Source organism: Sphingobacterium sp. xlx-130 (assembly GCF_011007405.1).
Taxonomy (GTDB): domain Bacteria; phylum Bacteroidota; class Bacteroidia; order Sphingobacteriales; family Sphingobacteriaceae; genus Sphingobacterium; species Sphingobacterium luzhongxinii.
In genome coordinates this window covers 1-115,343 of record NZ_WFKN01000006.1, presented here as the reverse complement: position 1 = coordinate 115,343, position 115,343 = coordinate 1, and the positions used below count along the sequence as shown (strand labels likewise).

Genomic DNA, 115,343 nt, shown 5'->3' with positions numbered 1-115,343 from the left:
GGCTCTGGGACATGGGGACGGACACCGGAAATGATACAGGATTTTGATGTCAAAAAACTCGAAACCTTTACGACATTGCAAAAGCAAATTGTAACACAGGTCATTCCCTTTTTAAAGAAGGGGAAACCCCTGATTTATATCACCTGTTCGGTATATAAATCTGAAAATGAAGACATAGTAAACTACATACTAACACACTTTGCTATGCGATTGGATAAGATGGAAGTGATAAAGGGTTACGAAAACAGGGCGGACAGCATGTTTGCGGCCCGCCTAATTAAAGCTTAAACTTAGAAGCTTTAATCACATTTGCTAGGAATTACTAATACAGGGCATTCTGCCTTGCGGATGACGGATTCTGAAACGCTGCCCGAAATAAAATGCTCAAATCCCGTCCTTCCATTTGTTCCTAGTATCAATAAATCTGCCGACCATTCATGTGCGACAGTAAGTATTTCCTCCCGTATATTCCCAATACGGGTAAAAGTAAAAATTTCATGAGTCGATGTAAACTCGCCCGCAAGACGCTCTAAATAGTCTTGCGCCGCTTGTTGCTGAATTTCGGCTACTTCTGCAACAATAATAGGTTGTTGTCCTAAGAGCGGATCAGCGCCATAAGATGCTGGTGAAGTAGGTGGCACTACTGTCACTAGAGCCAATGCCGCGTTTTCTCCTTCCAACATAGATTTGGCATAATCTAGTACTTTATGTGAACAAGGGCTATCATCTACTGCCAATAGTATCCTTTGAAATTTGGAAAATCCCATAACTTTTTAGTTTTTTAGAAGTATATTCGTTCTTAAAAAACAAGGACACGCTATTATTGTTTTAAAAAATAAAAGTAAAATGATTCTTTCAGCTTGTAATCTGCGTATAGTACCACTTCGTGCAGACGCATCACACCGCAGCGAGATGGTTAGCCAAGTTCTTTTTGGAGAGGCTTTTGAAACTCTTGAGGAGGGAAATGACTTTGACTATATCCGTCTCTTAGATACGTGCTACGAAGGTTGGATTCAAAAAAATCAATCGGCACATGTTGACGGTCACCTGCCGTCAGATTGGATTGTTGACATATTTGGAGCTACTGCTGTTTCCAAAAAAAATACTGTACATCTCATTCATGGCACGAGCGTAGAAAAGAATGAAATGCGGATCGGTGAAGAGAACTTTCTGATAAATGGAGCGCTGCGTCAAGCTGTACTTCACGATTTCGATATAGAGTTTCCTAAGCTAATTTCTTATTACAACAACAGTCCTTATATGTGGGGAGGCCGATCTACAATGGGCATCGATTGCTCGGGCTTTAGTCAAGTCGTCTACAAACACTTTGGTGTCCAACTCAAAAGAGACGCTTGGCAACAGGCCGAATCAGGTCAAATGGTAGATTTCTTGACGGAGATAAAACCGGGAGATTTAGCCTTTTTTGATAATGAAGCTGGACGTATAACACACGTAGGTGTTATGATCGACAATGAGACAATCATCCATGCCGCTGGCCGGATCCGGATAGACAAAATGGACAATGAAGGTATTTTCAATGCAGATCTAAACAAATACACGCACAAATTGCGCATCGTAAAGCGCTACTTTTAATTATATTTTTTTTATTTTGAAAGACGATAATCCATACTTCTACTTAGCGAGTTCACAACTATTTCCCTTTACTACATCTGTACCAACAGATCGAAGTGATACCGACTTGCTCGCCGCTGCACAGAACGCACTTGAATTGATCGAATCAGGAAACACTGCCGAGGCGCTAAGCCTGTACACGACAGTGATTGAACAACATCCTCAATTACCTTTCTTTTATGCTTGCAGAAGTATTTTAAATACCCATTTAGAAGATGAGGAAGGTGCATTTTACGACTATCAAGTAGCCAAAAAATTGGATTTCAACTACCACAATTTCTTGGAATGGCAAGAAAATAAAGGAGCGATGCTTCTAGCTCAAGAGCTGAAGGAGATGAATGAAGAGATGAAACAGCATGACGCTTCCGCCCAATCCTTTATCAACAGAGCGATGCTCTGGGTACAACATTTCGATTACGAACAGGCTATTGATGATTACAGTCTAGCCCTTTCTATTGGCGACAACGCAGATGTACGCGTATCTAGAGCTGCCGTTTTTATGCGCATGCTTCATTATGATATGGCACTAATGGACCTAAATGCAGCCATTAACCTAAATCCGGAACTGCATATGGCCTTTCTTTATAGAGCAAAATTATTTGTTGCTATACGGGAAGACAAGGCAGCGCTTGCGGACTTTGAACATGTATTACAGTTAGCTCCCGATAATATAGAAATATTTGAAGAAAGAGCCAGCTACTATGAAAAGATCAACGATTGGCAGGCAGCTATTGCTGATTATACACAGGTTATTACGCGCAATCCAACTGATTTTTACTGTTACGTATTGCGAGCGGATGCATTTGAACACATAAAAGATTGGCATCGCGCTATTGCGGATTACGATGAAGCTATTCGATTGAACCCACATTACTCGGACTTGTACCAATATAGAGGCGAATTGAAAAAGAAAATAGGGGATGAGGACGGTGCTTCCCAGGATTTTAACACCTTTGAAGAACTAGAACAGGAATAGAATGGGAAAACCCAACGCGCACCTAAAGCGGATAAAAGATCTGGCCGCTAAAAATCTGGAAGAAGGGGAAGCTTTCTTAGCTCAAAACAAAAATAGGGAAGGGGTCATCGGTTTGAGTGCGGATTTACAATACGAGATCATTGTTATGGGAAATGGCGCAATCCCTACTTCCAAATCAAAAGTACTATGTCACTATCAAGGGGCACTATGGAATGGTGTTGTTTTTGACAGCTCCTATAAGCGAAAACGTCCGGAAGCACTATTGCTGAAAGAGTTGATCCGTGGTTGGCAACAGGCATTATTGCTGATGCCGGTTGGTAGTAAGTGGAAACTCTATATTCATCCCCGCCTCGCCTATGGATTTGAATCAATAACCAAAGATAGCGGAGGCAATTGTACGCTAATATTTGAGATTGAGCTGATTGCTATTTTATAGGAAGTAATACCAATAGCACGAGTTACATATGACAGACCTGGCGCTATTGGTATAATTTAGCATTAGGGATAAACACCTAAATTTCTGACAGCTTAAATATATCTTTAACTCTTATTCCTTTTTCGGTATGTTGTAACGTACAGCATTCATTCACCGCATCATGTTCAAAAAAGAGGATATACTCTTTGTCTGCAATTTCCTGCCAGTAGGATTGACGCTCTTGCATGGTGGTCAATGGGCGCACATCATAACTCATGACATAGGGGAGCGGTATGTGACCGACCGAAGGCAAAAGATCTGCCATATAGAGTATTGTTTTTCCTTTATAACTAATCTGGGGCAGCATCATCGCTTCGGTATGACCAAATGCATAACGCACATCGATATGCTGGTCATAGGCTTCGCCCTCTTTGAGGAATTTCAATTGACCACTTTCTTGAATAGGAAGTATATTTTCTTTTAAAAAAGAAGCCTTTTCACGCGGATTGGGATTCACAGCCCAGTCCCAATGCTGTTCATTAGACCAGAAATGGGCATTCTTGAATGCAGGAACTAATTTATCTCCCTCACGGACTATAGCCCCTCCACAATGATCAAAATGGAGGTGCGTGAGAAATACATCAGTAATATCGCTACGATGAAAACCATATTTCGCCAAGGACTTGTCTAGTGTATCGTCCCCATGCAAATAATAATGACTGAAAAATTTGTCATCCTGCTTGTCGCCTAGGGCTGTATCGACGAGTGTAAGTCGATCTCCGTCTTCGATAAGCAAGAGACGATTGGCCCAGGTACATAGGTTATTGGCATCCGCAGGATTCGTACGTTGCCAGATAGATTTTGGAACCACACCAAACATAGCACCACCATCCAACTTAAAATAACCTGTATCTATACTATATAACTTCATCGTCTTTATTTTTTGGTTTCAGCAAACCTACATAAAATGCAACGCATTCACGAAGATCAGCTATAAAATGCTTTAACTTTGGCCTCTAAATGTCGAATGACATGGCCTACAAAATCCTTTCCTGTAAGATCTCCTGCTAACCCTAATGCGCCAGGGCTGAAAACATTAATCTCCATTATCTTGTCGCCCACGATATCCAGACCGACAAGATACATACCATCCGCCTGGATTTTGGCACTAACCTGCTCTACGAGATGAAGTATCTTTGGATCGATAGCCGCTTTTACAGCTTTCGCTCCCTGGTGTATATTGCTCCGGATCTCGCCCTCTTTCTGCACACGCTGTACCGCAGCATACGCCCCATCCAACATTATAGGTTGACCATCCAAAAGGAAAAAGCGAAGATCACCTTTGGTAGCTTCCGGTAAATACTCCTGTGCGATCACATAGCCGTCTCGGGCTATCACGTCGACGGTTTGCTTTAGGTTATGTCGCTCTTCTGGCGTTATTAAAAAAACATTCTTCCCACCCGAACCTTTAACAGGTTTTAATATTATTCTATCGTTTTGGGAGTCCATAAAGTTTACTACATCCGAATAGAAGCGAGTGACCAGTGTTTTTGGGCGCACAACCTTTGGGAAATTCTCCAGATACAGTTTGTTACTGGCCTGTATCAATTGATCTGGATCATTAATAACAAGACGGCCCATTCTCTTTATCAACTGGGCAAATTGTAACCCCATTGAAGCTGCCCAAGGTCTGTTGTACATATCTAACACCGGGTCAAAACGAAGCCAGAGCACATCGATATCCTGCATGTGATAACGAACTTTAGCGGCACTTCTGAGTTTAGCTAGCATCTCTTCTTTTGAAGCAATCTGGCTGTTCGGTTCTATAATCCGTACATGAGCTTCAATATTTTTATCGTCGACATAAACGAAATCAGCAAGTCCAATGTAAATGATCGTGTGTCCACTTTGCAACGCGTTAAAAGCAAGTAGTGTTGTTGTAAAACCATTCTCTTCTTTATGTGTCTGATTAATCAAAAATGCTATGTTCATAGGGATATACTATTGTATTAATTTAAATATACTTCCTTCGTGTTTAATAAAATTCAATTGTTCATCATACGCTCCACTTAAGTAGCGAGGAGTGATGACTGGCATATTCATGTAACCGCGCTGAATCAAATCCTGAATAATAGGGATATAATCTTCGCGTATCTTTCCAACGGTAAGCAACTTGAGGTCCTGCCCGTTTTTAATATAGGTGATGAGTTCTATCAAACCTTGTAGATAGAGCGCATCCTTGGTCAGTCCGCCGCCTCGGTATACCCTCATCGTAATATTAAAGGACATTTCATCGCTGAAGAGATGTTCTTCCATCAAAAGAGCAAATGTGTCCATAAAGGTATGTCCCATTAACATGTTGCGCACTGCAATCACACGACCGGCCAATATGCGTAACCGTTGGTTGGACAATCCGCCTATCAGGTATTCTGCGAATACGGCTAGCCCCTCCTGCAACTGCTCATATCCCGGTACTCCTAAACTGAATAACTGTAAGGGTTGTGCCTTACCGTTAAAGTAAGTCGCAATATGGGTGCCTACTTCATGTTGGATCAATGCCGGCGCGCGCGCTGGCGATATCTGATAGTCTGCTCCGATATTAAGGACACCTCTATTAACCATCACGCCCGATATGTCGGAACGAACCCGCACGGTAGTATGCAAATCTGGAGCTTGACTACTCAGGTATGCTATTTCTTCCCTGGCCATTTGGGCAAACTCCTTGGCATTGAGCCTTTCCTCTTCTCGGGATATCGGCACAGAATTGTGCGCTATGACTGTCAATATGGATTGTGCGATTTGTAGCAGATTATCACTGACATTGCCAAAAACCTGCAGACTACCATGCATAAAATCCTCTGTATTGCGGTCGGCCAGCATACTCATCATTTCGTCCAGTTCCCGACGCTTGTCCCGGAATAGGTAAGCAATAGTGGGATCATAAATATCTTCAATGCGTAGATTGTAGAGATTGCGCTTTACCAAATCGGGGTCAATAGGCATGGGTCTGTATTGAAATACTGGGGACTTACTAAATTTTGATTTTTTAAAGGACTCCCATGCCTCAGGCACATTCAGTGGTGTAACTAATAGTAGAAAGTCAAAACGTTGGCTTTCTGTGGTAAGTGATTTATCTATATCGAATACGTTAGGCGTGATCTCCTTACGAAGATGGAATCGAAAGGTAGCGGGATTTTGGTCTGTAAATAACCGTACATATTCAAAAAATACACGTAACAGAATTTTCCCCAATGATTCTCGATAGTGCCGCAATAGGATAGGGAGATACTCACCATTGCTTAGTTGATAGCTCTTACGGATTGACATCCCGATGATGTAAATGCTCTTCTCAAGGGATTCCTTTAAGCTAAAGATACGCTCACAACCGGGGGGATGGGGCAACTCTTTCAACTTCTGAATCTCGGAAACAATATCCTGAGCTTCTGTTTGTAGGTTTTTGTGCATATACTCAGCCAAAGGCAAAATGCCTTTTTGCCCCACCAAAATAGCTACGTCCGAAGCTTGATCCGGTAATCCGCTCCATATCTCTACCAATAAACAAGATCCGAATTGCTCTTGGATACTAGTAGCAATCTTTCGCAATAAGGTAACACCATCGGCACTGTTCTGTTGGATTATAATACTAGCTAACTGCGACTTGGCCAAATTAGACAACATTTTATCTTTGGCACTAATCGGAGATCTGTAAATAAATATACAGGGCACAATCTTACTAAAGACCAACTTTCCGATATTGGGAATCTGGACGTGAAAGGGTTGCTTTGCCTTTATGGCACTCCATATAAAGTTTAAACGTCTCTCATCGCTCATACGCAAAATAGTCTTTTAAGGTCTGTACCGTATTTATCAGCAATTGCTTACAGCCCGCGATCCGCTGTACGTCTGGCTCACCCGTCCATTCATTCATAAAATCCTTACGGAATTCTACGGAGAACACACACCCCTTATCCCCAAACCTGGAATTTATAAACTGATTCAGATAGCCTCCTTTAAACTTGATATTTTCTCGAACATCAATAGATCCGCCGTACAATTTCTGATTTTGGATAGCCGTCAGGAAGTTCTCGGTCAATATGCGCCATTTCAGATCGTTGTAGTATGTTCCAAGATTAATCTGCGGATTTGCTTCCTCATCGATAGCTTGTGATATAGACTCACGTTTGACATTGTAACTGTGTACATCCAGCACTACAAAGAAGCCATACTTTTGAATAGTAGTTTGTATATTTCGTTCGATAATACGATATGTATCCCGGTGCTTCTTATAAAGAATTTCTAAAAAAGTAACTGGAAAATTGTCCTTCCAAACAGTCAAACCCCAAGCCTGATCCGGCCGGAGGTAAACAGACTGTTCGACGCTGCGATTCAGATCCAATTGAAAACGTGAGGTGCCGACCACAAACTGGTTGATCGGCAATTCTGCGATCAACGCTGTATAGGGATCTTCTTCTCGCAAGCGCTGTTTGCTATTCAAAAGTAAATACGGTAATAAATCTTGATCAATATGATGTCCATCATGTATAGCAAAGGACCAAAAAGGACTATCGACAGTCTGAACATGATAACTAACTTGTAATGACATAGGCTGAAGATTATATCTTTATGAATAGAACAGTAAGGAACACAAAAAGTTTTTTGTTAAAGTGTAACCGTTCCGAAATTATAGACGACTAATGGTAAAAGAACATTTAAAATATGGAAAAGGAAACAATGCTGGCGGTGATGTCTACAGGACTTTTTGCTGCTATAACACTCTCGATTTACTTCATTATGCGGTTTAGGTCCGTTCGAATCCAGAACAATGATACTCCACCTATCAAAAGAGAACCCTACGACTGGCAGAAACCCGGAATAGTTGTACTTGGGATAGGTGCCGGAATTCTCATTGTCGGAATTCTTAGAGAATTTAATTACTTTCATTCGGAAGATTCAATCCCTATGGGGATCATTACCATATGTGCAGGTATTTCTATGATCGTTGCGAATAAATTGGATAAAAGTCAAGAACCGAAAGATTAAGAATGGACCAAATCTATATTGATAAGGTTTTGGCGGGAGACCCATATGCTTTTAGGTATTTTCTGACAACCTACAAGCATATGGCTTATTCGGTAGCACATTCTATTGTAAAGCAGGAGCATTTGGCCGAAGAAGTCGTTCAAGATGCTTTTATGCGTTGTTATCAGTCGTTGGCGAAGTTTAAGCAGCACTCCAAATTCAGTACATGGTTTTATCGTATCGTTGTAAATTGTGCATTTAGCGCCATGCGTAGACTAAAACCAGAGTCCGTCAGTTTTGATCTTCAAGAGCATGATCTGATCTGGGATGAAAATGCATTCGATAGGCTAGTCAAGAAAGAGCAGGAGCAGGTGGTTCAACAAGCGCTGGTAAAGCTTCCTGCAAACGAAGCTTTAGCATTACGTCTTTACTACTTGGAGGAACTGGCCATACAGGAGCTTTGCGAGATCACAGGCTGGACAGATTCAAATGCGAAAGTGATCTTATTTAGAGCGCGCAAGCACCTTTACAGTGTTCTGTGCCGATTAATGAAAGAAGAATATTATGGAACATAAAGATGAACTCTATTCGCTGCTCAAGAGCAGCAAACTCGAAATGCCATTTGTTGATTTCGAAGAGCAGGCAATGAACAACATCCTTAACTATGAGCGCTCCAAAAAGGAGATGACCAAAAGTAAGAAAATGGCCATCTTATTCTTCCTCATAGGTACCGTCTTTGGTATGATGCTCAATTATGTTGGCAGTTTATTTGTAACCTCATATGGTCTATCGGAAAACCTCCAGGACAAACTATCATTCTTTTCTCAACTGGTGTATGTCATCTTGATCTTGCTTTTTAGCGACAAGCTCTGGAAGTTTTTCAAAATTAGCAAGAACAGGCCTATTAAAAACTAAGCTTAGCGCCACCATAAAAATTGCGTGTGGGAGCAGCGTTAAAATAACGTCCACCAAAAGCATTTATGTCGTTACCTAAGCTGTACTTTTGATTAAGCAGATTATCAACCCCGAGAAAAAGCTGTAGGTATATACTCTTCGACAATGGAAGTACATGACTAAATTTTCCTTGTAGTAGATGATACTTTTTGGCAAATACAGTATTAGCATCGTCTAAAGGCATCGCTGAGGTATAGTTGTGATAAAGATTAATCCCCAACTGATGAAGGAATTGTAATTGTAGGGTATTTGTCCACACCCAATTTGGTACTGCGGTCATGCGATTACCGCTATAATCCTTATCAGCCACTTTATAATCTCCAAATTGATAATCGTTATAACTTAAAGCCGAGTGCCAGTTTAATCCGAGTAAGAACGGAACATACGTCGTAACAGGGATTGTACCCCAAAATGAGAGTTCAACTCCTTTTTGCTTCATCTGACCGGCATTCTGATAATATTCTACTCCTGCATCGTTCAAGCTTCGAACGATCCCATTCCTCATTTGGTACGTATAAGCCGCAATATCAATGATTAGTGCGTTACTATTGGTTTTAACTTTATACCCCACTTCATAATTCGTTCCGGATTCAGCGTGGAGATCGCTATTAATTCTATTGTCCGACGAGCGTACTTCGGCCAAAGTTGGGGTAGAATATCCTTTTGCAATAGACATGCGCCACGACATAATATCATTCAATACGTAAGACGTAGCTATTCTTGGCATCCATTGTGTATCAAATGATAGGCTTCCTTGAGCAGGTACTGTGGTAGGAAACTTCCGGTCATAGTAGATATGACTTCCATTCAGACCTATTGATCCCTCCATATGCCAGTTTTTCACGAATTCGACCTGTGCCCGATAAAAGACACTCCATTGCGAGTTTGTCATGTCATCTTTGGCCTGAACTGCTCCAGGGATCCCGCTGTTGTTGTTGTAATTATCAATATCACTACTCCCTTTTATAGCCTCAAAGCCAAATTGCATCTGCCAGGACAGCGCTGCGTCCTCACGATCTAATGATAAATAACTACGTAATCCCCAATTTTTCTCGATACGCTTCTCGTAATTTGTGATAAAAGGATTTTTAAAATCGGTATACGACCCAAAAAGAGCCAATAGATAAGAAATGTTCTTGGTGATTTGCAGTTGATTTGATATCCCTCCAAATCCTGTCTTATTGTATATCGCTGCTTGCTGTTCTTTTGCACTGGGGTTCGTTCCGGCAGCAGGGCGATAAGTACTTGGATCGGCATCATACTGAATCGCATTAAGGCCTCCCGGGGTTTGATACCCCATATCGGTATAAAGTCCAAATACACGGAGCTGTGCTTTTCTATGGTATTGCCATTGGTGAGCGGTTTGAATCGTCTTTTTGTTTAGCGCTGAATGATCCCTATAACCATCCGAACGTATAAAAGATTGATCCAAGGAAAATTGATAGGTCGGGGCTAGCTGTTGCTGCAATGACAAAGTCTGCTGAAACATTCCATAGGATCCGGTAGTTAATTCAAGTGCGCGCTTATTCTCTAGCACCTCAAAGCCTTTGGGTCTAATCTGCAAAACCCCGCCCGAGTTTGCTCCGAAAAGTGAACCATCAGGTCCTTTAACGATTTGGATAGCATTGATCCCTACAGGGGCTAATAAATTAATGTAGGTATTGCCACCAGCATCTGTCAGGGGGAACTCATCGATATAGACTTTCGTATTGCGCACTCCGAAGGGAGATCGAATTAAACTGCCGCGCATAGCGAGACGATAGGAGCCTGGAGACCGTTCTTCCATCCGGATGCCGGGTACGGTATTTATCGCCGACACCAACGAAGTCGTCGATTGTCGTGCTAGCGCCTCTAGCGATAACGTCTGCGTGGCGGATGTCACTTCTAGCAAAGATTGCTTCGCAAAATAAACCTTGACATCGATAGGTTGTAAATCTATTTTAGCAGTATCCCTTTTTGTTTGTGCATGTACGTTGGTAAGCGATAATACGGCTAATAACGGGATAATCGAATTAAAATGCTTCATTAAGTCCCAAAAATAAACCTTTTTGACCGAACTTTCCAACGGCATAGTCGATACAAAGATTGGTACGTGTCATTTTATTAAACAGAACGCGTAAACCTGCACCGCCCGAAGGCTGCCAGTGTCGGAACAATTTCGTCCCCATCTGATCGTCTACTGTCTGTACATTTCCAAACACCACTCCGCTCAAAAATCGGTTAGGCAGAATAGGGAAGCGATACTCCACCTCGCCATAAGCGTAGGAATTACCTTTAAAATAGCCGTTCGTGTACCCTCTTCCACTTTTCGCATAGGGGTCTTTACCCGTCCCAGGTAAGTCTAGATAGGCCAGCTTACCGCTGAGGTTGTAAGATCCATAATACCAGAATGCCAACACATGATTTGGCTTTTCGGTAGACAATGGTATGTATTTACGAAAATCCGTAAGGAGCTGTATGGCGTTTTTTGAACTTCCCATCCAGGTTTGGTTGACTCGAAATACGACGTCCGTGTAGATACCTTTATAAGCATTATTCGGATTGTCACGTGTCATATACTGCAAGTTAAACATCAGTCCATTGTTATTATTGCTCACAGGATCAAATCCATTCCATTTGCTGTAAATCTCAACAGGGGAGGGGTCAATATCCGTTAATGTGCTGATATTGCGTTTCAGCTCAAAATATACGCCTGCGCCGACAAAAAGTCCAGGACTTAACTTTTTGTATACACGCTCGTTAAAACCATACACAGTATATTTATTTACAAAGCGTTCGCGATTTGGGTTGTTCAATGTCAATTCTTCTTCCGTAGGATTGGACAATGGATTACCGATTCCCATACCATAATCTAGGCCGACCATCTTTGCGATATGTAGACTTCCCTTAAGGTTCCATTTGTTTTCCTGCGTATAGACGTCATGAAACAAATAACCGACGATAATACCACGAGTCGTGTAACTTAGCGCAGTAGCAAATACGGACATACTCGTATTCTTCCTCTCTCCAAAATGTATGCCTCCAACCGCTTTAACACCTATTTGAAAACCAATACTTGGATTGTAATTGATGTTGGGCAAATACGATACACCGGATCTCCTTTTCGGAATACTGTCTTTCTTCTTTTTATTAAAAGGGTTAATATCTTGAAAAAGGTCGACTACGTCATAAAGGCTGTCAGGCGCTAAATCGGTACTATTATGTTTTCGTACAAAAAGACTATCCGTATTGCGCTGGTCTTCGATCTCTTGTGCAAAGGAAATCATGGCAAATAGGTTACCCAATAATAGGATTAGCAGGTTTTTCATACGGTTTCTCATTGCGCGTTAAGTAGTACGAAAGTAATTATAAGTTTCGGTATTCATAGAGATTTTACAAAGATTAAAACAGTTTCTCGCTAATATTTGTTATTTTGGTATAGAAGCAATTAATTAATATTGTTTTGAAGATAGAATATCATTAACAAGCTTAAAACCAATCCTTATGTTAATTAAAAAAGAAGTATCAGGAAGCAAAGGTGCTTTTGTTGCCTATGAGGAAAATAAAAAAATCGGTGAAATGACCTACTCTGTAGCTGGGGCTGATAAAATAATAATCGATCACACGGAAGTAGATGCCGAACAAAAAGGAAAAAATATAGGTAAAATATTACTTCAAAAAATCGTTGAGAATGCTAGAGATAATAACATTAAAATCATACCATTATGTCCATTTGCAAAGGCAATGTTTGACAAGGATGTGGATATCAGAGATGTGTTAGCTTAAGCAGCTTCGATCGACGGCAGGAGATAGCTCATGTTCCTGATGTCCTACCTAAAATATTCCAATTGTCCCAACAAGCCGGTCAATCCACCGGTATGTATAAATAAGATACTGCTTCCCTTTTTAAATCTACCCTTTTCTAAAAGGTCATGTAGTGCAAACAGGGCCTTACCTGTATACGTGGGTTCGATCATAATGCCTGTTTGTCGCACAAAGCTCTGGACAAAACGGATAAGGTCGGGTTTAGATTTTGCATATCCTCCAAAATGGTAGTCGGTGTGAAATTCTGTATTAACTGTTGAAGCACCTAACGCTGTCATTTCCTCTTTGATAAACAATCCCCCTTTCAAGACAGGCACTACATGTAAAACAGTGTCTAAGCTGTGTCTTGTTATTCCTAACGAGAGACCGGCCGCCGTGGTGCCTGTACCGGCTGCAACGAAAATATGGTCATACCGTTGCTCTAACTCATCCAATAATTCGGAGCAACCCTGTGCCCCCTCCACGCCAGCACCACCTTCATCGATCATCAAAGCGTTTGCGTTACCTCCTAACGATTCAAACAGCTGTTTTTTATCTTTATAATCTGCTCTGGAAACAAAGATCAGCTCCATACCGAATAGTCTGCACATATCCAGAACCGGGTTGGAGACCTGATCGCCACGTATAAAGGCTTTTGCGTGAAATCCCTCGACTGCGGCTGCACAGGCCACTGCTAGAATATGATTAGACCAAGCACCTCCAAAAGTAATTAAAGTGTCTTTATTTATACGCTTAGCTTTTAATAGGTTATACTTCAATTTCCTCCATTTATTTCCCGAAATAAATGGATGTATCATATCGTCCCTTTTGATATAAACTTCTACAGATTTTTCGGTATGAAGCGGGTGGAGAAGTGGCTGTTCGGGACTAAAGATGAGCATAGCAAAAATAGGAGTAATTAATATTCAATGTATTGAAGTAAGTATGCGCTAAAGTTAGCATTTTTCCGTCTAATTCACTTACTTTTGTGCTATGAATGAAGACTTAGATATACAGGAACAGGACGAACAGGAGTTGTATGAACATATACGGATAGTTGCTGATAAAGGGCAGGCTCTGCTTCGTATTGACAAGTTTTTGATGAATAGGGTCGAGAATACCTCGCGCAACCGTATTCAGAATGCTATCGATGCTGGCTCAGTATTGGTCAATGACAAAGTAGTAAAGGCGAGCTACAAGGTCAAACCTTCGGATATCATCACATTAGTACTACCAGATCCACCAAGGGATACAGAAGTCTATGCGGAAAACATTCCATTGGATATTGAATATGAAGATGATGACCTGCTACTGGTCAATAAGAAGGCTGGTATGGTGGTGCACCCCGGCTTTAATAACTATACGGGCACCTTGGTCAACGCTTTGACGTATCACCTAAACCAGTTGCCAACTCTCCCCGGCAATACAGGACGCCCAGGACTGGTACACCGGATCGATAAAGATACATCGGGACTACTTGTTATAGCAAAAAATGAATGGGCGATGACTTTTTTGGCCAAACAGTTTTTTGAACACAGCATAGAGCGACGTTATGTGGCCTTGGTCTGGGGCGATATCGTAGAAGATGGCTCGGTGAGCGGATATATAGGTAGGGACATGAAGGATCGTCGGATCATGAGTATGTACGATGACCCTGAGAAAGGAAAATGGTCTGTAACACACTATACAGTTAAGGAGCGATTCGGCTTTGTGACACTGATCGAATGCCAACTGGAAACAGGAAGAACACATCAGATACGTGCACATATGAAATCAATAGGGCACCCACTCTTTAACGATGGAAGTTATGGGGGGGATCGGATACTTAAAGGAACTGTTTTCTCTAAGTATAAGCAGTTTGTAGACAACTGTTTTGAGATAATACCTAGACAGGCACTTCATGCTCGATCTTTAGGTTTTCAACATCCTAAAACAAAAAAAACGTTGAACTTTGAAGTACCATTACCTGAAGATTTTCGTTTAGCATTAGAGAAATGGCGTGCATACGCTACAGAGAAGCATCTTCAGTAGCCCGTCACTATTAGCAGAAACGATTGAATTTTAATGCATTTTTTATGCCTACACACTACATGAACTACAACGGTACGCTAGTGCCGGAGGAACATACTATATTTACAGCCAATAGCCGTGCTTTCCGTTACGGAGACGGAATCTTCGAGACCATGCTGTATAAAGATGGTGAAATACGTTTTTTAGACTTTCACATCGAACGTCTACAACGTAGCATGCAAAGACTTAGCCTGGAGAAAGCAGGTAAATTTGATACCTATTTTATAAAAGCGTCCACGGAGGAACTCATTAGAAAGAACAACATGCTGGGGCAGCGCGTCCGTGTACGTCTGGTTGTCTTTCGGGAAGGAAATGGCCTCTATGCACCAGACAGCAACAGCATAGGCTTTGTCTTTCAGGTACAAAGTCTCAAAGAGCCTGTTAGGGACAAGAAAACAGGATTGATTATCGATCTATATACTGAAAATAAAAAGCCTTTTAGTGATCTGTCTGACCTGAAATCGAACAACTCGCTAATCTATGTTTTGGCGGGACTTTATAAAAAGAAATTTGATTACGACGATGTGCTCATACTCAATCAAGAAGGCTTTCTTTGCGAAGCTCTGAGTTCCAATATCTTTGTTTACTATGAAAAAACATTATACACCCCTGCAATAAACCAAGGTTGCATAGCTGGGGTCATGCGTCGTGTGGTAATGGATATCGCTGAATCTGAAGGAATACCTGTCGTGGAAGCTCAAATCAGTCCAGAGATTATGAAAAAGGCTGATGAAATATTCTGCACCAATGCTATACAGGGTATACAATGGGTAATGGGCTACAAACAGAAACGGTATTTCAACAAGATATCGCGTATCTTACAAGATAAATTGAGCAGTTGGAACTACATTAAAGAAGGTAACTAAAGTAATCCTGCTCATTCCGAATAGCTCCTGAATGAGCAGGTCAATTGCCTATTTATCAAAAGCAACGTTGAGAATTACCTCAGGGCCTGACTTATCGCGCAATGCTTTGTAATCAATGAGAATAATATTTTCACCTTTATTGATATTAAACAGCTGTCTAGGCCTAGTGCTGTTTAGCAACATGCCATTGGAATCGAACTGTTTCAAACTTTTGTCGCGATCTAAAATCACATAATCCCCGGGGTTAAGTACGAAAGGTATATCCAATTGCCTAGTTCCAGATTTGAGAAGCAGGCCTTCTACTTTTTCTTTTGCCGTAGCAGAGACGCGGATAGCAAAACGTAGGGGCTGGCTCTCTCCGGAGGAATTAAATGTCACTTCGGAATGCGTCGGCTTACCAGGCTCTGTAACTTGGCTGTGGTGTCTATAGTCAAACGTAATGATGGTGTTTTGTGTCCTCTCCAATAGGTTAATAGGGAGTGTAACTCTGTCGTTTTCCTTTTGCAATTGTCCTCCTTCCGGTGCCCACGTCTCAATAATACGTAAACTAGGGTTGTTCAATTCTCCGGTCAACTCGTACAAAGTAAATACATTACGTAAATTCTCTTTTTGCTCATCGGAAAGGGTTTTCATCATACGCACTGTTTCCCACCTCTTGATAGCCGTCAAAATCGCTTCTCCATCGGGATTGGCTTTAATAATCGCTGGAGAGACGTAAAAGTCTACACCATTATCAAAACCTGCACAAAGTCCCATGATCCAATTGATATCTTTTAGCGTAGTATTCTCTTTAATACTGAACTGCCCCATCTTTCGAGGTAAAAGGTCTTCTTTCAGCGCCTTCTGTACGCCCAAACGATGATCTAGTTGGGATTCGCGGAAGCTTTTGGCCCACCAAGGCTCGCCCCAGCTTTCATTGGAAAAGTAGTGCCAAGCGTAGTGCATCACATCGCTGGAATTGGCGACGATGTTCTTATTTTCCAAGTGCTTGAAAAAGACATCGACAAAACGCTCGCCTCCATAGCGGTTGTGCCCTGTAGCAACGCCACCCTCAACGCCATCAAAACTAATGCGTTCTAATTTACCCTCGTTAAAAAAACGTGCAAGATTCATGGCGACACTGTCCTGTAGATTAATATCGGCAAAGAAAACTTTATAGGCATGTGAGGCTAAGCGTCCTACCCGTTGACCTTTTTGATGTGTAGAGGCCGTTGTTCCGAAGGCTCCTCTTTTACAACCACTCAGCTCAATCAGGCGTCCTGAAACTTTGGCCGCCGCATATTCGATGATTTCATCCCCAATCCGGATCGCAAATATTTCACGATTCTGATTAACATTATTATCTGTTTTAGAAGGAAGTAGCTCGTCTTTTATATAGGCTTTAATCAACGTACTGTTCTGCAAAAGAATGCTACTGTCATCGGTTCCGATTGACGTTTGAAGTGCTGTCACAGCAGCCAACTGTAGCCCCGGATGTGGCTTTGGGCTGACCAAAGGGTCGTCGGTCGTTATAAAGTTGGTCAGCGTATGAGCGCCTAGATTCATGTTGCGTTGTTTGGCTTTATCACTGCATAACGCCAGTGATCTAGTACCATTTGGAAAAGCCTTGGAATCTAATTGGTAAGTTCCCCAAGTCTTGAAAATACCTGGATGATATACATTGGTAATACCCGCACGCTGTGCGATATCCAGACACTCGTCAATATTCTGTTCCGTGAAAGAGATAATAAATTTGGAAGAAGTTGAATACAAAGATCTTTTGATCCATTCTCCAGAATGGGTGAGATGGGGGAGACCTTCCTTTATCTCTATACCTTCGATAACCCGGGGTAGAGATGCACTATCGGTCGTATAGAGGGCAAAAGCAGATCCTTTAAGCCTCGCATCATCCCCATGGACAGGAACCGCTTCAGTCAGCTCTTGAATAAAGTTATCATCCTGCCTTTGCTTAGACCGATTTCGTGTAAAACCTTGAAGAACGGAGCCCTTGACCAATCTTTGCGCAGCATTACCAAACCGTTCACGATGATCGATCTCAAATCCTCCTGAGCTCTTGATATTAAGCCCCATTAAACCTACAGCATCACTCGCGTTATATACAGCTCCTAAAGACTGTCCCACATTCCCATCGAGTCGGGTATAAATCTGTCCCCACTGCAACAATTCGACTTTGTCTTCGTGCTCTACATTTAACACTTCAAACTTCAAATAATCTGGATTCTTGGTAAGTAAAACCTCGACTTTCGGACCGTCAAAATCGAAATTTAAAATCGTACTTTTCCCTTTGTCAACCCAACTCAGCTTTCTGGGATTTTCGCTCTGTGTTTGCCCAAACCTTTTGATGCGTAATAAGGAAGAAACAGAATCTGTCAATAGGAGATTATCTGTTGAATCTGCTTTTCCTATATAAGCAATTTGTCCTTTGGTATTGATGGTGACATTTCGATCTCTCAATTGTACAGTTAAATCAGACTGAGCAAACCCTAAAACGGGCAAACTCATTGTGGCAAAGACGGCTCTAAGAACAACTTTTTTATAGGTACTCATAAGTTTAAAGGTTTTACGGAAACAAATATAAATAGAATCTGTATCTAAAGCCCACATAACAATAAGGTTACACAATCGATTGTATATAATATCCATGCAGGTGATACGGCACAAAACACGAATGACGGCGAAGTAGCATGCACACCAACTACAACAATCGTGCATAATTATAATTACTTCGTGAGCTCGTTACACTCGGTTTGGATATTCCAGATGACAGATAAAAAAATTTATATACATATGAAAACACAGATCATACAGACAAGGTTGTCTTTTTTTTACATTTTACTTTATACATTTTCTCTATAAAAGAATTTAAATGGATGAGGAGAGCTACAAAATTCGCTTTTACATTTCGCCGTAATTATATTGCTTGTAAAGGCGAATTTATGTAGGTTTGTCCAATGTCTACAAACGGATTAATCTCTCAAGATACTATCGTAGCTTTGGCTACCTCTCCCGGCGCTCAGGGCGCTATCGCTGTGATTCGTATTTCAGGAAATGAAGCTATTTCTATCGTAAACGATGTTTTTAAAGGAAAAGATCTTGCTAAGCAGGACTCGCACACCATACATTTTGGTACAATCAGGGATGGGGAAGAAGTATTGGACGAAGTACTTGTCTCTTTGTTTGTGGCCCCCAACTCGTATACCAAGGAGAATTCGGTAGAGATATCAACGCACAATTCAAAGTACATCATAGAGCGTGTTATCAATTTACTGATAAAAAAAGGTGCACGTGCAGCTCGTGCCGGAGAGTTTACATTGCGTGCTTTTCTAAATGGAGGTCTTGACCTATCTCAAGCAGAGGCAGTAGCAGATCTGATAGCATCCAATTCGGCAGCTTCCCATCAGGTGGCCATGCAACAGATGCGTGGTGGTTTTTCGAACCAATTAAAAAAGCTACGCGAGGATCTGGTTCATTTTGCTTCTTTGATAGAGTTAGAATTAGATTTTTCGGAGGAAGATGTTGAGTTTGCGAACCGTGACCAACTAAAAGGTTTAGTTCAACAAATCTACAGTGTGATCGCCAAACTGATCCAGTCCTTTGAACAAGGTAATGTATTAAAAAATGGTGTCCCTGTAGTTATCGCAGGAAAACCCAATGTAGGTAAATCTACATTGTTAAATGCGTTGTTGAATGAAGAGCGTGCAATTGTCTCTGATATAGCGGGTACTACTCGTGACACGATCGAAGATGAAATCAATATCCATGGGATAACTTTCCGATTTATCGATACTGCGGGAATTCGAGATACCGAAGACATCATTGAGGCCAAAGGCGTAGAACGTACACGGGAGAAGATGAAGCAAGCACGACTAATTATCTATTTGTTTGATCCCGTACAGGATCGAATCGTCACTGTCCAAGAACAAATCGCCGAAGTCAAAGATCTCAACATACCATTCGTCGTTATCATCAATAAAAGTGACCTCTTATCTGATGCCGATAAACTGGAGTATGCTAGCTTAAAGCCTCTATATATATCCGCTAAACTAAAAACCGGTATTGAAGAACTTAAAGAAGAATTATTGAACCAAGTTAATCTTTCAAATATTAATACTGACGATGTAATGGTAACCAATATCCGCCATGTCGAAGCCCTGCAACATACGCAGATAGCCTTGGAACGCGTGTTATTTGGTATTGATAATCCGGTTACATCCGATTTCTTAGCCATGGATATCCGACAATCGTTACATCATCTAGGAGAGATCACAGGGACGGTCACTACGGACGATTTGTTGGAGAATATTTTTTCGAAATTTTGTATCGGGAAGTAGTTGCGCATAACTGGATAAAAATAGATATTAGTAAATAAATATAAAGCATTGAAAATGAAATATTTTCGATGCTTTATTGTTTGTAATGCATTAGTTTTGAAACGATGCATTTTTAATGAAGTTGTACGTAGTTTGTCTTTTTTGATTTCGCCACGTACATGACGTACAAATTTAAAAAACTAATATCATATGAAATCTTACAGAGTTACGCTACGTGAGCAAAAGAACAAGTCCGGTAGAACCAGTCTTTACTTGGACATCTATCCACCGATTTACGATGAGAAGAAAAAGAAAGAAACTCGTCGTAAGTTTTTAGATTTATATCTGTTTGAAAAGCCGACAAACAAAATCGAACGTGAGCATAATAAGTTCACCATTGTTAAGGCTAAGAAAATAGAAAGTGAATGGCAAATGGATCTGCTCGGTCAGACCCTTGATATGCCATTTATCTCCAGTAAAGATTTAGACTTTCTAGCCTATTTTAAAAGCATCGTCAAGAAACGATACACTTCGAAAGGAAACTACAATAACTGGCTATCTACCTATAATTATTTGGAAGATTATACCAAAGGGCAATGCCTGATGTCTGAGGTTGATGAAACTTTTTGTCAGGGGTTTAAGGATTATTTGGATAGCTGTTATACGAAGAAATCATCAGCCTATAAATTGTCAGTCAATTCGAAGTACAGCTATTTCAATAAGTTTCGTGCAGCTATTAAACAGGCAATGGAAGATAAGCATCTTCATCATAATCCTATTTTAAGGATTAAGGCATTTCCACAAGGAGAAAGCTTCCGTGAATTTTTGACATTGGATGAAGTCAAAAAATTGAAAGCCGTTCGTTGTGATAATCCTGTTTTGGAAAAAGCTGCTTTCTGGTCGAAACGTACAGGAATGCGTTTGGGGGATTGCCTAAAGTTAAAATGGATCGACATACAGTATTCGGAAGATCAAGGTTATTTTGTGCGTTTTAATCAGAACAAGACAAAATACTATGAAACGTTGCCTATTACGAAAGAAGCGGTTAAATAACTCGGAAATCCTGTTGGTGATTTACAGGAATACGTGTTCACGGGATTAACGTATAGCTCGCATAATAATTTCTTACTTGCAAAATGGGCAATAAACGCCGGAAATAATAAACATATTACCTTTCATTGTTTTCGCCATACTAATGCTACGTTATTGATTAGTGCTGGAGAAGATATTTATACAGTATCGAAAATGCTTGGGCATAAAGAGTTGAGGACGACTGAAATTTATGCTAAGATTATAAATTCGAAAAAAGTTACGGCTGCTAACAAAATCAAATTCTAATGAAAAGATTAATTCTATTTGGTGAGTTATTGTGTATTAATGAAACAGTAAGTGAGCGATTACGCTATATGAAGCTGTTAAAGACTGTTGATTTGCTCTTAAAAAATAAAATGAGCATTGAAGAAATTTGGAGCTTTTATCAAAGACGAAAAGTAATATACACAAATATAGGAATAGGATTACTATTATTATTTATACTAATGATATATCATGTTTATCAACAGGAGGCGTCTGATTTGGTATTTATGTTTAGAGGACTTAGTATTTGCTATTTATGCGCTTTGCCCTTGGTTAAACCTGAAAGAAATTATCATAATGTTTGGGATGAAGATTTGCAGGGATATAAAGTGAAAGGTCAGGTTAGTAAGCGATTCTGGAAGTCTACCGAGGCTATTGCCGCATTAAGGTCATCTATGCGACCTGATATAGTACTTCTTCACAAGGATAAAAAGGAAGTGATTGTATTGGATACGAAATGGAAGAATTTGAATGAGAAAGGGCCTTCTACGGATGATTTGCGACAAATGTATGTGTATCACGAATATTTTGATGCTTCCATGGTTGCATTAGTCTATCCAGGCGAAGAACTTAAGATTTCTGGCAGTTACTTTAAGAAGGACGACAATAAGGAACTCGACAACAAACATTGTCATATTGTACAGATTCCAGCTGACAAAGACTTTGTTATTTGGAAGAAAAGGATAGTGGAAAGGCTAATTAATACAATAACCTAGATAACTTTTTCATCCATTCGAAACACGAAATAATTATTCAACTGAATATTAATTTAACGTATACTGTCATATGAATTATATGTTTTTCCTTTGCTTATTCTTAATAAGAAGCTAATGTCTAGATAATGTTTGTTCTATTATTTTGCAATAAATAATAACAACCTTATATGAATATTAGAAATCAATCCAGACTATTTTTCCTTATGATGTTGAGTATGAGTATTGTTGATGTAGGTTACGCTAAAGCTGATTTATCAATAAACATTACCAATATTGATTTTCAACAATATGCTGGTAAAGTTGTCGATGAAGAAGGGAATCCAATTGCTTTTGTAACAGTGAAAAATACTACAACAAATCAATCTGTAGAAACTGGTGCTAATGGCGAGTTTAATATTAAAGTTTCTATTGGAGAAACCCTTAGGTTTACTTCTGTTGGCCACGAAAATATGTCAATAGTATTTGATGGTAAGATGAATCAATTTATTTTATCTAAGTCAACGGATAATTTAGAGGAAGTAGTTGTGGTTGGCTATGGTAAACAAAAAAAGGTTAATTTATCAGGTGCAGTTGATTACATTAGTTCGGAAGCTTTAGAAAGCAGGCCTATTGCTAATGTATCGCAAGGATTACAAGGATTAGTGCCTAATTTGAATATCCAATTTAATTCAGGTGCGCCAGGCGAGGCAGCAAATTTCAATATCCGTGGTATAACTTCAATTAATGGTGGAGCTCCGTTAATTTTAATTGATAATGTTCCTGTAAGTTCTGCTGAACTAAACCGCGTTTCCCCTCAAGATATTGAGTCATTTTCTATTATCAAAGATGCATCTGCAGCTGCAATATATGGAGCTAGAGCCTCATTTGGTGTAATTATTATTACTACTAAATCAGGTAAGGGAGCTTTAAAAGTTACATACAACAATAACTTTACATGGAATACGCCTACAGTAATTCCTGATAAAATAGTCGATCCATACATATTCTCGAGATTACTAGAGTTAAGTACTGATAATACACCATGGGATAATGTTAATTATTCGGATCAATACTATGCTTTTGCAAAGGAAAGATCAGATAACCCAAGTATTTCAGGTGTGCGAGTTAATCCATCAAATCCTAAAGAATGGGAATATATGGGTGATCGTGATTGGTCAAGATATTTTTTATCAGATTGGAATTCGACACATAATCATGACCTCGCATTATCTGGTTCTTCTGAGAAATTAAGCTATTATTTCAGTGGTGGGTATAATAGACAAAACTCCCCAATTCAATTAGCTGATGATTACTTTGATCGCTATACTATACGTTCTAAAGTTAATTATACACTTACTGATTTTCTAAAGTTTGGTAATAATACCACTATAGGAAATAATCAACGTAAAAACCCATCGCAGTATGATTTGTTTGGAATTTATAATGTCTTTCCTACTTCTTACGATAAGAATCCTGATGGAACATGGGCTAATTCGGAAGTTGGTCGTATGGCGGCTCGTATGGTCGATGGAGGCGAGGGCTCAATCAAAAGAAACGATTTACAATCAACTTTCAATATAGAACTTGATGTTATCAAAAATATCTTCAAAATTGATGCAGACTACACGTACCAACGTAATTCTATGAATTATAATTGGTTTACAAAAAAATATCAAATTGGTTTTGGCCCTGATGATGTTCGTACAGAGGGAGAAAGTTCTGCGTATAGAGAAGCTGGTTTTTCATATTATAACGTTTATAACGTATTTGGTACTTACAATCAAACATTTGATAATAAGCATCAAATTTCAGCATTATTAGGATTTAATCAAGAGGATTATAGGATAGAATCATTTGTCGCAGAAAAACAAGGTTTAATATCTGATCAATTTCCAACTATAACTTTAGCAACAGGGTTAGCTTCTGTTAGTGAAACTATTAATTCATATGCTTTGCGTGGTGCATTTATGCGATTTAATTATACATATGATGACAAATATATCTTTGAATTTAATGGTAGATATGACGGATCGTCAAGATTTCCTAAAGATAAGCGTTTCGGATTTTTCCCATCGGCTTCAGCTGCATGGCGCTTGGATAAGGAAGCGTTTATGGATAGTTTCGAAACTATTGATATGTTTAAGATTAGGGGATCATATGGTGAGCTCGGTAATCAATCTGTATCAAATTACGGTTACATTCCTTCAATGAGCACTTATGAATTAGGATATTTAATTGATGGCAAAAGACCTTTATTAATATATAGTCCTGCTTTAGTATCAGATAATTATTCTTGGGAAAAAGTAAATACTACTAATATAGGTTTGGACATTGGATTGTGGAATAATACAATTACGTTGACAGCTGATATGTATAGCAGACGAACTTTAGGTATGTTAACATTAGGTAAAGATTTACCTAATATTTTAGGTGCGACAGAACCAAATGAAAATGCGGCTGATTTGATAACTAAAGGTTGGGAGTTATCATTGGGATATAATAAACGCTTTGATTTATCGGACAGTCCATTTAACTTTTCAGGAAGAATATTATTGTCGGATTCTTATAGTGAAATTACAAGTTTCGATAATCCTAATAATTCTATTTTACAATATTATAAAGGTATGAGAATGGGAGAGATATGGGGATTAAAGTCAAATGGTTTATTTGAAAATGTATCCCAGATCGAAAAACTTGATCAAACTAGTATCATTCCTTGGGGCGCACTATCTATCGTACCTGGATGGCCTACTTATATTGATCAGGATAATAACGGCGTTATAGAGAAAGGTTATACATTAGCTGATACGAAGGATTTGAAGGTTATTGGGAATACATCTCCTCGTTATCAGTTTGGTATTGATTTGAATTTTGATTATAAAGGATTTGATTTACGTACTTTTTTTCAAGGAATTGGAAAACGTGATTACTATCCAATCGATTACTTATATTGGGGAGCTTATCAGCAGCCTTATGGTAATATGTATGGTCACTTATTAAATTTTTACAGACCAACCAATGACTCTGATATCGATCGAGGTAAACACTCTCACTCTTATTTAGAGTTAGGGTTAGCTGATCAAAATCTTTCAGCTGATTACCCAATTCTACAATCTTGGTTAGCTGATAGAAATCTAGGAACACGAATTGATCAGGCGCAAGGCTTAGCAATACCGCAAACGAATTATTTATTAAATGCAGCATATTTAAGATTTAAAAATCTTACAATAGGATATACTGTACCTAAAGAGGTCTTAAATAAATATTTCATCAAAGGATTAAGAATTTATTTCAGTGCCGAAAATCTAACTGAATGGTCAGCAGTTAAAAAGTATTTCGATCCTGAAACTATTAATCAAAATCAATACACAAACCCAACATCTAGCCCTGGGCGCGCAGGAAATGGTCTTACATATCCTTTCCAAAGAAGTTTTTCAGGTGGTTTACAATTAACATTTTAATCTATGAAAAGAAAATCAATATATATAAAATTGGCTTTTTTAGCTATAGCTCTACAAACAACATCTTCATGTAATGATGCTTATCTAGAGCGTTTTCCTGAAACTGCAATTACAAAAGAAAACTTTTTTAAATCAGCTAATGATTTAGATATGTATATCTATAACTTATATAATTATAGTTCTACAGAGTTTTATGAATCAGACGCTACAACCGATAATGCTAGCACAACAGGGAATAAAGAGATCAAAAACATTATGCTGGGTAATGTTACTGCTGAGACGATGTTTACAGGATGGAGTTGGTCTAGGTTAAGAGATATTAATTTCCTATTAGAGAATTTACCAACATCTGGGCTTCCAGAAGAACAGATAAAACATTATGAAGGATTAGGTAGATACTTCAGAGCTCGTTTTTATGTAGAGAAGGTTCAAAGGTTTTCTGATGTTCCTTGGGTTGATCGTGTTATTTCAACCACTGATGAAGCTGCATTAATGGGGGGGCGCGATAAACGTGATTATGTTGTTCAGAAAATCCTCGAAGATTTTGAATTTGCGGCAGAACATGTCATGCCTACTTCGGCGAAAGGCAGTGTTAACAAGTGGGTTATATTACAAGAATATAGTCGTTTTACTTTGTATGAAGGTACTACCCGAAAATATCATTCAGAGCTAGAATTGTCTTCTTCTGTAAATGATTTACTATCTAAAACGGTTGAATTAACAGATAATATAATACAAAATGGAGGATTTCAAATTCATAACACAGGTAATCCTTATGTTGATTATGGCTCTCTATTTTATAGTGATAACTTAGAAAACAATAGAGAGGTGGTTTTTGGTCGATATTATTCAAATAACGTTTTGAATGGTTCAGATTGGCCTGGTATGTTTGGAAACTATGAGTACTATCCATTGCGTGATTTACTGCAAAACTACTTAATGAGCGATGGGACACCTTACACTAAAGATAGTAACTACGCAACAAAATCATTTGTTGACGAGTTTAAAAATAGAGATCCACGTTTGCAACAAACATATGCTTTTCCAGGATGGGAATTAATTTATACAAGTACTTATTCGCAAGGGGCAGGAATTTATGTACAGCAATTAGCTAAAAACTTCTCAGGTTACCATCAGATTAAGGGATTTCTGAATACGCTAAGTTTAGAACGAAGACGCAATAATGATATTCCACTATATAGATATGCTGAAGTTCTATTAAATTATGCAGAAGCAAAAGCGGAATTGGGAAATTTAAATCAATCTGATTTAGATAAATCCATTAACGTTTTACGTGATCGTGCAGGAATGCCAAAATTAATGTTAAATGTTAGTATTGATCCATTATTACAACAGCAGTATCCTTCAGTAAAAGGCTCAAACGCAAATGTTATATTGGAAATACGTCGTGAAAGACGCGTGGAGCTTGCATTCGAAGGATTTAGATTCAATGATTTGATGCGGTGGAATGCTGGTAAATTATTAGAGAAAAAACCACAAGGTATATATTTTAATGGATTAGGTAAACATGATTTAACAGGTGACGGTATTGAAGATATTGTTTTATTGTCAGCAAATGAATCTATACCAGATAATAAAGAAATGAATTCAAAAGGAGAAGTGTTAAGATATTATCGAGTAGGTCGAATAGGTGAAGATGTATCTGTGTTTTTATCAGAAGGAAATAAAGGCTATATTGATGTTGTTGATGAAGTTGGAGAGTTTATAGAGCCAAAATATTATTATCGCCCGATACCTGCATCAGATGTTAGATTGAATTCAAATTTAAAACAAATTTTTGGTTGGTAATATGAGAAAAATAGCATTAATTGTTGCTTTCGGGCTATTCAGTATATCTATAAAGACAAATGCACAAGATTTTAGTTTTGCATTTTTTACAGATATGCATATATATAATGATAGTACATTAAATATTGTAGAAAATAAAATCACAAAAACAAAATCTAAGGTGGATTTTATTCTTCTAGGAGGAGATAATGTAGATATAGATAATAAAAATGAGGAATCTCTCCCTTTAGCCATTGAACGCTACAAAAAATTGAAAAACATTTTTAAAATTCAAGGTGTCACTTTCTATCCGACAATTGGAAATCATGATCGTTTGCCTCATAAATTGAGTAATAACCTGGATAGCTTATTCTTAGATTTATTTGGAAAAACATATTATTCCTACGATCACAAAGGGGTAAAATTTATTGTACTTAATAGTGTTCAAAATGTAAAAGGTAAATATACAATAGGAGAAGAGCAATTAGAATGGCTTAAATTAATTTTATCAAAGACAAATACTTCTCAACCAATAGTTATAAGCACACATGTTCCTTTTTTATCAGTTTATTATCCTGTTTTAGAAGGAAAATACACCGATGCAGATACATTTAGTAATCAAAAAGAAGTTTTTGATTTATTTAGAAATCATAATCTTAAACTTGTTTTACAAGGTCATATGCATTTATATGAAGAAATAAAGGTTAAAAATGTAATGTTTATTACAGCAGGTGCATTATCAGGAAATTGGTGGAGTGGTGATTATCATGGCACCTTTCCGGGTAATTTATTAGTACATTATAAAAATGGAGAGTTTACTTGGCAATATAAAAAATGAAAAAAATAGCAATATTATTAAGTATGTTACATCTTACGCTTGTAGTTCAAGCCCAAGATGTAGCAAATAAGGTGAAAAAATCAATTGTTGTGATAGTTGACGGTATTCCTGCTGATATGATAGAGAGAATAGAAACTCCTAATATTGACGCAATAAGTCAAATAGGAGGTTATACCCGAGCATATATGGGTGGAGAACGTGAAGGATATTCAGAAACACCAACTATTTCAGCTGTTTGCTATACGAGCATGATAACAGGTACATGGGGTAACAAACATAATGTTTGGAATAATGACTTGAAAGATCCCAATTATAATTATAAAACTTTCTTTCGACTAATGAGAGATGTTCGTCCTGAATCCAAATTGGCAATTTATTCTACTTGGTTAGACAATCGAACAAAATTGATAGGAGAAGGAAAAGTTGAAACTGATAATTTTAAATTTGATATACATTTTGATGGCTATGAATATGATTTAACAAACTTTCCTCATGATAATATGGGTCAATATATCAGTAAAATTGATGAAAAAGTGGTAGAAGAAACTTCTAAAAGTATACGAAAAGATGCTCCTGATTTTAGTTGGGTATATTTACAGTATACTGATAATGCTGGACATATGTTTGGTGATGGAGATGGTATGATTGATGCAATCAAAAAAGCAGATAGACAAGTAGGTGATATATTTAATGCCGTGAAATATAGAGAGCAATATCATAATGAAGATTGGATGGTCGTGGTCATCACAGATCATGGAAGAGACGTAGCTACAGGATATAGTCATGGTAAGCAATCAGATCGTGAGCGTACTATTTGGTTTTCGACTAATTCTAAAAAATTAAATAAGCATTTTCATGCACACACACCTGCTATAGTGGATATTTATCCATCACTAGCTAGACATATGGATTTAACTATACCTGAAGCTACGCTTCAAGAACTAGACGGTGTACCTTTTGTAGGAGATGTATCTATTGCTGATGGAAGTGCAAAATTAAATGGAAAAAATATTAATGTAGAATGGACTCCAATTGAGTTTGATGGTGAAGTAGAAATTTTAATATCTAATTCGAATAATTTTAAATCAAAAGGTATTGATAAATATGTTAGTATCGGCAAATTTAGTCTTAAAGATAGAAAAGCATCTATTGTAATGCCAAACAATATGAAGAAGTCATCTATTTATAAAATACTTTTTAGAGGTAAAAATAATATTTTAAACCGCTGGATTTTAAATACAAATGATTGATATATCAATTTTAGTTGTATTATTGTATCTAAAGGTACAATCTAATATATGCCGCAAAACCTATAATATGCGGCATATATTATGCTATTAAAATTTAAAAATATAGATATAGTATTATTTAAGACAATTTACCTAATGATTCTACATCAAATGGTTATTCTGAATGAATAGGACGACTTCTCAAACAATAAAATGTTACAAAATTGAATTTTATTTGTATTTATTTTAAAATAAGTATCTGATAATCAACTGTAAGTGCTTTTTGTATCGGGAAATAAATCTGTCTTCAAGTCGTTTGCACATTCTTTTCACTTGATTATCAACGTATTTAAAAATAAAATTCAATTAATACGATAAATTTTAGGCTTTTTAGTCCAAAAGCGATCCACATTGTCCGTGATTGAATGCTTTTTTTAAGTCAATATGTATACTTCTTAAAAGTACATATACTTATGGGGAAATCTATATGTAGACGTTAGAAACTCTAGCTGTTCATTTCGACCAAAGCTATAGCTAGATATTTTAAAAAAAATATAAAAAAGCCGAAATCCAATGGGATACCGGCTTTACGAAAAGCATCTAAATGACGCTATGATCCGTTTTTCTTAAAAATTAAAGTTTGCAATACGTTTTTGATACGTTTTCCGCTATTAAAAAGAAGTTTAGTTCGAATAATGTTGCCACTCGTTACCTCTTTTTCCAGATCGCTTCCTTCGCTATGAGTAGACAAACAAAAAGATCCGAAATCACCAAGGCGTACAATATTTACCCTAGCTATATTACGGGGGATATCATGTATTCAACTTTGTAACACAGCATAGAGGTCCGATCTCGTTATCGATGATGCATACGAAATGTCTTCCACCAGCTCTGCTAATGTCACTTCACCAGTATGTACTGGCCTTGCGTAAAACTTTTTAGGTGCAGTAATATCTCCTGTTTTGCCCACTTCTCTAACATTGAATTTAATTGCCTTTTTTTTACCTTTTAAATTTTAATAAATCAATTAATACATCACGTCTTCGGAGAGTACCACGTTCCGATTGATAATTTAAAGGTAGATTACTGCACAAATAGTCTTATCGCTTTTGTCGTATATGACTGCACAAAAATTACATCTACTAAAAGGGTAAATAGTAGCAATGGGCATAATTAGAAACAAATTATAGATACGGATTTTATCGTATAAAACTTTACATATAGTTCATTGGAATCCCTAGGTATTCGGAAGCCAGATGTATGGTGACAAGTTGTTGTCGCCCCAAACCGAACATATCTCGAATTTTATTAATAAGACGTTGACACGTACGTTCACTACGTCCGGTGATCTTTTGGTGATCAGAAGGGTAAACCGTTAAACGTTGTAATGGTGAGTTCATATCTATTTAAAAATCAATCATAATCCAAACTGGATATAAAACATATAAACATAATATGCAAAATATATTGCTGATTTAAGCCTTTTTAACTTTTTTCACCTTTCTAAAATCCCAGGGTGGAGTAGGTTCATAAAGTGACCAAATATTACTTTTGTCTTTTCTAGCTTGTAACTCAGCGTCCCGATAAATCCTGCTCTTACTATAAGTTGGATAATCCCATGCTAAACCCGCCTGAATAAGCATAAGATTCAAACTCTCTTGGTTCTCTAGCCAAACGATCCCAACAATACGTCCATATCGATCTTTACTCTTTACCTCAATATTAATCCATTTATCAAAGATGTGACCATTGGTAAAGCTTTTTGCTACTTGAAAGTAATCCTGTCCTTTTTCGGGGCAATCGATTCCGTGTAGTCTGATTTTTGTTTTCTTTTGAAACTTGTCCACGATAGTAAATGTGTCCCCATCCGCTACTTTCACCACGCGCCCTTGCATGTGTTTTTGTGCGATACCATCAAAAATAAACAATAAAAAGAGCGCAATTAAGAGCATTTTCTTCATGCCGCAAAGATAGAAGAAACGTTATCATTAGCTAACTAACGAGCCGTGTTAATTCCTAAGTAAATGACTGTAAATCCAATAAAAAATCCTGAAGCGGGGAACTTCAGGATTTTACCAAACCAATTATTAACCTAATTATGAAATTATACCATAAAAACGAAGACACAAGAGCCTTAGTACCTCGAAAATACTGTTTAACATATTTTAACAGGTTATGCTGTAGCTAGAAATTAGTTGAACTTTTTTTGAAAATGTCTAAAAAAATAAACATCTTCGCTTTATACGACGCGCGTAAATCAATTATAATAAGAAGGCTAACAAATAACATGAAGGGATCACTGGGATATAGGTTGTTGTGGGAACGAGTAAGGGGCGGGGATGAAAGTGCTTTTTTCGATCTATATGCAGCACTTTACAGTGATTTGGTTAATTTTGGTATCCGTACCTGTGGCAATGCGGATATTAGTACTGAAGCCGTTGATCAGGTATTCACTTCTATATGGGAAAAGATCCCTAATCTAGATCGTGTAGAAAATGTACAATCTTATCTATTGACATTCCTTAAAAGAAAAATATTAAGATTACTCGAAAAACAAAATAAAATAAATACTGCTCTCCAGCACTTGAAGGCCGAAGAGGATTGGACTGAAATGCCTTATGATGAATTTATAATCCGCGTACAAACGAATGAAATAGTACAACTCAAGCTTAAAGAGGCGCTTGAAAAATTGACGTACCGACAAAAGCAAATGATTCATCTAAAATTTTTTGAAGGTTATACCTACGAGAAAATTGCGGAGACTACCCATATGACCGTAAAGACTGCTTACAACACACTTTATGATGCGCTCAAAATTCTAAGACAGGAGCTAAGCGAAATTTAACAAACTAAAAATCAGACATATATATATTTATTAGTTTTTTTCTTAGGCAAAAGAACCGGTTTTGAGCACTATAATATAAAACCGCTTAAATAATGAGCCATAAAGACTACAAAGAAGTAGAAGATTTTTTGATTGACGATACTTTTCAACAATTCTGTTCACAGGAAAACGAACAATGTATCCAATATTGGGAGCAATACAGATTACAACACCCCGAACAGGAAGAAACAATAGCACGTGCACAACGTCTATTTCAGATATTGTCAGGCAATAAGAAACCCATAAACCATCAAATAGAAAAATTACGTGATGTAATCAATAACCAGAATAGTTCTGAAAAAGGAAAGCGTTGGAACAGGCCTACTACTTATATACGGATTGCAGCTGGGTTCGCTATCTGCGGTTTTGCGTACTTATGGTATACTAAAAACACGAATACCATACCTCAAGATATCGAGATGGTAGCAGTGCAGGAAGTCTATCAAACGGTAAAGGGAGAAAAGAAAACATTTGCCTTGATCGATGGAACTTTAGTAACACTAAACTCGGCAAGTAAACTTCAAATTGATAAAGATTTTGGTATATCTAGCCGACAGGTATTTTTGGAAGGAGAAGCTTATCTGGATGTTAAAAAGGATGTGGACAAACCCTTTGTCTTGCATACTAACGAATTCGATATTCGCGTTTTAGGGACTTCATTTAACGTAAAATCTTATCCGGATGAATTAGCGTCTGAAGCCTTACTTATCGAAGGTCTGATAGAGCTTAAAAGTAAAGGGAGAAATGAAAATTCTATTATTATAAAGCCTAATCAGAAAGTAACCATTTATAAAAATGAACTGGCGACTGCGTTTCCAAAACCGACCAGCAAAGCTCCAAAAGTAAAGGCTGACGTAAAGGAAATCGCCATACAGGACGTAGCAAGTAATGCAGACAACGAAGTATTGGATATAGCCTGGAAAGAAAACAGATTGGCTATGGTTGATCAGGATTTTAATGAACTAAAATCTGTGCTGGAACGCTGGTATGATGTCAATATTACCTTAAAAGGAGATGCTATTGGCAACTATCGATTTACAGCTACATTTAGAGACGAAAGTATTGAGCAAGTTCTAAAAGCACTACAAAAAGTAAAACCCTTTAATTATGAGATATATGAAAAAAACGTGACCATTTATGAGAAATAAAAAAGGACAGCAAAAATTGCCATCCTTTAACGGAATGATTTAACCTGGCATGCGTAAGCTTCGAACCCATACGCAGCCTATTATAAACTTTAACCAACACTAAAGTATGATTAAAAATGGCTTAATGCAAGTGCATTTGTATTATCTTTTGCACTCTAGATTCATTATTCGGATGAAACTAACCTTAATTATGATTGTCTTCGCGTTTGCAAACGTTACGGCAAATGTATATTCGCAACAAAAAGTCTCCTTGGACGTCCGAAAGACAAAGTTGAGCAAAATTCTCAAATTGATTGAGGAAAACAGCGACTATTACTTTGTATATAGTGCGACAAATGAAAACCTGAACAAGGAACTTTCGCTAAAAGTGGACAATACAAAAGTAGTGGACCTTTTGCCTCGATTGCTCGTGAAGAATGGCTTACAGTATTCCCTTTCTGGGGAAGGATTAGTTGTTGTTACGGAACAGCAGACGCTAATTGTAAATGGATTGGTAACCGATGAGCATGGAGATAAACTGTCTGGAGCCACTGTCCGTGTAAAAGGAAGTGCTATCGGGAAAGCAACAGATCTGAATGGAAAATTCGAACTGGAAGTGCCCGCGGGAACTACATTGGTGATCTCTTTTACCGGGTATCTTACTAAAGAAATCACCGTCCAAAAAAGTGGGCAGCTAACGATCGCCTTGGAAGCGGATGACCAGATGCTAAGTGAAGTTGTAGTAACTGCACTAGGCGTGAAGAAAGAGCGTCGTGCAATAGGCTACTCAGTTACTCAATTAGATGGGGAATCCTTAACCAAAGCCAGAGAGAATAATGTGGTCAACTCCCTAGTGGGTAAGGTCGCTGGTCTGGATGTGTCGACTACGTCGGGAGGTGTAGGTTCTTCAAGCTCTGTCGTGATACGGGGTACATCTAGTTTGGGACAGACCAATCAACCCCTATATGTCATTAATGGTATGCCTATGGAAAATAAAACGATAGGTGTAGCTACTGGAGGCTCCACAAATCCAAATGGGAATAAAGGAAGTCAGTGGGACAATGCACCGGATATGGGGGATGCAATCAGTAATCTTAACCCTGACGATATCGAAAGTGTATCGGTACTCAAAGGTGCCGCTGCTTCAGCGTTATATGGTTCGAGGGCTAAAGCTGGTGTTATTTTGATCACGACCAAATCGGGTAAAGGAAATGGTATCGATTTTAGCTCTAACTATGTCATTGAGCAGGTGATGGACCGTACCAACTGGCAGGATGTATATGGACAAGGCACAAATGGCGTGAAGCCAACTACTGCCGCTGCCGCAAAACAAGTTGGGGCTTCGAGCTGGGGAGGTAAATTAGATGGTTCTAACGTGATTCAGTTTGATGGTGTAGAACGCCCATACGTGGCACAAAAGAATAATATCGAGAATTTCTATAGAAGCGGACATACCTGGACGAACTCTTTGGCTTTTAACAAATCGTTTGAAGGTGGTACCTTACGTTTCTCGGTGACCGATCTCACGAATAAATCCATTATGCCAAATTCTGGCCTAGATAGACAATCCTTTTATCTAGGAGCCGCTTTTGAACCTGTCAAGCGATTGTCTATCGATGCTAAAGCAAACTATATTATCGAAAATGCGAAGAACAGACCCATGCTTTCGGATGGCGCAGGTAGTGCAAACTTCAATACGATATTCATGCCTACAAGTATTGATATTCGGAATCTAAAGCCATGGGTTGATGCAAATGGAAAGGAAATAACGTATAATTCAGGTAACCCTTGGGATACAAACCCCTGGTATGCAGCCTATGAAATTCAGAATAACACCAAAAGAAATAGACTAATAAGCTCACTGACAGCCCGATACACCTTTGATAACGGGATCTTTGTACAAGGGCGTGCGGGCCAAGATTATTATACAAACGAGTTTACAAGTGTGTTTCCGGGGGGATTGGCCTATGCACCTCCCTTTAATATGGCTTTACAAACGTCCAAATTTAATGATTTAAATGCAGACGTTTTAGTGGGGAAGACATTTTCTTTGACGGATGATATGACACTAACGCCTAATGTGGGCGCTGCCTATAGAAATACAAAAAACGATCTTCTAATTAATCAAGGAACGGAATTCTTAGTACCAGGCGTGTATACGATTGTAGGCTTAAAGAATAAAGTGCTTTCCCAAATTAAATCGGAAGAAGAAATGCAGTCGATATACGGAACCTTAGAGTATGCGTATCGCGATATTTTGTACTTGACAGGTAGCTTACGTTCGGATTGGTTCTCCACCTTGGCGACACCAGGGGTAGACAACAAATTATACTCTGTGTATCCAGGAGTAAGTGGTTCATTGGTATTCTCTGAGTTCTTAAATTCGTCGGTATTGAATTTTGGTAAATTACGTGCCGGTTATGCGCAGGTTGGACAGGCCACAAACCCCTACCAAACGACGCTATCTTATAGCTTTATGGCGCAGAATATAAAAGGTAACGCGCTAGGGCAAATAGCAAATACAGCAGTTCCTAATTCGGGCTTATTTGCATCGACGGCCACAGAGTTGGAAATTGGTACAGAACTTCGCTTCCTCAATGATCGCCTCAATTTGGATATTGCCTGGTATAATAAAAACTCTAGAAATGAAATTTTACAGGTTGCTATTCCTGCTACGACAGGTTATACGGCAGCCGTACTGAATACGGGATCCTTACGTAATAGAGGGGTAGAAATGTTATTGACAGGTACACCTATTAAAAACGAAAATTTCAGTTGGGTATCTTCTATCAATACAACATATAACGACAACGAAGTGTTATCGCTAGCTGAAGGCATGGACGAAATGTTGTATGGAACTTCACGCTCGGGCGTTGGTTTCTTAAAACATGTACCGGGGAAATCAATGGGACAAATTTTCGCTTACGATTACAAATATAATGACCAAGGTCAGGTTGTAAAATTGGCTGATGGTTCGCCAGACCGCGGTGAATTGAAAAGCTTTGGCGACTCGCAAAGTAAATGGTTTGCGGGATGGAATAACGACTTTACCTATAAGAACTTTAATCTAGGATTCTTAATTGATGGAAAGTTTGGTGGAAAGTTATTTTCAGGAACAGACTATTATGGATACATCAAGGGATTACATAAAGAGACGCTAGCAGATAGGGAAACCCTGGGTAACACAGCACCAAAATTTTATGAGAATACGGCAAATAATACCTCTTACCGTTTTGTAAATGATGCCAGCTTTATCAAATTCAGACAGCTGACATTTGGATATAACGTTCCGGCAAAGGTATTCAAAAATAAAATCAACGGATTAAGCTTAAATTTAGTAGCACGTAACTTATTTATCTTGATGAAGAAAACCGAAAACATCGATCCAGAATCGAGCTATAATGCGACAATAATCGGATTAGAGCTAGGTGGACTTCCTCCTGCTCGAACATTTGGTTTCAATCTTAATGTTAAATTCTAAATCCACAGGCCCCATGAAAATCAAAAAATTAAATATATTAGCGTTCCTATTATTAGCAGGGACGCTTAGTAATACAAGTTGTACCAAAGATTTTGTGGCGATTAATACAGATCCCATCTCTTATGGTGCTACAAACTTTGACCCTAATTTTGTGCTATCAACTGCACAATTAACATATACTGGTAGTATAGACTTTGCTTACGAAACCTGGCGCATCAACCTCATATATTCAGGGACTATGATGCAGGGACTGTCTACAGTGATTAGTTACTGGGCTGGCGACAAATATTTGTTAACACCCTGGTACACCTCTTCGTATTGGGAGAGAGCCTACGAAGAACAAGTAAAGCCGATTGTAGATGTAGTGGAAATGACCCGTGGCAATGAGAAATATAAAAATGTACATCAAGTAGCTCGGATTTGGAAAGCGCTCATATTTGCTCGGATCACAGACCTATATGGTGATGTTCCTTATTCAGAAGCTGGTCAAGGGTATTACAAAAAGGTTCTGTCTACGAAATATGACAAACAGCAGGAGATCTATATGGATATGCTGAAAGAGCTGGAAGAAGCTACCAATGCCTTAGATCCTAATGCGGATAACATTACAGGGGACTTAATCTACAAGGGGGATCTAGAGAAATGGAAACGCTTCGGCAATTCTTTAATACTACGTCTAGCTATGCGATTGACCAAGGTGGATGAAAACACAGCAAAGACCTATGCGACTAAAGTAATAGGGAAGACCCTAACTGGTAATGCCGACAATGCCTTTGTGCAACATGACGAAGCCGGCGCTCGCGTTACACAAAACCGTAATAGCCAGGTATTGGTGGGTGATGGTGGTTCTGAGCATTACTATGTCAAATGGTCGGATACATTCATCAATGCATTGAAAAGCAGTAACGATCCGAGAATAAAAGTGGCTGCAACACAAGTATGGCCTAATGTGGGTGTAAAAAGTTATAAGAACATCAACCAGAACTATCTGACAGATCCGGCTCTGCAAAAAGGAATGCCTAACGGTAAAGACCTAAATAACAATCAATTGTATGCTATATCCTCGCATCCGTCGTACACATCCTTCCCAGAGTACTCATCACCGCATCCTGGAATGATCAAACCTGATGGTGTAACCTTCATATTAACCTATGCTGAAAGTGAATTATTACTCGCAGAAGCTGCGCAAAGATGGGGAATAGGAGGTTCTGCAGCTACGCATTATGCCAATGGTGTAAAAGCTGGAATTACATTTTTGGGCCAATATGATCCCAAGTTGGCTATCTCCGAAAGTGATGCCAACAGCTTCGTCGCGGCGAATCCCCTAACAGATGGTCTTAAACAGATTAGTACACAGTATTGGATACACCATAACACCGCTTTAAATTTCTATGAGTCATGGTTTAACTGGCGAAGGACAGGATATCCTTTGCTAACCCCAGTAGTCTATCCGGGAAATGCGACGAACGGCACTATACCTCGGAGACTACCTTATCCAACAGCGGAAGAAGCTACCACAAATAGTGCTTACTATAAAGCTGCTGCCGCTGCTGTACCTGGGGGAGATAATTTGAGTGGTAGAGTATGGTGGGATAAACAATAAAATTATGCGTTTTTATATATTAATAGTTGGGACGTGTCTGATCATGTCTTGCCAAAAGCAGGCGAGTAGCTTAATGGGAAGCTATAGACTTATTGAAAGTACAACAATAAAAGATGGGGATACCGTCTATGTACAAGTCGATAGTGCCAAAACGGAAATGATTAAGGTGATTAATGCAACGCATTTTGCTTTCTTTAATCACGATAAAAATCAAGGGAAAGATAGCACTACGCTATTCGTAAGTGGTGGTGGCAGGTATCAGTTAAAAGGAAACGAGTATACGGAAAACTTAGACTTCTGTAGCTATAGACCCTGGGAAGGTAAACAGTTTAAGTTTACGATATCTTTGAAGGGAGATACGCTAACACAGCAAGGTAAGGAAGAGTTGCCTGAGCTCGGCATCAAGCAGCATATCACTGAAAAATATATAAAAATCAGGTAGTTAATAGGGTGGTAGGCCTGCTGTAATGGCAGGTCTACTTTTTTGCCTACCTTCTATAATTACAGCTACCGCCATAGGCTGAACAACCTAAATTCAAAAAGGATATAACTGCAAATATTAATCCTAGTACAACAAATATCCATTCGTTGCTATGTAGGCCTTGAGCCGCAACGATAAGCCCCAATGCTATTCTAAACACACGCATAAAGGTCCAGTTCTTTAAAAACAATTCTTTCATCTCTTTATTAAATTGATAAATAATTCGGTACCTGCTCGAGCCGGAATGCTGTTATAACAGCATTCAAAGCGATCAAAATCAAAATTATCTGCGAACAGGGATTGATATTCCAATAGGCTGCCACCAAATGGTGGTCCCTGATCTTCAAACTCTCGGTCGAATAAAACGCCCACCAGACGTCCTTTTTCATGAAGTAAACTCGTCATCTTTGCAGTGTACTCTTGACGTCTTGAAACCGGTATGGCACAAAAAAATGTTTGTTCCAAGATTAAATCGAATTGCCCTTGGTAAGTAAAAAAATCGGCACAGACAAATTGCAACCGGACATCGCTTTTGATAACTTGCTGTGCATTGGCAATAGCAGTAGGTGAAATGTCTAATACTGTGACATTGTTAAAGCCATGATCCATTAGCCATGCTGCTTCATAGGCGTTGCCGCATCCCGGAATAAGAATAGCCGCGTCTTTATTGGAATAATTTTCTGCGTACCGCACAATAGCAGGCGAGGCATAGCCAATGTCCCATCTCGTTTGTTTATCCTTCCATCTACGCTCCCAATAGAAAGCGTCAAGTTCAATAAGCTGTTCTTCCATAAATATTACAATATCTTGCTCTGGCAGATAAAATCTGTTCGTGGAATCTCTGTTTGTTTGATGGCATTGTAACCTCCTTCCACTTCACTAAAGTTACGATATCCCCGTGCTTGGAGAATACTGGCTGCTATCATACTTCTATACCCACCGGCACAATGTAAATAAAAGTGTTCTTTGGGATTTAGATCCTTTATCCAATCATTAAGATAGGCTAGAGGCTTGTTATAGGCTTGGTCTACATGTTCGGCTGCGTACTCACTCTCCTTGCGGACATCTATGATTTTATCTCCATTAGGTTTAGCTTCCACTGCAAATTGCTCCGCAGTAATTCTATTAACGGTATCAACCTCTCTTGCTTCTGCCTTCCAAGCATCAAAACCTCCTAAAAGATAGCCTACGACGTTATCGAATCCTACCCGGCTCAACCGAGTTACGGCTTCTTCTTCGCTGCCAGGATCTACTACCAATAAAATCGGTTGTTTGACATCAACGATCATTGCTCCGACCCATGGTGCAAAATCGCCCTTAAGTCCAATATTGACTGACTGTGGAATAAAACCTTGCGCAAATACTTCGCTGGATCGGGTATCTAAAATTAAGCTCCCCGTGTTTTCAGCCATCGCTTCAAACTCTGTCGGAGATAATCCACGTAATCCCTGTGCTAACACATTCTCAAAACTATTATACCCCTGTTTATTCATCGATACATTCATTCCAAAATAAGCTGGGGGAGGAAGCAAACCATCTGTAACAGCTTTGATAAAAGCTTCTTTAGAAGGCTGGTTCAATGCATAGTTTACTTTCTTCTGGTTACCCAAACTATCCATAGTTTCTTTCATCATGTTTTTTCCGCATGCTGAACCTGCGCCGTGAGCAGGATAAACCATAATCGTGTCAGATAAGGGAAGTATCTTAGTATAAATACTTTCATACAACATCCCTGCTAATTCTTCTTGTGTCATGCCAGCTGCCTTCTGCGCCAGATCAGGACGTCCCACATCCCCCAAGAAAAGTGTATCTCCACTAAAAAGGGCTTTTTCGACGCCATCAGCATCTGATAAAAGGTATGAAGAGCTCTCTAAGGTATGTCCGGGGGTATGTAACACTTTGACCTTAGCATCACCGATCGTAAAAACTTGATTATCCGCAGCGATAATAGCCTCAAAAGAAGGATTGGCCGTAGGTCCATACACTATCTGAGCACCGGTCTTACGAGCAAGATCAACATGACCACTAACAAAGTCGGCGTGAAAATGCGTCTCAAAAATATACTTGAGCTTTACGCCGTCTTTTGCGAGAAGATCCAAATAAGGCTTTGTCTCCCGCAAAGGATCAATAATAGCCGCTTCTCCATTAGCGACAATATAGTAAGCGCCCTGCGCCAAACATCCTGTATAAATCTGTTCTACTTTCATTTATAAATAATTATGTTATGATCCGTCAATTGATAGATCAGTCTGTCTTTTCAGCTAATAGATGGAACATCCAAACCGGGTTTAGCGAGCTCACGAAATAAATATTTTCGTTAATATCTGTGCATTTGTGCTACGTCTGGATATTTCATACTTTGATATCTTTAAATTCTAGAAATAAATTTCCAATCCGTGGAAAGTTAATAATTATGCCTCACTAATCTGTCTTTCCTACGGTAAAGTTACAACGAATATACGGGTCTCACTGTGACTTATGTTACATTACCCGTTACGGCTTATCCTTGTTTGCTTGTTGTCATATTTGTGTCGGTAGTTATTCCACAATAAGTAATATAGCTATCTTTACAGTTCTAAAATATCAAGCTATGGAGCAAATGAAAATCGAAATATGGAGTGATGTAATGTGCCCATTCTGTTATATAGGAAAACGAAAGTTGGAAAAGTCATTGGAAACACTGCCCAATAAGGATCGTATCGAAATAGAATGGAAGAGCTATCAGTTAAATCCGGATCTGCAAACCGATACGACGATTGGTATTGACGACTATTTGGCTAGGCACAAAGGAATGAACATAGAACAGGCTAAGCAATTAAATAAACAAGTGACTGAGATGGCTGCTACGGAGGGCTTGACGTATAATATGGACAAATCTGTGGTAGCAAATTCATTTCGTGCGCACATGTTTGCGCATTATGCAAAAAAACACGGTAAGCAATTGGAAGCGGAAGAGTTATTATTTAGAAGCTATTTTACCGATGGTAAAAATGTGGATGATCTAGAAACGTTGAAGGAACTTGCCACAGCGTTGGAGCTAGATAAAGAGGATATGGCAGCAGCTTTGGAACGTGGGGAATTCGAGGATGAAGTGAAGATGGATATTCATGAAGCCAGACAAATTGGCGTGACGGGTGTTCCTTTCTTTGTCTATGACCGTAAATATGCTATATCTGGAGCTCAACCTCAGGAAATGTTTGAACAAACCTTAGCGAAAGCTCTTTCTGAATGGTCTGATAAGAATACGATTCAGCTTGTGGCAGATCAAAATGCACCAAGCTGCAACACTAAAGGTTGTGAATAAAAGAATAGTTTCGGATTGGATGAGAGATGTCATTCAATCCGAAACTATTTTATTAAAACAGGTCTAAATCAGCGTTAAAATTTTTGTCCCAAATATAATTATCCCAATAAACAGGGCGACGATAGCTGCTGTAAGAACCGCAGCAGCGGCTAAATCCTTTACTTTCTTGATCACTGTTCTTTTTTCAGGGGAGACAAAATTGGCAAGATATTCAATCGCTGTATTTATCAACTCGGAGCTTATTACCATTGCTATAGCCAACAAAATGGCAATCCACTCAAATGTATTGAGATCAAACAAAAACCCTAAAATCAGGGCTAAAATCGCAGATACAAGATGAACTTTGGCATTAAACTCTTCTTTAAATAGAATTTTGAACCCATTAAGAGCATACTTAAAACTATCTATTCTTTTCTTGAACTCCGACATAGCAGTACATTTAGGCAGAACGATACAAATCGTCAAATAAGTTCTTATACTTTTCCAAAATCACCTTTCGCTTCATTTTGAGAGTCGGCGTTAGCTCACCACTTTCTATGGTAAACTCTTCCGTCAAAATTATAGGCTTCTTAATCTGTTCCCAATTTCCAAAATGTTGATTGGCAACCCGAATTTCACTATTTATTTTCTTCAAAACAACCTCTTGCTTAAGGAACTGCTCTCTCGACATCTTCACTATATCTGGCGCATTTTTTCGGCTCCATTCTAATAGATTAGAATAATTTGGAACAATGTACGCTGATGCAAATTTTTGTCCATCACCAATTACCATTGCCTGTTCAATAAAGGGCGATTCTACAAGTCGCTTCTCGATAGGCTGAGGGATCACGTACTTGCCTCCAGATATCTTGAACATCTCCTTTTTTCGATCAATAATCTTGATAAAGCGATCCTCCTCAAGAACAGCAATATCTCCCGTATGTAACCAACCATCGACAATGGTCTTATTGGTCTCCTCTGGATCTTTGTAATATCCCATCATCACATTAGGCCCTTTGACCAGTATTTCACCATCTGAGGCCAACCTGACCTCAACATACTTTACCGGAAGTCCGACTGTGCCTATTCGAACTCCGTTGATGTAATGATTCACTGCGATAAGGGGAGATGCTTCGGTCATTCCATACCCTTCATAGATCGGAATACCTGCTGCTAGAAACATGCGGGCAAGTTTATTATGTAAAGATGCAGACCCCGACGCAACTGTTATAAGATGTCCGCCTAATGCTTCATACCATTTATTTAAAACTAGCTTTCGGGCTAAAGATAACTTAAAATTATAAAGTGCACTTCGCTTAGCTGGGTTCGGATCGTAGCTATCAGCAACATCTACAGCCCACTCAAAGACTTTGCGCTTCAATCCTGAAAGTTCGTGCCCCGTCTTCATTATCTTCTCGTAAACCTTTTCCAATATACGTGGTACTGCGGTCATAATATGAGGCTTCACCTCGCCTATATTTTGTCCTATCTTTTCTAAGGATTCTGCGATATGAATCGTGATTCCTATATACATATAGGTATAAATAACCATCCGCTCGTAGGCATGACAAGGAGGGAGAAAGGTAAGTCCGCGATCAAAAGCCTGACAAGGGGTGATATCTCTAGCCGACAAGACATTGAAAATAATGTTATCGTGGGACAACATCACACCTTTGGGTTTTCCTGTGGTGCCTGAAGTATAAATCAAAGTCACTAAATCCGTTGATAGAACATTATTTCGGCAAGTATTCAAAATATTAATATCTTTATCCAATCCCAAATTTTTTAACTCAGACCAGTTTCTGACATCTGGAGATTCAGCCATACAAAAGATATACTTTAAGCTATAAATCCCGGATTTTAGATTGTTAATTCGGTTATATAACGTCTTATTCCCTACAACACAAAGCTTTACCTCGGCATCATTGAATATATATTGATAATCTGTATCGGTAATATTTGGATACATAGCTACGACGACTGCGCCTATCTGCTGTATGGCAAAATCCATTATGTGCCATTCGACGCTACTATCCGCAATCAGTCCTACTTTTTCACCAGCTACAACTCCTAGTTCCAACAATCCCAACGACAAATTATCCACTTGGTCCAAAAACTCTTGGGTACTAAGATAATGCCACTGACCATCTAGTTTAGACCCAAACATACGTAAATTAGGATATAACTCAATCTGACGCCTTGCCAAATCAAATAGTCTTAAATTCTGTTTTTCTATCATACATTAAATAGCATATTCGCAAGAAACAAAATACTAATGTGAATTGATCTTATTCTTGTGAAGCAAAGTTAACAAATAGACAGCTTCTCAAATAATAATGAAATAAAAACATTTTTAATTTATTTTAATAATCAGCTAACTGATTTTGATTTAATTTATATTTTTACTGTTTCGTAATCAAATATTAAATCTATGGACTTTTTAAATGGCATAAATGCCCTAACTTTAATTTTCGTTTCACTACTCCTATTTGCTATAGCCTATCGTTTTTACGGTGTTTTCATGGCAAACAAAGTATTACGTTTAAACAGCAAAAACATTACTCCGGCTCACGAATTTGCTGATGGTCAGGACTATGTATCTACGAATAGGAATGTGTTATTTGGGCATCATTTCGCTGCTATAGCAGCAGCCGGCCCTCTAGTTGGACCTGTTTTAGCCGCTCAGTTTGGCTACTTACCAGGTACACTTTGGATCTTGATAGGTTGCGTGTTAGCAGGAGGCGTACATGATATGATTGTGCTTTTTGCTTCGGTGAGGCACAAGGGGGAGAGTTTAGCCTCCATAGCTTACAAAGAAATTGGTAAAACAACAGGTACGATCACGGGAATAGCTGTACTATTCATCCTGATATTAACACTTGCAGGTCTCTCTTTAGCTTGCATAAGCGCAATGCATGAGGCATCGTGGTCGCTATTTACTGTAATCATCACCATGCCAATTGCTATATTAATGGGCTTGATTATGAGATATCGTAATAATTCGGTAACTCTAGCGAGCATAATTGGTGGACTATTACTTATTGTAGGTATAATTGGGGGACATAACTTGATGCAATATGATACTATCAGCAATTTATTTCATTGGAATATTAATACCATATCGATAGCTATCGCCATATACGGATTTCTCGCTTCTGTACTCCCAATGTGGTTATTATTAGTGCCAAGGGATTATCTATCCACCTACCTAAAAATCGGAACGATATTAATGCTTGCGATAGGAATTGTGTTCGTACAGCCCACTGTACAGATGCCTGCTGTCACGGAGTTTGTATTTGGCGGGGGGCCAATTATAGGCGGCCCGGTATTACCATTTATTTTTATTGTAATTGCCTGTGGAGCTATATCAGGCTTTCATGCAGTTATTGCCACCGGGACTACCCCGAAAATGCTAGCAAATGAAAGAGAAATTCTATTTGTAGGCTATGGCGCAATGCTTGTTGAAGGTTTTGTCGCGCTGATGGCTCTTATCGCAGCGTGTACCCTGATGCCGGGGGATTACTTTGCAATAAACACACCTATAGCTGCTTACGAGGACTTTATAGCAAAGCACCCTGAATTAATTACAGTAGATCTGAATCATTTTATGGAAAAAATTGGTGTAGATCTACATGGCCGAACAGGGGGAGCTGTATCACTAGCGGTAGGTATGGCACATATTTTTGACAATATCCCATTTATGGACGATGTAATGGCCTATTGGTACAATTTTGCAATTATGTTTGAAGCTGTATTTATTCTGACGGCAATAGATGCAGGCACCCGCGTTGGACGTTTCTTTCTTCAAGAAATGTTGGGTAATGTGGTTCCACAATTTAAGGATAAGAATTGGATACCCGGAATCCTTATCAGCAGTTTTTTATTCACTTTCGCTTGGGGATATCTGGTGTACACAGGAAACGTAAGTAGTATCTGGCCTTTATTTGGGATAAGTAACCAACTTTTGGCAGCATGTGGACTTATAGTGTGTACTACAATGCTTCTACGCATGGACAGGGGGAGGTACGCATTATGCACAGCGATCCCTGGAATATTTATGGCAATTATTACGTTCTGGGCCGGATATGAGCAAGTTTTTAACACATACATACCCAATAGGCAATACTTACTGGCTTCATTGGCTGTATTTGCAATGATTCTGATGTCAATTGTTTTCGTTGGTGCATTTATAAAATGGTACAAATTACTCAATATGTCCGCTAATTATACCGACTTTTATAATGAAAAAGTAAAAGAGATTGTTAACAGATAAAAGGAAAAGCCCAATAATATCGCACATATTATTGGGCTTTAGGAAGTATATTGTAATTATAAGTGATTAATAAAAAATCTTTTACAATCTAATATTAGTCTATCAAAACTTGTGCCAAAGACAAATAACTTAATTAGACCACAATAAAATCCCACAAAATGAGATCATATGTGGCAAAACCTCTACCTATTTACAATTCACGCTATAAATTTCCATACGTAGGAAAGCTCGGATCAACAATGCGTTTCCACGTTTGATTTTTTTTGATGTAAGCAAATACGTAGGGACAGTAAGGCATTAACTTTCGCCCATCCTGTTCGATAAACGTTAAGGTTTTCTCGACCAGGATAGCTGCTGCACCTGTCCCTTTTAATTCAGGAGCGGCTTCAGTATGTATTAGTGCAATCCTTTCTCTAGTTTCTTTGAAATCAATAAATGCTAAATGACCATTAACTTCAATTTCAAAGCGATGATCTAAATCATTTTTTACCAACGGAGTCTGCTCTATTTCTGATTTCATGGCGTTTACTTATTTAATACATACCAAAATTACGACAACACGATACTACAATAGTTAAGGTATATTAAGAAAAAAATCTCTATTTTTTACCGATCCTATATAGTTTCCCTCCATCTGTAATCGTGTACAATGCTTCATCAGCTCCTTGAACAATATCGCGGAATCGTTGACCTTCTCTACTGAGCAACCTTTCTTCCCCAATCACTTTATTGTCTCTAATCACGAGTCGTGCAATATGCATACTACTTAATCCAGTTATAAATAGATTGTTTTTCCATTCAGGAATTGCAGATCCTGTATAAAAAGTTATTCCAGAAGGCGATAACACAGGGTCCCAATAATAAACAGGTTGTTCCATGCCTTCTTTTTGTTGGATAGGAGGAGTACCGATTTGCTTACCCGAATACTCAATGCCATAGGTAATGTCTGGCCACCCATAGTTTTTGCCGGCTTCTACGCGGTTGAGTTCGTCACCACCTCTAGGTCCAAACTCTGTTTCCCATAAATCCCCAGTCTCCGGATGAAAAGCGATACCCTGTGGATTACGGTGTCCATAAGAATATATCTCTGGGATAGCAGTGGTATTTCCTTCAAATGGATTATCTGCAACAGGTTTTCCATCGTTGGTGATCCGCACAATCTTACCGAGACTAGTTTTTAAATCCTGTGCCATAGGGCGCGTTTTCAAATCAGACCGCTCTCCGGTCGTGACAAAAAGATTTCCATTTTTATCGAAAATAATTCGTCCTCCGTAATGAAGATTACCTTTAAAGACCGGGCCTGCACGATAGATGACGACTGCATTTTCTATAGCTTTATAATCGTTAGCCAACCGCCCTTTGGCTACTGCTGTCTGATTTCCTGCAGAAGACGGCTCAGCAAAGGTCCAGTACACCATACGGTTGGTCGCAAACTGTGGATCTAAAGCAACGCCTAACAAACCTCCTTGTCCGCCAGTGTCAACCTTTGGCAAACCGGTGATAGCTTCACTCAATTTACCCTGCTTATCTACTATACGCATATTCCCTTCCTTTTCTGTGACAAGGAATCGTCCGTCTGGTAAAACAACAATCCCCCAAGGAGATTTCAATCCCTCGGCGATAACTCTGCCTTCAAAGGGGGTATTTGTTTTTACGCCCGGCACTCTTGTCTGCCCCACAAAGGCAGGCTTGTAGTCGGCGTTTGCCTTTTGAGTTTCAACAGGGGCTAAGGTGCTGTCTGCTGCGTTATCAACATTTTCGTTTGCTGTACCATTATTACAACTTATGCCTACCAAAGTTGATGAAAGCAAGGCTAGTGAAAGAATACTTTTCATATGTATATAATTACTTAATGAGCTTGCAAGCTCTGTTTGTTTCTTGTAATCACAAACGAAATGAATACTACTGTACATCGTTTGTAGACGAACGATTATTTCAGCACAATAATTTCCTTATGCTTTAATAACTGCCTATAGGTAAGTGCGTCACACATACCTTGGAAATCTTTATGATGCGGAGCGGGCAACAGTACTTTAATCTCTCTATTTTTTATTGGAATAAAATAAAGTGCACCCTGCGTCTCTGATTTCTCATTGACAATCATCGTGTATTTCTCAACAGGTCGGTCCAGCATATTTGCTTGCTGTAGATTATTTACAATTGTATCTAACATCCGTATTATTTACTTCCTTTTTCTTCGTGGAAAACTAGTATCGGTGTGTTCGAATGAAACGCGAACTTATTGGATAGACTAGAATTGATTAATCTATCGAAGAAATTTCTATTCCGTTTGACAATAGCTAAAAGATCAATGTTATTCTCTTTCAGAAAACTATTAACGGTGTTTTCAATACTTTCTTTCTTCTCTAAAAAGACAAAATCTAGTTTCTTACCTTGAAATTTCTTACTCCAGTCTTCTCCATAAAATAAAGCGTTACTTGGGTTACTGGTATCTTCCATCACATGGGTACAATAAACTTCTGCCTCAAATAGCGCTGCCATATCAACAACTTCTTCTAAAGCTGCGACATCTTTCTCCTGGAACAACGTAGTAAAAGCTATTTTCTTTATAGGGGAATATTTTGCTCCTGCTGGTATAGCTAAGACTGGCTGCCGTATATTTTGTATAACCGCTACTGTATTGGTACCTACAAACTTTTCTGTTAAGCCAGAAGCGCCATATGTCCCCATAACTACCAACCGTATCTCTTCTGTTTTCACGACTTTCCTGACGCTACTGACAACAGTACCTTCCTCAAACAGAAACACTAATCTACTGCTATCCAAACCATTTTTTTCTGCCAGTTCGTGAAGTGCAGGGGCCTGCTTTTTGAAATAATCAAACTTAGATAACTCAACTTGTTGATATACATCGGCCAACATCTCTGGCTGTCCTGCGTGAGTGGCAGACAATACCGGTGTAACATAAGAATACAGCACAAATAATTTAGCATCAAGCTGATTTGCAAGACGCATAGCATATAAGAACGCATTATTTGCTACATCTGAAAAATCCGTGGGAAAAAGTATATGTTTCATCTCAGTAAATTGTTTGAGTCTATAACGACATGACTTCATCAGAATGTTCTATAAAGATGATTTTGCCGCCTTTTTTATTTTAAAATTAAGCAAAAAGAAACAAAGACTCAAGAGCTAAGATAAATATACATGGAAACATTTATTTTGCTGTAGCGATCTTCTTTTTATATTCGTTTTCTATCGAAAAGGGAATTTTAAGTAGAATGAAGACTTTATGATTGGTATTATTGGGAATAAATTACATAAATTAGATAACTGAACACCAGATAAGTCTTACGTGAATATATTGCCAAAATATTTCCAAAAGAGAACACCTTTAACGCTAAAGTCCGCTTTGGAGGAATGTGTATTGGCCGATACCGAACGAAGCAAGTCTTATATCTACAAAAAGTTTTATGGGTATTTAATGGCTGTGGCTCTACGTTATGTTAAAGAAGAAATGGAGGCCGAGGACGTGGTCAATGAGTCATTTGTAAAAATATTTAGAAAAGTCAAGGATTTTTCTTTTGACAGTGATGAGCAGGTCATTGAGAAGACATTTAAAGCTTGGATGGCACGCGTAACAGTGAACACATCGATTGATAAAATCAGGGCCAAGAAGGAAACTTATGCTTTGGACGATGTACATGACGGGGAACTCTTACATCATGCAGTAAATTTATCTACGAGACTGGAAGAAAATGATATATTGAACTTGTTGTATGAACTTCCAGAAATCCAACGCTCTATATTCAACCTTTATGAAATTGAAGGGTATTCGCATGAAGAAATCAGTCAATTATTGAATATACCGGAAAGTACTTCAAGAACTTATTTGACACGAGCTAAAGCCAGATTAAGAAAACTTTATACAGATCAATTTTCTGTATTGGACAATATAAATCATTCTTAAAATTAGACAGAATGAAAACTGAGAAAGAAATAATCGATGAAATTGTAAATCGGCTTAAGTCACAACCTGAGCGTGCATATAGACCCGGCGCTTGGGAAGGCTTTAACGATCAATATGGTAATCGTGCGAAAAAAATCCAGCAGATATCACGTTGGGCTGCGAGTGTCGCTGCTTGTCTGTTAATTGGAATAGGATCGGTATACTATATCAGCGACACTACAAAACCGACCGTCTCCAGAGAAAGTGAAGTTGCCTCGACGAGACAAACACCGATCGACGAGGATAATGTAGCCCCGTTAAATACTCCGATGCACAAGGAAGGTTATGATACCGCGCCGTTAGCTGAGAAAGGAAACACAGCTAATGCCGCCGATAACGCTATTGGAAATAAAATAGTATCTTCCGATAAAAATAGTACTGTAGACAGATTTTTAGCTCTCTCCGTTGTATCTGATGTAATCCGGAACATCAATGCACGAATTAATATTTCGTCTAATGAGCTCAATCCATTAAGCGATGATAATAGAAAATATTCATCTATTGGTACAGATCCAGTGTATCCGCATTCCATTAATAGGGATCAACTTGCCCTAGCAACATCATCTAACCCTAATTCTGACTTAAAGATTCGTGAGGTCGAAAATATAACACAAAATAAACGGGTTCGATTTGGCGATAAATTTGACTTGGCCTTGTTTGTATCTCCATACTCGACCGGAGATAAAATGAATGTTGGGGGAGGACTTACATTCGCCTATAATCTTACAAATAAACTTAGTGTTCGCACGGGAGCTTCCTACAATTCCTATGAAATGGGTATGCTAAAAAACCCTACCGAACCAAATAGTTATGAAGCTGTTATAGTAAACAACAACTCTGATGCAAGTAAAAATATGGCTGGTTTGGCAGCACCGCAAAGTAGCAGAATGATCATCCCTAATATAAATGCGGTAACTGGTATTGTTCAGTCTGTCGATGTGCCTATTGAAATGAAGTATAATGTAGGTAGATCGCTGTATGCTGTAGCGGGAGTTTCCTATTCGGCCATCATAGGACAAGAAAGGAATGCGCACTATGTAGAAAATGTCAATACGGAAACATTTTCTCACGGATTTCCGGAAAATGAAAAACAGATTCAAACGGCAGTAAAGGCTGTCACTAAGACAGTAAAGTCTGCAGAAAAAAATGTTTCAACAGATGGTTTCAATGGTTTTGTTAACTTTTCGATAGGTAAAAAAGTTAACGTCAACAACAGATTTGGTGTATCTATAGAGCCTTATCTAAAAATTCCAATCGGCGAGTACCGGAGAGCTGATATGGACTATACCAATGGGGGGATCCGTATTATGACTAACTTTTAGGTTTTTAGAGTTGATCTATCCGAACCCAAGACATCCCTGCTGCCATGGCTCCTTGTACACCCGGATCGCCATCCTCGAAAACCAAGCATTCTTCCTCTGGTACGCCCAGTAGTTGTACACAACGTGAAAATGGATCAGGAAAAGGCTTTCCTCTTTCTGTCTCTCCTGCACATACCATCACTTCGTATTTGTCGGATAGACCAATTACTTGTAAGGTGATTGCTAGGGTAGAGCGGCTACCTCCAGAAACGATACCTATTCTTTTATGCCCGACATTATCCAATAAAACCTGACAAACAAACTTGATCGGCTGTGTTTGATAAACAAATCTATCAATGAAAATAGCAGATTTCCGCTTAGAGAACTCAATCGGATCTAAAGTGACTTGATATCGCTTGGAGATCTCCTGCGCAACTGCTACTGTAGGCCAACCTGCTGTCTCATCAATCAATGTGTCGTCTATATTAAGACCGTATTCCAAAGCGGCCTCAACATAAGCGGCTTTGTGAGCCCAAATGTTATTGGCTAGCGTGCCGTCAACATCAAAAATCAATGTACTAAAAGGTTGTGCTAGCTTTGTTAACCTATTGTACTTCTCTAATTCTAATTCGTTCATCTTATTGATCTTGATTTCACTAAAAAAGTCTCCGGATATCAAAGAGAATGGATCTACATCCTATCTCATTTTCAAAACGAAGACTTTTAAGTATACCTCTTACGGAGATAAATATATTTGATTTTACTTTTGTAAGCTCTTTCTACGTTGCTTTTCTTTTATAATAAGGCTAAGCTCCCGTCCTGTTTGGCCAGCTGCGGAACTATTCTCTTGTGCTCTTCTAAAGAGATAGGGCATAACAGATTTTACGGGTCCGTAAGGCATATATTTTGCGACATTGTAATTTGCAGCCCCTAAATTGAAAGATAGATTATCTGACATTCCTAAGAGTTGAGCAAAAAATACGTGAGGATGATTATGGGGAATATTACGTCGATCCATTTCTTTAGCCAACAACATACTACTTACATCATTATGTGTACCGGCCATTAGTCCAATCTTCTCCAAATTATCTATACAGAACAAGATTGCATCGTTGTAATCTGTATCACTTGATGATTTTGTCGGCTGAATAGGGGAGGGATATTTTTTTTCAGCTGCACGTTCGCGTTCAATTTCCATATAGGCTCCTCTAACAATTTTAGCTCCTAAGTAAAAATTCTGAACTTGTGCGTATGAAAAATCTGCTTTCAACGACGCTAGCTTATCATGTCGGTACAATTGATAGGTATTGTAAACAATAGGTTTTTGTTTGTTATACTTCTCCATCATTTCTCGGGCGATATCGTCTATTGTGTCTTGGATCCAAGAATGTTCAGCATCGATAAGAACCCTGATATCAGCTTCATAACAGGCTTTACAGATTTCGTCAAAACGATCCACAAGACGGGCAAACTCCTGTGTTTCTTCCGGACTTAGCTTTTCTTTGGCGTCCACTTTCGCCAACAAATCAAATCGCCCAACACCAGTAGGCTTAAAAACACAGAAGGAGATTAATTTATTAGTTTTGGCAAACTCTACAGTAGCCAAAACCTCATCCCGACAGGCATCAAAGCTTTCTTCGGAATCTTCACCTTCTACGGAATAATCTAAGATAGTAGTTACGTTCCGTTTACCTAGGTCTTCTATAGCTTTAGAACATCCCTTTATCGTTTCACCTCCGCAAAATTGCTTATAAATTGTATTACGTATGATACCTTGAATAGGCAACCCTATACTGAGCGAAAAATTAGTAATTGGGGTTCCGATCTTAATAAGCGTACTTGACGCAACCATTTTAAATAACCAATAGGCTCTTTCAAGATCTTTATCTGTCTTGTTACGAAACGCAATCTCTGTGTTATCGAAATTCAATATAGTTGAGCTTTCTTGTGTAATCATTTTATTTTATTTTTTCTTTACAAAAGTAAGTAATTAATGATTACTTTTTTTGCAAAAAGATTATTTTAGCCGATATTAAATTACTTTTGCATATGCAAACATTCACATTAGAGGGAGAATTTATTCCAATGATTCAATTATTAAAAGCCTTAAACTGGGTCGAACATGGGGGCATGGCACAACGTGTGGTAGAGGAAGGGCTTGTAAAATATAACGGCGTAGTAGACTTAAGAAAAAGACTTAAAGTACGCAAAGGAGATGTCATCGAATTTGAGGATTTAAAGGCCCAAGTTGTTTAAAATACGTATATTTACTACTTGATTTCAAAGAGCATGCAAACCATCGATAGTTTAGGATATAAAGTTTATTTTGAAGAGAATTTAAAGACATTAGAATCTTTTATTTCACAGGGAGCTTATTCACAGGTTTTAATTTTTGTAGATAGAAATACAAATGATCATTGTCTCCCTTTATTGCAATCTCTGTTGCCAGATCTTGTTGATTATGATATTATTGAAATTGACCCTGGCGAAGAGAACAAAAACATTGATTTTTGCATCGGTGTATGGAAAACTATGCTTGATTTCGGGGCAGATCGCAAGGCCTTAATGATAAATCTAGGTGGAGGTGTTGTTACTGATATGGGCGGGTTCGCGGCTTCTACTTATAAAAGAGGTATTGATTTTGTTCATATTCCAACCACGCTATTAGCACAAGTGGATGCCTCTGTAGGTGGCAAAACGGGTATCGATATGGATAACGTAAAAAATATTATTGGTACTTTTACCCAACCGAAGGCAGTATTTATTAATCCCAGATTCTTAGAGACATTGGATCAAAGACAGTTGATTTCAGGCTTTGCAGAGGTGATAAAACATGGGTTAATCCAAGACCGTGACTTATATGAAAAATGCAAACTAATGGATATTTCAAAAATAGGTCCAGAAGTTATCCACCGGTCGGTTGAAATTAAGAACAATGTTATCATTGAAGACCCGAAAGAACAGGGGCTTCGTAAAATTCTAAATTTTGGACACACCATCGGTCACGCTATAGAAGGTTATTCATTACTTCATGACAACAATCCCTTACTACATGGTGAAGCTATCGCGATCGGTATGATCTGTGAAGCTTGGCTATCGAAAAGGTACAGTGGATTGTCAGAGGTGGACTTGAAGGATATAACGCAGGAATTTCTTCGCCGATATACGCCTTATTCCTTTGACAAGAGTATTTACACCGAACTGATGGTGTTGATGAAAAATGACAAGAAGAATGAAGATGGTAAAATAGGCTTTGCGCTGTTAGAAAAGATAGGTAGCGCTACCTATAATGTATTTGTAACTGAAGATGATATCAAATTAGCTCTAGATTACTATTTGAGTATTAGTAAATAAAAGAATTTGAAAAACTTAAGCTTCTTTCTTGTTATTCTTCTCGTTTTGACAAAGGTCGACTCTTTTGCTCAACAAGCTAAAAAAGTACTAATTTTCAGCAAAACAACAGGATTTAGACATAGTAGTATCCCTAAAGGGGTACGTGTAGTGACTGGTCTTTTGGCAGATCAAGGAATTAAATCTTTTCATACCGAGGATGCTGCTTTTTTTTGTCCAGATAGTCTACACAATTATGATGCTGTACTATTCTTGAGTACCACTGGCGATATTTTCACGGAGGAGCAAAAAAATGCCTTTCAAAACTTTATACGAGCTGGAAAAGGCTACGTGGGAATACACGCTGCCTCAGATACAGAGTTCAACTGGCCTTGGTACGGTCAACTTGTGGGCGGATATTTTTCAAGCCACCCAAATGTACAAGAAGCTAAGATTGATGTTAAGAATCAGAAGCACCCTTCAACGGCACATCTACAAAGCGTATGGTTTCATAAAGACGAATGGTACGACTTTAAAAATGTCAAAAAGGGATTAAATATACTAATGACACTGGACGAAGATTCCTACAAGGGAGGAAAAATGGGAAAATTTCATCCTATTGCCTGGTTTCAGGAGTTTGACGGAGGCCGATCCTTTTACACAGGACTAGGCCATACAGAAGAATCTTTTGATTCCCCAAACTTTCAAAAGCACATTGTAGGTGGGGTTAAATATGTTTTAAAAATTAACTAATATTACACCTAATTAATCGGTTTATCATGCATAGGACTATAACTGTAGCGTTAGCTATTGTGATCGACCAAAAAGGAGATCTTTTAGCTCTTCGAAAAAAAAGCGCTCCATATTTTACACTTCCGGGAGGGAAAATAGCCTCAGGAGAAACTCCTCTTCAGGCGCTGACAAGAGAGTTAAAAGAAGAACTTAACCTTACACTGACCGCGGCTAATTTTGAGTTCTTAGGGATGCATAAAACTATTGCGGCTAATGAAGCAAACACTTCTGTAGAGGGGCATATTTTTCTCCTGAGAACGTCAATTTCCCAAACTCTCTATCCCTACAACGAAATAGAGGAGATTGCTTGGCTATCCAAATTAAATTACAAAAACTATAAACTTGCCCATTTATTGACAGAGTTTGCTTTACCAAAATGGTTAAATGGCCTATTTTATTAGTACCCTAATGTCCCAAAGGACTATTTACTAAGCTTTCAGCCTCTTCTAAGACCTGTTTTTCTCTCTTTTGTCCTATAGTTATAATCTGCAAAAACTTAGGGTCCCTAATAATATCTTTAACGAGAATACACTGTGCTTTTAACAACCTCGCTTTGTCCTGTTCATTTAGTGAAGTCAAACAAGTAATAGGATACTCGCCATTGCTATCTACTCTTGACTTTAGGCTATTACTTTTCGGGTAATCCCAAGACAACAGATTCATACCGTGATACTCGCCAAACTTTATCGAATCTGTTGTTAAGTAAGCATTGGTGACAAGCCATCCTCCGGATATTTTTAACGATTTATTGAAAAAAGTATAGATAATATCGGATATATCCTTTACCCTAGACATAAAGTACATCGGTGTCGTAACAGATATCTTTGCGTCTACATCATTCCGGAACTTACATTCAATTGCTAAAAGGTCATCCCCTTTACAGGCGACCACATCGATTTCATGGCTGACAGCATGCCCTTGTATAGTTTGACCCGTTATAGCTTGATACCCCTCTTCTTGAAATATCCTGGCGATCCACTTTTCAAAATAGAATCCTTCAGGCCCTAAATCACGAAGAGCTTTCTTTAAGCTGTAGCGGGCCGCATAAGTGTCTCTACAGGCCTTTAAGTAATCAAAGGCTAATTCATACAGCTCCCGCGTAGAGATACCGTCGTAAAGTTTGCTTCGAATACTATTAAATACACCTTCAACTTCTTCTGGACTAGCGCCCGATCGTGACAAAGAATATCTTAAGCTTTCCGGTTTAAAGGGGACGAGTTCGCCTGAATGTTTCTTTACTTGCATTACCTGATTTACGATTAAAAATACCTTTTCAATATACAATTTATTACCTGTCCTAAAAAACATATTATCAAATAGATTGTTGTATAAACGAAACTAAAACGATAAGAATATGCTATTGAACTATGCGTTGGAGAAGATAAAACAAAAAGTTGACGAGGATTGTATAGACAGAAATCTGGGGACTTCCGAAAGGATACTATCTGTCGTAGCGGGCGGATTTATACTAGGGATAGGGATAAGACAGATTATTAAACGGCCTCTTGCAGCCTTTACCGGGATCTCACTCGGAGGTGCGCTGATGTATCGAGGGATTACGGGACATTGTACCATTAAAACGGCTATTGATAAAATCACTAACGAAGAAGACAAAGTAACGGTCATAGAGCATCGCTATTTCGTCAAATAACATTAGTAGTGCAATAAAATCAAACTACATATTTTATTGTTTTTTTATCTTTGTAACCTATGAAACTTAAAAATGTAGTTGTCTTAACTGGTGCAGGTATCTCAGCAGAAAGTGGCCTACAAACATTCAGAGGAAATGACGGACTTTGGGAAGGGTATCATATCGAAGAAGTAGCTACGCCTGAAGCATGGAGAATGAATCCTGAGCTGGTGCAACGATTCTATAACGAAAGAAGAAAAAAATGTATTGAGGCTCACCCCAATGCTGCACATTTTGCATTGGTAGAGTTGGAGAAGTATGCTGATGTATCTATAATAACACAAAACATAGATGACTTACACGAGAGGGCTGGTAGTAAAAGTATTGTACACTTACATGGAGAAATTCGAAAATCTCAGTCATGTCTAGACCCTTCAATACTATACGACATTCTCGGAGATAGTATCACTATGGGAGAAAAATGTGAATTTGGTTCTCAGTTACGTCCTCATGTAGTATGGTTTGGTGAGCCCGTTCCTAAAATGACTGATGCAAACAGATTGGTTAAAAAAGCTGATATATTATTGGTTATAGGAACTTCCCTGCAAGTTTATCCAGCTGCCAATTTAGTTTATGAAGCGGACTCGGATTGCCAAATCATTGTTGTTGATCCGCATATACCCCCAATAAATAGAAATCGGAAAAACATGTGTTTTTTTGAAGAGAAAGCATCTGTAGCCCTACCCCGAATAGTTACAAATTTCGGAAAAAAAAATTCTTTTTATAAATAATAAAGGAGAGCCGATGCCCCCCTTTATTCTATTGACACACAAATTAATATGTTAATAATATCTATTATAAGTTTCGTTAAAACTCAATCTCATCGTAGAGAAGTTTTCAAGAACTTTATTTATAAAACGCTCATCTAAAATTTCAAATATACCATTGACCCCGTTTAAAACATCTGCTTCTGCTATCTTATAGGACTGTTCTAGATTTCCTTGTTCAAATTTTATTATAAATTTCTGATTCATGCCGAAGATCGAAATTTTACAGTCTGGATGTGGTAGCTCTGCTAATACCCTCATTTTATTTTGATTTGTATAAGCTCGCAAAGTAAGGAAAATCCTTTTAAATGCCTAAATATTAAAGTCGATTACAATCTATAAAACTCCTTGAGACTTCATTGATTCCGCAACTTTTATAAACCCACCGATATTTGCACCTTTTAAATAGTTAATATAGCCTCCTTCTTCTTTTCCATAACGAACACATGCTTTATGAATATTTTCCATAATTGCCTTCAATCTGCCATCAACTTTACTTGAAGGCCATTGCTGTCCGATAGAATTTTGTGACATCTCCAGGCCTGAAACGGCTACACCACCTGCATTGGCAGCCTTACCTGGAGCGAAGAATACTTTAGCTTTTAAGAACACTTTGACAGCCTCCGCAGTAGATGGCATATTGGCTCCTTCGGCCACGCATTTGCACCCATTTTTAATAAGCCTCTTGGCATCATCTTCGTTCAGTTCATTCTGTGTGGCGCAGGGGAGGGCAATATCACATTTAAATTGCCAAGGCTTCTCTCCAGGATGAAATGTTGCTACTTTATATCTCTTTGTATATTTGTGCAATTCTCGTCCTAAACTACCAATGTAGGACAATTTCTCTAAAGTGAAGCCTTCTTTATCATACAAAGTACCAGAGCTATTTGATAAGGTGATTACCTTTGCACCTAAAGCGATTGCTTTCTCAGCAGCGAAATGGGCTACATTCCCAGCTCCAGAAATAGTGATAATCTTGCCTTCAATATCTTCATTTATAAAATCATATATACATTCTACAAAATATAAAAGTCCATAACCCGTGGCCTCTGGTCGAATATATGAGCCACCCCAATGAACACCTTTACCGGTAAGAACTCCAGTAAAATTATTCTGTATCCGCTTATATTGACCAAAAAGATATCCGATTTCTCTAGAGCCAACGCCGATATCTCCAGCGGGAACATCTGTCTCAGCCCCAATATGGCGATATAGCTCTGTCATAAAAGACTGACAAAATCTCATGATTTCATTATCGGACTTACCCTTAGGATCAAAGTCGGAACCACCTTTACCACCACCAATTGGTAGACCTGTAAGTGAATTTTTGAATACCTGCTCAAACGCTAAAAACTTAAGGATACTTAAATTAACATTTGGAGCAAAACGCAAACCTCCCTTGTACGGCCCTATAGCGCTATTCATCTGAACTCTATAACCTCTATTAACTTGAATCTGGTTTGCATCATCTAGCCAAGCTACCCGAAAAGATACAACTCGTTCGGGTTCAGTTAAACGTTCCAAAATTTTCAATTCTTCGAACTCGGGATGATGTTCGTTAATATACGGTATAAGATCCTCAACCACTTCAACTACAGCTTGTAAAAACTCCGGCTCGTTTGGATTCCGATCTTTTACGTGTTTTATAAAATTCTTAAGGTTTAGCATTATTATTATAAATATTACATTTCGATGTTTTCAAATTTAACAATTTTAATCAAATTACTTTAATAAAATATAAAAAACGAAATACAAATTAAGTTTACTAATTAAACCTACCTAATAACTAATTTTTATAAAAGCAGACTTTTTATGCTGAATAAGTACTTACATATACTAAAATTGATTAGATTTACCGTGTTTAGGCATGGAAATTTTCGGTTCTCTATTGGCAGTTGTAATAGGTATCACTCTTGGGATGATGGGGAGTGGAGGGTCTATTCTAACTGTTCCTGTACTTGTCTATATTTTGCATGTAGACCCTAATTTATCAACGACTTATTCCCTCTTCGCTATTGGTGTATCTTCATTTATAGGCTCTGTGATTAATTTCACCAAAGGCACGATAGAATTTCGGAAAGTATTGGATTTTGGGCTTCCTTCCATAATTACCGTTTTCCTAACAAGGCAATTTATTCTTCCTTTGGTGCCGAAGGTATTTAATATCGGCCCTTGGAGCATCCATCAAAATACGGTATTAATGATTTTCTTTGCCTGTATTATGATTCTTTCTGCCTTCTCTATGATAAACAGGAAAATCGAACAGAACTGGAAGATAGAAAAAAAATATTCCAAAGGGACAACAATAGGACAGGGTATAGGCGTTGGTTTTATAACTGGTGTAGTAGGGGCGGGAGGAGGCTTCTTAATTATACCTGCTTTGATTAATTTTTACAAAATGCCGATGACAAGGGCCGTATCTACGTCATTAGCTATTATTGCCATTAATTCCCTATTCGGACTTGTTGGAGATTTAGAAAAATTCACTGTATTTGATTGGAATTTAGTATTACAGTATACAAGTGCTTTGATACTGGGAATGCTTATTGGATTCTATTTATTACGATTCTTCACTGGGAATCAATTAAAAAAAATACTAGGATTTCTAATTTTTTTTGTGGGAATCTTTATAATAATTAACGAATTCCTTCTGAAAAATTAGTTCTGTGGATAATTAATCACATTTCATAGCTGGATTAAAGGGTTCAATATGCACAAAAACATTGGAGATGTCGGACATATTATCCATGAGATAATCCTTTAATGCATGAGCTATATCGTGTCCCTGTTTGACTGTCAAATCTGAATCCACAACAGCATGAAGGTCAATGATATAAAACATCCCAACTTTACGAACAAAACACTTATCCGTGGCAAGAACACCATCAACTAGCAATGCCATTTCTTTGACCTGATCGACCAAATCTTCAAAGATATTTTCATCCATAATTTCTCCTAAAGCAGGACGGAAAATACGATAACAATTATATAAAATAAAACCGGCAGCTAATAAAGCAGCCCAATCATCGGCATATTCATACCCTTCACCAAGACATATTGCTATAGAAACACCTATAAATGCAGCTATTGAAGTTAAAGCATCGCTACGATGATGCCACGCATCGGCCTTCAAAGAACTGCTATTTAACGCTTTTGCACGTCTGTTAACAATTTGATAGCTTGTTTCTTTCCATAAAATAATTCCTCCTAACACAATAAGTGTCCAAGCAGCTGGAGGTTCATGTGGCGTCCGTAGATTTATCACACTTTGATGCGCGATTACGGTTGCTGACATAACTAAGAACAACACGACTATAAATGTTATTAAAGGCTCGATGCGCCCGTGACCGTATGGATGAGTCTTATCAGCTGGACGTTTGGAATATTTGATCCCTAATAATACTAAGATTGAAGAAAAAATATCTGTTGAAGATTCTATGGCGTCTGCAATTAGAGCGAATGAATTCCCAAAGAATCCGGCGAACCATTTTATCAAAGCTAAACCTAAACTACCTAAAATACTAAAATAAATTGTTTTTTCTGCTTTATCTGCTTTTGACATGTTTAAGATATTTATGCAAAGTAAGCAAATAAATTTCGGCTATGGAATCCATAAATGGCATATTTAAGATCAACACCTTCTTTGAAAAGCACAAAAGTTTAATAATTTGCATTATGTTAAATATAAAATGATAACAAACTGCGACCTTTTAGGGTAAATATAAACCCAAACACTTATGAGGTGTTTGGGTTTATATAGAATTGTAGCAGGTATATTAATCCCTTAACAATGTGATATCCAATACAGGCTTTTTCAATCCCATTTTCTTTATTTCATTTTTGCAAACGTCCACCATATCTGCTGTCATCTTATATCTATACTTTCCGTAATCATCCATCTCAAACTCTCCAATATAGAAAAATCCGTATTTATCGAAGAACTCACTTAAATCCACTTTAGCAACTTCACAAGCTGTTTTTACAAAATTCAGTTGGTGAATTGCAGGATTTCGCTCGCCTTGCATACGTTCCTGTGCCCAATTCGTATTTTTCACCTGATTAGAGCTATCCTTATTGTTTGCTTGATCACGAAACGTTTGGAACAAATCTGGATAAAAATCGGGATTTGCTCCAGCTCCCTCAAAATATAACTGTAGCTGCCAAAATGGAACTAATCTATTGAAGACATCCGGATCCTGTAGAAATGATATTTTACCGTCAATTATCTTTTCTTTTGCCGTCTTATAATTTCCTTGTTCGGATATTCTTGTGGGGTTACCGAAAGAACGTGTTACATACAATGAAAACAAATTATTACTCACCTCCCCTAGGCCTCCCCAATTAAACATAGGTCGTGTCTGATGCACATGACCGACTTCATGGCTGAATCCCCAACACGGATCACCTTTTACGACTCGATTAGGATCTACCACAAGATTCATTGCATAGCCTTTTTTGTCTCCCATGTATGCTACTCCATCACCGTCTCTAAACATATAATAATTATAATTTACCCGTGATAAAATTTTATTTTGAGGTACCCTCCCATGCTTAATCAATCCCAATATCCGATGTTGTCGATAAACAAGAGAGTCGTAATTACTAATCAACTCCACTCCTTTTCCGTAAGCATACTTTTTGATCGCCTCAACGGGATAAGCGATCTGTATATGCTCTCCAATACCATCCAGTATCGGGAATACCGCATTATCAACTAACTTATTCCAATCCGTATTATTATGTCTTTTGATATCGAAATATCCATTAGTCTTGCCAGTGATAAAGTGGACTTTGATAGGCTTTTCTTTTGAAGGGGTATCCGAGAAATAGTCGATATATGCCAAACTTCCATATTCTTTCAATTCAATCACATTGGTTCCGTTTTGCAGTTCGAATGTCTGCTTCTCTATTCCCCATCCTTTCGGATCCTTAGTTGGCTCCTCAGGGTTTGGCGCTTTGCGCTCCCAGTTTGGAATCACCAAGTTCACTTTCTTATCCTTATCAATTCCTTCTACCAAGACAACATGTCTGCCTAATGGTAAATAGACGCCCGTTATATTCTCGTATTTACTGTACCCGTTTCCGATACTAAGTTCTTTTCCTAATGTTGTGGGGGAAAGCAAAGCATTGTAGGTGTTAATTTTGAAACTATTATCATAAGTTCCTTTCAACATCTGTAAAGCCACACCTTTAATAACAGGATCTAATATATTATTAACCTCCTTGGTATTAACACCAGTTTTTAGAGCTGTAGCGACAGGATCATTAAAAATAGACAAGCTGCTATTGATCGTCTTGAGATCAGATGTGGTCTGCGCGTCCAAACCTACTGTCAGTAGATTTAAAGCAAGTGCTGTACATAGAATTTTTTTCATAATTGTTACTTCATAAGAATATCTAAAATAAGAGATAATAGATTCAAAAGAACGCAACAAAAAAGTGACAATGCAAATATGAGGAGTAGAATCTTATTGCAAACGATTGTTTAATTTTTATCTTAAGAAAAAAAAGCTTGCACATTCTCTAACAAAACTATAAATTTGACTAATTATTATTAATAAATGATAACATCGCTATCACATCACATTCATATGCATCATCGCCAGTTTGGCGATATGTAATGTTATGTGTTTCTACGTGAAGCATCCCCCTCCGATTTCATTTTAATATTAATAATAGTTTAATTTCAACTAAGCAATTCATTTTGAAAAATTTAAAGATAGCTATCCAAAAATCGGGTAGATTAAACGAAAAGTCAGTTCAACTCTTAAAAAACTGTGGTCTTGATTTCGAAAATTACAAAAGCTCGCTAATTACTACTGTTTCTAACTTCAATCTAGAGATTCTATTCCTCCGTGATGATGACATCCCGGGCTACGTGGAAGAAGGTATAGCAGATATCGGTATCGTCGGTGAAAATGTAATCGATGAGACGGAATCCAGCGTTACTTATCTGCAAAGGTTGGGATTCGGAAAATGCATGCTAAAGTTGGCTATTCCAAGAGATTCGACAATCACCGATCTTAAAGATCTGAACGGAAAGTCTATTGCTACTTCATACCCTGTTATTTTAAGGAATTTTCTTCAGGAATATAAGATCACCGCTGATATACAGACGATATCAGGTTCTGTCGAAATAGCTCCGGGTTTAGGTTTGAGTGACGCGATCTGTGATATAGTGTCTACAGGAGGAACATTGAAGAGCAATGGTTTAAAACCATTTGCTGATGTTCGAAAGTCCGAAGCTATACTAATAGGTCGTGAAGGTTTGGAAGAGAACGAGGTGTTATGCGAATTACTGCAGCGTATACGATCAGTACTTCGTGCTAAAGAGACTAAATATGTCGTGTTAAATGTTGAAAAAATAAATCTCCCAAAAGTGACTAAACTTCTTCATGGAGTAAAGAGCCCTACTGTTGTTCCTTTGGCAGAGGAAGGTTGGTTTGCTGTGCATACGGTGATTTCGGAAGACGACTTTTGGGGGAAAATTAATAAGTTAAAATCGGCTGGAGCACAAGGGATAGTGGTTATGCCAATCGAAAAAATTATTTTATAATGCTTAAAGTATACAATTACGAAAACCTACTACCGACTGAGGTACAACGTTTAACCTTGCGAAACACCGATCCAAATAATACCATTCAAGAGACGGTCAACAGTATAATTGATCAGGTCAAAAAAGATGGAGATATTGCGTTGAAAGCCTATACGTCCAAGTTTGATAAAGTCAACTTAGAACACATATACCTCGAAAAAGATGAGATAGAAGAACTAGCGCTTACCATTTCCCGGGATCAGCAACGTGCTTTGGAAATTGCTTTTCAAAACATACACCGATTTCATAGTACACAATTGAAAAGAGAAAGAGTAACAGAAACTATGCCTGGGGTCAGATGCTGGCGAGAGATCCGCCCTATTGAACGAGTGGGTTTGTATATACCTGGAGGCTCAGCAGTTCTACCTTCTACTCTTCTCATGTTAGGAGTTCCGGCAAGAATAGCAGGTTGTAAAGAGATTGTGGTTTGTTCTCCACCTCAAAAGTCGGGTAAAATCAACGGTTTCATTGCATTCTGCCTTACTCTTTTAAAAATAGATCGTGTATACTTAGTCGGTGGAGCTCAAGCTATTGCTTCAATGGCGTTTGGAACCGAAACCATCCCTAAAGTTGATAAAATATTTGGACCAGGTAATCAGTTTGTTACTAAGGCTAAAAGTATAATACAAGCTCAAACTAACGTTAGTATTGATATGCCGGCAGGACCATCTGAAGTTCTTATTATCGCAGATGAAACAGCAAATCCTAGTTATGTTGCTGCCGATTTATTAGCACAAGCAGAGCATGGGGCCGATAGTCAAGCAGTTCTAGTGTCGACATCAGCTAATCTTATTGAAGAAGTAAATAGAGAATTGGCCTCTCAGGTTCAGCTGCTACCTCGCAAGGAGACCGCGAGTGCAGCACTGGCCAATTCATATGCTATACTAACTCCTGATTTAAGAAAAGCCATGAGTTTTTCGAATCAATACGCCCCAGAACACCTCATACTAGAAACGGATTCGTGGCAGTCTATCACCTCTCTTATACTCAATGCTGGATCTGTTTTTTTAGGACACTTAACTCCTGAAAGTGCAGGTGACTATGCTTCAGGAACGAACCATACATTGCCTACTTCTGGATACGCTCGATCTTATTCGGGGGTTTCTACAGATTCCTTTATCAAAAAAATTACCTTTCAACAAATAAATGAACAAGGTCTAGAACAGATCGGTTCCGTTGTAGAAATACTGGCTGAACTGGAAGGGTTGCACGCTCACAAAAATGCGGTCACTATACGTAAAGCATCACTATAACTTATTAAAGAGAGCCAGAAATTTCTATTTGGCTCTCTTTAATGGTTTTTATAGGATCAGAAAGCGTCTCTTTAGCCAGTTGGTAACCTGCTTTTATTAAATCGGCTGACCTGTCGAAATCCCATATTCCAGAAATATCGCAAGGTACGTTAACAATATAATCTGGCTTATAAAGCTGCATACTAAGCATACTAAGTCGTCGACGCATAGCCATATAAGATTCCTGTAGTATCCCGATGGCATTAAGTTTACTATAGACCTTTGGATTCGCTGAACATGGAGATCCATCTAAATTGATGGCGATTTTTATATTATCGGTATTTTGCACATGATTTACTGGAACGGGATTTAACACCCCTCCATCTACGAGAAATTGATTTTTAAGGTGTATTCCCTGGAAAACAGCCGGTATAGCTATAGAAGCTCGAATGGCGGAATAAATACTGCCACTGCGAAAAATAACTTCCTTTTCGCTAGCGAGATCTGTTGCTACCGCAGTATATCTTATGGGTAAATTTTCAATATCAATATCTTCGAAAACCTCCTGTAAAGTACGCATCACCTTTTGTCCTTTTAATATCCCAAATCTAGGATCCGAAAAATCCATTAAGCGAAATACTTCTCGCTTTGTCAGCTTGCTCATCCATTCTCCCAGCTCTCCTATTTTTCCTCCGGCAAAAGCAGCCCCGACTAGGGAACCTATGGAACACCCTACTACTTCATCTATTTCGACTCCTTGCTCGAGGAGCCATTGTATAGCACCTATTTGAGAAATACCCCGCGCTCCCCCACTTCCTAAAATCAAAGATACCTTCTGTTTTTGCATTGTATACAGTTTTGATTAAAGTTATGAAAAAAAAGATAAATTTATTTTTGTCAACGGAAAGTCTAAAAAACTGGTCATATTTGCAAAAAACAAAAACAGGTGCTACTTTTGCTAACAGTGTTAACTAAATGTTTAAACACATGAGTACAGCAAGCAGAAGAGAACGTGAAATTGAGGAACTACGCAATAAAATTATCACCCAATCGTGGAAGATAATAATGGAGGATGGCTGGCAGGCCCTTTCTATCCGAAGAATTGCGGATGCCATCGAGTATAGTGCACCTGTAATCTATAAACACTTTGAAAGTAAAGAAGCAATTATCGAGTATTTCTCAAAAGAAGGGTTCAGCATCCTATCGCACGAGATGAGTTTGATTCCTGAATACAAAATGGATTCCAGCGAGCGCTTACGTGATATCGCCTATACATACTGGAGATTCGCATCTTCTTACGTACAACATTATAGAATCATGTTTGGATTAGGAATCCCCCCCTGCGAGACTATCAATAGCTCGAAAGAAATGCAACGTACTTCAAACTATATGTATAATGCTATTGAACAAATCTTAACTGACTCGGCAAACAACACCGCAGATAAGCATCTGAAGCTCAAAACCTTCTGGTCTACACTTCATGGTTTTGTAGCGATTGCGCTATTATCAGAGGACAATATTCCCTCAGCACCTACAGCAACACTAATAGACGCCGTTGAAGGTTTTATATTTACATTAAAAAACAACAAATAAACAATGAGCTTATTACAAGATCTATCCTGGAGATACGCCACAAAAAAGATGAACGGCACTCCGGTAGCACAAGAAAAAGTAGACTATATTATCGAAGCGGCCAGAATGGCTCCTACCTCGTCCGGATTACAACCGTTTAAAGTTATACAGATAAGCAATCACGAGCTTAAGGCTAAAATTCAACCTATTGCATTCGGGCAAACACAAATTGTAGACTCTTCTCATCTATTGATTTTTGCGGCTTATGACGAATATACAAAAGAACGTGTAGATGCCGTATTCGCGCAGCAGGAAATAGAACGGGAATTACCGCTAGGAACTTCAGACGATTATAAGAATACATTGTTTGGGATGTTTGCACAACAAACCAAGGAGCAACACTTTGCACATGCTGCCCGACAAGCCTACATCGGCTTCGGAATGGCTATAGCCGCCGCCGCAGAGCAACGTGTGGATGCTACGCCGATGGAAGGGTTTACGAATGTACAACTGGATGAACTTTTAGGCCTGGATAAATTGGGACTGAAATCGGTCACGATACTGGCACTAGGTTACAGAGATGAGTCAAATGATTGGTTGGTCAACCTGAAAAAAGTGAGAACAAAACCAGAAGACTTCGTCATCAATTTTAATTAATTTTTTATAGTTTCTATCAAAAACGCCCTAACCATTCGGTATAGGGCGTTTTTTTATAAGTTAAGAATTGCTTAAAAGCCCGCAATTGCAGCATTCAATGTTGCTGAAGGACGCATCGCTGTAGAAGCAAGCGCATCATTAGGGAAGTAATATCCACCAATATCCTGCGCTTTACCTTGTGCAGCAATTAATTCTTCGTTAATCTTAGCTTCATTGGCTGTCAGCGTTTGTGCCAATGCGGCAAACTTAGCTGCTAAATCAGCATCTTTAGTTTGTTTTGCTAATTCTTGCGCCCAGTATAAAGTCAGGTAAAAATGTGAGCCACGGTTGTCTATCTGACCTACTTTACGTGCTGGAGATTTATCATTGGCCAAGAACAATGCATTTGCCTCATCTAGAGCATCTGCCAAAACCTGAGCCTTGCTATTGTTCTGTGTTTGTGCTAAATGCTCGAAAGAAGCTTGTAAAGCAAGGAACTCACCTAAGGAATCCCAACGCAAATAGCCTTCTTCTAAGAACTGCTCAACGTGTTTTGGAGCAGAACCACCTGCACCTGTTTCGAATAGACCTCCTCCGTTCATTAAAGGAACTATAGACAGCATCTTAGCTGAAGTACCAACCTCTAAGATTGGGAATAAATCGGTAAGGTAATCGCGTAAAACATTCCCCGTTACGGAAATAGTATCTTCACCTTCACGAATACGGTCCAATGAAAATTTTGTAGCCTCTACTGGAGACATTACAAAGATATCCAAACCATTTGTATCAAAATCACCTAGGTATTTCTCTACTTTCTTGATAATCTCTCTATCGTGTGCACGCGCCTCATCCAACCAGAATACTGCAGGTGTTGCCGATAGACGAGCACGATTAACAGCTAACTTAACCCAGTCTTGAATAGGAGCATCTTTTGTCTGACACATACGGAAGATATCGCCCGCTTCTACAGCTTGACTCATATATACATCGCCATTTGCACCGACAACACGAATTGTTCCTTTAGCTGTTGCTTGGAAAGTCTTGTCATGAGAACCGTATTCCTCTGCTTTCTGCGCCATCAAACCTACGTTTGGTACCGAACCCATTGTTTTTGGGTCTAAGGCACCATTTTCTTTACAGTCTTCGATCATAGCTTCGTAGACACCTGCATACGAACGATCAGGGATCATCGCAATAGTATCACGTTCTGCACCTGTTTTATCCCACATTTTACCACCTATACGTATCATCGCTGGCATAGAAGCATCGACAATCACATCAGAAGGTACATGTAGGTTGGTAATTCCTTTATCCGAATTAACCATAGCCAAATCAGGACCATTAGCAATAGCAGACTCAATAGCCGCTTTAACTTCGCCTTCTTTTTCATTACCAGCTATTTTAGCAAGTACCTCGCCCAAGCCATTATTCTTATTGATACCTAAAGAAGCGAACAATTCACCATACTTGGCAAATACTTCTTTAAAATATACTTCAACGATAGCACCAAAGATAATAGGGTCTGAGACCTTCATCATGGTAGCTTTTAAGTGTGCTGACAACAAAACTCCAGCTTCTTTCGTTTCCGCAATAGTAGCTGCAACAAAGTCTTTTAGTTTAGCAACATTCATGACGGAAGAATCAATGACTTCACCGGCTTTTAGCGGAGCTAAACCTTTCAATTCTTTTACAGAACCGTCTTCAGCGACAAATTCTATTTTAAACTGAGATTCTTCTTCAATAGTCACAGATTGCTCGGTAGCATAAAAATCGCCCTCCGTCATAGAGGCAACCTTAGTTTTGCTATCTGCTGCCCAAGCGCCCATTCTATGTGGATTTGTCTTTGCATAGTTCTTCACAGCTTTAGGTGCTCTGCGATCCGAGTTTCCTTCTCGCAATACTGGATTCACAGCAGAGCCTAATACCTTTGCATAACCGGCTTTGATTTTCTCTTCCTCATCATTAGAAGGGTTATCTGGGTAATTAGGCACCGCATAACCTGCAAGCTGTAATTCGGCGATAGCCGCTTTCAATTGAGGTATCGAAGCCGAAATATTTGGTAATTTAATAATATTTGCGTCAGGTGTAGTTGCCAGTTGTCCCAATTCAGCCAACGTATCAGTTGTTTGTTGTTCAGGTGTCAAATAGGAATTGAAATTAGCAAGGATACGTCCCGCTAACGAAATATCTCTCAATTCAACGTCAATATCAGCCGTTTTTGCAAATGCTTGTACAATCGGTAAAAATGAATAAGTAGCCAATAATGGCGCCTCGTCTGTTTTAGTGTAAATAATCTTAGAAGACATAGTTTCTGTTGAAATATTATAATTTTTTCGATTTAAGATCCTGAATATTAACAATAGTTGATTATATCGTTAAAATTCGTCTAAAGATAACAAAATCAAAGGGTAAATCCCCATAAAAGCCTAAAATATGACTTTATCTCCAACCTTCAAGCCATTGTTCTTGGCTATGACGCCACACATATGGTATAATAGGCGCGCACCAACATTCCCATCCCATTCATCCTCCCCCGGAGCGACCTCTACAAGATCCATACCTATTATTTTCCTGTCAGATTCTGCTAGACGACTTAAAGCATATACGGCTTGCTCATAGGATACCCCTCCAGGTACCGGTGTGCCTGTATTTGGACAATACCATTGATATAAAGCATCTATATCAAAGCTCACAGCAACATTGGCAGGCAGTAAAGCAATGGCCTCATCGACCTGCTCTTTCCAGGTCTTGCCTTCAAATTGTTCTTTCTTTAAATCAGCATCTGTAAAGACTTTTACTTTTTCAGAAACTCTGACAACTTCTACCTCCTGCTCACAGAAATCACGGATTCCAATTTGAACTAACTTTGTTACTTCAGGAAGCTGGATGGCATTATACATAATTGAAGCATGTGAAAATGTAAATCCTTCATAAGCGATACGTAGATCCATATGTGCATCGAAATGAAGTATCCCAAAAGTACCATAGCTTGCTGCCAACGCCTCATAATAACCATAAGGGGTAGAATGGTCTCCTCCCAATAGGATCACTTTTTTACCCTTCTTTATCCAAGACGATACCCGTTCCTTTAATTCGCGATTTAATACCTTCGAAGCTTCATTTATTTTATCCAAATCAGTTTTTAATGCTGGGAAGTCTTCGATATTCTGTCCATTTTCAAGCGCCTCGATGATTGGCTGTGCCATTGCTTTATATAAGTCACTATTGGGTTTCCAATGTGCTGGCCCTTCATCCAAATAAATACCTAGTTTCCATAACTCAGGAAACTCCTGATGCAATAAGTCAACTTGAAAAGACGCATCAAATATGGCCCCAGGCCCGTCCGATGCTCCTGCTCCATAACTCACTGTCACCTCCCATGGTACAGAGACAATAATAACTTCACTCTCATCCGCAGAAAACGGCAATCCATAAATACTTGCATCTGCCAACCCCGGTTGGGATGGATCAAAATTTGCTATCTTTTCTTGTTTTGTCGACATAAAATGTATTTTTAACTACAATGCGCAAAGATACTATTTCTATAAAAATAAAACAGCAACCAAATGGCTGCTGTTTTCGTATATATACCTAGGAGTTTCCAAAACCCTATTTTTTATAATACTTCATAGCTTCGGGTATCAAACTCTGCAATTGCGTTATTCTTCTAGCATCATTAGGGTGAGTACTCAACCATTCTGCCGGTTGATTGCCGGACTTAGCACTGGCCATGCGCTCCCAAAATTTAATTGCAGCATTAGGGTCATATCCAGCCATTGCCATTATGATAAGCCCAGCCTTATCGGCAGCTAGTTCGTCCTCTCGCGAAAATTTCAACATACCGATAGGAGCACCGATGCCGTAAGTTAGATTAAGCGCATCGATCCATTTATTATCAGTGGTTTGCGAAGCAACACCGATGATCTGACCTAACCCTTGAGCAGCGATCTTGTTTGACACCTGTGCTACTGAATGTTCTTCAATAGCATGTGCGATCTCATGCCCCATTATTGTAGCCAGTCCAGCATCCGTGCCCGTAAACGGTAAAATACCCGTAAAAACAGCGACCTTACCACCCGGCATGCACCAAGCGTTTACTTCATCATTTTCAATTAAATTAAATTCCCAATTAAAATTATATCGATCGGCAATACCTCTTTCCTTAAGAAATCTCATAGTTGCAGCCGCGATGTTATTTCCAACACGCTTTACTGCTGTGGCATTAGCGGTACCGGTAACCACTCTTGTACTAGAATTTGACAGAAACTCTTTGTACGCCAACGCGGCTTGTTCATTAATAGCGCTACTATCGACCAATTTAAGATACTTTCGACCTGTGATAGCTGAGGTTGCACAGCCGGCGACCACTCCCGCCATCAATACTATAGCTGTGTATTTAAATAACTTTTTCATCAAAATATTTTTTATCTGCGATGGCTAAGCCAAATACAAGAAATAATTAACAATTCCTATGCCTAAAAAACTAATCGTTTCGTCTTTTTTTAAATAGATAAATTTTGGACTCGTGCCCCTTCAGTAAACGTTCTATATTTTTCTGATGTGTAATCAATATTAACGCGCATATTGCAATAGCGTAAAGCATGATCGAGGGTACTGTTGTCTTAAATATTAGAGCTAATGTTATCGGAAAGGTAAACCCGGCAGAGATTGAACTCAACGATACATAGTGGGTAATCAACAAACATAAAATAAATACAGATACACAGCATAGCGCGGCAGGCCAGTGAATAGCCAACACCATCCCAAACAAAGTCGCAACGCCCTTTCCTCCTCTGAATCCTGCGAAAAGCGGAAACAAATGCCCCAAAACAGCGATAACTCCTAACGCGAGCTGAAAATTCACAAAATGCGGTGATCGATAATCGCCAACTATGGATGAATCCAATAGGTACGGTAGGTTAGTGGCCGTCCATCCCTTAAATATATCAACAAACATCACGATTGCACCCGCTTTTTTACCCAACACACGAAAGGTATTGGTGGCACCAGCATTCCCACTTCCATATTCCCTAACATCCACACCATAAAATGCTTGTCCAAACCAAACAGCAGTCGGTATTGATCCAAATATATAGGCTAGAATTACGATACTTACTAAGTAAATAGAAATCATCAATTCCAATTAAATAAGTTTGGCTTTAAGACTTAAATCTAGACTTTTTACCGAATGGGTCAACGCTCCTACTGATATAAAATCTACACCAGTCACGGCATAGCTACGTATTGTCTCTAATGTAATTCCGCCCGAAGCCTCTGTCATCATCTTACCATTTACCAATTCTACGGCTCTTTTTACATTTTCCGGTGTGAAATTATCAAACATCACGCGCTCAACACCATTGCAGCCCATCAATTCTTCAAGTTCCTGAAAATTACGCACCTCTACTTCTATCGGTATATCGATTCCCTTTTCTATCTTGTACTTTAACGCATTAGACACCGCTTGAAAAACACTTCCCGCATAATCAACATGGTTATCCTTAATCAAAATCATGTCGTACAGGCCAAAACGGTGATTCACCCCTCCTCCGACAACAACAGCTCTCTTTTCTAAAAATCGAAGTAAAGGCGTGGTCTTTCTTGTGTCCAATACTCTAGCCTTTGTGCCACTTAATTCCTTGACATACTGCGCTGTTCTACTAGCTATCCCTGACATCCTCTGCATGACATTAAGTACTAAGCGTTCTGCTTTAAGAATAGAATGAATCCTACCTTTTGTAGTCAACACGATATCTCCCACATTCACTTTATCACCGTCCTTAATAAAAACTTCAATTTGTAGCGTAGGATCTACTTCTTTCAATATTTCAACTCCTACGTCAACTCCTGCTACAATACCATTTTCTTTCACTAGCAGTTTAGCTTCCCCCATTTTATCTTCGGGCAAAGCTGCTAAAGAGGTATGATCTCCGTCCCTAACATCCTCCCTCAAAGCCTGTTGTACAAAAAAACTAAGCTCTTTCTTATACTCTCGATCCATTTAATTTGTTTCAAATAATAAGCTAAGATGAATAAAATAAATTTATTCTAAAAAATTATTGTTTATTAACTCTTCAAAAATCAATCTATCCGGAGCTCAGATATTGATGCAGCTCCCTTCAATTCAATGACTTTCACTAGAACGCGAAAATTTCTATTTGCAGTCTTGACATTATAGATAAAATAGCGGTTTGATTGGTTACCACCAGAGGCAGTAACCCTTTTGACTTCTGTCACTTTATGCTGTCTAAAAAAATCAGCAAGAAGCAATTCGCCCTGAAACCGGGTTACGACTTGTTCTTCTTTATCAATAGAGAGACTAATAGAGGATGAGAAATATTTGGCAACTGCCTTGGCATTATTCGCTTTTAGTCCTTGGATTATATTGTTATTTAAATTAATAATTTGAAATGAGCATAGTAAAATTATAGACGGAATAGCAAGGAAAATCAAGTTTTTAGTCATCATAAGATACAATAGGTAACGAAGCATAATAAGCTTAAAATGGCAAATAGCAAGCTAAAAGTATGCCACAAATGTGCTTTTTAAACCAAGCATAGTGAAAACATTATCTTTTAAAATCATTATATTTGTGTGTGGACAATTTAAATCAAAAAAAAGTAGCCCTACTTATCCTGGATGGATTAGGGTATGGCAAAGAAGATAGTTCAAACGCAGTCTTAGCCGCTCAAAAGCCCTTTCTTGATAAGCTATTGGCAGGCTATCCTAACTCTAAGTTAGAAGCATCAGGCGAATCGGTGGGACTTCCGCAAGGACAGATGGGAAATTCTGAGGTCGGCCATATGAACTTAGGTGCAGGCAGGGTAGTATATCAAGAGTTAGGCCGTATTAATAAGGCTGCTCGCGACGGAGAGTTCAATCGTGATCAAACGATTCAAAATGCATTTAGTTACGCACAGATAAACCAGAAGAAGGTACACTTCATAGGTTTGTTATCTGACGGTGGCGTGCACGCACATATCGATCATTTAAAAGCTTTATGCGACGCCGCACAATTTTTTGGACTGCGGGATGATCAAGTTTTCATACATGCCTTTATGGATGGCAGAGACACTGATCCTAATGGAGGAGTTCCTTACTTGCAAGATCTTAAAAATCATCTAGTACATTCCTGTGGAAAAATAGCTTCCGCTATAGGTAGATACTATGCGATGGATCGGGATAATCGTTGGGAGCGCGTTCAGCAAGCTTACAATTTATTAACTAAAGGTATAGGAACACATTCAACAGATGTAGTCGCTAGCGTACAGGCTTCCTATGATGACGGTATTACCGATGAATTCATAAAACCTATTGTTATTGTAGACGAGACAAATACCCCAATAGCTACAGTCGCTGATGGGGATGTTGTCATCTGTTTTAATTTCCGGACAGACCGAGGTCGGGAGATCACCATTGCACTCACCCAAGAGGCTTTTCCAGAATATGGTATGCATCCTCTAAATTTACATTATGTTACTTTGACAGCCTATGATGAAACATTCAAAAATATCAACGTAGTATTTCAAAAAGACAACCTTTCTAAAACATTGGGCGAGGCATTAGCTTTACAGGGAAAAAGTCAAGTACGAATAGCCGAAACCGAAAAATATCCTCATGTGACTTTTTTCTTTTCGGGTGGCCAAGAAGCTGAGTTTGAAAATGAAAGACGACTTTTAATTCCTTCACCAAAAGTCGCGACATATGATCTGCAACCTGAAATGAGTGCTGTTGCCATTACCCAGGCAATTACAGATGATATTAGAGAAAATCAACCTGATTTTATCTGCCTTAATTTTGCTAATCCGGATATGGTAGGACATACAGGTGTATTTGATGCTGTAGTCAAAGCTGTTGAAACGGTAGATCGGTGTACACAACAAGTTGTAGAGGTTGGTTTATCATATGGATATTCTTTCATTATCTTAGCAGACCATGGCAATTCTGAATTTATGCGCAATGCGGACGGCTCTCCAAATACAGCGCATACGACTAATTTAGTGCCATGTATATTGATTGATGAAGATTATAAGCATATCAAAGATGGCAAATTAGGTGATATTGCTCCAACAATACTTAAAATCATGGGGTTGACTATCCCTAAAGAAATGACCGGAGATGTTTTGGTATACTAGCAAACTATCCCGCATGATAAGAATTACAAAAGCAGTAAGCATACTATGCATTACTGCTTTTACTTCATCCTGTACTTCTGCTTCTAATAATGCACATAATTCAAATGACCTAGAGATTGATATACCTTCTTTTTTTCAAAATGAGATTGCATTGTTGAATTCAAAGAGACCTACAGTTACAAAGACTGTAAAAAAAGACAGTATATCAGAAACCAAACAGCTAACTGTCTCCGATTGGCAAAAAGAACTCGCCAATTTCACTTCTATTGATATTAACAAAGCTGCCTATCGCGGTAGCTATCACAAAGACAGTATTGGCAATACGGTAACTTACAGTTTCAAGGATTCTGCTCTAGATCTATCATCTTTAAAAATTGTATATGATAATGGTATTCCTTCTATTTTTACAATTAAAAAAGTCACAAAAAATCTTCTCTATGACACAGAGGAAAATTTAGAATACATCAAAGGAAAGAGTTATAGCGTTGACAAAACGCAAGTTGTTAAAGCCCTAGGAAGTCATCACTATCAGATAAAAGGCAGAATCGAAGAACAAATCGGTAAACCTTTTTAAATAGGATTTTCACGAAGCAAAAAAGGCATCCTCATTTCAGCTGAGGATGCCTTTTTTGCATTATGAAACATTTTACTTATGTCGAGCAGCAGCCTTCTTCTGCGCTCTCAGATTAAGATACTCCACAAGAACAGAGAAAGCCATTGCAAAATAGATGTATCCTTTAGGGATATGTTGATCAAACGCTTCTGCCGTCAGTGAAACACCAATCAAAAGTAAGAAAGCTAAAGCTAGCATTTTTACGGATGGATGATCATTCACAAACCGGCTTATTGATTCCGCTGATACCAGCATAATTCCTATTGCTACAATAACTGAAGCGATCATCACACCAATCTGATCGACCATCCCCACAGCGGTGATTACCGAATCCAGGGAGAATACTAAATCGAGGATAAGTATCTGCATAATTATAGATGCAAAAGAAACTACTTTTTTACCCGCGGTTGACGTTTCGGCATGGCCCTCTACTTTATGGTGAATCTCAGTTGTACTTTTATAGATCAAGAACAAACCACCTATAAAAAGGATTAAATCACGTCCAGATAACACAAGATAACGTGCATATTTCTCATTAGTTATATTAAACCATTCAGCAAAGTTGATAAGAGGAGCAGTCAACCCCATCACCCATTTGATAGAAAAAAGCAGTAATACACGCATTACCAAAGCAAGTAAAAGACCTATTTGCCTTGCTTTTTTCTGTTGTTCCAACGGCAGCTTAGCACTTTGAATCGAAATAAAAACGATATTGTCTATCCCTAGGACAATTTCCAATACCGTCAATGTCAAAAACGAAATCCAAATTTGGGGATCAGTAATCCATTCCATATATAAAGTATAATTTTAAGACGTAAAAATATAAAATAGAACGAATAATCCTAATACCTGACCAAAGAAATTATATGATCACTAAAGCGTGACAGTCGCCCCTCTCCTTTCAGAAAATCTAAACTTATTATAAAAGAGAACCCGACAACTTCGCCACCTAGCCTTTCAATCAATTTGGCCGTTGCCACTACAGTACCACCAGTAGCCAATAGGTCATCGTGTATCAACACTTTCGCTCCGCTTTCGAAAGCATCCTCATGGGCCTCGATGGTGGCTTGCCCGTACTCCAGTTTGTAAGACTCTGACACGGTTTTATAAGGTAGTCGTCCCTGCTTCCGTATGGGAACAAAAGGAATCCCCAACCTATTGGCGAGCATTAGTCCAAAGAGAAACCCTCTGCTTTCTACACCAGCAATTACGTCAATATCCAATCCATTCAACCTTTTCACAAACTCTTCAACAATCTCAGAGCAGAGCTTTGCGTCTTTTAAAATTGGAGTTATATCCTTAAACAAAACACCTGGACTCGGAAAATCCGGTATATCCCGAACAATAGCTTTTAACTTTGATTCTATCATATTAATTTTAAAACTCTAAGTAAGGCTCAATTTTACGGAAAAAATCCTGATTCAATAGTCGAATAGATTCCAAACTTTTCAAGTCTTCATAAAAGCCATGCTGCTCTCTATAATTTATAATCCACTGGGCCTGTTTCCACGATATGTAAGGATGCTTTGCCAATTCATTTAGGGACGTCTTATTAATTTTTATTTTCTTGACTGGTTCTTCAGGAAGATAGAGCTTATCTTTGATCAATGCGAAAGTTTCTGAAGGCAGGCCATAGACTTCAGCGATTTGATTGACATCGTGAAAACCACCTAATGCTTCCCTATACTTGATAATCCTTTTCGCCAAAACCGGACCTATCCCCTTCAATAACACCCACGCCGTACTATCGGCATTCCCGATATCAACCAAGACTTCTTTTCTTTCTTTGGTCGGATACACAACATTATCCTTTTTCTTAAAGTCTGTCCCTTGTTCGTAACTAGTATGTCCAATATCCGCTATTGAGTTAATCTTGATATAAGGTAATAATCGTTTATAATCTTCTTCCGAAATAGCGTAGATCCGAGATAAATCTTCTTTCTTCCGGAAACGCCCACCTTTTGACTCAAAATTTTTAATCACTTGCGCCTGCTTAACCGACAAGCCTAAGTTCGTCCACCGCTCTATAGATAGCCCATTGGGATCGAATTCATCCAAATCTACCTCCTTTGACTGCAAAAACCGGGGCCTACTGCCCGTCAATCTATTAAAATACACACTGTCACTTTTCAAATCATTGAATAGAATCACTTCATGTTCCAACGATTCATCCTTTCGTATAGCGTCATACAAATATGGTATAGATAACAAAAACAAAACTATGAGGCTGAGCGTAATAAACCCTCTTTGTTCGGCCAAAGACAGTTCAAAATAACTAAAAAGTCTTTTCATAAGATTATCATAAATAGATCTCTTTTTATATTTTAGACCCGCAGGTTAACAATGTTTACTTAAATTTGGGAAATTAATACGGAATTTTGAAATGTATTTCATCAATGCGCCTTTTTTTCTTCGTTGGATGTACCCTGACGTGACTTGGAACAGGTCACGAATGGATAAAAAGATATATCTTACCTTTGACGACGGCCCTATTCCAGAAATTACACCTTGGATTTTGGATACTTTAAAGCAACACAAAATCCAGGCAACATTTTTCTGTGTCGGAGAAAACATAATCAAGTATCCAGAGATCTTTCAGAGACTTCTCCATGAAGGTCATCGTTTAGGCAACCATACTTTTAGCCACCTAAAAGGCTGGGATACTTCAGATGCCGTATATATGGAGAATATCAGATTATGCCAGCAACATACATTGTCCAATCTTTTTAGGCCACCTTATGCTCGGGCCAAAAGATCTCAGATCAAATTATTACGTAAAGATTTTGAATTGATCTATTGGGATGTTCTATCGGGAGATTTTGACACCAACCTTAGTCCAGAAGCATGCTACCATAACGTTCTAAAACACACAAAGAATGGATCCATCGTCGTCTTTCACGACAACTTAAAAGCTATTCCGCGTGTTCAATATGCTCTCCCCAAAATGATCCAACATTTCTCCCAGTTAGGTTATACTTTCGATATTCTTTAATCGGTGATTGATACTATTCTAACACCGTAATCTTTCGCACTACAGACACTGAAAAATCCCAATGCCCCGTTCGAAATATTCGACGTTGGATTTGCCGGAGCTGCACTACCGGGGTTCAACATCTGGATTTGATTCCAATATGTATAGACCTCTTTCGTTACACACTGTCTACGTACGATAACAGAATCTCCCAAAGCTAATGAGTTATCTTTATCTGTCACACCGTGAGACACGTAAAGACCATCATTAAACTTATCACTAAAAGTACTTGCAAATTTAAAAGAAGATCCGTTTACAGAAATATTATATTTATAGTAATTGGCTATATTTTTTTGATCTTCAAATTTTAGCACCACTGAATAGTAAGTCTCATCAAAAATAATCTCCTCCTTTATGGCCAATGAGTCTATCGGCACAAAAGGCATCATCTTGGTTGAAGATAGAAATACTTGTCCTTTGACATTCACTGTCAAATCATATCTTAACTCCTCCTTGGGTTTAAAGTTTTTACGTCGATAGGCACCATTCCCTTGGTCTTCAAAAACAAATTCTCTTCCCTCGCTATCTTTCACGACTACTGTCGCACCGGTAACAGGCTGGTTAGCCACAGGCGAATCAAAAGCCACAGTTTGGGTCAACCAAATCACTTGATCAGAGCTCAGGTTATTCAAGTCTGCTTCAATCACAATCTTCGGGTTTGCTTTATTCAAATCTATATCGACCAAGTCCTCACATGATACAAGCGTAAGGATCAAGACAATTAATATATTAAATCTAAATAGTCTCATCTTTAAAATTTAAAGTTCCAGGTAACCGATGGAATAGCTCCAAACAAAGCTATGCGGTAAGCCTCGGTAATGTTTGCATTATTTTCATTCTCTCTAAAATCAATGATATAGGCATTCTTTCGGTTATAAACATTGTAGAGACCAAATGACCAACTTGAGCGAAAACGTTTGTGTAGTGGTTTAGGCTCATATGTAGCCGAAATATCTAATCGATGATAGTCAGGCATACGGTAGCCATTCCGTTCAGTATAATAAAACATCGTATTACCGTTTACGCTATATTTGCCACTTGGAAAGGTGATGGCATTTCCCGTGTAATACACGAAATTAGCCCCCAAACTCCATTTTTTAGTTAATTCATACATGGCAACAACTGAAACGTCATGCGTTCTATCCTGACGCGCATTAAACCAATTTCCATCATTGATTTGGTCAAATTGTCTTTCACTTTTTCCTAGCGTATAGCCTATCCAGCCATTGAAACGACCTTTCGTCTTCCGTAATAACCATTCCACTCCATAAGACCTTCCCTTCCCAAACAACAATTCTCCTTCCAAGAATTTATTAGCCTGCAAGTCGGCACCGTTTCTAAAGTCTATCTGATTGCCCATGAATTTGTAGTAGGATTCTACGGACAGTTCAAAACTATTATCCGCAAAATTTCTAAAATAACCTAAGGCTACTTGGTCAGCATACTGCGGTTTAATATTCACACTGCTCAATACAAACTGGTCTGTAGGTAGCGAAGATGTGGTATTTGTAAGTTGATGCAGATTTTGCGTGACGCGGTTAAATGATGCTTTGATACTATTTCGGGCGTTCAAAATCAAGGACATGGACAGTCGAGGCTCAATATTAAAATGATGCTTTATTACAGTGCTGCCATACACCTGGCTATCACTGGCCTGACCATCTTCATCAAATGTATAGAATGTCCCAGGTCCTTTTACCAAGAAATCGGTTAGTCTGACGCCATAAATCACGGACAACCAATTTAAAGGCTTCCATTCATGAGAACCATAAGCAGCTAGTTCTATGCCATTTCTTTTTTCAATATCAAGCGAGTTCACAGACGAGCTATTAGTCGCATTTAGACTTGCTGGTGATATTTTCTGGCGTAATACATTTACCCCAAAACGAAATGTATTAAGATTATTCCGGTAATACGAAAAGTCCTGTTTAAGATTAACATTCTCTATTTTCGAAGCGATTTCAAAGTCACTATCATCATTCGACACGTTTACATTATAAGTAAAATCACTATAGATTAAGGTAGTATTACTGAATAGCTTTTCGTTAAAAACATGATTCCACCTTGCGGTAGCAGTAGCATTTCCCCAGTCAAAACTAAACAAATCACCATATCCCATATCATCTTTTCCAAAATATCCCGATAGATACAGCGTGTTTTTATCATCAAACCTATAATTCATTTTCGCATTCAGGTCATAAAAGTATAGCTTACTCTTATTTACCGTCTCATCATTTGATAACTTCAGAAACAAATCGGCATAGGTACGTCTACCAGAGATCATAAATGAACTTTTATCTTTGACGATTGGTCCCTCTAGTTTCAAGCGCGAAGCAATCAATCCCAAACCTCCCTCAGCAGCGAATTTTTTATTATTACCATCGAGCATACGTATGTCCAACACCGAAGAAGCTCTTCCTCCATACTGAGCAGGTATCCCTCCTTTATACAAGGCGATGTCTTTAATAGCATCTGAATTAAATGTAGAGAAAAACCCCATTAGATGCGATGCATTATATACAGTAGCTTCGTCCAAGAGAATTAAATTCTGGTCACCACCACCACCCCTCACGTAAAAGTTAGAGGAGCCCTCTCCTCCTTTAGCTACACCTGGAAGCATCTGTATTGTCTTTAAGATATCTCGTTCCCCAAATAACACCGGAACATTTTTCACTTCTTCCATCGTGAAATTCAGTGCCCCCATTTGGGCATTGGTTACATTATCGTTTCTCTTCCTACCAGAAATAACGACTTCTTCCAATACATTCTCTACAGGATCGAGTTCAAAAGATAACCGTTTGCCTTCCGAGACACTAACTTTAACAACTATTGGTTTATAACCTACAAAGGAGACAATTATCTCAGCCTGCCTTTCTGCTACATCTATAGAAAAATAGCCATAACTATTGGTCGATGCGGTTAGGTTCTGATTTTTCACCTGCACAACAGCACCGATCAAAAGCTCCCCCGAAGAAGCGTCCTTCACGTACCCACTTATCGTTTTTTTCTCTTGTGCGATAGCGGTAACAAATGTAAATACGCTTAAAAATACAAAGACAAGTATACGCATATAATGAATTAGGGATAGGTAGATTAATTTCTGAAAAACTGATCAAAAAAAGCCATTTGCAGTTGCACCGATTGCGCCCAATAATCCCAGTTATGCTTACCGGGCATGGATACAAAAGTGTGAGGTATGTTCAGGTATGTCATCCTCTCGTGCAACTTTTTATTAACCGTATAAAAAAAATCTTCTGTGCCACAGTCGATAAAAAACTTCAAGCTATTGGGTTTTATTAAATGTAGCATTTCCATAACCACATGACTGTCCCATATTTCCTTATTTTCAGCATAAGTGCCTAATCTTTGGATTATTTCCCAGTTGTTCGGAAAAGGCCTAAAGTCAACCCCTCCTGCCGTACTACCAATAGCACCATAGACGTTTTGATGTCTTATTCCTAAATACATAGCACCATGTCCTCCCATACTTAATCCGGAAATCCCCCTTCCTTCTCTAGTCGTACACACCACATATTCTTTTTCGATATAAGCGACAAGTTCTTTCGAAACAAACGTTTCATACTGATTATTCTTGTCATTTTTCACATCCCAGTACCAGCTACCGTAACCACCATCTGGGCACACAACAGCATAATTGTACCTATCTACCAGTGTCTTAATATAAGGCACTTTATTTACCCAATTAGAATAGTTTCCGGAGTAACCATGCAATAAATATAAAGTAGGAACCGGCTTACTTTGGTTTTCCGGAAAAATTACAACCGTTTTAATCTTCTTTCCCATACTTTCGGAAAAAACTTCAACAGTATCGACCTGAGCGGCCTTTAACTGAAGGCCCAAAAAGAATAATGTCGTAAGTAAAAAATAACGCATAGTATCAATAATCATATTTATAAAGATAAGCATCTAGACCAAAAGGTCGTTCAGAAATTGTATAAAAGAAACGATCATCCCGATCAAAACAAATAGCTTCCCCTTGAGGTTCTATTTTGTAAGGTATGTTTTTAAAGTCTCCTTTCAAGGTAGAAATTATGTCTTGTCCCTTTTTACGTTCCCACAGGAATACTGAATTCAAATTTTTAATAAGGATGAATTTACCATCTTGCCGTATATCAGCTGCCGTTACAAAAGTAAAAGGCAATTGCATCTGAGGTTCTAATTCGTACACGCTCTCCTCTTGAAAGGCAGAGAGTGATAAGCTAAATACGGTAGACTTAAAGTCTCTCTTTGAGACGATATATATCCTGTTATCTATCGGATCTACAAATAATGCCTCAGCATCCCGTCTTTTATCCTTATATCTAAATTTGATTTCCCGGATTTCATCTGCTTCAATGCGGTAGTTATCACGACCTGGTTCTAGGATAGGCTCTTTGAATAAAAACAGAGACAATGTATCCCTGTCCCGTAGATTGTTGCCCATATCAGCTAATAGCAGATAGGATATACCACCTATGCTCAGGGCGGCAATATCCTCCGCATCTACCAATGTGACTCCCCCTAGTTCGAGAGTAGCTATCAGCCCAGCTTCATTACCGATTGCGTAAATAGCAGACCGATCACCACTATCATTGTGTACCCAGAATACTTTACTACCATAGGCTGAAGCCGTAATCCCAGACACTTCGGTGAGCGCAGAACTACGCAAATTACCAATTATTACAGGATCCTGAGCTACAGTAATACTTGCACTAAATACAAGCAAAAAAGCTGTCAACCAGACATATGTTATCCACATTATTACATTTATTCTTTATCAAATACCAGAGCTCCACTTACATTCCAAAAACTCATACTATCTCCCTCTTTCGGCCCCTGTGGTATTTGCACACGAAGTTTGTGTTTACCTGCTTTGAGATCCCCGAAATCAATAAAGATAGGATAGGTAATGGTACCGGGGCACCAATTAGATCTACTTAGATCAGAAGAAGACAATCCATTTTCAAAATTTCCTGACACAGGATTATACAGTCTATAGCTCCCACAATCAACACGCCACGGAGTAAACTGAAACATCGACTGTCCGTCCAAGTACACCCTGTTTGTTTTAGGGACAAACTCATCTCCATTACCCCATCCACCATGGCCAGTCGTTATATAACGTAATTTTGCATTCTTAACATCCTTATCCAGAACAAACTCAAATTCAAGACCCTTTTCTTGACCAAATAATGTAGGATACCCTTGCCCTCCCATCTCCATTACGTTCGTCGTATTGAATAAAGCGAGCATATCTACACTTTTAGCATAGTTTGAGCCTCCCGGGTGTATTGTCAACTCCAAACTCACTTTATGTCCTCCCTTATCGTAGTTTCCTATATAAGTGCCAATATAAACATTCTTCCCGGCCATTACCTTCAAAAACTCAGAAATATCCTGTCTATATACTACACTGTCCTGCCAGGTTTTATCCTTAAGTGACAATCGTCCATTAAAATGCGAGACACCAAAAGGCGTAAAGAAACGCATCAGTTCAAAAATCGGCGAATATCCTGCAGTACGTACCATTCCCAGATAAGATTGTCCATCCCCATTTTCGTAAGCAGGCAATGTCTTCATACCCTTTCTCATACCGTCCAGAAAGCTCAGGTTTTGATCTTCTGCAATCATAAATACCGATCCCGTTCTATCATAAGCATCTCCGTTAGATTTCTCGACCAACTCGATAAAAGCCTGGCTATTTTCTGATACCTCCGGTATGCGGATTCGCTTCATTATCACTGTACCTTCTGCAAATCTCATTATGGAATCCGATTTGATTCCCGGTTGAAAGCATATTTGTTCGTTTTTGAAGATAGGAACTTGTATAAATCGACTTTTCCATAAAATATCCTTATAGGTCAATCCATCTAACAACAAATTTTTATCTGGAAATTTCAACAGGCTAGGTAAAGATTTTACCAGCTCCACATGCGTCGCAACAAGACCCGAATTGCCGTTACGCCGATACTCCATTACCAAGCCCAGATCAAGTCCCATATCATTCGGGGATGCGTTTATTCCAAGATCTTTATTATACCAAAGTTCTATCGCATTCGAGTTCACCGAAGTTGTTGCTTTGCGCACCTCCCGATCCAGAACTTTCTTCCTATCGTCAGCAATAGTATAACTATAGCGTACAAACGCCTGTTCATCCAGTGTCGCGATCTTCTTATCCGAAGATAATGCTGATTGCTTAATCATTGTCTTTTCCCCGAAATCTACGTAAGACTCCTCATAAGGATATCTAACGTTTCCGCCTATCACACTCTGTTTCGTTATTATGGTCTTATTTTTGGAAGCGTATACAATTACCGGGTCTTGCTTCGTTATAGCGCCATCCCTAAAATAGTGATAGGTTATCTTATATACATCCTGTCCCATACCTATCATCACATACAACTGACATAGGATTATCCAGACTATTTTCTTCATAATTATTCTATTTACAATACTTCAATTACAGTTCCGTTTTCAATTGGGTGCGAGGTACATATCAAACATTTTCCATTAGTAACCTCTTTATCCGTTAATACTTCATTATAATCCATCCGTACTGCGCCTTCTTGTACTTGAGATATACAAGTACTACACATACCGGATTTGCAGGAATAGGGCAACTTTATCTTATGTTCCAACCCTACATCCAACACACTTTTATTGTAAGGAATCGTCAATAAGTATTGCCGACCATCAAATTTCAGCGTGATGTCGTAAGAAGTTTTGTCTACCGGTTCTTCTTCCTTCTCATCTTCATCCTCCTCCTCTTCCGGAAAATGAAAAGTTTCCCTTCTTATATCTTCATCCGGAAAGCCCATCCCCAAGAGCGTAAAACGGCACAAATCCATATAGAACAAAGGTCCGCAGGTATAAAATATACTTTTCGTTCCTTCTTCCAAGTTGTCTTTGACTAATTCAATAAGATACTCCCGATTCAATCTGGCTTTCAAAAGATTCTTCGTATTAGACCAGATAAATTCTATTTTCAGTCGTTCGGGATACATTTCTTTCCAATGAAGCAACTCTTTATAAAACAACGTATTTTCCTTGCTACTATTGCTATAAACGAGGATCACTTTACTGTTGTCCTCTCGGGTTAGTGCGGTCTTAAGAATAGAAAACAGTGGAGTGATACCTACTCCTGCTCCAAAGAGAAAAACAGTTCTACGAACCTCCTTAACGGGTTCATATATAAATAATCCTTGGGGATCCATCACTTCAATAACATCGCCGACAGAAGTACTATGATGCAATAGTCTAGAAATCTCTCCGTTGTCTACGCGCTTTACAGTTACCTCATAGGGTTCTTCCACATCTGGCGAGCTACTAAACGAATACGATCTCCTTACTTCGCGTTCAGCAAACTCGAAGCATAGTGTTAAAAATTGTCCAGCTTTATAGGTGGGAAAATTTCCCGACAAATCCTCAAAACGAATAGAAATATTATGATTTGGGTGCTTTATTATATCCGAGATTCTAAACTTATACATAGAGCTAAAGATAGAAAACTTAAACCGTTTAAAGCAAAAAAATCCCAACCGCATTGGTTGGGATTAAATATATTAAATACGGTAAATTACAATTTACGTTTTACTTCTACTTGCTCGTAGGCTTCCACGATGTCACCTACCTGTATATCGTTGTATTTATCAATTTGAAGACCACATTCATAACCATGAGTAACCTCTTTTACGTCATCTTTGAAACGTTTCAATGAAGCTAGTCTACCGGTATGAACTACGACACCATCGCGGATTATGCGGATATCGTTGTTTCTAGTGATTTTACCTGTAGTGACCATACATCCAGCAATTGTACCCACTTTCGTGATTTTGAATGTCTCACGGATTTCAACCTCTGCAACAATCTTCTCTTCAAACTTAGGTTCCAACATACCTTCCATCGCCGATTTAAGCTCTTCGATAGCATCGTAGATGATAGAATATAAACGGATATCAATTTGTTCAGCCTCAGCTAGCTTACGTGCATTTTGAGTAGGTCTTACTTGGAAACCGATGATCACAGCATCCGATGCAGATGCTAACAACACGTCAGACTCCGAGATAGCGCCCACCGATTTGTGAATGATATTAACCTGAATCTCATCCGTAGATAACTTCAATAAAGAGTCGGATAAAGCTTCGATAGATCCATCCACATCCCCTTTAACAATGATGTTAAGTTCTTTAAAGTTACCAATTGCCAAACGACGACCTATCTCATCGAGTGTAATGTGTTTCGTAGCACGCATACCTTGTTCACGTTGCAATTGCAAACGTTTATTCGCAACTATACGAGCTTCCGATTCGCTCTCCATCACGTACAGTTTATCTCCCGCGGTAGGTGCACCCGACATACCAAGAATCTGAACCGGTACCGAAGGACCTGCCTCTTTCACACGCTCACCGCGTTCATTAGTCAACGCCTTCACTTTACCAGAGTGCGAACCTGCTAAAATAGCATCTCCAACACGTAGAGTTCCACCTTGTACCATCACCGTAGTTACAATACCACGTCCTTTATCCAAAGCAGCTTCGATTACCGAACCTACAGCACGTTTTGTAGGATCAGCCTTAAGCTCAAGCATCTCAGCCTCCAACAATACTTTCTCTAATAGCAACTCCACATTTTCACCTGTTTTTGCTGAAATTTCTTGCGCTTGGAATTTTCCGCCCCAGTCTTCTACAAGAATATTCATCGCAGACAACTGTTCACGGATTCTGTCTGCATTAGCGCCTGGTTTGTCCACTTTCGTGAAAGCGAATACAATAGGTGCGCCAGCAGCCTGAGCATGATTAATTGCTTCTTTTGTTTGCGGCATCACGGCGTCGTCCGCAGCGATTACGATAATAACGATATCCGTTACCTTCGCACCACGGGCACGCATCGCTGTAAATGCTTCGTGACCAGGAGTATCCAAGAAAGTTATCTTCCGACCTCCGTCAAGCGTTACTGCGTATGCACCTATGTGCTGCGTAATACCACCTGCTTCACCTTTAGTTACATTTGCTTTACGGACATAATCCAATAAAGATGTTTTACCGTGATCGACGTGTCCCATTACAGTAACAATCGGAGCACGAGGTATCAAGTTATCTTCGTTGTCAGCTTCTTCTAGTTCTGTAGTTTCCTCATCTTCCGGTTTTATAAATTCGATTTTGTAATCAAATTCATCCGCTACAATAGCTAAGGTTTCAGCGTCAAGACGTTGGTTGATCGAGACAAACATTCCCAAGCTCATACATGTACCGATAACTTTCGTAACAGGAACATCCATTAAGTTCGCTAACTCATTTGCTGTTACAAATTCTGTAACACGCAATACTTTGGACATCATTTCTTGTTCCAATGCAGCCTCTTCTGCCGATAAAGCTACATCATCACGCTTCTGTCTACGCAATTTGGCACGTTGAGCAAACTTACCGGACTTACCAGCACCACTCAAACGAGCTAAAGTTGCTTTAATCTGATCTTGGATTTCCTTTTCTGACAACTCTCCTTTAGGAGCGGCATCTTGTCTCGGACCTCTATTTCTAGGATCAAACTTACCTCTTCCTGCAGGTGCATTTCCACCTGGACGGTTATTATTGTTACCTCTAGGGCCTCCTCCGTGTTGGAAGCCTCCTGGTCTATTTTGACCTTGGCCTTGACCTTGGCCTCCTCCTTGTTGGAAACCGCCTGGTCTATGCTGTCCTTGAGTTCCCCCTTGTTGTCCTCCCTGTGCATTCGGAGAAATAGGTGTACCAGGTTTATTTGTACGTTTACGTTTGCGCTTATTATCTTGATTTGCGTTAGATGATGAAGCGACAGGCTTATCTTTAGGCTTGAAAGTTGGCAATTCAATTTTACCAATTACTTTTGGCCCTTCCAGTTTTTCGGAGCGCGCACGAATCACTTCGTTCTGTTCCTCTACTGGTTTAGATTCTACAACAGGTTTATTCTCCACCTTAATTTCTTCCTTTTTAACTTCAACTTTTTGTTCAGGTTTTTCTACCACAGGTTTTACCTCTTCTACAGGTTTGACTACAGCTGGCTTCTCAATAGGAGCAGCTTCTACCTTTACTTCAGGTTTTACTGGCTCTGCCGCTTTAGGTTCTTCTTTAACAGGCTTTGATGTTTCTACAGGTTTAGGCGTTTCTACAGTTTTAGGTTCTTCCTTTATAGGCGCTACAACTGGTTCTGCCTTCACCTCAATCCTAGGCTCTGCTTTAACCTCTGGTTTTTCAACCGCTTCTTCTTTCTTTTTAAACTTACCCTTATTCAGGCTATCAAGATCTATCTTACCAATAACCTTAAGGTGTCCTCCTGCAGCAGGCTCCTCTTCTTTTTCTTGTTTAGCAGGAGCTTCCTTTTCTACAGGAGCAGATGTTGATACATTCTTAATCAAAAGACCATCTGTATCATCATTATGTTCATCTCTTTTAGAGGTCGTAGAATCTTGAGGCACGGTTGCATTCCCGCCCAAAGGAGATTCATCACGGCGGATTTTACCAATAACAATTTGCTTAGCTTCATCCTTTGCGATTTTATCACCTTGAAATTCGCGCGAAAGAACACCATACATATCTCCAGTTAATTTTGTTGTAGGCTTTGCTTCTACGTCAAAACCTTTTTTACTTAAAAATTCCACTGCAGTACCTATACCAATATTAAGTTCCTTTGCTGCTTTGAGTAAGTTTATGCTTTTACCTTCTGTCATCTATTTATTAACCTCTAAAAATCTATTACTACAAAAATATGTTTTTTTTACTCGCAATTAACAAATATTTACATTTAATATGCAATATCCGTAGGGGCAATCGAAGCTTATTCAAACTCCGACTGCAAAATGCGTACTATCTCTTGAATAGTATCTTCTTCTAAATCTGTACGTCGTGTCAATTCTTCTAATGACAATGACAACACAGACTTCGCACTATCCAGACCAACGCGTTTTAACTCATCGATGATCCAGCTGTCGATTTCATCTGCGAATTCTTCAATATCCACATCCTCCTCTACCTCATCATTCTCTCTATATACATCAATCTCGTATCCGGTCAATTTGCCTGCCAACTTAATATTGTGTCCTCCACGGCCGATAGCTAATGATACCTGATCTGGTTTTAAATAAACAGCAGCCGTCTTCTCGTCCTCATCAATTTTTATTGAGGAGATACGAGCAGGGCTCAGTGCACGCGTGATATATAAAGAATGATTCGTTGTGAAATTAATCACGTCAATATTCTCATTACGCAACTCCCGTACGATACCGTGGATACGGGATCCTTTCATACCCACACATGCTCCTACTGGATCGATACGATCGTCGTAAGACTCAACCGCTACTTTAGCGCGCTCTCCGGGTTCGCGTACAATCTTCTTAATCGTAATTAAACCATCAAAAATCTCAGGAACCTCCAATTCAAACAAACGCTGTAAAAATTCCGGTGCAGTACGAGAAATAATAATCTTAGGATTACTATTCATCATATCCACCTTGTATACTACGGCACGGATACTATCACCCTTTTTAAAGTAATCGGCAGGAATCTGTTCTGTTTTTGGCAAAATCAATTCATTGCCATCCTCATCAAGCACAAGAATCTCCTTTTTCCATATTTGATAAACTTCACCGATCACAAGTTCACCTTCACGATCTTTATATTTTTTAAAGACCTCATCTTTTTCCAATTCCAACACTTTAGAAACCAAAGTCTGGCGTGCAGCCAGAATAGCACGACGGCCAAAACTTTCCAAAGTAATCTGTTCGATATAGTCGTCTCCGACTTCTAAATCAGGATCAAACTGATGTGCTTCAGCTAATTCAATCTCCAAATCATCGTCTTCCGAAAACCCATCTTCCATCACAACACGCGTTCTCCACATTTCCAAATCCCCATTATCCGGATTCACAATAACGTCAACATTTTCGTCTGTACCAAAACGTTTACGAATCATGCTACGGAACACTTCTTCTAATACGGTTATTACCGTCGGACGGTCGATATTTTTGAACTCTTTAAACTCCTGAAAAGAGTCAATTAAATTAATATTGCTGCTCATTTTTAACTAAATGAAATTAACACCTTTGTTTCTTTTATTTGATCCATTGGAAGCATGACTTCTTTTACTTCAGCCTTTTTCCCTTTTTCTTTTGTTGTCTCTGCTATGACTATCTCGGACTCCGACGCCTTTAACAGCTTACCCTCGTGCTTAACTCCATCAACCAGTTTAACACGAACATTCCGCCCTATATTTTTAGCGTATTGCCTAAGTGACATTAGGCCGCCGTCTATTCCAGGAGAGGACACTTCAAGGCGATACGCATTCTCAATAACGTTTTCCTCCTCTAGATGAAAACCAACATGCTTACTTACCCCTACGCAATCTTCAATTGAGATTCCATTATCTCCGTCCAATAGAATTTCCAGAACTCCATTTTTTAACATCTTTATAGAAACGATAAAAAGATCTGCTCGATCCGCAATCTTTTCCTCTACCAATTCTTTAACACGTTGTTCAACCTGCATAAGCTTATTAAAAATTCAATTAAAAAAGGGGGCAAACCATGCCCCCTTCCTTTCAGATATTACAAAAGTAGGTGTTTTTTTTCAAAAAAACAACCCATAAGCATATATTTTTACAGAAGCTATTCATTTCCATTTATACTATTGATTTTGGAAACAAAAAACATCCCTTTCATTACAAACCTTACTAGGAAATCTTTTTTGTATCCACTACAGCATTTATTGTTTTTTGCATCTGTGCCATCATGGATGTCAAGGATTCCATAGTAGGCTCCACATTCGGTTCCGGAAACTCCGTCGAAATATAAGCTTTAGCTTTCCATACTTCAAGAATTTCCTCTGCAGGAACCCAATAGGGTTCATACACTTTATTATCCGAAAGTAGCTTCAGCCCTTTTTCGTCTTTATATTTAAATGCAATACGCTTATAAACGACACCTTCATTATTAGAGACTACGATATAAGTCTGTCCAGGTTTTATATCGTGCCAATTTTCCACATACTCGCCTACCACTATAGTACCGCTTGGCATTGGCAACATCGAATCACCTTTAATCTCAAAAGCCCGATAGGTCCCTTGTCTAAATATCGGCAGAGAAAACCTTGGAAGATCCTTCACGAACTCAGGATCCCCATAACCATTTAAATAACCGGCGCTGGCCTTAGTAGGCACCAATTCTATATTTTCACGATCTTCCCCATCCACAGTAACACTCAGCACCCGTAAGTTAGAGGCATTACTCTTTGGCACGGGCTTCCAATTCTCGTCAATATGATCATTTGCCAATTCGTCCATTGATAGATCATAATAAGAAGCTATTTTTTTTAGCAAACTATATTTAGGCTCAGCACGATCTTCTTCGTACGCTCCTACCGATGCACGCTTAATATCCATTAAATCAGCAAATTGTTGCTGTGTTAGTTTAGCCCTTTTTCTTAAGAACTTCAGGTTTGATGCTATGTTTGACATAAATTATTTTAAAATATATTTTTCAAAAACTAATTTTATTAGTAACATTGTGCCAATAAAATTAGTAAAAAATAAAACTACAACCAAATAATTTAGTATATCACATGAAAAAACACCTAATTTACATCGCTACAGACCCTAACAGAGTATCTGTTGAAGCTGGATATACACAAGATTTAATGACACAATCATCCGATCTGCAATTCCACTCTATCCACAGCTCAGGTAGGTCACCTAAATTTAATCGTATTGTACACGTAGAAGAATTTTCGTCTTTTGATATCGCACAAAAACGTCTGATAGAACTGACCCGCTTTACACGCATGCAGAAAGAACGATTAATCAGAAGACACAATCCGAATTGGCTAAATATAACATCGTTAAACGCTGGTATGACCAACCCCGCAACAATACATCTTTCACAGACTCTTGTGTCCGCTTACTAAGCCAATTTGATTCCGTTGTGATATACTAGAATAAGTTGTATAAAAAAGTCCTCAATTCTATTTAAGGACATTATAATATTCATAAAAAAAGTCGTTGTTTAAACCTTAGTCTAAACAACGACCCTTAACAACCTCAACATATATCGCATATGTTTTAGGTATAGACTACCATCCCGGCGTAAAGTTTAATCCAAAAGCACCAAATTTTGAACGGGTCTTTTGAAATGGGATAGCGTAATACGGCTCCAATATCATTGCGCCAAAAAGATTGACACGCAATGATACCCCTGCGCTAAATATTGGCACTCTGACATTTTCACTGTATTCCATCACCTGCTGATTGGTTTCTGGATCTATAATAGGTTTTCCCTGTCCATCAACTGCAGGTACCTTATCTGCATCCGTTTTGTCCCATTTAATCTGATCGCCGCCGCGCCATGCCAGACCTCCATCAATAAAAAAGTTCAGATCCGAAAATAAAAAACCAGACTTAACTACAGCAAGCTTCTCAGGCCCCGTAAATGGAATACGTACCTCAAGGTTCGCTATAGCCATACGTGTTCCGATCAGATCCGAAAAATTCACTTTACCCTGTGCGTCAAAATTTCCCGTTTCGTAACCTCTTATCAGGTACGGATACCCGATGTACAACGGGTTTAGAGCTTTCTCATCTTTTCCGGTACGCATATACGAATATACACGCCCTGCTATCGTCACAGGTTTAAGCCTGTGGTATTTTCTCAAGTCTACATTCAGCGCGGTAAAACTATAATCTCCAAAATATTGCTCTACACCGAATCGGTATCTGTACCCCTGCAGTGGCGCTGCTATACCAAATACCGCATTGTCACCAACAAAACCGGCATTCACCTGCTGCAGCGTAAAAGGCTTCATACTTCTAATTCCTAGCACCTCTTCTGCCTCCTCATTCGATATCTTTTGCCGATCACCATATCCCCAATAATAGCTTTGACGCCATTTATCCACGCGATAACTATAGCGCGATATTGCCGCACCGGCTTCGACACGATGATGACGGTTAAATGGAAAAGCTACAAATCCTTCCGCCTGCGTTTGAAAAGTACGAATCAGATAAGTATTCAACGACAACTCCGGCCCGTTACCAAAATCCTCTGTCTCATACATATTATATCCCGACATATACGGAATATGAGACAGCGCTCCTCCCCAGTTGATACGACTACGTTGGTTAATGTAAGCCAGTTGTCCACCGAAATCGTAAATCTCTCCATTAATATTCAAGGCAGCAAAAATCTGATTATAACCTAAGATATCCGAAAACATACCCTGCACACCACTCGAGATCCCCGCACCATATCGCGAACCTACAGACATCCCAATACCACTATTGGCTAGGTAGTCCAATTTAAATTTTGGCGTGTAGGCGATATTATTAATCTGTTCATCACCGATACGACCGAATACATTAAAATTACGCAGGTTAGTATTGACCACGTTAACTCCTCTGCTCATCAATGGAGGCAACATTGCCGCTGTAAAGTCACTTTTACTTCCGTCTACGACCACCGCTTCAAATTCAGAACTTTTCGCTTTATAGACATTATATTTATTTTTTTTAAAATAAGAGTACACTATTTCGTCGTTATTGGAAATGCTCATCGCTGGAGAATACTCTGTAATGCCTGATATTCCTGTGAAATAGTCCGTCAAGCGTTCTACCGTACCTGAAGCAATCAAATACCGGTACATATTACGGTAGCCGTCTCCATTCGACAAGAAATAGATTTCCTGTCCATTGGAGGAAAAGTGTGGATTTAAGTTATTCGCTCCAGGAAAGACATTAATATTCCGAATCTCTCCCGTAGACACTGTCAATACCGCTAAGTTCATCGGAATATCCACCTCTCTGTTGTCACTTTGCAACGCCAATCTATCTGTACTAAACACAATATACTTGCCATCTTTCGAATAGCTTGGTTGAAAATCCGAATACACATCATTCGTCAACTGTGTCACTTTGTTCGTTTTCAAGTTGTAGGTATACAGATCCGAATGTCCATTGCTCAATCCAGAAAAAGCCAGTGTTTCACCATCCGGAGCCCAGGTTATATTCGCAAACTCCACAATATCCCCCATCGATTGCACAGATAGAGTCTTGCCTGTCTCCACGTCCACTGTCATCAACTTGCTTTTTCCCTCACTAAACACAGAAAATGCAAATTTCTTACTATCTGGAGAAAATGAACCCGCAGACTCTAAAAAACTAAACTCGTCAATATCTTTATTCGTCAATTTACTTCCTAACTTACGGATCATCTTTCCTGTATAGGCGTCTGCGAGATACAGATCAATACTGAACATATCCTTTTCCGACAGATAAGCCACATATTTACCATCGGGAGATATCGTAGGAGACACATTCATACTTCCTCCATTCGAGGGGTTAATTAACGATACACCAATTGGTCGTGATGCTGTATCCTTTCCCAATCCACGATACATACTTTCCATACTATTCTTCCATAGTGTAGAGACAGTCTGCGAATCATAGCCAAATACCCTTCGCATAGCGTAATCATATCCATATTTCGCCGTCTCTATAAATAATGGCATAATCACGGTATCACCATATGTAGAGCCGATATAAGACCAGAACGCCTGTCCGTATCGATAAGGAAAGTAGTTATAGGACTGCTCCGTCATCTGCTTTAGTGAAGGGATATCATTATTTACATACGCATCCCGCATCCACATCGATGTAAAAGCATCCTTCTTGCCGATCGAAAAATACTCGGCCATCCCTTCCACCATCCAAAGAGGGATGTTTCCCAGATTTTCCAGACGAGTAGAATCACCTCCCTCCATGATCACCCTGTACTGGAATGCGTGTACCAGCTCGTGCCCCAATACATGTCGCGTCTGTTGGTTGATCTGCATAATAGGCATCACTACCCGTTGTTTGAAGGCCTCGGTCACACCACCGGTCCCCACACTGATCTCTCCTGATATTGCAGTAGTCTGTTGAAACTCGGGATGGTTATTATAGACGATTATGGGATTTTTTCGGGAGAATGTATCTTGAAAGACCTGTTGATGTAGCTCATACCACACCTCAGACTCTTTGGCAAGCCAACGGACCAAACTATCATTTTTTGAATAATAGTAAAGGTTAAAATGAGGTGTGTCATACACCCTAAAATCCAACTTCTTATAGCGCATTTTATTCTGCCCAAAGTATTGCGCTTGTGCAGCCTCGCCCAATACTATCAAAAATAAAAAAGCTAAAGCTATTTTAGTCACCCACTGGATCATTCCGTTAGTCATAATTGTCGTAATTTATAATTCAATAAATCTATCAATAATTAGCGTAAAAAACTCATAATCATAGCACCGTTTCATCAATTAGTTCACGTTGCCCTGTCCTGCTCCAGTTGGCCCCAACTCCTCTAGTTCTGGTAGTACCAACTCCTCTAAATTTTCAGTATCTGTTGTTGTATCCGTACTGTCACTAGGTTGCTCCACCCGAATACGCGGGCTTGGACACCTATATTCTTTTTTTATCTCTACTGTAGATTCAGGAAACTTTCCAAATGTTACCCCCAGTTCAGGATGTTTATACAATTCTTCCATGAACAGTGCATAAATAGGCAGTGCCGTTTTGGATCCTTCGCCTGTAGCAGAATTCTTAAAGTGTATACTTTGTTCGTCGCAGCCGACCCACACCCCCGCTACAAGATCCTTTGTCACCCCCATGTACCATCCATCTACATAATCCGAAGATGTACCTGTTTTTCCCCCAATTTCATTACCGTCTCTAAACAAGTCCCACTCCCATAACGCCTGTGAAGTGCCTCGAGGTTCCTCTACAGTACCTCTTAGCATATAAGTCATCAACCAAGCGTTTTCTGGATCGATCACTTTCTTCTGCTCAGATTTAAAGGTAGCGATTGTATTACCGTCCATGTCTACAATCTTAGACACCAATACAGGGTCAGTCTTCTTTCCTCCATTCATAAAGGTACCATAAGCACGAACCATCTCAAACACCGATACATCGTTCGATCCCAATCCCACAGAAGGTACAGACTCCAACTTACTTTCTATACCACACTGATGTGCTACATCGACTACTTTATCCCAACCAACAGCCTCAGTCACCTGAGCTGTTATTGTATTAAGCGATCTCGCCATCGCCCAACGGAGTGACATTTCCTGATAAGACACGCTCCAATCTGCATTTTTCGGTTCCCATACTTCATTCTCCCCCTTCTTATTGATGAATTCTATCTTCACAGGTTTATCCGTAAATTTATCGCAGGGAGTCATTCCAGACTCCAGAGCCGCCATATAGGCGAAAGGCTTAAAAGTAGATCCAGCCTGACGCTTTGCTTGATTGACGTGATCAAATTTATAATAATTGTGATTGATACCACCTACCCACACTTTAATTTCACCGTTATACGGATCCATGGCCATCATACCTGTATTCAGCATCATGAGATAGTGTTTTAATGAATCCATTGTGGAATAGTTTACTTTTTCCATTCCTTTCCAGGTAAAAACCTCCATCTCCCGCTTTTCCTTCATCGCTACAAACACACTGTCCTCATTGTTCTTGTACTTTTGCATTAACCCTGCATAGGAAGGTAGTTTACGCGCATGATTTTCCAAAAATTCAGGAATCACATTACCTTCTTTATCCCGCCAAGGCTCTTCACTGCCCCAGGTATTCTTTAGGCGGCGTTGCAATTCCTCCATTCGATCAGCGACTACCTTTTCTGCAATTTTCTGCATCCTCGAGTCGATCGTTGTGTAGATCTTTAACCCAGCCTTGTTAATATCAATTTCGTTGTCCTGACTCCATTTATCCAGCCATCTAGCTACTGCCGAACGGATATAAGAGTCATTACCATCAATAGAATCTTTATAATTCAAATTTAAGTTCAACGAATCTTTTGAAAAATCAGTCACCTGAGCCTGCGTTAGATAACCCGACTTTTCCATTTGAACCAACACCACATTACGGCGTTGCATAGCATTTTTCGGATTACGTATTGGATTATAAATTGTCGTCCCTTTGAGCATACCCACCAAGAGAGCACTTTCTTTGATATCCAGTTTACTAGGTTGCTTATTAAAATAGCGCAATGAGGCGGATTTGATACCGTAAGCATTATTGCTAAAAGACACCGTATTCAAGTACATCGTAATGATCTCGTTCTTACTATACTTATTTTCCAGCTTGTACGCGGTCATCCATTCTTTGAACTTAGTCACCAGAATATTTATGCCTGGTATCTTGTTGAGATAGCCTTGGGCATGCGCATATCGTGTTTTGAAAAGATTCTTAGCCAATTGTTGCGTGATGGTACTGGCTCCTCTTGGATCGCCTTTCAAGGTAGATACAGCTCCAGAAACCAATCCCAAGAAGTCAACGCCATTATGTTTATAAAAACGGATATCCTCCGTCGCGATCAGCGCATCGAGTACATGTTTAGAAATACTATCAAAAGGAACCGGATCACGATCTTCTTCAAAATAACGTCCAATAAGGACTGAATCCGCTGTATACAGCTCAGATGCGACGTTCAAAGTTGGCATCACAATATCCTTTTTTGTAGGCGAATAGCCAAATAGACCTAAAAAATTAAGTTGTACGGCACAGGTAAACAATATGATACTATAAATGACAATAAGTATATATCGTAAAAATCTATTTTTAACACGTCTAAACATGCGGTAAATATGAATAAAATGTTTTGAAATCTGATATTTTACAAAACAAAAATAAACTACGCACAATAAAATTAACGAATTTTAACAAACTCTAATAATCTACTGAAACACGATATTTTAACTACCGTATTTTCTATTAAAATATGTTCATCCGTTTTAATTAAAATGAGATCCAATATCTAATATCGGTTTAAATCATTATTTTTACCCATGTAATTAACTTAGATATGCTAAAACAGACATTACAGCAAAAATTATTACAAAAACTTTCTCCGCAACAGATTCAGTTTATAAAACTGTTGCAGGTACCTACAGCATCTCTAGATACACGAATCAAAGAAGAGCTGGAAGAAAACCCTGCATTAGAGGATGGCAGTTTGGCCAATATGAATGACCCTGTAGAAGAATACCCGGACAAAGACCCCGAAGAATATGAAAACGGTGAAGATTCTTTCGACGAAGAATTCAGTGTAGAAGACTATATACAAGAAGACGATTACAAAGACTACGGCAGTAACTATTCTAGCGATGATGAGGACGAGCAAAAGGAAATCCCGATTGCTATTCAAGATTCCTTTTTTGAAAAGTTACAGAGCCAGCTCGATTTACTAGCTTTAAGTGATAAGCAATATCTAATTGGAAATCAAATAATAGGAAGTCTTGATGACGATGGATACTTAAGACGGCAGATACTTTCGCTTATCGACGATCTTGCATTTTCACAGAATGTAATCACAGAAGAGGCAGAAGTCGAAGAGATGCTTCATGTCATCCAGTCCTTTGAGCCTGCGGGCATCGGCGCACGTGACTTACAGGAATGTCTTTTGATCCAACTCAAGAAAAAAGACCAGAATAACCCTACCGTTCGACAGGCAATACGTGTCGTCCAAAACTATCTTGAGGAGTTTACAAAAAAGCATTATGATAAAATCGAAAAGCAACTTGACGTCAACTCTGAGCAGCTGAAGGATATTGTTAATGAGATATTAAAATTAAACCCCAAACCTGGAGATTCTGCTGCAGTAGCCGGCAAGCAGTTGCAGATCATCCCCGATTTTCACATCAGTAATGATGATGGCGTCTTACATCTCACACTCAATGGCCGAAATGCCCCCGAGCTACGTGTATCCCGTTCGTATCAAGATATGTTCGAACACTATGAAAAAGCAGAGAAAGGCGACAAAAAAATGAAAGAGGCCGTACAGTTTGTCAAACAAAAATTGGATTCGGCCAAATGGTTTATTGATGCCATCAAACAACGCCAGCAGACCCTGCTTAAGACAATGAATGCAATTATGGAGTTTCAGTATGATTATTTCCTGACCGGGGATGACCGTATGCTCAAACCCATGATCCTAAAAGATATCGCCGAAGAGATCGAAATGGATATATCCACCGTCTCCCGTGTCGCCAATTCCAAATATGTACAGACAGAGTTTGGGACATTTTTATTAAAATCATTCTTTTCTGAGGCTATTCAAACAGATTCTGGTGAAGAAGTATCGAATAAAGAAGTAAAAAAAATACTCGAAGAATGTATCGCCAACGAAGATAAGCGTAAACCGCTAGCAGACGAGAAACTTACCGATATTTTAAAAGAAAAAGGTTACACCATCGCTAGAAGAACAGTAGCCAAATACCGTGAGGCACTTAATATTCCGGTTGCCCGATTACGTAAGGAACTCTAGTCCTTTGGCGAATCCTATTTAACTTTCCTTCTGTTTTGACCTGCAGAAGGAAAGTATCCGTAAAAAAACTTCCCTCACAAAAAAACACTATCTTGTACAATGTCTAACGATAACCCCATAATCCATGGAAAATCCTATAGTTAAGCAAAAAAACAAGCTAAAGAGAGCTGCCAAGCTTATCAGTATATTGGGAAAATATGGCTTTGAAGACCTTAAATCAAAGATCAGTAACACAGCTAGCAATTCCAATAATCCGACAGAAACCTCCAATCACCAGCCCCTCTTTTATGAGCGGATACGCAAGGTGATTGAAGAACTCGGCCCCACCTATGTCAAGTTTGGCCAAGCCCTATCTACACGTGAAGACTTATTACCTGCCGAACTCATTCTCGAATTAAAGAAGCTTCAAGACAATGTAGCCCCCGAAAACATCAATATCCATGAATGGTTAGAAAGCGAATTACCAATAGACATAACGGAAACATTCCTTCATATCGAAAAAGAGCCTTTTGCCTCAGCCTCCATTGCCCAGGTCTATAAAGCTACGTTGGCCAACGGCGACACCGTAATCCTTAAAGTAAAAAGAACCGCAATACGCGAAATGGTCACGGCCGATCTGCTCCTAATCAAAGATATAATCAACGTATTAATGAGCTATTATCCACTCATACGAGAGATCAATCTACCCCAGGTTTTCGAAGCATTCGAAAAGAATATTATGGAAGAGCTTTCTTTTCTCAACGAGCTCAAAAATATCCAGCAGTTTGCACGTAATTTTTCTGAGGAGCGTCGAATCAAACGCATGCAGGTATACGCAAACCTCTCGTCCGACAATCTGCTCTGCATTTCCTGGATTGACGGCGTACGTATTACAGATATTGAGGCACTGCGGTTGCAACAGCTAGACACCGAGCACATTGTAGACACAGGACTTGATCTTTATCTTACTCAAGTGTTAGAGCATGGTTTCTTTCATGCAGACCCCCATCCGGGCAATCTCTTGGTCACACCCTCCGGTCAGATTGCCTTTATCGACCTGGGCGCTATGGCCAAGCTACTCCCCAAAGACAAAGAATATCTCGAAAACTTTATTCTCTACTTTGTAAACAAAGATATCGACAACCTGATACGATCCATCAAAAAGATGTCAATACGTATCAATATCACAAACGAAAAGATCCTTGTGCGTGATCTCCAGCAATTGTTTACAATGATTGATTCACAGACCCTAAAAGAACTCGATATCAAAGACATATTTTCCAGATTCTCCAATATTCTCAATAAAAATGACATCCTCATGCCAGATTATATTTATCTTTTGGTTCGTGGCATCGTACTTATCGAGGGAATAGGAAGATCCCTTCTACCCGATTTAAACATTATAGACAAAGTAAAACCCTATGTTGCTAAAATTATGGCCAAACGACTATCCCCTCCATATGTCATCGAGAATATACTGCAATCCCTACAGCAACTGCAAGGTACACTGACAACAGCCCCCCAATCCATGACAGATTTACTCCATAAAGTCGAACAGGGCGAACTAAAAATACGGTTGGACAGCAAAGATCTCGAAACATTTCAGCGACAACAACGCAAAGATCACAGTGTCAACAGACATCTATATCTTGCCTGTGCTACATTCCTTGGTGCCTGCTTGCTGGCAGATACCCAACAGCCCGCACTTTTGGGTTTACCATGGATCACATGGACATTGTTTATCCTAAGTTTCACTTTGTTGATCATTGGTTGGATTCGAAAAGCAAAAACAGCGTAAATCACGTATTATCTCTTAAGTTAGCTCTTTTATTTTTTTGGTATCTTTACTTTATCTTGTTATCTTGCTCTTTTTAGCAAAGCTTACCAATTCTAACTAAATATGAAAAACAATATATTATTTATTATAGGTTTAGCTATATCCACCTATTCCTGTAATTCTTCAGCACCTATAGGTGGTAAAGCAACGTATGCAGGTGGTCTCACCCTACGAGACTCTGTTTTTATGGTCGCAGAATCCGATCTAGACAAAGATAGTCTCAAATATTATTATTTCGGGATCGCTGCAGCCCCCTCTCGTCTATTTAACCGTTTACGCGAACACAATATTTTGTTGATAAATAATATTGACATCCCCAACCAACACTATGCAGTATATAATCAATTTGCAGATTCCATTATCCTATCACGTACCGGAAAAACCTTTCAAGAACTATTTGACGAGAAGTAGTGGACCGCTTCCAAAACGTATATCCGCAATGGATTGATTAACCTCTTCCAGCATGGCAATTCCCCGCATTACATACGTTCGCTGTCGATTTCGATGAAAAAGTTGGTATAGTAAAAATCAATTGAAAACGGAACTGCCAAGCTAGCGTCCTCATCTAGACTTCTCACACCTTCATTGCCATAAACTACACTGTTATAGACTTTGATGCGTGTACCTGATTTATTATACATCCCCGCTGTTACCGAATTAGGATTTCCGACAATAGTATTCCCTACGATACTACTATTGATCCAAGTCATCGTGCCAGATTCTGTATTTTTATTATAAACACCGCCTCCATAAGCCGAAGAATGAGAAGAACAGACCCTATTTCCGACAATTTGGTTATTAATCCATGCTATAGCGCCACTATTACTATTAAATATTCCGCCACCATAAGCTAATGAACTCGAAGTAGCATGATTATCTTTTACGACCGTATTGGTCCATGTCATGACACCTTCATTCGCATTATAGATAGCTCCACCATAAGTCAATGATGTTGATGTGGCGGCATTATCACTGAAATAATTATTCGTCCATATCATTGTCCCCTTACCATAGTTCCAGTTATAAACAGCTCCTCCAAAAGCAGCCGAAGCGACCGATGATGACAAAACAGTATTGTTATGGATGTTGTTGTTGTGCCAAGTCATTACACCTTCACCACTATATTCCGTATAAACACCACCTCCGTAAGCATATGCAGAAGTAGAAGAAGCCATATTATCACAGATTTCCAGATTTTTAAACGTTGGAGATCCAGCCGTCACCATATTATATATCCCTCCACCATAAGCCCTGCAAAAACGATGCCCAGCCACCCGAATTGATGATCCTTGGTTGTCGCTTCCACCTCCCACTATAGAAAATCCATCCAGCCTACACTTTTCGCCCATATCCCCGGCCAATAACACCACATGAAAAGCTTTATCCGTTCTATCTGTCATTTTTAGCCCCTTTCCTTTGCCGACAATACTATCATCTCCCTTATAGTCTCCACTCAGAATAGTTGCACTACCACCCCTAAGTTTTAACAGGCGGTCAGACATCCCTGGATTACCCGACATCGGAAAACCACCATACAATTGCACATTCTTGACCAGCAAAAAACTACGATCTCTCGGCTCCTTAATGGGGGTACTAAAGTGCTTACCATCTTCAGGGCTGTACATCGGCCGATAAGTTCCCTCAGCTACCCATATCTGCAATGGTTCGGCCTCCGACCATAGGCCTTTATCTTTATTTTCATAAGCCCATCTCAATGCATCAGCGAGTTCAACTATGGCATTTTCCCAATTCTTACCCGAGCCATTTCCATCGCGCGCGGCTTTATTTACATACAAGATGCGCCCATATGGTGATATATGTTTTCTATCTAAACAACTTTTCACTTCATAAGCTCCTCTATTTGGGACTCTTTTGAGCCTACGAAGAGCACCGCTACTATTTTCATCTATTTCCAAGATATTCCTCCTTCCTGCGTCACATATTTTCCAGATTACAATTCACGCTATTATTCAGTTCCGAATCAGTTTTCTTTCACATAGTCCCAGTTTCAAAGGTGAGTTTATGCAAATTTTCAAGTCCTATCTGAGATACTCAGGCTTAAAAAACAAAACTAAAATAGCAATTTATTACCGATTAAAGAAACCCTATATTTCCTTGTCGCTAATTTTTTTTCAACACCACATCCTTCTTGTTTTACAATAAAGAAGTCAAAAAAATCTGATTATCAACCATATGAAACTAAGCCGGAAAGAAAAAACATACCTTTTTCAGTTGTTTTTACTTTAGCACCTCTAGAGTTTCTTTTGTCAAGGGCAGCTCCATACGTATTCTTTGTAATCGACATCGGAAAAAAAGGCTATCACAGCTATAATAGGTTTTTTTTGACGTCAAGGTGTTGGTTCTCGAAAAGGCATTATAAACAATTAAGAAACCTTATATATCAAGTATATCGGTGAGACTTTTACATCCAAAGAAGGTCTATATACCGATAATCTCCTAATCGCCGACATGAATTTGGAAACCTTGATTCCCCAAAAGAAACACACCGGAGTACTTCTTAGGATAAAAAAAACGTACCTTTGTATTCATTTTGCGCAGGCCAAACGATTCGATTATTACATTTACACGCAATATTTGCAGACGAAAGTTATGTTTACAAATTCAAAATTCATCTTCTTATTAGCACAAATATTATTTCTTACCGTCACATCATATTGCCAACAGATTGACCCCCTTCAGTTGCATGAAGAGATTTCAGCCTTAAATGATAACAATCAAAACGAAAAGTCTATCCTTATTTTAGAAAAAATCATAAGTGATCCCCGTTCTACCGTTTATGACCGTTATTATGCATACTTAGAAAAATCACTAACCTACAAACAGCTGTATAATTACTCTGGTGCCTTAAAGAATCTAGAGCTGGCCGCTCAGGAAATTAAAAATACAGACAAAGAAGATCAGCTAAACATCCGGGTCATTATTGAGCGCATACTCATTCATTTTGACCTTAAGAATGAAAAGGAGTACCTAGAACTGCTAAAACAAGTAAAGCCCGAAAATCTTCAATATGTCAAAAAAGAGACCCGCGCATTCTATCAGTGTATCCTTGGCCACCTCGAACTTCACAAAGGCAACTATAAAGAGGCTGATCAACACTTCGATGACTGTATCCAGCTTTTGGAGAAAGAATCCCCCAAACACCTTCCTATTATCTATAAAGTCAAAGTAGAGCTTTATAACAATATGGGCCTTAAAAAGGAGGCTTTAGCGGCATTTGAAAAGGGACTTGAATATGCAAACATGTATGATATCGACATTTATAAAATCATGATGTACGAGACCATCATCTATTATTATACGTCCAATAAAGAGTATGAAAAAGCCTATCTGGCGCAAAAAACCGTTAGCGAGGCCCGTCGTCAATACGATGCTGCCAATAGAAGTGGTAAACTTAACCTACTTGAAAAAGAGCTATTACAACAACGCAATGAGATAGAAATCGTAAACCGGAAAAATCTTATGTGGCTATTTTCCTGTATTATTATTCTTCTATGTACTCTTATTTTTGTGCTGTTCAAACTCTATCAATCAAACAAGCACCGTCGAATCCTGATGGAAAAAGAAATGGATCAGATGCGCATTAGACTAGAACAATATATCAACCGTACTTCGGAAGAAGTAAAAGACGATATAAGCAAAAAACTAAAGAACACTAAATTAAAGGCCAGACAAATTGAAGTAATTGAACTCGTTAGACAAGGCAAGACCAATAAAGAAATTGGGACAGAGTTATTTATATCCGAAAATACGGTTAAGTATCATCTAAAAGCTATTTACGAAATATTGGACATCGACAATCGTTCAGCTTTGCTTAAGGATAAAACTAGGTTCACCGACTTAGGAGATTGATCGTAGTGATTTTTTCCGTAATACTGGTGCAAGTGAAATGCAAGAGATTGACCGCGTACACCGCGACTATCCCGATCTCCAGGATGACGAGTTCGTTCGCTCGTTTTTAAATGGAGAATCGGCCAAGTAATAGAAAGACCTGCAGGTGTGCAGGTCTTTCTACTTAAAGCAATATCCCCGTTAATGCAAAGCCGACCAGTATGGTCACGACGATGGCCACTATACCAGGCAGCATAAAGCTATGATTTACGACAAACTTTCCGATTTTGGTTGTTCCCGTTCGATCAAAATCTATGGCTGCCAGCAGAGTCGGATAGCCCGGGAGTAGAAAGTCACCATTTACAGCTGGAAACATGGCCAGTAGGTGCGGATTAGTGATTCCTAGCGCTACGCCCATAGGCATGATTGTACGTGTGGTGGCTGCTTGGCTGAATGTCAACGCACCCATCAGAAATAATGCTATCGCAAATGTCCAAGGCTGCGCTGTGACGATACCCTTAAAAGTATGTTCGATCGCCGCCTCATTGGCCAACATAAACGTAGCACTCATCCACACCACCCCGAGTATCGATACGACAGCTGTCGCCATCGATGTAAATAGGCTCATCTTCGCTACCTCGGCAGTCGAAGTCTTGGTGACCAACATGATCATCGCCGACGCCGATAGCGTGATGATCATGATCAGTGTGGTAAGGTTGATATTACCGTTTGCATTTACGCTAAAACTAGGATTACCGCCCACATGAGGTACCAACCCCGGAAAAGCACCAAAAATCACAATCAGAAGAATAGCGAAGGCAAAGATAGCTACCGCTGTCTTTGCTCCCGGCTTCGGTTCATAATGCACCTTCTTTCCTTCATCAACTTCCATCGGATCCATTGAGCGCGCAAACTCAGGATCTTTCATTTTTTCCAAAAATACGGGATCCCTATCCAGTTCTACCCCTTTCTTCCATACCGCTAATATACTGGCCAATATTCCACAGATCGCGGCCGGTATACAGATCATCATGATATGAATAGATGCAGATGAATACGCCAGTATAGAAGCCAAAGATGCGCTGGCCGCACTCATAGGGCTTCCGGTGATCGCTAAATGCGATGCTATTACCGATACAGAAAGTGGCCTCTCGGGTCTCACACGCTGTTTGGCAGCCACCTCCGAAATAATAGGCAGCAGCGAATACACGATATGGGCGGTGCCTGCAAATAGACATAAAAAATAAGTCGTAAACGGCGCAATAAACGTTATTCGGCTTGGATTTTTACGGATGATACGTTCGGCGATACTAACCAGATAATCCAGTCCACCTGCAGCCTGCAAAGTAGCGGCCGTAGTCACTATAGCCAGAATAATCAATAGTACCGCGATCGGAGGCTCAGCAGGAGTCATACCAAATACAAACACAAAAATCAATAGACCGACCATCCCCATCACCCCCAGACCTATTCCTTTCATCCGGGATCCGATCAATATCATCCCCAGTAAGATTGCTAACTGCACAAATATCATCGGGCAATAAATTTGGGATGGATCAGGTTTTCAATCGAATAGATCTCTTCCCACTTCGCCTGACTTATTAATTTCCGTTCGATCACGACTATTTCGTATATAGACTTGCCCGAGCTAAGAGCCTCCTTAGCGATAGACGAACACTCCTCATACCCCAATATCGGGTTCAGTTGCGTCACGATACCGATACTTTGCATTACCATATTTTTGCTATGCTCCACATTAGCAGTGATCCCCACTACACACTTATCTTTTAGTGTGCGGCATGCCTTGGTCAGGTACTGTAAAGAGGTGAATAGTGCCATCCCCATGACAGGCTCCATAACATTAAGCTGCAGTTGTCCGGCCTCCGCAGCCATAGTCACTGTCAGATCAGCACCGATTACGTAATAACAGGTCTGATTCATTAATTCAGGGATGACCGGATTCACTTTGCCCGGCATGATCGACGATCCCGGCTGCATAGCAGGCAGATTAATTTCATTAAGACCGCACCTTGGCCCACTGCTCAGCAACCGCAGATCATTACATATCTTACTTAGTTTTATAGCATTCCGCTTTAACGTACCACTCAGCTGTACCAGAGCTCCTGTATCATAAGTCGCTTCGATAAGATCTGCCGCGAGCGTCACCGGCACCTGACTGATCTCTGCCAGGTAGTTGATACATAGTTGTGCGTACCCTTCAGGGGCATTCACTCCTGTACCGATCGCCGTAGCCCCCATATTCACCTCCGTGATCAAAAGAGAAGCCTCCCGTATACGCAACACGTCCTCACCCAAAGTCGTCGCAAAGGCGTTAAATTCCTGTCCCAGTGTCATCGGTACGGCATCCTGCAATTGGGTACGCCCCATCTTCAAGACCCCTTCAAATTCCTTTCCTTTCGAATAGAATGCCATCTGAAGCTCTTCCAGCGCCTGCGAAAATGAAGCTATCTTAAGATAGACCGCAATTCGAAAAGCGGAGGGATAGGCGTCATTCGTACTTTGGGATAGATTGACATCGTTATTGGGGTGGAGGTATTGGTACTCTCCCTTTTTATGGCCTAAGTATTCGAGCCCTAGGTTGGCGATCACCTCATTTGCATTCATATTCGTAGAGGTGCCGGCACCCCCCTGAATAAGATCGCTCACAAACTGATCGGCAAATTCACCCGCAATCAGACGGTCACAGGCATAAGCAATTGCTTCAGCTTTCTTCAGATCCAGGATACCCAAATCTCTATTGGCCAAGGCTGCGGCCTTCTTGACATAACCAAAGGCTTTAATAAAAAGCGGTTCACTACCGATCGGTATTCCTGTAATATCAAAATTCTCTTTGGCGCGCATCGTCTGCACCCCATAGTAGCAGTCGTTGCTAATTTCCTTTTCCCCCAAGAAATCATGTTCAATTCTGAAAGTTGTCATCGTGTTCTGTTTGTTTATATGGTTTGTATTTGGTGTATATAAGTGATCGGTATCAAACCTACATAAATTAGCCTTTACGCGCAATATAATTATGTGGTATTTTAAAAGCGATTTTTGCAGTTTTCCTCCATTACCAGTTTACCCCGACCTTCCTGGGAACTTTCAATGTTCTGGGTAAAAAAAATTAGAACAGATTGAACCTTTTACTGTTATTTATATCTAAAGAATCGTAACACGCAATTATCTTACTTTAAATAGGCCTTATCATGGAGAAAAGTAAAAACCTGCACCTACTATGGCGTAGTGGCTTTGGCCCAGCTCTTTCAGATATTCAGAAATTAGACAAACTGACTACTAGACAATTATGGCAAAACATAAAAAGCAATAGTTTGACAGTCCTACCCGATATCAGCCCCTCCAGTTCCTTCGTCCAGGATAATTACGACAAGAGTGCAGGCGCAGATCTTAGCAAAGCAGAAAAAGAGGCGTGGAACAGAAAGATAAGGCAACAAAGCGCCAAGGATATCAAAGAATTTAATCAGCAATGGATACGTTCAATGGTAAACAGCACCAATCAACTTGGCGAAAAAGTAAGCTTCTTCTGGCATCATCACTTTGCTATACGCCACCCGAATAGTTTTCTACAACAGGACGCCGTCAATAGTATCAGGCGCCACGCTTTAGGCAATTTCCGTGATCTTTTAAGCGAAGTAAGCAAATCAGGCGCCATGGTACTCTCGCTCAATAACCAACAGAATCGAAAAAGCTCACCCAATGAAAATTTTGCACGCGAGATCATGGAACTTTTTACCATGGGGATCGGCCACTACACCGAGCAAGACATCAAGGAAGCGGCCCGAGCGTTTACAGGTTGGGGAGTTGGCAAAGATGGAAGATTTGCATTCCATCGCAGATTGCATGATGACGGTATTAAGCAGATACTTGGTAAGACAGGCCGCTTCAATGGCGATGATGTAATCGACATCATCCTAGACCATCCCCAGACTCCGGTTTTTATTGTCACAAAGGTATACCGCTATTTTGTCAGTGAGACGGTAGACCAGCATAGAGTCCAAGTGTTGGCTGCAGCATTTCGCAAAGACTATAATATCCGGCAGTTATTGGATAGTATCTTTGATAGCGAGTGGTTTTATGCATCGCAATATACAGGCAACCGGGTAAAATCCCCGATCGAGTTATTGGTCGGTATGCAGCGATTATCCCCTGTTGCCGCCATAGAAGAACAATTACAGTATCGGACCCAAAAGCAGTTGGGTCAGGTTTTATTTAATCCGCCCAGTATTGCTGGCTGGCCATCCGGCAAAAACTGGTTGGACAGCAGCACGCTAATGGTACGGTTGCAGCTACCACAGATTATCGCAGGGGCAGTAACAGCCAATTTAAGAACCAAAAGTGACGACGATACCAATATGGGTCTATCCAATCCAGATGATATCGTACGTCTTCAGCAGCGTGGCAGGATTGTCTCCAACCCCGCGTGGAATCTCTGGTTGTCCCAGCAAAATGAATCCACCATTACCACATCCATCAGTGCGGCAGCAATCCCGCAGGAGACCCGATCGTTGTTACAGCGCAAAAGTGGCGGTGATAAAAATGAATATGCACAGGCCCTGATGAATCTACCCGAATATCAACTCTGTTAAACCTCAAGCATCATGTTAATCAAAAGAAGAACGTTTTTACAAACGACAGCACTTGCCTCAGCAAGCTTATTTCTCCCCAAATTTTTGAATGCCATGGCAGGAAACACCCTACCTGATGGCAGGCAAAAAGTATTGATAGTCATACAGCTGACCGGAGGTAATGATGGATTAAACACCCTTATACCCTATACCAATGACCTTTACTATAGCAGTAGGCCAGCGATAGCTATCGGCAAAAATCAGGCTTTACGGATAAACGATGATGCGGGGCTCAATCCCCATCTCCCGATATTGAAGACATTACATGACGAAGGGTGTCTGGCTGTGCTCAACAATGTTGGCTATCCCGAGCCCAACCGTTCGCACTTCAGGAGTATGGATATCTGGCATACAGCCAGCAACCCCGACGAATACCTGTCAACAGGTTGGCTAGGTCGCTATCTGGACCATCAATGCAAAGACTGCGACCTGCCTGTTCAGCTTATCGAGACCGACGACATTTTAAGCCTGGCGCTTAAAGGAGAACAGTACCAAGGTATCACCTTTCGAGATCCACGAAAACTATATACAAAATCGCAGGAACAGTTCTACAAAAATGTCGGGCAGGTACACCATCATGAACACGAGATGGCCGACTATCTGTACAAAATATTGGGAGACACGATCAATAGCACCAACTATATCTTAGAAAAATCAAGAACAAACCCCAGTACGGCAGACTATCCCTCGACCGCATTTGGCAATAATCTCAAACATATCGCTTCATTGATCCGAAGTGATATCAATACCAGCGTGTATTACGTTTCATTGGGTAGCTTTGATACCCACGTACGACAAGTCGGTAGACAAACTGAACTTTTCAAAGAACTGAATGCCGGATTAGAAGTGTTTATCAAGGATTTAAAAAAGGAAAATCGCTTCAAAGACACACTCATTATGACCTTCTCCGAGTTCGGTCGTCGCGTCGCCCAAAATGCAAGCGCAGGCACTGACCACGGGACAGCAAACAATATGTTTTTCATCAGCGGCGCACTACGACAAAAAGGAATTATCAATGCGTTGCCCGACCTATCCAACCTGAGCAGTGGTGACCTTCAGTACAGCGTAGACTTTAAAAATGTATATGCGACCATCTTAGATAAATGGTTAAACAGCAGCGCCCCAGATATACTGGGCAGAGACTTCAAAACACTTGATTTCATTTGAGAGAATAAGTTATACGACATCTCTTAATTCACTAGCATAACTTCCCACTTCTTCTGTCGCAAAAACAAGAGCGGAGTGGGTCAGCGGAAGCTTAAGTCAAGACCGTATATAAAGTATTACTTAACTTATACTAAAACATCATATAAAATCAATAATAACACTGATTAATAACGTTGTTTTACTTTAAAGAAATAACAGAATTTAAACTATTGCAAAATTCGCAATGGCAAAAAATGACTATTTCCACTAATTTTATCTAGCCACTCCGCTCTCTTACCCCAACTTTAAAACTCAAATTTGATTCCTCCCTTGCACGACATCTGCTGCTTTAAACATTAAGGCATTGTACATCCTGTGGAGCAGTGAATAGTCCCCTGTTTAAAAATTGATAATTGTTGATTCCCCTCAAAGTGACGACTCCTCTATCCGGCTTTGGTAATAGCATTACCGTTAGTCTTTCGGCATGATATCCTCTCTTCATCGTTACAAATAAAGATCAACGGTTTAAAACCGCTCTCCCAGTTGCTCCAATACCGTAAAAAAGCACAATACTACTTAAAAATGCAATAACGGGCCGAAACATTTCCAAGACCCTCTATTTAACATAACAAAATTTATCAACACGGATATAGAATCCCAATCACTCCGGAGGAGATAATCCGCGTTACGCCAGCACGAGCCGATTACACTTCTTACTTTTCGTGAATAAGCCCTTGTAATTTCTTTTAAAAATCTTTCGTTTTTTTGACTTTCTAAAAATGGATAAACCATCGCCTCTATGTAAACTATTTCGTGATATCAACACTAAACTAGAATCTTATTACTGAAAATATAAAGTAATGATACAATATAGAGCAGGATGGGACTAAAAGGTAAAAGCTACACCAGCAAAGCCTACAAGAACACATTAACGACAAAAGGCTAGAACGTGCCGCCTTTTGCATCTGTATGTACGGTATTTTTGCCGTTCGTGACCGTCGCCCCTTCGATGATCGACCCATCGGCAGCCGAGCGTACCTCACCTTGGAGTACCGACCCCGGCTGCGTCTGAGCGACCGCCCCGCTTGTGGCGGGACTACTAAACACAACACAAAATATTATTAAACAAGCGGATAGCTTATGGCTGATAGCTCCCGGGAGCCACACCCCTCTTTTTTCGTCCCCTCGGCCGTAGTGGAGAGGTCGCTCGCCTACTGGCACCAGCTTTGTCTTTGCAGATACCCCACTTGCCATAGGCCCTCGGCCATACGTTCTTTGTTTAAGCCATTTTAAGCTCCTCTCCCGCATTATTTTACTACCGACGATCATAGACTCCACTTTGCTCCCGAAAGCCCTACAGCGCGCTCGAAAACCCCTTGAAATCAATCGGTCCACATATAGGTCATCTATGGGGTTGATGTCCGTGCGAGTGGGAGGAACGACAACGAAGCAACCGATCTCTCTTCCAGCAGGTCGTTCTGGTATCATCCCTCGTTCAACCTTCGTTCGCGCACCCTCCGCTTCGACAAGGCTTCGAGTGCCCTTCGACTGTTCTTCGACAGCGCTTCGGGACGGGTTCGAGACTGCTTCGACACTCCTTCGGGTGCTGTTCGACCCGGCTTCGACTGGGCTTCGACTCGCTGTCGAACAGGACTCGAACAACGGCCGAACAACAGTCGAACAGCTCTGCACGCAGGTACGGCCCAATCCCGAAGCCCTAGCGATGGATTTAGCGACAGAATCCGAAGCGCTGTACAGTAGCGATGAAGCCTTTTTTAAGTATTTTGCCAGCACTTCATCCTTGCCTGATCTGCATTTTGCAGGTGCCCTGTCCATACCTTGTTCGGAACTGCTTCGCAACCGCTTCGGAACCGCTCTACCTTCTGTCCTATGTTTGTCTACTGTTTCTCTACAGAATACATAGAGAAACAGTAGACAATCTGTAGAGAATCTGTAGAGAATAGGTAGACATTTGCCGAACAAGGGGCGAACAAGGGGCGAACAAGGTGCGAACAAAGTCACTACCTCTCTCCTGTCGGACACCTCGTTGCCGCCTGCAAAAGCATTACCTATCTGCGGCTCTTTCTCTGGGCTTTGTTGGCGCTTGGCCTGTTCTTTGTCTATTGTTTGCCTATCCTTTGCCTCGGAGGCAACGAAATAACGAGCAAAAGCTGATAAATAAGTAAACAAAGTTCCTACTGGGTACCTGCCAGAACCTGGGCAAATACCACTTTTCCCCGATGAACTTCCGATCGTTCTCCGATCGCGCCCCGATGGTGACCGGGGATTCATCGGGGATCCATCGGGGATCGACCGTGTTTTGAAAGAATCAAGGCCGGACAAAGGCAGGCCTTGGGCAGAACGAAGACT

The 115,343-nt window shown here is 39.3% G+C and carries 101 protein-coding genes and 1 pseudogene (1 of these 102 running past the window's edge); 48 read left to right on the top strand and 54 right to left on the bottom strand.

Annotated features, from left to right (window positions below):
- Positions 1 to 288: the 3' end of an RsmB/NOP family class I SAM-dependent RNA methyltransferase gene (locus G7B18_RS11930; protein WP_164112536.1), read on the top strand. It extends 894 nt beyond the left edge of the window; the window shows 288 of its 1,182 coding nt (coding positions 895-1,182); its start codon lies off the left edge, out of view; it ends in the stop codon at positions 286 to 288.
- An 11-nt stretch (positions 289 to 299) separates the two neighbouring features.
- Here the strand turns inward: G7B18_RS11930 and G7B18_RS11925 are convergent, their stop codons facing one another.
- Entirely contained in the window at positions 300 to 767 is a 468-nt protein-coding gene (locus tag G7B18_RS11925; RefSeq protein WP_164112535.1) for a universal stress protein, read from the bottom strand.
- A gap of 79 nt (positions 768 to 846) precedes the next feature.
- Here G7B18_RS11925 and G7B18_RS11920 point away from each other — a divergent pair, with 79 nt between their 5' ends.
- Genes G7B18_RS11920 through G7B18_RS11910 form a run of 3 tightly spaced genes read left to right on the top strand, consistent with a single transcriptional unit; the run spans position 847 to position 3,044 of the window.
- The gene (locus tag G7B18_RS11920; protein WP_164112534.1) at positions 847 to 1,593 is read left to right on the top strand and encodes a C40 family peptidase; all 747 of its coding nucleotides are present in this window, start codon (positions 847 to 849) and stop codon (positions 1,591 to 1,593) included.
- 16 nt (positions 1,594 to 1,609) lie between these two features.
- Positions 1,610 to 2,608, top strand: coding sequence for a tetratricopeptide repeat protein (locus G7B18_RS11915; protein ID WP_164112533.1), 999 nt, complete (start codon positions 1,610 to 1,612; stop codon positions 2,606 to 2,608).
- Position 2,609: 1 nt separating this feature from the next.
- Positions 2,610 to 3,044 carry an FKBP-type peptidyl-prolyl cis-trans isomerase gene (locus G7B18_RS11910; RefSeq protein WP_164112532.1) on the top strand — a complete coding sequence of 145 codons (435 nt, stop codon included), beginning with the start codon at positions 2,610 to 2,612 and terminating at the stop codon, positions 3,042 to 3,044.
- 76 nt (positions 3,045 to 3,120) lie between these two features.
- Here G7B18_RS11910 and G7B18_RS11905 read toward each other — a convergent pair whose 3' ends face one another.
- The 4 genes from G7B18_RS11905 to G7B18_RS11890 are packed head-to-tail and all read right to left on the bottom strand — an operon-like array spanning position 3,121 to position 7,626.
- Complete coding sequence (locus tag G7B18_RS11905; RefSeq protein WP_164112531.1) at positions 3,121 to 3,954, bottom strand: MBL fold metallo-hydrolase; 834 nt, start codon at positions 3,952 to 3,954, stop codon at positions 3,121 to 3,123.
- Positions 3,955 to 4,010: 56 nt separating this feature from the next.
- Positions 4,011 to 5,015 (bottom strand): glutathione synthase, encoded by a 1,005-nt coding sequence (locus tag G7B18_RS11900; protein ID WP_164112530.1) that lies wholly within the window; start codon positions 5,013 to 5,015, stop codon positions 4,011 to 4,013.
- Between the two features lie 9 nt (positions 5,016 to 5,024).
- Positions 5,025 to 6,854 (bottom strand): flavohemoglobin expression-modulating QEGLA motif protein, encoded by a 1,830-nt coding sequence (locus G7B18_RS11895; RefSeq protein ID WP_164112529.1) that lies wholly within the window; start codon positions 6,852 to 6,854, stop codon positions 5,025 to 5,027.
- The gene (locus G7B18_RS11890) at positions 6,844 to 7,626 is read right to left on the bottom strand and encodes an N-formylglutamate amidohydrolase (RefSeq protein WP_164112528.1); all 783 of its coding nucleotides are present in this window, start codon (positions 7,624 to 7,626) and stop codon (positions 6,844 to 6,846) included. Before G7B18_RS11890 ends, G7B18_RS11895 begins: the two co-directional genes overlap by 11 nt.
- 113 nt (positions 7,627 to 7,739) lie before the next feature.
- Between G7B18_RS11890 and G7B18_RS11885 the strand changes: the two genes are divergently transcribed.
- The 3 genes from G7B18_RS11885 to G7B18_RS11875 are packed head-to-tail and all read left to right on the top strand — an operon-like array spanning position 7,740 to position 8,957.
- Positions 7,740 to 8,063: a hypothetical protein gene (locus tag G7B18_RS11885; RefSeq protein WP_164112527.1), complete on the top strand. Its 324-nt coding sequence runs from the start codon at positions 7,740 to 7,742 to the stop codon at positions 8,061 to 8,063.
- Between the two features lie 2 nt (positions 8,064 to 8,065).
- Positions 8,066 to 8,617 carry an RNA polymerase sigma factor gene (locus G7B18_RS11880; RefSeq protein WP_164112526.1) on the top strand — a complete coding sequence of 184 codons (552 nt, stop codon included), beginning with the start codon at positions 8,066 to 8,068 and terminating at the stop codon, positions 8,615 to 8,617.
- Entirely contained in the window at positions 8,607 to 8,957 is a 351-nt protein-coding gene (locus G7B18_RS11875; protein WP_164112525.1) for a hypothetical protein, read from the top strand. The genes G7B18_RS11880 and G7B18_RS11875 overlap by 11 nt, the downstream gene beginning before the upstream one ends.
- Here G7B18_RS11875 and G7B18_RS11870 read toward each other — a convergent pair.
- Positions 8,947 to 11,022 (bottom strand): TonB-dependent receptor, encoded by a 2,076-nt coding sequence (locus tag G7B18_RS11870; protein ID WP_164112524.1) that lies wholly within the window; start codon positions 11,020 to 11,022, stop codon positions 8,947 to 8,949. The two genes, G7B18_RS11875 and G7B18_RS11870, sit on opposite strands and share 11 nt — an antisense overlap.
- Complete coding sequence (locus G7B18_RS11865; RefSeq protein WP_240452847.1) at positions 11,009 to 12,304, bottom strand: BamA/TamA family outer membrane protein; 1,296 nt, start codon at positions 12,302 to 12,304, stop codon at positions 11,009 to 11,011. Before G7B18_RS11865 ends, G7B18_RS11870 begins: the two co-directional genes overlap by 14 nt.
- 175 nt (positions 12,305 to 12,479) lie before the next feature.
- Between G7B18_RS11865 and G7B18_RS11860 the strand changes: the two genes are divergently transcribed.
- On the top strand, positions 12,480 to 12,761 hold the full coding sequence (locus G7B18_RS11860) for a GNAT family N-acetyltransferase (RefSeq protein WP_164112522.1): 282 nt from the start codon (positions 12,480 to 12,482) through the stop codon (positions 12,759 to 12,761).
- Between the two features lie 44 nt (positions 12,762 to 12,805).
- Here the strand turns inward: G7B18_RS11860 and G7B18_RS11855 are convergent, their stop codons facing one another.
- Positions 12,806 to 13,681, bottom strand: coding sequence for a 1-aminocyclopropane-1-carboxylate deaminase/D-cysteine desulfhydrase (locus G7B18_RS11855; protein ID WP_164122692.1), 876 nt, complete (start codon positions 13,679 to 13,681; stop codon positions 12,806 to 12,808).
- A 91-nt stretch (positions 13,682 to 13,772) separates the two neighbouring features.
- On the opposite strand from G7B18_RS11855, the gene G7B18_RS11850 reads away from it, so the two are divergent.
- Both G7B18_RS11850 and G7B18_RS11845 read left to right on the top strand, forming a co-directional pair.
- Positions 13,773 to 14,810, top strand: a complete 1,038-nt coding sequence (locus G7B18_RS11850; protein ID WP_164122690.1) for an RluA family pseudouridine synthase — start codon at positions 13,773 to 13,775, stop codon at positions 14,808 to 14,810.
- Positions 14,811 to 14,854: 44 nt separating this feature from the next.
- A complete protein-coding gene (locus G7B18_RS11845) occupies positions 14,855 to 15,715 on the top strand; it encodes an aminotransferase class IV (protein ID WP_164112519.1) in 861 nt (286 codons plus the stop codon).
- Positions 15,716 to 15,763: 48 nt separating this feature from the next.
- On the opposite strand, the gene G7B18_RS11840 is transcribed toward G7B18_RS11845, so the two are convergent.
- Positions 15,764 to 18,262, bottom strand: a complete 2,499-nt coding sequence (locus tag G7B18_RS11840) for a hypothetical protein (protein ID WP_164122688.1) — start codon at positions 18,260 to 18,262, stop codon at positions 15,764 to 15,766.
- A gap of 404 nt (positions 18,263 to 18,666) precedes the next feature.
- On the opposite strand from G7B18_RS11840, the gene mnmE reads away from it, so the two are divergent.
- The 8 genes from mnmE to G7B18_RS11800 all read left to right on the top strand — a co-directional run bounded on the left by mnmE (position 18,667) and on the right by G7B18_RS11800 (position 29,413).
- Complete coding sequence (gene mnmE, locus G7B18_RS11835; RefSeq protein WP_164112517.1) at positions 18,667 to 20,046, top strand: tRNA uridine-5-carboxymethylaminomethyl(34) synthesis GTPase MnmE; 1,380 nt, start codon at positions 18,667 to 18,669, stop codon at positions 20,044 to 20,046.
- Positions 20,047 to 20,235: 189 nt separating this feature from the next.
- Positions 20,236 to 21,078, top strand: coding sequence for a tyrosine-type recombinase/integrase (locus tag G7B18_RS11830; RefSeq protein ID WP_164122686.1), 843 nt, complete (start codon positions 20,236 to 20,238; stop codon positions 21,076 to 21,078).
- 33 nt (positions 21,079 to 21,111) lie between these two features.
- Entirely contained in the window at positions 21,112 to 21,363 is a 252-nt protein-coding gene (locus G7B18_RS19415) for a tyrosine-type recombinase/integrase (RefSeq protein WP_164122684.1), read from the top strand.
- Positions 21,363 to 22,097 (top strand): 5-methylcytosine restriction system specificity protein McrC, encoded by a 735-nt coding sequence (locus G7B18_RS11820; protein ID WP_164122682.1) that lies wholly within the window; start codon positions 21,363 to 21,365, stop codon positions 22,095 to 22,097. Before G7B18_RS19415 ends, G7B18_RS11820 begins: the two co-directional genes overlap by 1 nt.
- A 167-nt stretch (positions 22,098 to 22,264) precedes the next feature.
- Complete coding sequence (locus tag G7B18_RS11815; protein ID WP_240452845.1) at positions 22,265 to 25,537, top strand: SusC/RagA family TonB-linked outer membrane protein; 3,273 nt, start codon at positions 22,265 to 22,267, stop codon at positions 25,535 to 25,537.
- A gap of 3 nt (positions 25,538 to 25,540) precedes the next feature.
- Positions 25,541 to 27,346, top strand: a complete 1,806-nt coding sequence (locus G7B18_RS11810) for a RagB/SusD family nutrient uptake outer membrane protein (protein WP_164122680.1) — start codon at positions 25,541 to 25,543, stop codon at positions 27,344 to 27,346.
- 1 nt (position 27,347) lies between these two features.
- Positions 27,348 to 28,163 (top strand): metallophosphoesterase family protein, encoded by an 816-nt coding sequence (locus G7B18_RS11805; protein WP_164122678.1) that lies wholly within the window; start codon positions 27,348 to 27,350, stop codon positions 28,161 to 28,163.
- Positions 28,160 to 29,413 (top strand): alkaline phosphatase family protein, encoded by a 1,254-nt coding sequence (locus tag G7B18_RS11800; RefSeq protein WP_164122676.1) that lies wholly within the window; start codon positions 28,160 to 28,162, stop codon positions 29,411 to 29,413. Before G7B18_RS11805 ends, G7B18_RS11800 begins: the two co-directional genes overlap by 4 nt.
- A 589-nt stretch (positions 29,414 to 30,002) precedes the next feature.
- Here the strand turns inward: G7B18_RS11800 and G7B18_RS19410 are convergent.
- The 3 genes and pseudogenes from G7B18_RS19410 to G7B18_RS11780 all read right to left on the bottom strand — a co-directional run bounded on the left by G7B18_RS19410 (position 30,003) and on the right by G7B18_RS11780 (position 31,353).
- Positions 30,003 to 30,383, bottom strand: a pseudogene (locus tag G7B18_RS19410) (hypothetical protein).
- Between the two features lie 223 nt (positions 30,384 to 30,606).
- The gene (locus G7B18_RS11785) at positions 30,607 to 30,792 is read right to left on the bottom strand and encodes a hypothetical protein (protein WP_164122674.1); all 186 of its coding nucleotides are present in this window, start codon (positions 30,790 to 30,792) and stop codon (positions 30,607 to 30,609) included.
- Between the two features lie 75 nt (positions 30,793 to 30,867).
- Positions 30,868 to 31,353 carry a thermonuclease family protein gene (locus G7B18_RS11780; RefSeq protein WP_164112514.1) on the bottom strand — a complete coding sequence of 162 codons (486 nt, stop codon included), beginning with the start codon at positions 31,351 to 31,353 and terminating at the stop codon, positions 30,868 to 30,870.
- Between the two features lie 326 nt (positions 31,354 to 31,679).
- On the opposite strand from G7B18_RS11780, the gene G7B18_RS11775 reads away from it, so the two are divergent.
- The 5 genes from G7B18_RS11775 to G7B18_RS11755 all read left to right on the top strand — a co-directional run bounded on the left by G7B18_RS11775 (position 31,680) and on the right by G7B18_RS11755 (position 38,929).
- Positions 31,680 to 32,237 (top strand): RNA polymerase sigma factor, encoded by a 558-nt coding sequence (locus tag G7B18_RS11775; protein ID WP_164112513.1) that lies wholly within the window; start codon positions 31,680 to 31,682, stop codon positions 32,235 to 32,237.
- A 92-nt stretch (positions 32,238 to 32,329) separates the two neighbouring features.
- Positions 32,330 to 33,424 carry a FecR family protein gene (locus tag G7B18_RS11770; protein ID WP_164122672.1) on the top strand — a complete coding sequence of 365 codons (1,095 nt, stop codon included), beginning with the start codon at positions 32,330 to 32,332 and terminating at the stop codon, positions 33,422 to 33,424.
- Positions 33,425 to 33,596: 172 nt separating this feature from the next.
- Positions 33,597 to 36,884: a SusC/RagA family TonB-linked outer membrane protein gene (locus G7B18_RS11765; protein ID WP_240452844.1), complete on the top strand. Its 3,288-nt coding sequence runs from the start codon at positions 33,597 to 33,599 to the stop codon at positions 36,882 to 36,884.
- A 13-nt stretch (positions 36,885 to 36,897) separates the two neighbouring features.
- The gene (locus G7B18_RS11760) at positions 36,898 to 38,487 is read left to right on the top strand and encodes a SusD/RagB family nutrient-binding outer membrane lipoprotein (RefSeq protein WP_164112511.1); all 1,590 of its coding nucleotides are present in this window, start codon (positions 36,898 to 36,900) and stop codon (positions 38,485 to 38,487) included.
- A 4-nt stretch (positions 38,488 to 38,491) separates the two neighbouring features.
- Positions 38,492 to 38,929 carry a hypothetical protein gene (locus tag G7B18_RS11755; protein ID WP_164112510.1) on the top strand — a complete coding sequence of 146 codons (438 nt, stop codon included), beginning with the start codon at positions 38,492 to 38,494 and terminating at the stop codon, positions 38,927 to 38,929.
- A gap of 46 nt (positions 38,930 to 38,975) precedes the next feature.
- On the opposite strand, the gene G7B18_RS11750 is transcribed toward G7B18_RS11755, so the two are convergent.
- From G7B18_RS11750 to G7B18_RS11740, 3 genes are read right to left on the bottom strand one after another with little or no spacing between them, the layout of a single operon-like run.
- Entirely contained in the window at positions 38,976 to 39,167 is a 192-nt protein-coding gene (locus G7B18_RS11750; protein ID WP_164112509.1) for a hypothetical protein, read from the bottom strand.
- Complete coding sequence (locus G7B18_RS11745; protein ID WP_164112508.1) at positions 39,164 to 39,760, bottom strand: methyltransferase domain-containing protein; 597 nt, start codon at positions 39,758 to 39,760, stop codon at positions 39,164 to 39,166. Before G7B18_RS11745 ends, G7B18_RS11750 begins: the two co-directional genes overlap by 4 nt.
- A 5-nt stretch (positions 39,761 to 39,765) precedes the next feature.
- Positions 39,766 to 41,175 (bottom strand): MBL fold metallo-hydrolase, encoded by a 1,410-nt coding sequence (locus G7B18_RS11740; protein ID WP_164112507.1) that lies wholly within the window; start codon positions 41,173 to 41,175, stop codon positions 39,766 to 39,768.
- 383 nt (positions 41,176 to 41,558) lie between these two features.
- On the opposite strand from G7B18_RS11740, the gene G7B18_RS11735 reads away from it, so the two are divergent.
- Positions 41,559 to 42,272: a DsbA family protein gene (locus G7B18_RS11735; protein ID WP_205600254.1), complete on the top strand. Its 714-nt coding sequence runs from the start codon at positions 41,559 to 41,561 to the stop codon at positions 42,270 to 42,272.
- A 63-nt stretch (positions 42,273 to 42,335) separates the two neighbouring features.
- On the opposite strand, the gene G7B18_RS11730 is transcribed toward G7B18_RS11735, so the two are convergent.
- Positions 42,336 to 42,701 carry a diacylglycerol kinase family protein gene (locus tag G7B18_RS11730; protein ID WP_164112506.1) on the bottom strand — a complete coding sequence of 122 codons (366 nt, stop codon included), beginning with the start codon at positions 42,699 to 42,701 and terminating at the stop codon, positions 42,336 to 42,338.
- Between the two features lie 10 nt (positions 42,702 to 42,711).
- The gene (locus G7B18_RS11725) at positions 42,712 to 44,490 is read right to left on the bottom strand and encodes an AMP-dependent synthetase/ligase (RefSeq protein ID WP_164122670.1); all 1,779 of its coding nucleotides are present in this window, start codon (positions 44,488 to 44,490) and stop codon (positions 42,712 to 42,714) included.
- A 192-nt stretch (positions 44,491 to 44,682) separates the two neighbouring features.
- Here G7B18_RS11725 and G7B18_RS11720 point away from each other — a divergent pair, with 192 nt between their 5' ends.
- Positions 44,683 to 46,524: a carbon starvation protein A gene (locus tag G7B18_RS11720; protein WP_205600354.1), complete on the top strand. Its 1,842-nt coding sequence runs from the start codon at positions 44,683 to 44,685 to the stop codon at positions 46,522 to 46,524.
- A gap of 202 nt (positions 46,525 to 46,726) precedes the next feature.
- On the opposite strand, the gene G7B18_RS11715 is transcribed toward G7B18_RS11720, so the two are convergent.
- From G7B18_RS11715 to G7B18_RS11700, 4 genes are all read right to left on the bottom strand, one after another.
- The gene (locus G7B18_RS11715; protein WP_164112504.1) at positions 46,727 to 47,044 is read right to left on the bottom strand and encodes a GNAT family N-acetyltransferase; all 318 of its coding nucleotides are present in this window, start codon (positions 47,042 to 47,044) and stop codon (positions 46,727 to 46,729) included.
- A 79-nt stretch (positions 47,045 to 47,123) separates the two neighbouring features.
- Positions 47,124 to 48,359, bottom strand: a complete 1,236-nt coding sequence (locus G7B18_RS11710) for a PQQ-dependent sugar dehydrogenase (RefSeq protein ID WP_164122668.1) — start codon at positions 48,357 to 48,359, stop codon at positions 47,124 to 47,126.
- Positions 48,360 to 48,454: 95 nt separating this feature from the next.
- Positions 48,455 to 48,697, bottom strand: coding sequence for a hypothetical protein (locus G7B18_RS11705; RefSeq protein WP_164112502.1), 243 nt, complete (start codon positions 48,695 to 48,697; stop codon positions 48,455 to 48,457).
- Between the two features lie 5 nt (positions 48,698 to 48,702).
- Positions 48,703 to 49,563, bottom strand: a complete 861-nt coding sequence (locus tag G7B18_RS11700) for a universal stress protein (RefSeq protein WP_164112501.1) — start codon at positions 49,561 to 49,563, stop codon at positions 48,703 to 48,705.
- 277 nt (positions 49,564 to 49,840) lie between these two features.
- Here G7B18_RS11700 and G7B18_RS11695 point away from each other — a divergent pair, with 277 nt between their 5' ends.
- The gene (locus G7B18_RS11695) at positions 49,841 to 50,455 is read left to right on the top strand and encodes an RNA polymerase sigma factor (protein WP_164112500.1); all 615 of its coding nucleotides are present in this window, start codon (positions 49,841 to 49,843) and stop codon (positions 50,453 to 50,455) included.
- 11 nt (positions 50,456 to 50,466) lie between these two features.
- Positions 50,467 to 51,816, top strand: a complete 1,350-nt coding sequence (locus G7B18_RS11690; protein WP_164122666.1) for an outer membrane beta-barrel protein — start codon at positions 50,467 to 50,469, stop codon at positions 51,814 to 51,816.
- Positions 51,817 to 51,820: 4 nt separating this feature from the next.
- Here the strand turns inward: G7B18_RS11690 and G7B18_RS11685 are convergent, their stop codons facing one another.
- Positions 51,821 to 52,432, bottom strand: coding sequence for an HAD family hydrolase (locus G7B18_RS11685; RefSeq protein ID WP_164112498.1), 612 nt, complete (start codon positions 52,430 to 52,432; stop codon positions 51,821 to 51,823).
- Positions 52,433 to 52,555: 123 nt separating this feature from the next.
- Positions 52,556 to 53,752 (bottom strand): proline dehydrogenase family protein, encoded by a 1,197-nt coding sequence (locus G7B18_RS11680; RefSeq protein WP_164112497.1) that lies wholly within the window; start codon positions 53,750 to 53,752, stop codon positions 52,556 to 52,558.
- Between the two features lie 92 nt (positions 53,753 to 53,844).
- On the opposite strand from G7B18_RS11680, the gene G7B18_RS11675 reads away from it, so the two are divergent.
- Genes G7B18_RS11675 through G7B18_RS11660 form a run of 4 tightly spaced genes read left to right on the top strand, consistent with a single transcriptional unit; the run spans position 53,845 to position 56,318 of the window.
- Positions 53,845 to 54,051, top strand: a complete 207-nt coding sequence (locus G7B18_RS11675) for an RNA-binding S4 domain-containing protein (protein ID WP_164122663.1) — start codon at positions 53,845 to 53,847, stop codon at positions 54,049 to 54,051.
- A 33-nt stretch (positions 54,052 to 54,084) separates the two neighbouring features.
- Positions 54,085 to 55,149, top strand: a complete 1,065-nt coding sequence (gene aroB / locus G7B18_RS11670; RefSeq protein ID WP_164122661.1) for a 3-dehydroquinate synthase — start codon at positions 54,085 to 54,087, stop codon at positions 55,147 to 55,149.
- Between the two features lie 6 nt (positions 55,150 to 55,155).
- Positions 55,156 to 55,878: a ThuA domain-containing protein gene (locus tag G7B18_RS11665; RefSeq protein ID WP_164112494.1), complete on the top strand. Its 723-nt coding sequence runs from the start codon at positions 55,156 to 55,158 to the stop codon at positions 55,876 to 55,878.
- Between the two features lie 26 nt (positions 55,879 to 55,904).
- Positions 55,905 to 56,318 (top strand): NUDIX hydrolase, encoded by a 414-nt coding sequence (locus G7B18_RS11660; RefSeq protein ID WP_164122659.1) that lies wholly within the window; start codon positions 55,905 to 55,907, stop codon positions 56,316 to 56,318.
- Positions 56,319 to 56,322: 4 nt separating this feature from the next.
- Here G7B18_RS11660 and G7B18_RS11655 read toward each other — a convergent pair whose 3' ends face one another.
- Positions 56,323 to 57,162 carry an ATP cone domain-containing protein gene (locus tag G7B18_RS11655; RefSeq protein WP_164112492.1) on the bottom strand — a complete coding sequence of 280 codons (840 nt, stop codon included), beginning with the start codon at positions 57,160 to 57,162 and terminating at the stop codon, positions 56,323 to 56,325.
- Positions 57,163 to 57,271: 109 nt separating this feature from the next.
- Here G7B18_RS11655 and G7B18_RS11650 point away from each other — a divergent pair, with 109 nt between their 5' ends.
- Complete coding sequence (locus G7B18_RS11650) at positions 57,272 to 57,568, top strand: DUF2892 domain-containing protein (RefSeq protein ID WP_164112491.1); 297 nt, start codon at positions 57,272 to 57,274, stop codon at positions 57,566 to 57,568.
- A 59-nt stretch (positions 57,569 to 57,627) separates the two neighbouring features.
- Complete coding sequence (locus tag G7B18_RS11645; protein WP_164122657.1) at positions 57,628 to 58,338, top strand: SIR2 family NAD-dependent protein deacylase; 711 nt, start codon at positions 57,628 to 57,630, stop codon at positions 58,336 to 58,338.
- Positions 58,339 to 58,389: 51 nt separating this feature from the next.
- Here the strand turns inward: G7B18_RS11645 and G7B18_RS11640 are convergent, their stop codons facing one another.
- Both G7B18_RS11640 and gdhA read right to left on the bottom strand, forming a co-directional pair.
- A complete protein-coding gene (locus tag G7B18_RS11640; RefSeq protein ID WP_164112490.1) occupies positions 58,390 to 58,635 on the bottom strand; it encodes a hypothetical protein in 246 nt (81 codons plus the stop codon).
- 75 nt (positions 58,636 to 58,710) lie between these two features.
- Positions 58,711 to 60,042 carry an NADP-specific glutamate dehydrogenase gene (gene gdhA, locus G7B18_RS11635; protein ID WP_164112489.1) on the bottom strand — a complete coding sequence of 444 codons (1,332 nt, stop codon included), beginning with the start codon at positions 60,040 to 60,042 and terminating at the stop codon, positions 58,711 to 58,713.
- 199 nt (positions 60,043 to 60,241) lie between these two features.
- On the opposite strand from gdhA, the gene G7B18_RS11630 reads away from it, so the two are divergent.
- Positions 60,242 to 61,036 (top strand): sulfite exporter TauE/SafE family protein, encoded by a 795-nt coding sequence (locus G7B18_RS11630; protein WP_164112488.1) that lies wholly within the window; start codon positions 60,242 to 60,244, stop codon positions 61,034 to 61,036.
- A gap of 12 nt (positions 61,037 to 61,048) precedes the next feature.
- Here G7B18_RS11630 and G7B18_RS11625 read toward each other — a convergent pair whose 3' ends face one another.
- Both G7B18_RS11625 and G7B18_RS11620 read right to left on the bottom strand, forming a co-directional pair.
- A complete protein-coding gene (locus G7B18_RS11625; protein ID WP_164112487.1) occupies positions 61,049 to 61,936 on the bottom strand; it encodes a cation diffusion facilitator family transporter in 888 nt (295 codons plus the stop codon).
- A gap of 214 nt (positions 61,937 to 62,150) precedes the next feature.
- The gene (locus G7B18_RS11620; protein ID WP_164112486.1) at positions 62,151 to 63,749 is read right to left on the bottom strand and encodes a M60 family metallopeptidase; all 1,599 of its coding nucleotides are present in this window, start codon (positions 63,747 to 63,749) and stop codon (positions 62,151 to 62,153) included.
- Positions 63,750 to 64,078: 329 nt separating this feature from the next.
- On the opposite strand from G7B18_RS11620, the gene hisG reads away from it, so the two are divergent.
- Both hisG and hisD read left to right on the top strand, forming a co-directional pair.
- Positions 64,079 to 64,930: an ATP phosphoribosyltransferase gene (hisG, locus tag G7B18_RS11615; protein ID WP_164122655.1), complete on the top strand. Its 852-nt coding sequence runs from the start codon at positions 64,079 to 64,081 to the stop codon at positions 64,928 to 64,930.
- Complete coding sequence (hisD, locus tag G7B18_RS11610) at positions 64,930 to 66,222, top strand: histidinol dehydrogenase (protein WP_164122653.1); 1,293 nt, start codon at positions 64,930 to 64,932, stop codon at positions 66,220 to 66,222. The genes hisG and hisD overlap by 1 nt, the downstream gene beginning before the upstream one ends.
- Before the next feature lie 4 nt (positions 66,223 to 66,226).
- Here the strand turns inward: hisD and G7B18_RS11605 are convergent, their stop codons facing one another.
- Positions 66,227 to 67,048 (bottom strand): patatin-like phospholipase family protein, encoded by an 822-nt coding sequence (locus tag G7B18_RS11605; protein ID WP_164112483.1) that lies wholly within the window; start codon positions 67,046 to 67,048, stop codon positions 66,227 to 66,229.
- A 140-nt stretch (positions 67,049 to 67,188) separates the two neighbouring features.
- Between G7B18_RS11605 and G7B18_RS11600 the strand changes: the two genes are divergently transcribed.
- A complete protein-coding gene (locus G7B18_RS11600; RefSeq protein WP_164112482.1) occupies positions 67,189 to 67,794 on the top strand; it encodes a TetR/AcrR family transcriptional regulator in 606 nt (201 codons plus the stop codon).
- Positions 67,795 to 67,797: 3 nt separating this feature from the next.
- The gene (locus G7B18_RS11595) at positions 67,798 to 68,430 is read left to right on the top strand and encodes a nitroreductase family protein (RefSeq protein ID WP_164122651.1); all 633 of its coding nucleotides are present in this window, start codon (positions 67,798 to 67,800) and stop codon (positions 68,428 to 68,430) included.
- 71 nt (positions 68,431 to 68,501) lie between these two features.
- Here the strand turns inward: G7B18_RS11595 and G7B18_RS11590 are convergent, their stop codons facing one another.
- The 6 genes from G7B18_RS11590 to G7B18_RS11565 all read right to left on the bottom strand — a co-directional run bounded on the left by G7B18_RS11590 (position 68,502) and on the right by G7B18_RS11565 (position 74,877).
- The gene (locus G7B18_RS11590) at positions 68,502 to 70,715 is read right to left on the bottom strand and encodes an NADP-dependent isocitrate dehydrogenase (protein WP_164112480.1); all 2,214 of its coding nucleotides are present in this window, start codon (positions 70,713 to 70,715) and stop codon (positions 68,502 to 68,504) included.
- A 120-nt stretch (positions 70,716 to 70,835) separates the two neighbouring features.
- On the bottom strand, positions 70,836 to 71,912 hold the full coding sequence (locus G7B18_RS11585) for an agmatinase family protein (protein WP_164112479.1): 1,077 nt from the start codon (positions 71,910 to 71,912) through the stop codon (positions 70,836 to 70,838).
- A gap of 106 nt (positions 71,913 to 72,018) precedes the next feature.
- Entirely contained in the window at positions 72,019 to 72,822 is an 804-nt protein-coding gene (locus G7B18_RS11580; protein WP_164112478.1) for a M48 family metallopeptidase, read from the bottom strand.
- A 70-nt stretch (positions 72,823 to 72,892) separates the two neighbouring features.
- Positions 72,893 to 73,543, bottom strand: a complete 651-nt coding sequence (gene plsY, locus G7B18_RS11575; RefSeq protein ID WP_164112477.1) for a glycerol-3-phosphate 1-O-acyltransferase PlsY — start codon at positions 73,541 to 73,543, stop codon at positions 72,893 to 72,895.
- Positions 73,544 to 73,552: 9 nt separating this feature from the next.
- Positions 73,553 to 74,410, bottom strand: a complete 858-nt coding sequence (gene nadC, locus G7B18_RS11570; RefSeq protein WP_164112476.1) for a carboxylating nicotinate-nucleotide diphosphorylase — start codon at positions 74,408 to 74,410, stop codon at positions 73,553 to 73,555.
- 80 nt (positions 74,411 to 74,490) lie between these two features.
- Positions 74,491 to 74,877, bottom strand: a complete 387-nt coding sequence (locus G7B18_RS11565) for a DUF4783 domain-containing protein (protein ID WP_164112475.1) — start codon at positions 74,875 to 74,877, stop codon at positions 74,491 to 74,493.
- A 128-nt stretch (positions 74,878 to 75,005) separates the two neighbouring features.
- On the opposite strand from G7B18_RS11565, the gene gpmI reads away from it, so the two are divergent.
- Together gpmI and G7B18_RS11555 are read left to right on the top strand one after the other, a co-directional pair.
- Entirely contained in the window at positions 75,006 to 76,544 is a 1,539-nt protein-coding gene (gpmI, locus tag G7B18_RS11560; protein ID WP_164122650.1) for a 2,3-bisphosphoglycerate-independent phosphoglycerate mutase, read from the top strand.
- A 13-nt stretch (positions 76,545 to 76,557) separates the two neighbouring features.
- Positions 76,558 to 77,118 carry a hypothetical protein gene (locus tag G7B18_RS11555; RefSeq protein WP_164112473.1) on the top strand — a complete coding sequence of 187 codons (561 nt, stop codon included), beginning with the start codon at positions 76,558 to 76,560 and terminating at the stop codon, positions 77,116 to 77,118.
- Between the two features lie 72 nt (positions 77,119 to 77,190).
- On the opposite strand, the gene G7B18_RS11550 is transcribed toward G7B18_RS11555, so the two are convergent.
- From G7B18_RS11550 to G7B18_RS11540, 3 genes are read right to left on the bottom strand one after another with little or no spacing between them, the layout of a single operon-like run.
- On the bottom strand, positions 77,191 to 77,949 hold the full coding sequence (locus G7B18_RS11550; protein WP_164112472.1) for a TerC family protein: 759 nt from the start codon (positions 77,947 to 77,949) through the stop codon (positions 77,191 to 77,193).
- A 50-nt stretch (positions 77,950 to 77,999) separates the two neighbouring features.
- Positions 78,000 to 78,527 (bottom strand): adenine phosphoribosyltransferase, encoded by a 528-nt coding sequence (locus tag G7B18_RS11545; protein WP_164112471.1) that lies wholly within the window; start codon positions 78,525 to 78,527, stop codon positions 78,000 to 78,002.
- 7 nt (positions 78,528 to 78,534) lie between these two features.
- Positions 78,535 to 79,449 carry a helix-hairpin-helix domain-containing protein gene (locus tag G7B18_RS11540; protein ID WP_164112470.1) on the bottom strand — a complete coding sequence of 305 codons (915 nt, stop codon included), beginning with the start codon at positions 79,447 to 79,449 and terminating at the stop codon, positions 78,535 to 78,537.
- A gap of 160 nt (positions 79,450 to 79,609) precedes the next feature.
- Here G7B18_RS11540 and G7B18_RS11535 point away from each other — a divergent pair, with 160 nt between their 5' ends.
- Entirely contained in the window at positions 79,610 to 80,149 is a 540-nt protein-coding gene (locus tag G7B18_RS11535; protein WP_370659335.1) for a polysaccharide deacetylase family protein, read from the top strand.
- Here G7B18_RS11535 and G7B18_RS11530 read toward each other — a convergent pair.
- The 10 genes from G7B18_RS11530 to G7B18_RS11485 form a co-directional block, all read right to left on the bottom strand.
- On the bottom strand, positions 80,146 to 80,937 hold the full coding sequence (locus tag G7B18_RS11530) for a DUF4249 domain-containing protein (protein WP_164112468.1): 792 nt from the start codon (positions 80,935 to 80,937) through the stop codon (positions 80,146 to 80,148). The two genes, G7B18_RS11535 and G7B18_RS11530, sit on opposite strands and share 4 nt — an antisense overlap.
- A gap of 2 nt (positions 80,938 to 80,939) precedes the next feature.
- Entirely contained in the window at positions 80,940 to 83,258 is a 2,319-nt protein-coding gene (locus G7B18_RS11525; RefSeq protein ID WP_164122646.1) for a TonB-dependent receptor, read from the bottom strand.
- Positions 83,259 to 83,281: 23 nt separating this feature from the next.
- On the bottom strand, positions 83,282 to 84,097 hold the full coding sequence (locus tag G7B18_RS11520; RefSeq protein WP_240452843.1) for an alpha/beta hydrolase: 816 nt from the start codon (positions 84,095 to 84,097) through the stop codon (positions 83,282 to 83,284).
- Positions 84,087 to 84,947, bottom strand: coding sequence for a hypothetical protein (locus G7B18_RS11515; RefSeq protein WP_164122643.1), 861 nt, complete (start codon positions 84,945 to 84,947; stop codon positions 84,087 to 84,089). The genes G7B18_RS11520 and G7B18_RS11515 overlap by 11 nt, the downstream gene beginning before the upstream one ends.
- 8 nt (positions 84,948 to 84,955) lie before the next feature.
- Positions 84,956 to 86,623 carry a PNGase F N-terminal domain-containing protein gene (locus G7B18_RS11510; RefSeq protein WP_164112465.1) on the bottom strand — a complete coding sequence of 556 codons (1,668 nt, stop codon included), beginning with the start codon at positions 86,621 to 86,623 and terminating at the stop codon, positions 84,956 to 84,958.
- A gap of 11 nt (positions 86,624 to 86,634) precedes the next feature.
- Positions 86,635 to 87,678 carry a ferredoxin--NADP reductase gene (locus G7B18_RS11505; RefSeq protein WP_164112464.1) on the bottom strand — a complete coding sequence of 348 codons (1,044 nt, stop codon included), beginning with the start codon at positions 87,676 to 87,678 and terminating at the stop codon, positions 86,635 to 86,637.
- Between the two features lie 86 nt (positions 87,679 to 87,764).
- Positions 87,765 to 90,887 (bottom strand): translation initiation factor IF-2, encoded by a 3,123-nt coding sequence (infB, locus tag G7B18_RS11500; RefSeq protein WP_164112463.1) that lies wholly within the window; start codon positions 90,885 to 90,887, stop codon positions 87,765 to 87,767.
- Positions 90,888 to 90,994: 107 nt separating this feature from the next.
- Positions 90,995 to 92,233 (bottom strand): transcription termination factor NusA, encoded by a 1,239-nt coding sequence (nusA, locus tag G7B18_RS11495; RefSeq protein ID WP_164112462.1) that lies wholly within the window; start codon positions 92,231 to 92,233, stop codon positions 90,995 to 90,997.
- Between the two features lie 2 nt (positions 92,234 to 92,235).
- On the bottom strand, positions 92,236 to 92,700 hold the full coding sequence (rimP, locus tag G7B18_RS11490) for a ribosome maturation factor RimP (RefSeq protein WP_164112461.1): 465 nt from the start codon (positions 92,698 to 92,700) through the stop codon (positions 92,236 to 92,238).
- 184 nt (positions 92,701 to 92,884) lie between these two features.
- Complete coding sequence (locus G7B18_RS11485; protein WP_164122641.1) at positions 92,885 to 93,667, bottom strand: XRE family transcriptional regulator; 783 nt, start codon at positions 93,665 to 93,667, stop codon at positions 92,885 to 92,887.
- 104 nt (positions 93,668 to 93,771) lie between these two features.
- Here G7B18_RS11485 and G7B18_RS11480 point away from each other — a divergent pair, with 104 nt between their 5' ends.
- On the top strand, positions 93,772 to 94,113 hold the full coding sequence (locus tag G7B18_RS11480; RefSeq protein ID WP_164112459.1) for a hypothetical protein: 342 nt from the start codon (positions 93,772 to 93,774) through the stop codon (positions 94,111 to 94,113).
- 165 nt (positions 94,114 to 94,278) lie between these two features.
- Here G7B18_RS11480 and G7B18_RS11475 read toward each other — a convergent pair whose 3' ends face one another.
- Both G7B18_RS11475 and G7B18_RS11470 read right to left on the bottom strand, forming a co-directional pair.
- On the bottom strand, positions 94,279 to 97,419 hold the full coding sequence (locus tag G7B18_RS11475; protein WP_240452842.1) for a basic secretory protein-like protein: 3,141 nt from the start codon (positions 97,417 to 97,419) through the stop codon (positions 94,279 to 94,281).
- A 78-nt stretch (positions 97,420 to 97,497) separates the two neighbouring features.
- On the bottom strand, positions 97,498 to 99,696 hold the full coding sequence (locus G7B18_RS11470) for a penicillin-binding protein 1A (RefSeq protein WP_370626387.1): 2,199 nt from the start codon (positions 99,694 to 99,696) through the stop codon (positions 97,498 to 97,500).
- Positions 99,697 to 100,058: 362 nt separating this feature from the next.
- Here G7B18_RS11470 and rpoN point away from each other — a divergent pair, with 362 nt between their 5' ends.
- From rpoN to G7B18_RS11455, 3 genes are all read left to right on the top strand, one after another.
- Positions 100,059 to 101,519 carry an RNA polymerase factor sigma-54 gene (gene rpoN / locus G7B18_RS11465; RefSeq protein WP_164112457.1) on the top strand — a complete coding sequence of 487 codons (1,461 nt, stop codon included), beginning with the start codon at positions 100,059 to 100,061 and terminating at the stop codon, positions 101,517 to 101,519.
- Between the two features lie 124 nt (positions 101,520 to 101,643).
- Positions 101,644 to 103,296 carry an ABC1 kinase family protein gene (locus G7B18_RS11460; RefSeq protein WP_164112456.1) on the top strand — a complete coding sequence of 551 codons (1,653 nt, stop codon included), beginning with the start codon at positions 101,644 to 101,646 and terminating at the stop codon, positions 103,294 to 103,296.
- A gap of 102 nt (positions 103,297 to 103,398) precedes the next feature.
- A complete protein-coding gene (locus G7B18_RS11455; RefSeq protein WP_164112455.1) occupies positions 103,399 to 103,746 on the top strand; it encodes a hypothetical protein in 348 nt (115 codons plus the stop codon).
- Between the two features lie 68 nt (positions 103,747 to 103,814).
- Here G7B18_RS11455 and G7B18_RS11450 read toward each other — a convergent pair whose 3' ends face one another.
- Positions 103,815 to 105,251 (bottom strand): hypothetical protein, encoded by a 1,437-nt coding sequence (locus tag G7B18_RS11450; protein WP_164112454.1) that lies wholly within the window; start codon positions 105,249 to 105,251, stop codon positions 103,815 to 103,817.
- 694 nt (positions 105,252 to 105,945) lie between these two features.
- Here G7B18_RS11450 and G7B18_RS11445 point away from each other — a divergent pair.
- A complete protein-coding gene (locus G7B18_RS11445; RefSeq protein ID WP_164112453.1) occupies positions 105,946 to 107,205 on the top strand; it encodes a tetratricopeptide repeat protein in 1,260 nt (419 codons plus the stop codon).
- Positions 107,206 to 107,368: 163 nt separating this feature from the next.
- Here the strand turns inward: G7B18_RS11445 and G7B18_RS11440 are convergent, their stop codons facing one another.
- Together G7B18_RS11440 and aspA are read right to left on the bottom strand one after the other, a co-directional pair.
- Complete coding sequence (locus tag G7B18_RS11440) at positions 107,369 to 108,718, bottom strand: anaerobic C4-dicarboxylate transporter family protein (protein WP_164112452.1); 1,350 nt, start codon at positions 108,716 to 108,718, stop codon at positions 107,369 to 107,371.
- A complete protein-coding gene (gene aspA / locus G7B18_RS11435; RefSeq protein ID WP_164122639.1) occupies positions 108,715 to 110,124 on the bottom strand; it encodes an aspartate ammonia-lyase in 1,410 nt (469 codons plus the stop codon). Before aspA ends, G7B18_RS11440 begins: the two co-directional genes overlap by 4 nt.
- Before the next feature lie 266 nt (positions 110,125 to 110,390).
- Between aspA and G7B18_RS11430 the strand changes: the two genes are divergently transcribed.
- Both G7B18_RS11430 and G7B18_RS11425 read left to right on the top strand, forming a co-directional pair.
- A complete protein-coding gene (locus G7B18_RS11430; RefSeq protein WP_164122637.1) occupies positions 110,391 to 111,788 on the top strand; it encodes a DUF1800 family protein in 1,398 nt (465 codons plus the stop codon).
- A gap of 12 nt (positions 111,789 to 111,800) precedes the next feature.
- Positions 111,801 to 112,994, top strand: coding sequence for a DUF1501 domain-containing protein (locus tag G7B18_RS11425; protein ID WP_164122635.1), 1,194 nt, complete (start codon positions 111,801 to 111,803; stop codon positions 112,992 to 112,994).
- Between the two features lie 921 nt (positions 112,995 to 113,915).
- Here the strand turns inward: G7B18_RS11425 and G7B18_RS11420 are convergent.
- A partial coding sequence (locus tag G7B18_RS11420) for a hypothetical protein (RefSeq protein WP_164122633.1) occupies positions 113,916 to 115,343 on the bottom strand: 1,428 nt, incomplete at its 5' end.

Bases quoted from the DNA above. Each gene is read 5' to 3' on its own strand.
- G7B18_RS11925 (WP_164112535.1), bottom strand. From the start codon at position 767: ATGGGATTTTCCAAATTTCAAAGGATACTATTGGCAGTAGATGATAGC.
- G7B18_RS11920 (WP_164112534.1), top strand. From the start codon at position 847: ATGATTCTTTCAGCTTGTAATCTGCGTATAGTACCACTTCGTGCAGAC.
- G7B18_RS11910 (WP_164112532.1), top strand. From the start codon at position 2,610: ATGGGAAAACCCAACGCGCACCTAAAGCGGATAAAAGATCTGGCCGCT.
- G7B18_RS11905 (WP_164112531.1), bottom strand. From the start codon at position 3,954: ATGAAGTTATATAGTATAGATACAGGTTATTTTAAGTTGGATGGTGGT.
- G7B18_RS11900 (WP_164112530.1), bottom strand. From the start codon at position 5,015: ATGAACATAGCATTTTTGATTAATCAGACACATAAAGAAGAGAATGGT.
- G7B18_RS11895 (WP_164112529.1), bottom strand. From the start codon at position 6,854: ATGAGCGATGAGAGACGTTTAAACTTTATATGGAGTGCCATAAAGGCA.
- G7B18_RS11890 (WP_164112528.1), bottom strand. From the start codon at position 7,626: ATGTCATTACAAGTTAGTTATCATGTTCAGACTGTCGATAGTCCTTTT.
- G7B18_RS11885 (WP_164112527.1), top strand. From the start codon at position 7,740: ATGGAAAAGGAAACAATGCTGGCGGTGATGTCTACAGGACTTTTTGCT.
- G7B18_RS11880 (WP_164112526.1), top strand. From the start codon at position 8,066: ATGGACCAAATCTATATTGATAAGGTTTTGGCGGGAGACCCATATGCT.
- G7B18_RS11875 (WP_164112525.1), top strand. From the start codon at position 8,607: ATGGAACATAAAGATGAACTCTATTCGCTGCTCAAGAGCAGCAAACTC.
- G7B18_RS11870 (WP_164112524.1), bottom strand. From the start codon at position 11,022: ATGAAGCATTTTAATTCGATTATCCCGTTATTAGCCGTATTATCGCTT.
- G7B18_RS11865 (WP_240452847.1), bottom strand. From the start codon at position 12,304: ATGAAAAACCTGCTAATCCTATTATTGGGTAACCTATTTGCCATGATT.
- G7B18_RS11860 (WP_164112522.1), top strand. From the start codon at position 12,480: ATGTTAATTAAAAAAGAAGTATCAGGAAGCAAAGGTGCTTTTGTTGCC.
- G7B18_RS11855 (WP_164122692.1), bottom strand. From the start codon at position 13,681: ATGCTCATCTTTAGTCCCGAACAGCCACTTCTCCACCCGCTTCATACC.
- G7B18_RS11850 (WP_164122690.1), top strand. From the start codon at position 13,773: ATGAATGAAGACTTAGATATACAGGAACAGGACGAACAGGAGTTGTAT.
- G7B18_RS11845 (WP_164112519.1), top strand. From the start codon at position 14,855: ATGCCTACACACTACATGAACTACAACGGTACGCTAGTGCCGGAGGAA.
- G7B18_RS11840 (WP_164122688.1), bottom strand. From the start codon at position 18,262: ATGAGTACCTATAAAAAAGTTGTTCTTAGAGCCGTCTTTGCCACAATG.
- mnmE (WP_164112517.1), top strand. From the start codon at position 18,667: ATGTCTACAAACGGATTAATCTCTCAAGATACTATCGTAGCTTTGGCT.
- G7B18_RS11830 (WP_164122686.1), top strand. From the start codon at position 20,236: ATGAAATCTTACAGAGTTACGCTACGTGAGCAAAAGAACAAGTCCGGT.
- G7B18_RS11820 (WP_164122682.1), top strand. From the start codon at position 21,363: ATGAAAAGATTAATTCTATTTGGTGAGTTATTGTGTATTAATGAAACA.
- G7B18_RS11815 (WP_240452845.1), top strand. From the start codon at position 22,265: ATGAATATTAGAAATCAATCCAGACTATTTTTCCTTATGATGTTGAGT.
- G7B18_RS11810 (WP_164122680.1), top strand. From the start codon at position 25,541: ATGAAAAGAAAATCAATATATATAAAATTGGCTTTTTTAGCTATAGCT.
- G7B18_RS11805 (WP_164122678.1), top strand. From the start codon at position 27,348: ATGAGAAAAATAGCATTAATTGTTGCTTTCGGGCTATTCAGTATATCT.
- G7B18_RS11800 (WP_164122676.1), top strand. From the start codon at position 28,160: ATGAAAAAAATAGCAATATTATTAAGTATGTTACATCTTACGCTTGTA.
- G7B18_RS11785 (WP_164122674.1), bottom strand. From the start codon at position 30,792: ATGAACTCACCATTACAACGTTTAACGGTTTACCCTTCTGATCACCAA.
- G7B18_RS11780 (WP_164112514.1), bottom strand. From the start codon at position 31,353: ATGAAGAAAATGCTCTTAATTGCGCTCTTTTTATTGTTTATTTTTGAT.
- G7B18_RS11775 (WP_164112513.1), top strand. From the start codon at position 31,680: ATGAAGGGATCACTGGGATATAGGTTGTTGTGGGAACGAGTAAGGGGC.
- G7B18_RS11770 (WP_164122672.1), top strand. From the start codon at position 32,330: ATGAGCCATAAAGACTACAAAGAAGTAGAAGATTTTTTGATTGACGAT.
- G7B18_RS11765 (WP_240452844.1), top strand. From the start codon at position 33,597: ATGAAACTAACCTTAATTATGATTGTCTTCGCGTTTGCAAACGTTACG.
- G7B18_RS11760 (WP_164112511.1), top strand. From the start codon at position 36,898: ATGAAAATCAAAAAATTAAATATATTAGCGTTCCTATTATTAGCAGGG.
- G7B18_RS11755 (WP_164112510.1), top strand. From the start codon at position 38,492: ATGCGTTTTTATATATTAATAGTTGGGACGTGTCTGATCATGTCTTGC.
- G7B18_RS11750 (WP_164112509.1), bottom strand. From the start codon at position 39,167: ATGAAAGAATTGTTTTTAAAGAACTGGACCTTTATGCGTGTGTTTAGA.
- G7B18_RS11745 (WP_164112508.1), bottom strand. From the start codon at position 39,760: ATGGAAGAACAGCTTATTGAACTTGACGCTTTCTATTGGGAGCGTAGA.
- G7B18_RS11740 (WP_164112507.1), bottom strand. From the start codon at position 41,175: ATGAAAGTAGAACAGATTTATACAGGATGTTTGGCGCAGGGCGCTTAC.
- G7B18_RS11735 (WP_205600254.1), top strand. From the start codon at position 41,559: ATGGAGCAAATGAAAATCGAAATATGGAGTGATGTAATGTGCCCATTC.
- G7B18_RS11730 (WP_164112506.1), bottom strand. From the start codon at position 42,701: ATGTCGGAGTTCAAGAAAAGAATAGATAGTTTTAAGTATGCTCTTAAT.
- G7B18_RS11725 (WP_164122670.1), bottom strand. From the start codon at position 44,490: ATGATAGAAAAACAGAATTTAAGACTATTTGATTTGGCAAGGCGTCAG.
- G7B18_RS11720 (WP_205600354.1), top strand. From the start codon at position 44,683: ATGGACTTTTTAAATGGCATAAATGCCCTAACTTTAATTTTCGTTTCA.
- G7B18_RS11715 (WP_164112504.1), bottom strand. From the start codon at position 47,044: ATGAAATCAGAAATAGAGCAGACTCCGTTGGTAAAAAATGATTTAGAT.
- G7B18_RS11710 (WP_164122668.1), bottom strand. From the start codon at position 48,359: ATGAAAAGTATTCTTTCACTAGCCTTGCTTTCATCAACTTTGGTAGGC.
- G7B18_RS11705 (WP_164112502.1), bottom strand. From the start codon at position 48,697: ATGTTAGATACAATTGTAAATAATCTACAGCAAGCAAATATGCTGGAC.
- G7B18_RS11700 (WP_164112501.1), bottom strand. From the start codon at position 49,563: ATGAAACATATACTTTTTCCCACGGATTTTTCAGATGTAGCAAATAAT.
- G7B18_RS11690 (WP_164122666.1), top strand. From the start codon at position 50,467: ATGAAAACTGAGAAAGAAATAATCGATGAAATTGTAAATCGGCTTAAG.
- G7B18_RS11685 (WP_164112498.1), bottom strand. From the start codon at position 52,432: ATGAACGAATTAGAATTAGAGAAGTACAATAGGTTAACAAAGCTAGCA.
- G7B18_RS11680 (WP_164112497.1), bottom strand. From the start codon at position 53,752: ATGATTACACAAGAAAGCTCAACTATATTGAATTTCGATAACACAGAG.
- G7B18_RS11675 (WP_164122663.1), top strand. From the start codon at position 53,845: ATGCAAACATTCACATTAGAGGGAGAATTTATTCCAATGATTCAATTA.
- aroB (WP_164122661.1), top strand. From the start codon at position 54,085: ATGCAAACCATCGATAGTTTAGGATATAAAGTTTATTTTGAAGAGAAT.
- G7B18_RS11660 (WP_164122659.1), top strand. From the start codon at position 55,905: ATGCATAGGACTATAACTGTAGCGTTAGCTATTGTGATCGACCAAAAA.
- G7B18_RS11655 (WP_164112492.1), bottom strand. From the start codon at position 57,162: ATGCAAGTAAAGAAACATTCAGGCGAACTCGTCCCCTTTAAACCGGAA.
- G7B18_RS11650 (WP_164112491.1), top strand. From the start codon at position 57,272: ATGCTATTGAACTATGCGTTGGAGAAGATAAAACAAAAAGTTGACGAG.
- G7B18_RS11645 (WP_164122657.1), top strand. From the start codon at position 57,628: ATGAAACTTAAAAATGTAGTTGTCTTAACTGGTGCAGGTATCTCAGCA.
- G7B18_RS11640 (WP_164112490.1), bottom strand. From the start codon at position 58,635: ATGAGGGTATTAGCAGAGCTACCACATCCAGACTGTAAAATTTCGATC.
- gdhA (WP_164112489.1), bottom strand. From the start codon at position 60,042: ATGCTAAACCTTAAGAATTTTATAAAACACGTAAAAGATCGGAATCCA.
- G7B18_RS11630 (WP_164112488.1), top strand. From the start codon at position 60,242: ATGGAAATTTTCGGTTCTCTATTGGCAGTTGTAATAGGTATCACTCTT.
- G7B18_RS11625 (WP_164112487.1), bottom strand. From the start codon at position 61,936: ATGTCAAAAGCAGATAAAGCAGAAAAAACAATTTATTTTAGTATTTTA.
- G7B18_RS11620 (WP_164112486.1), bottom strand. From the start codon at position 63,749: ATGAAAAAAATTCTATGTACAGCACTTGCTTTAAATCTACTGACAGTA.
- hisD (WP_164122653.1), top strand. From the start codon at position 64,930: ATGCTTAAAGTATACAATTACGAAAACCTACTACCGACTGAGGTACAA.
- G7B18_RS11605 (WP_164112483.1), bottom strand. From the start codon at position 67,048: ATGCAAAAACAGAAGGTATCTTTGATTTTAGGAAGTGGGGGAGCGCGG.
- G7B18_RS11600 (WP_164112482.1), top strand. From the start codon at position 67,189: ATGAGTACAGCAAGCAGAAGAGAACGTGAAATTGAGGAACTACGCAAT.
- G7B18_RS11595 (WP_164122651.1), top strand. From the start codon at position 67,798: ATGAGCTTATTACAAGATCTATCCTGGAGATACGCCACAAAAAAGATG.
- G7B18_RS11590 (WP_164112480.1), bottom strand. From the start codon at position 70,715: ATGTCTTCTAAGATTATTTACACTAAAACAGACGAGGCGCCATTATTG.
- G7B18_RS11585 (WP_164112479.1), bottom strand. From the start codon at position 71,912: ATGTCGACAAAACAAGAAAAGATAGCAAATTTTGATCCATCCCAACCG.
- G7B18_RS11580 (WP_164112478.1), bottom strand. From the start codon at position 72,822: ATGAAAAAGTTATTTAAATACACAGCTATAGTATTGATGGCGGGAGTG.
- plsY (WP_164112477.1), bottom strand. From the start codon at position 73,543: ATGATTTCTATTTACTTAGTAAGTATCGTAATTCTAGCCTATATATTT.
- nadC (WP_164112476.1), bottom strand. From the start codon at position 74,410: ATGGATCGAGAGTATAAGAAAGAGCTTAGTTTTTTTGTACAACAGGCT.
- G7B18_RS11565 (WP_164112475.1), bottom strand. From the start codon at position 74,877: ATGATGACTAAAAACTTGATTTTCCTTGCTATTCCGTCTATAATTTTA.
- G7B18_RS11555 (WP_164112473.1), top strand. From the start codon at position 76,558: ATGATAAGAATTACAAAAGCAGTAAGCATACTATGCATTACTGCTTTT.
- G7B18_RS11550 (WP_164112472.1), bottom strand. From the start codon at position 77,949: ATGGAATGGATTACTGATCCCCAAATTTGGATTTCGTTTTTGACATTG.
- G7B18_RS11545 (WP_164112471.1), bottom strand. From the start codon at position 78,527: ATGATAGAATCAAAGTTAAAAGCTATTGTTCGGGATATACCGGATTTT.
- G7B18_RS11540 (WP_164112470.1), bottom strand. From the start codon at position 79,449: ATGAAAAGACTTTTTAGTTATTTTGAACTGTCTTTGGCCGAACAAAGA.
- G7B18_RS11535 (WP_370659335.1), top strand. From the start codon at position 79,610: ATGGATAAAAAGATATATCTTACCTTTGACGACGGCCCTATTCCAGAA.
- G7B18_RS11530 (WP_164112468.1), bottom strand. From the start codon at position 80,937: ATGAGACTATTTAGATTTAATATATTAATTGTCTTGATCCTTACGCTT.
- G7B18_RS11525 (WP_164122646.1), bottom strand. From the start codon at position 83,258: ATGCGTATACTTGTCTTTGTATTTTTAAGCGTATTTACATTTGTTACC.
- G7B18_RS11520 (WP_240452843.1), bottom strand. From the start codon at position 84,097: ATGATTATTGATACTATGCGTTATTTTTTACTTACGACATTATTCTTT.
- G7B18_RS11515 (WP_164122643.1), bottom strand. From the start codon at position 84,947: ATGTGGATAACATATGTCTGGTTGACAGCTTTTTTGCTTGTATTTAGT.
- G7B18_RS11510 (WP_164112465.1), bottom strand. From the start codon at position 86,623: ATGAAGAAAATAGTCTGGATAATCCTATGTCAGTTGTATGTGATGATA.
- G7B18_RS11505 (WP_164112464.1), bottom strand. From the start codon at position 87,678: ATGTATAAGTTTAGAATCTCGGATATAATAAAGCACCCAAATCATAAT.
- infB (WP_164112463.1), bottom strand. From the start codon at position 90,887: ATGACAGAAGGTAAAAGCATAAACTTACTCAAAGCAGCAAAGGAACTT.
- nusA (WP_164112462.1), bottom strand. From the start codon at position 92,233: ATGAGCAGCAATATTAATTTAATTGACTCTTTTCAGGAGTTTAAAGAG.
- rimP (WP_164112461.1), bottom strand. From the start codon at position 92,700: ATGCAGGTTGAACAACGTGTTAAAGAATTGGTAGAGGAAAAGATTGCG.
- G7B18_RS11485 (WP_164122641.1), bottom strand. From the start codon at position 93,667: ATGTCAAACATAGCATCAAACCTGAAGTTCTTAAGAAAAAGGGCTAAA.
- G7B18_RS11480 (WP_164112459.1), top strand. From the start codon at position 93,772: ATGAAAAAACACCTAATTTACATCGCTACAGACCCTAACAGAGTATCT.
- G7B18_RS11475 (WP_240452842.1), bottom strand. From the start codon at position 97,419: ATGACTAACGGAATGATCCAGTGGGTGACTAAAATAGCTTTAGCTTTT.
- G7B18_RS11470 (WP_370626387.1), bottom strand. From the start codon at position 99,696: ATGCCAACTTTGAACGTCGCATCTGAGCTGTATACAGCGGATTCAGTC.
- rpoN (WP_164112457.1), top strand. From the start codon at position 100,059: ATGCTAAAACAGACATTACAGCAAAAATTATTACAAAAACTTTCTCCG.
- G7B18_RS11460 (WP_164112456.1), top strand. From the start codon at position 101,644: ATGGAAAATCCTATAGTTAAGCAAAAAAACAAGCTAAAGAGAGCTGCC.
- G7B18_RS11455 (WP_164112455.1), top strand. From the start codon at position 103,399: ATGAAAAACAATATATTATTTATTATAGGTTTAGCTATATCCACCTAT.
- G7B18_RS11445 (WP_164112453.1), top strand. From the start codon at position 105,946: ATGTTTACAAATTCAAAATTCATCTTCTTATTAGCACAAATATTATTT.
- G7B18_RS11440 (WP_164112452.1), bottom strand. From the start codon at position 108,718: ATGATATTTGTGCAGTTAGCAATCTTACTGGGGATGATATTGATCGGA.
- aspA (WP_164122639.1), bottom strand. From the start codon at position 110,124: ATGACAACTTTCAGAATTGAACATGATTTCTTGGGGGAAAAGGAAATT.
- G7B18_RS11430 (WP_164122637.1), top strand. From the start codon at position 110,391: ATGGAGAAAAGTAAAAACCTGCACCTACTATGGCGTAGTGGCTTTGGC.
- G7B18_RS11425 (WP_164122635.1), top strand. From the start codon at position 111,801: ATGTTAATCAAAAGAAGAACGTTTTTACAAACGACAGCACTTGCCTCA.